The 115,343-nt window shown below is 48.0% G+C and carries 101 protein-coding genes, 3 pseudogenes and 2 riboswitches (1 of these 106 running past the window's edge); of the genes and pseudogenes, 69 read left to right on the forward strand and 35 right to left on the reverse strand.

Annotated features, from left to right (window positions below; genetic code table 11):
- The 7 genes from C7R94_RS06020 to C7R94_RS30225 all read right to left on the reverse strand — a co-directional run.
- Positions 1-203, reverse strand: a 203-nt coding sequence (locus tag C7R94_RS06020; RefSeq protein ID WP_199197921.1) for a hypothetical protein, incomplete at its 3' end; no start/stop codon positions are given.
- A 42-nt stretch (positions 204-245) separates the two neighbouring features.
- Positions 246-875 carry a class D sortase gene (locus C7R94_RS06025; protein WP_106779074.1) on the reverse strand — a complete coding sequence of 210 codons (630 nt, stop codon included), beginning with the start codon at positions 873-875 and terminating at the stop codon, positions 246-248.
- A gap of 263 nt (positions 876-1,138) precedes the next feature.
- Positions 1,139-1,771, reverse strand: a complete 633-nt coding sequence (locus C7R94_RS06030) for a YHYH domain-containing protein (RefSeq protein WP_106779076.1) — start codon at positions 1,769-1,771, stop codon at positions 1,139-1,141.
- Positions 1,772-1,781: 10 nt separating this feature from the next.
- The gene (locus C7R94_RS06035; RefSeq protein ID WP_088909962.1) at positions 1,782-2,414 is read right to left on the reverse strand and encodes a LysE family translocator; all 633 of its coding nucleotides are present in this window, start codon (positions 2,412-2,414) and stop codon (positions 1,782-1,784) included.
- A 152-nt stretch (positions 2,415-2,566) separates the two neighbouring features.
- On the reverse strand, positions 2,567-4,327 hold the full coding sequence (locus C7R94_RS06040; RefSeq protein ID WP_106779078.1) for an SH3 domain-containing protein: 1,761 nt from the start codon (positions 4,325-4,327) through the stop codon (positions 2,567-2,569).
- A 14-nt stretch (positions 4,328-4,341) separates the two neighbouring features.
- Entirely contained in the window at positions 4,342-5,277 is a 936-nt protein-coding gene (locus C7R94_RS06045; RefSeq protein WP_106779081.1) for a hypothetical protein, read from the reverse strand.
- Entirely contained in the window at positions 5,274-5,423 is a 150-nt protein-coding gene (locus tag C7R94_RS30225; RefSeq protein WP_007724683.1) for a hypothetical protein, read from the reverse strand. Before C7R94_RS30225 ends, C7R94_RS06045 begins: the two co-directional genes overlap by 4 nt.
- A gap of 197 nt (positions 5,424-5,620) precedes the next feature.
- Between C7R94_RS30225 and C7R94_RS06050 the strand changes: the two genes are divergently transcribed.
- The 8 genes from C7R94_RS06050 (at position 5,621) to C7R94_RS06085 (ending at position 19,840) form a co-directional block, all read left to right on the forward strand.
- The gene (locus C7R94_RS06050; protein WP_106779083.1) at positions 5,621-7,414 is read left to right on the forward strand and encodes a vWA domain-containing protein; all 1,794 of its coding nucleotides are present in this window, start codon (positions 5,621-5,623) and stop codon (positions 7,412-7,414) included.
- 13 nt (positions 7,415-7,427) lie between these two features.
- Positions 7,428-10,817 (forward strand): tubulin-like doman-containing protein, encoded by a 3,390-nt coding sequence (locus C7R94_RS06055; protein ID WP_106779086.1) that lies wholly within the window; start codon positions 7,428-7,430, stop codon positions 10,815-10,817.
- A 34-nt stretch (positions 10,818-10,851) separates the two neighbouring features.
- Entirely contained in the window at positions 10,852-13,200 is a 2,349-nt protein-coding gene (locus tag C7R94_RS06060; protein WP_106779088.1) for a hypothetical protein, read from the forward strand.
- Positions 13,197-14,474, forward strand: a complete 1,278-nt coding sequence (locus C7R94_RS06065) for a vWA domain-containing protein (protein ID WP_106779091.1) — start codon at positions 13,197-13,199, stop codon at positions 14,472-14,474. The genes C7R94_RS06060 and C7R94_RS06065 overlap by 4 nt, the downstream gene beginning before the upstream one ends.
- Positions 14,475-14,491: 17 nt before the next feature.
- Complete coding sequence (locus tag C7R94_RS06070; RefSeq protein WP_047070094.1) at positions 14,492-15,127, forward strand: hypothetical protein; 636 nt, start codon at positions 14,492-14,494, stop codon at positions 15,125-15,127.
- A 13-nt stretch (positions 15,128-15,140) separates the two neighbouring features.
- Positions 15,141-16,406: a TRAFAC clade GTPase domain-containing protein gene (locus tag C7R94_RS06075; protein ID WP_106779093.1), complete on the forward strand. Its 1,266-nt coding sequence runs from the start codon at positions 15,141-15,143 to the stop codon at positions 16,404-16,406.
- Positions 16,406-18,904: a GAP1-N2 domain-containing protein gene (locus C7R94_RS06080; protein WP_106779096.1), complete on the forward strand. Its 2,499-nt coding sequence runs from the start codon at positions 16,406-16,408 to the stop codon at positions 18,902-18,904. Before C7R94_RS06075 ends, C7R94_RS06080 begins: the two co-directional genes overlap by 1 nt.
- Before the next feature lie 201 nt (positions 18,905-19,105).
- Entirely contained in the window at positions 19,106-19,840 is a 735-nt protein-coding gene (locus tag C7R94_RS06085; protein ID WP_106779098.1) for an MBL fold metallo-hydrolase, read from the forward strand.
- Positions 19,841-19,951: 111 nt separating this feature from the next.
- On the opposite strand, the gene C7R94_RS06090 is transcribed toward C7R94_RS06085, so the two are convergent.
- Positions 19,952-20,578, reverse strand: a complete 627-nt coding sequence (locus C7R94_RS06090; RefSeq protein ID WP_106779101.1) for a cupin domain-containing protein — start codon at positions 20,576-20,578, stop codon at positions 19,952-19,954.
- A gap of 128 nt (positions 20,579-20,706) precedes the next feature.
- On the opposite strand from C7R94_RS06090, the gene C7R94_RS06095 reads away from it, so the two are divergent.
- On the forward strand, positions 20,707-26,622 hold the full coding sequence (locus C7R94_RS06095; RefSeq protein WP_106779103.1) for an AAA family ATPase: 5,916 nt from the start codon (positions 20,707-20,709) through the stop codon (positions 26,620-26,622).
- 52 nt (positions 26,623-26,674) lie between these two features.
- Here C7R94_RS06095 and C7R94_RS06100 read toward each other — a convergent pair whose 3' ends face one another.
- From C7R94_RS06100 to C7R94_RS06110, 3 genes are all read right to left on the reverse strand, one after another.
- Entirely contained in the window at positions 26,675-27,031 is a 357-nt protein-coding gene (locus tag C7R94_RS06100) for a response regulator (protein WP_106779105.1), read from the reverse strand.
- A 194-nt stretch (positions 27,032-27,225) separates the two neighbouring features.
- Positions 27,226-27,588, reverse strand: a complete 363-nt coding sequence (locus C7R94_RS06105) for a carboxymuconolactone decarboxylase family protein (protein WP_015893867.1) — start codon at positions 27,586-27,588, stop codon at positions 27,226-27,228.
- Between the two features lie 87 nt (positions 27,589-27,675).
- Positions 27,676-28,350, reverse strand: coding sequence for a Crp/Fnr family transcriptional regulator (locus C7R94_RS06110; protein ID WP_047070084.1), 675 nt, complete (start codon positions 28,348-28,350; stop codon positions 27,676-27,678).
- A gap of 198 nt (positions 28,351-28,548) precedes the next feature.
- Between C7R94_RS06110 and C7R94_RS06115 the strand changes: the two genes are divergently transcribed.
- From C7R94_RS06115 to C7R94_RS06135, 5 genes are all read left to right on the forward strand, one after another.
- Positions 28,549-29,313, forward strand: a complete 765-nt coding sequence (locus tag C7R94_RS06115) for a DUF4097 family beta strand repeat-containing protein (RefSeq protein ID WP_106779107.1) — start codon at positions 28,549-28,551, stop codon at positions 29,311-29,313.
- A 251-nt stretch (positions 29,314-29,564) separates the two neighbouring features.
- Positions 29,565-30,518, forward strand: coding sequence for an ABC transporter permease (locus tag C7R94_RS06120; protein WP_047070081.1), 954 nt, complete (start codon positions 29,565-29,567; stop codon positions 30,516-30,518).
- A complete protein-coding gene (locus tag C7R94_RS06125) occupies positions 30,515-31,456 on the forward strand; it encodes an iron chelate uptake ABC transporter family permease subunit (RefSeq protein WP_106779109.1) in 942 nt (313 codons plus the stop codon). Before C7R94_RS06120 ends, C7R94_RS06125 begins: the two co-directional genes overlap by 4 nt.
- Positions 31,453-32,211: an iron ABC transporter ATP-binding protein gene (locus tag C7R94_RS06130; RefSeq protein WP_047070077.1), complete on the forward strand. Its 759-nt coding sequence runs from the start codon at positions 31,453-31,455 to the stop codon at positions 32,209-32,211. Before C7R94_RS06125 ends, C7R94_RS06130 begins: the two co-directional genes overlap by 4 nt.
- 104 nt (positions 32,212-32,315) lie before the next feature.
- Positions 32,316-33,305, forward strand: coding sequence for a siderophore ABC transporter substrate-binding protein (locus tag C7R94_RS06135; protein WP_106779111.1), 990 nt, complete (start codon positions 32,316-32,318; stop codon positions 33,303-33,305).
- A gap of 89 nt (positions 33,306-33,394) precedes the next feature.
- On the opposite strand, the pseudogene C7R94_RS06140 reads toward C7R94_RS06135, so the two are convergent.
- The 7 genes and pseudogenes from C7R94_RS06140 to C7R94_RS06170 all read right to left on the reverse strand — a co-directional run.
- Positions 33,395-33,813: pseudogene (locus C7R94_RS06140) on the reverse strand (DJ-1/PfpI family protein); the annotation flags it as partial.
- Between the two features lie 129 nt (positions 33,814-33,942).
- Positions 33,943-34,806: an ABC transporter ATP-binding protein gene (locus C7R94_RS06145; protein ID WP_047070073.1), complete on the reverse strand. Its 864-nt coding sequence runs from the start codon at positions 34,804-34,806 to the stop codon at positions 33,943-33,945.
- A 176-nt stretch (positions 34,807-34,982) separates the two neighbouring features.
- A complete protein-coding gene (locus tag C7R94_RS06150; RefSeq protein WP_047070071.1) occupies positions 34,983-35,276 on the reverse strand; it encodes a YxcD family protein in 294 nt (97 codons plus the stop codon).
- Entirely contained in the window at positions 35,264-35,698 is a 435-nt protein-coding gene (locus C7R94_RS06155) for a hypothetical protein (protein WP_047070069.1), read from the reverse strand. The genes C7R94_RS06150 and C7R94_RS06155 overlap by 13 nt, the downstream gene beginning before the upstream one ends.
- A 149-nt stretch (positions 35,699-35,847) precedes the next feature.
- Entirely contained in the window at positions 35,848-36,510 is a 663-nt protein-coding gene (locus tag C7R94_RS06160) for a methionine ABC transporter permease (RefSeq protein ID WP_106779113.1), read from the reverse strand.
- Positions 36,510-37,547, reverse strand: a complete 1,038-nt coding sequence (locus C7R94_RS06165) for a methionine ABC transporter ATP-binding protein (RefSeq protein WP_106779115.1) — start codon at positions 37,545-37,547, stop codon at positions 36,510-36,512. Before C7R94_RS06165 ends, C7R94_RS06160 begins: the two co-directional genes overlap by 1 nt.
- Before the next feature lie 42 nt (positions 37,548-37,589).
- Positions 37,590-38,420, reverse strand: coding sequence for a MetQ/NlpA family ABC transporter substrate-binding protein (locus tag C7R94_RS06170; protein ID WP_106779118.1), 831 nt, complete (start codon positions 38,418-38,420; stop codon positions 37,590-37,592).
- Positions 38,421-38,523: 103 nt separating this feature from the next.
- A riboswitch (SAM riboswitch) is annotated at positions 38,524-38,626 on the reverse strand.
- Positions 38,627-38,846: 220 nt separating this feature from the next.
- Between C7R94_RS06170 and C7R94_RS06175 the strand changes: the two genes are divergently transcribed.
- From C7R94_RS06175 to fumC, 11 genes are all read left to right on the forward strand, one after another.
- Positions 38,847-39,203 (forward strand): Na-translocating system protein MpsC family protein, encoded by a 357-nt coding sequence (locus C7R94_RS06175; RefSeq protein WP_173610495.1) that lies wholly within the window; start codon positions 38,847-38,849, stop codon positions 39,201-39,203.
- 197 nt (positions 39,204-39,400) lie between these two features.
- Positions 39,401-40,474, forward strand: a complete 1,074-nt coding sequence (locus C7R94_RS06180; RefSeq protein ID WP_106779121.1) for an ABC transporter substrate-binding protein — start codon at positions 39,401-39,403, stop codon at positions 40,472-40,474.
- An 86-nt stretch (positions 40,475-40,560) separates the two neighbouring features.
- Positions 40,561-41,490, forward strand: a complete 930-nt coding sequence (locus C7R94_RS06185) for a nucleoside hydrolase (RefSeq protein WP_106779123.1) — start codon at positions 40,561-40,563, stop codon at positions 41,488-41,490.
- Positions 41,491-41,516: 26 nt separating this feature from the next.
- Positions 41,517-42,338 carry an ABC transporter permease gene (locus C7R94_RS06190; RefSeq protein WP_047070061.1) on the forward strand — a complete coding sequence of 274 codons (822 nt, stop codon included), beginning with the start codon at positions 41,517-41,519 and terminating at the stop codon, positions 42,336-42,338.
- Positions 42,339-42,343: 5 nt separating this feature from the next.
- Positions 42,344-43,132 (forward strand): ABC transporter permease, encoded by a 789-nt coding sequence (locus C7R94_RS06195; protein WP_106779125.1) that lies wholly within the window; start codon positions 42,344-42,346, stop codon positions 43,130-43,132.
- A 15-nt stretch (positions 43,133-43,147) separates the two neighbouring features.
- Positions 43,148-44,209 (forward strand): ABC transporter ATP-binding protein, encoded by a 1,062-nt coding sequence (locus tag C7R94_RS06200; RefSeq protein WP_106779128.1) that lies wholly within the window; start codon positions 43,148-43,150, stop codon positions 44,207-44,209.
- An 18-nt stretch (positions 44,210-44,227) separates the two neighbouring features.
- Positions 44,228-45,937 (forward strand): adenine deaminase, encoded by a 1,710-nt coding sequence (locus C7R94_RS06205; protein WP_106779131.1) that lies wholly within the window; start codon positions 44,228-44,230, stop codon positions 45,935-45,937.
- A gap of 236 nt (positions 45,938-46,173) precedes the next feature.
- On the forward strand, positions 46,174-47,658 hold the full coding sequence (locus C7R94_RS06210) for a lytic polysaccharide monooxygenase (RefSeq protein WP_106779133.1): 1,485 nt from the start codon (positions 46,174-46,176) through the stop codon (positions 47,656-47,658).
- Between the two features lie 169 nt (positions 47,659-47,827).
- Positions 47,828-49,183 carry an MATE family efflux transporter gene (locus C7R94_RS06215; protein ID WP_106779135.1) on the forward strand — a complete coding sequence of 452 codons (1,356 nt, stop codon included), beginning with the start codon at positions 47,828-47,830 and terminating at the stop codon, positions 49,181-49,183.
- A 155-nt stretch (positions 49,184-49,338) separates the two neighbouring features.
- The gene (locus C7R94_RS06220; RefSeq protein ID WP_047070055.1) at positions 49,339-50,034 is read left to right on the forward strand and encodes an MgtC/SapB family protein; all 696 of its coding nucleotides are present in this window, start codon (positions 49,339-49,341) and stop codon (positions 50,032-50,034) included.
- 601 nt (positions 50,035-50,635) lie between these two features.
- On the forward strand, positions 50,636-52,024 hold the full coding sequence (fumC, locus tag C7R94_RS06235; protein WP_106779143.1) for a class II fumarate hydratase: 1,389 nt from the start codon (positions 50,636-50,638) through the stop codon (positions 52,022-52,024).
- A gap of 61 nt (positions 52,025-52,085) precedes the next feature.
- Here the strand turns inward: fumC and C7R94_RS06240 are convergent, their stop codons facing one another.
- On the reverse strand, positions 52,086-52,853 hold the full coding sequence (locus C7R94_RS06240; RefSeq protein WP_106779146.1) for an SDR family oxidoreductase: 768 nt from the start codon (positions 52,851-52,853) through the stop codon (positions 52,086-52,088).
- 165 nt (positions 52,854-53,018) lie between these two features.
- Here C7R94_RS06240 and C7R94_RS06245 point away from each other — a divergent pair, with 165 nt between their 5' ends.
- The 3 genes from C7R94_RS06245 to C7R94_RS06255 all read left to right on the forward strand — a co-directional run bounded on the left by C7R94_RS06245 (position 53,019) and on the right by C7R94_RS06255 (position 55,521).
- Positions 53,019-53,708: a response regulator transcription factor gene (locus C7R94_RS06245; RefSeq protein ID WP_206767788.1), complete on the forward strand. Its 690-nt coding sequence runs from the start codon at positions 53,019-53,021 to the stop codon at positions 53,706-53,708.
- Positions 53,698-54,807 carry a sensor histidine kinase gene (locus C7R94_RS06250; protein WP_106779152.1) on the forward strand — a complete coding sequence of 370 codons (1,110 nt, stop codon included), beginning with the start codon at positions 53,698-53,700 and terminating at the stop codon, positions 54,805-54,807. The genes C7R94_RS06245 and C7R94_RS06250 overlap by 11 nt, the downstream gene beginning before the upstream one ends.
- A gap of 168 nt (positions 54,808-54,975) precedes the next feature.
- A complete protein-coding gene (locus C7R94_RS06255; protein ID WP_047070048.1) occupies positions 54,976-55,521 on the forward strand; it encodes a VanZ family protein in 546 nt (181 codons plus the stop codon).
- A 112-nt stretch (positions 55,522-55,633) separates the two neighbouring features.
- On the opposite strand, the gene C7R94_RS06260 is transcribed toward C7R94_RS06255, so the two are convergent.
- Positions 55,634-55,825 (reverse strand): hypothetical protein, encoded by a 192-nt coding sequence (locus C7R94_RS06260; protein WP_106779155.1) that lies wholly within the window; start codon positions 55,823-55,825, stop codon positions 55,634-55,636.
- 90 nt (positions 55,826-55,915) lie between these two features.
- Between C7R94_RS06260 and recQ the strand changes: the two genes are divergently transcribed.
- A complete protein-coding gene (gene recQ, locus C7R94_RS06265) occupies positions 55,916-57,691 on the forward strand; it encodes a DNA helicase RecQ (protein WP_106779157.1) in 1,776 nt (591 codons plus the stop codon).
- A 199-nt stretch (positions 57,692-57,890) separates the two neighbouring features.
- Positions 57,891-59,834, forward strand: coding sequence for a bifunctional metallophosphatase/5'-nucleotidase (locus C7R94_RS06270; protein ID WP_369834986.1), 1,944 nt, complete (start codon positions 57,891-57,893; stop codon positions 59,832-59,834).
- Positions 59,835-59,897: 63 nt separating this feature from the next.
- On the opposite strand, the gene lplT is transcribed toward C7R94_RS06270, so the two are convergent.
- The 4 genes from lplT to C7R94_RS06290 form a co-directional block, all read right to left on the reverse strand.
- Positions 59,898-61,088: a lysophospholipid transporter LplT gene (gene lplT / locus C7R94_RS06275; protein WP_106779163.1), complete on the reverse strand. Its 1,191-nt coding sequence runs from the start codon at positions 61,086-61,088 to the stop codon at positions 59,898-59,900.
- Between the two features lies 1 nt (position 61,089).
- Positions 61,090-63,198, reverse strand: coding sequence for an AMP-binding protein (locus tag C7R94_RS06280; protein WP_106779166.1), 2,109 nt, complete (start codon positions 63,196-63,198; stop codon positions 61,090-61,092).
- Between the two features lie 108 nt (positions 63,199-63,306).
- A complete protein-coding gene (locus C7R94_RS06285; RefSeq protein ID WP_106779169.1) occupies positions 63,307-63,945 on the reverse strand; it encodes a response regulator in 639 nt (212 codons plus the stop codon).
- A 19-nt stretch (positions 63,946-63,964) separates the two neighbouring features.
- Positions 63,965-65,344, reverse strand: a complete 1,380-nt coding sequence (locus C7R94_RS06290) for a HAMP domain-containing sensor histidine kinase (RefSeq protein WP_106779171.1) — start codon at positions 65,342-65,344, stop codon at positions 63,965-63,967.
- Positions 65,345-65,540: 196 nt separating this feature from the next.
- Here C7R94_RS06290 and C7R94_RS06295 point away from each other — a divergent pair, with 196 nt between their 5' ends.
- The 8 genes from C7R94_RS06295 (at position 65,541) to C7R94_RS06330 (ending at position 73,654) form a co-directional block, all read left to right on the forward strand.
- Positions 65,541-68,219: a sigma-54-dependent transcriptional regulator gene (locus C7R94_RS06295; RefSeq protein ID WP_106779173.1), complete on the forward strand. Its 2,679-nt coding sequence runs from the start codon at positions 65,541-65,543 to the stop codon at positions 68,217-68,219.
- A gap of 205 nt (positions 68,220-68,424) precedes the next feature.
- Positions 68,425-68,727, forward strand: coding sequence for a PTS sugar transporter subunit IIB (locus C7R94_RS06300; RefSeq protein WP_015893830.1), 303 nt, complete (start codon positions 68,425-68,427; stop codon positions 68,725-68,727).
- Between the two features lie 7 nt (positions 68,728-68,734).
- The gene (celB, locus tag C7R94_RS06305) at positions 68,735-70,084 is read left to right on the forward strand and encodes a PTS cellobiose transporter subunit IIC (protein ID WP_106779175.1); all 1,350 of its coding nucleotides are present in this window, start codon (positions 68,735-68,737) and stop codon (positions 70,082-70,084) included.
- Positions 70,085-70,105: 21 nt separating this feature from the next.
- A complete protein-coding gene (gene chbG, locus C7R94_RS06310; protein WP_106779177.1) occupies positions 70,106-70,852 on the forward strand; it encodes a chitin disaccharide deacetylase in 747 nt (248 codons plus the stop codon).
- Positions 70,853-70,863: 11 nt separating this feature from the next.
- A complete protein-coding gene (locus tag C7R94_RS06315; RefSeq protein WP_047070034.1) occupies positions 70,864-71,190 on the forward strand; it encodes a PTS sugar transporter subunit IIA in 327 nt (108 codons plus the stop codon).
- Positions 71,187-72,509: a 6-phospho-beta-glucosidase gene (locus C7R94_RS06320; RefSeq protein WP_106779180.1), complete on the forward strand. Its 1,323-nt coding sequence runs from the start codon at positions 71,187-71,189 to the stop codon at positions 72,507-72,509. Before C7R94_RS06315 ends, C7R94_RS06320 begins: the two co-directional genes overlap by 4 nt.
- 13 nt (positions 72,510-72,522) lie before the next feature.
- Positions 72,523-73,362 (forward strand): Cof-type HAD-IIB family hydrolase, encoded by an 840-nt coding sequence (locus C7R94_RS06325; RefSeq protein WP_106779183.1) that lies wholly within the window; start codon positions 72,523-72,525, stop codon positions 73,360-73,362.
- A gap of 28 nt (positions 73,363-73,390) precedes the next feature.
- Positions 73,391-73,654, forward strand: a complete 264-nt coding sequence (locus C7R94_RS06330) for an HPr family phosphocarrier protein (RefSeq protein ID WP_106779185.1) — start codon at positions 73,391-73,393, stop codon at positions 73,652-73,654.
- A gap of 65 nt (positions 73,655-73,719) precedes the next feature.
- Here the strand turns inward: C7R94_RS06330 and C7R94_RS06335 are convergent, their stop codons facing one another.
- Positions 73,720-75,873, reverse strand: coding sequence for a sensor histidine kinase (locus C7R94_RS06335; protein WP_106779187.1), 2,154 nt, complete (start codon positions 75,871-75,873; stop codon positions 73,720-73,722).
- Positions 75,851-76,543: a response regulator transcription factor gene (locus tag C7R94_RS06340; RefSeq protein WP_106779189.1), complete on the reverse strand. Its 693-nt coding sequence runs from the start codon at positions 76,541-76,543 to the stop codon at positions 75,851-75,853. Before C7R94_RS06340 ends, C7R94_RS06335 begins: the two co-directional genes overlap by 23 nt.
- A 168-nt stretch (positions 76,544-76,711) precedes the next feature.
- On the opposite strand from C7R94_RS06340, the gene C7R94_RS06345 reads away from it, so the two are divergent.
- Together C7R94_RS06345 and C7R94_RS06350 are read left to right on the forward strand one after the other, a co-directional pair.
- Positions 76,712-77,338, forward strand: a complete 627-nt coding sequence (locus C7R94_RS06345; RefSeq protein WP_106779192.1) for a class I SAM-dependent methyltransferase — start codon at positions 76,712-76,714, stop codon at positions 77,336-77,338.
- Positions 77,339-77,356: 18 nt separating this feature from the next.
- Positions 77,357-78,970, forward strand: a complete 1,614-nt coding sequence (locus C7R94_RS06350; RefSeq protein WP_106779194.1) for a DEAD/DEAH box helicase — start codon at positions 77,357-77,359, stop codon at positions 78,968-78,970.
- A gap of 58 nt (positions 78,971-79,028) precedes the next feature.
- Here C7R94_RS06350 and C7R94_RS06355 read toward each other — a convergent pair whose 3' ends face one another.
- A complete protein-coding gene (locus C7R94_RS06355) occupies positions 79,029-79,379 on the reverse strand; it encodes a DUF779 domain-containing protein (protein WP_106779196.1) in 351 nt (116 codons plus the stop codon).
- A gap of 3 nt (positions 79,380-79,382) precedes the next feature.
- The gene (gene adh / locus C7R94_RS06360; protein ID WP_106779198.1) at positions 79,383-80,903 is read right to left on the reverse strand and encodes an aldehyde dehydrogenase; all 1,521 of its coding nucleotides are present in this window, start codon (positions 80,901-80,903) and stop codon (positions 79,383-79,385) included.
- Between the two features lie 296 nt (positions 80,904-81,199).
- Here adh and C7R94_RS06365 point away from each other — a divergent pair, with 296 nt between their 5' ends.
- From C7R94_RS06365 to C7R94_RS30525, 13 genes and pseudogenes are all read left to right on the forward strand, one after another.
- Positions 81,200-81,400: a helix-turn-helix transcriptional regulator gene (locus C7R94_RS06365; protein WP_047070021.1), complete on the forward strand. Its 201-nt coding sequence runs from the start codon at positions 81,200-81,202 to the stop codon at positions 81,398-81,400.
- Positions 81,401-81,407: 7 nt separating this feature from the next.
- The gene (locus C7R94_RS06370; protein WP_106779201.1) at positions 81,408-81,797 is read left to right on the forward strand and encodes a hypothetical protein; all 390 of its coding nucleotides are present in this window, start codon (positions 81,408-81,410) and stop codon (positions 81,795-81,797) included.
- Between the two features lie 106 nt (positions 81,798-81,903).
- Positions 81,904-83,631, forward strand: coding sequence for a sigma-54-dependent Fis family transcriptional regulator (locus tag C7R94_RS06375; RefSeq protein ID WP_106779203.1), 1,728 nt, complete (start codon positions 81,904-81,906; stop codon positions 83,629-83,631).
- Between the two features lie 376 nt (positions 83,632-84,007).
- On the forward strand, positions 84,008-84,238 hold the full coding sequence (locus C7R94_RS06380) for a hypothetical protein (RefSeq protein ID WP_106779205.1): 231 nt from the start codon (positions 84,008-84,010) through the stop codon (positions 84,236-84,238).
- 428 nt (positions 84,239-84,666) lie between these two features.
- Positions 84,667-85,743: a tartrate dehydrogenase gene (locus C7R94_RS06385; protein WP_106779207.1), complete on the forward strand. Its 1,077-nt coding sequence runs from the start codon at positions 84,667-84,669 to the stop codon at positions 85,741-85,743.
- Positions 85,744-85,763: 20 nt separating this feature from the next.
- Complete coding sequence (locus tag C7R94_RS06390) at positions 85,764-87,188, forward strand: aldehyde dehydrogenase family protein (RefSeq protein WP_106779210.1); 1,425 nt, start codon at positions 85,764-85,766, stop codon at positions 87,186-87,188.
- Complete coding sequence (locus tag C7R94_RS06395; RefSeq protein WP_106779212.1) at positions 87,185-87,955, forward strand: SDR family oxidoreductase; 771 nt, start codon at positions 87,185-87,187, stop codon at positions 87,953-87,955. The genes C7R94_RS06390 and C7R94_RS06395 overlap by 4 nt, the downstream gene beginning before the upstream one ends.
- 29 nt (positions 87,956-87,984) lie before the next feature.
- The gene (locus C7R94_RS06400) at positions 87,985-89,040 is read left to right on the forward strand and encodes a TRAP transporter substrate-binding protein (protein ID WP_106779215.1); all 1,056 of its coding nucleotides are present in this window, start codon (positions 87,985-87,987) and stop codon (positions 89,038-89,040) included.
- 64 nt (positions 89,041-89,104) lie between these two features.
- Entirely contained in the window at positions 89,105-89,572 is a 468-nt protein-coding gene (locus C7R94_RS06405; protein ID WP_106779218.1) for a TRAP transporter small permease, read from the forward strand.
- 7 nt (positions 89,573-89,579) lie between these two features.
- Positions 89,580-90,854 (forward strand): TRAP transporter large permease, encoded by a 1,275-nt coding sequence (locus C7R94_RS06410; protein WP_106654925.1) that lies wholly within the window; start codon positions 89,580-89,582, stop codon positions 90,852-90,854.
- A gap of 16 nt (positions 90,855-90,870) precedes the next feature.
- Positions 90,871-92,235, forward strand: coding sequence for an FAD-binding oxidoreductase (locus tag C7R94_RS06415; protein WP_106779221.1), 1,365 nt, complete (start codon positions 90,871-90,873; stop codon positions 92,233-92,235).
- 117 nt (positions 92,236-92,352) lie between these two features.
- On the forward strand, positions 92,353-92,511 hold the full coding sequence (locus tag C7R94_RS30230; protein ID WP_199197924.1) for a transposase: 159 nt from the start codon (positions 92,353-92,355) through the stop codon (positions 92,509-92,511).
- A pseudogene (locus tag C7R94_RS30525) lies at positions 92,475-92,567 on the forward strand (IS3 family transposase); the annotation flags it as partial. The gene C7R94_RS30230 and the pseudogene C7R94_RS30525, both read left to right, overlap by 37 nt.
- Before the next feature lie 101 nt (positions 92,568-92,668).
- Here C7R94_RS30525 and C7R94_RS06425 read toward each other — a convergent pair.
- Positions 92,669-93,016, reverse strand: a complete 348-nt coding sequence (locus C7R94_RS06425; RefSeq protein WP_106779223.1) for a sigma-70 family RNA polymerase sigma factor — start codon at positions 93,014-93,016, stop codon at positions 92,669-92,671.
- 257 nt (positions 93,017-93,273) lie between these two features.
- Between C7R94_RS06425 and C7R94_RS06430 the strand changes: the two genes are divergently transcribed.
- Entirely contained in the window at positions 93,274-93,855 is a 582-nt protein-coding gene (locus tag C7R94_RS06430) for an N-acetylmuramoyl-L-alanine amidase family protein (protein WP_106779226.1), read from the forward strand.
- 84 nt (positions 93,856-93,939) lie between these two features.
- Here the strand turns inward: C7R94_RS06430 and C7R94_RS06435 are convergent, their stop codons facing one another.
- The 3 genes from C7R94_RS06435 to C7R94_RS06445 form a co-directional block, all read right to left on the reverse strand.
- A complete protein-coding gene (locus C7R94_RS06435) occupies positions 93,940-94,671 on the reverse strand; it encodes a hypothetical protein (RefSeq protein WP_106779228.1) in 732 nt (243 codons plus the stop codon).
- Between the two features lie 281 nt (positions 94,672-94,952).
- Positions 94,953-95,537, reverse strand: coding sequence for an N-acetylmuramoyl-L-alanine amidase family protein (locus tag C7R94_RS06440; RefSeq protein WP_106779230.1), 585 nt, complete (start codon positions 95,535-95,537; stop codon positions 94,953-94,955).
- A 114-nt stretch (positions 95,538-95,651) separates the two neighbouring features.
- Entirely contained in the window at positions 95,652-96,188 is a 537-nt protein-coding gene (locus C7R94_RS06445) for a hypothetical protein (RefSeq protein ID WP_106779233.1), read from the reverse strand.
- A gap of 268 nt (positions 96,189-96,456) precedes the next feature.
- On the opposite strand from C7R94_RS06445, the gene C7R94_RS06450 reads away from it, so the two are divergent.
- Together C7R94_RS06450 and C7R94_RS06455 are read left to right on the forward strand one after the other, a co-directional pair.
- Positions 96,457-96,747 carry an RNA polymerase subunit sigma-24 gene (locus C7R94_RS06450; RefSeq protein ID WP_106779235.1) on the forward strand — a complete coding sequence of 97 codons (291 nt, stop codon included), beginning with the start codon at positions 96,457-96,459 and terminating at the stop codon, positions 96,745-96,747.
- Positions 96,748-96,974: 227 nt separating this feature from the next.
- Entirely contained in the window at positions 96,975-97,514 is a 540-nt protein-coding gene (locus C7R94_RS06455) for a C39 family peptidase (protein ID WP_017252539.1), read from the forward strand.
- 65 nt (positions 97,515-97,579) lie between these two features.
- Here the strand turns inward: C7R94_RS06455 and C7R94_RS06460 are convergent, their stop codons facing one another.
- Positions 97,580-98,419: a leucine-rich repeat domain-containing protein gene (locus C7R94_RS06460; protein WP_106779237.1), complete on the reverse strand. Its 840-nt coding sequence runs from the start codon at positions 98,417-98,419 to the stop codon at positions 97,580-97,582.
- A gap of 300 nt (positions 98,420-98,719) precedes the next feature.
- Between C7R94_RS06460 and C7R94_RS06465 the strand changes: the two genes are divergently transcribed.
- The 6 genes and pseudogenes from C7R94_RS06465 to C7R94_RS06490 all read left to right on the forward strand — a co-directional run bounded on the left by C7R94_RS06465 (position 98,720) and on the right by C7R94_RS06490 (position 106,458).
- Positions 98,720-100,348 carry a formate--tetrahydrofolate ligase gene (locus tag C7R94_RS06465; protein ID WP_106779239.1) on the forward strand — a complete coding sequence of 543 codons (1,629 nt, stop codon included), beginning with the start codon at positions 98,720-98,722 and terminating at the stop codon, positions 100,346-100,348.
- Between the two features lie 135 nt (positions 100,349-100,483).
- A riboswitch (cyclic di-GMP riboswitch) is annotated at positions 100,484-100,584 on the forward strand.
- Positions 100,585-100,656: 72 nt separating this feature from the next.
- A complete protein-coding gene (locus tag C7R94_RS06470; protein ID WP_106779242.1) occupies positions 100,657-102,630 on the forward strand; it encodes a methyl-accepting chemotaxis protein in 1,974 nt (657 codons plus the stop codon).
- A 117-nt stretch (positions 102,631-102,747) separates the two neighbouring features.
- Complete coding sequence (locus C7R94_RS06475) at positions 102,748-103,605, forward strand: transporter substrate-binding domain-containing protein (RefSeq protein WP_106779244.1); 858 nt, start codon at positions 102,748-102,750, stop codon at positions 103,603-103,605.
- Positions 103,606-103,857: 252 nt separating this feature from the next.
- Positions 103,858-105,396, forward strand: coding sequence for a degradosome RNA helicase CshA (gene cshA / locus C7R94_RS06480; protein ID WP_106779247.1), 1,539 nt, complete (start codon positions 103,858-103,860; stop codon positions 105,394-105,396).
- Between the two features lie 403 nt (positions 105,397-105,799).
- A pseudogene (locus C7R94_RS06485) lies at positions 105,800-106,182 on the forward strand (putative PEP-binding protein); the annotation flags it as partial.
- Positions 106,183-106,200: 18 nt separating this feature from the next.
- Positions 106,201-106,458 carry an HPr family phosphocarrier protein gene (locus C7R94_RS06490; protein WP_047069997.1) on the forward strand — a complete coding sequence of 86 codons (258 nt, stop codon included), beginning with the start codon at positions 106,201-106,203 and terminating at the stop codon, positions 106,456-106,458.
- 67 nt (positions 106,459-106,525) lie between these two features.
- Here the strand turns inward: C7R94_RS06490 and C7R94_RS06495 are convergent, their stop codons facing one another.
- A complete protein-coding gene (locus C7R94_RS06495; RefSeq protein ID WP_106779250.1) occupies positions 106,526-108,202 on the reverse strand; it encodes a sulfatase family protein in 1,677 nt (558 codons plus the stop codon).
- A 136-nt stretch (positions 108,203-108,338) separates the two neighbouring features.
- Complete coding sequence (locus C7R94_RS06500; protein ID WP_106779252.1) at positions 108,339-109,406, reverse strand: YeiH family protein; 1,068 nt, start codon at positions 109,404-109,406, stop codon at positions 108,339-108,341.
- A gap of 127 nt (positions 109,407-109,533) precedes the next feature.
- Here C7R94_RS06500 and C7R94_RS06505 point away from each other — a divergent pair, with 127 nt between their 5' ends.
- The 7 genes from C7R94_RS06505 to C7R94_RS06535 form a co-directional block, all read left to right on the forward strand.
- Entirely contained in the window at positions 109,534-110,430 is an 897-nt protein-coding gene (locus tag C7R94_RS06505) for a LysR family transcriptional regulator (RefSeq protein WP_047069992.1), read from the forward strand.
- Positions 110,431-110,763: 333 nt separating this feature from the next.
- Positions 110,764-111,414, forward strand: a complete 651-nt coding sequence (gene eutL / locus C7R94_RS06510) for an ethanolamine utilization microcompartment protein EutL (RefSeq protein ID WP_016739628.1) — start codon at positions 110,764-110,766, stop codon at positions 111,412-111,414.
- 35 nt (positions 111,415-111,449) lie between these two features.
- The gene (locus C7R94_RS30895; RefSeq protein WP_106779254.1) at positions 111,450-111,935 is read left to right on the forward strand and encodes a BMC domain-containing protein; all 486 of its coding nucleotides are present in this window, start codon (positions 111,450-111,452) and stop codon (positions 111,933-111,935) included.
- Entirely contained in the window at positions 111,935-113,428 is a 1,494-nt protein-coding gene (locus tag C7R94_RS06520) for an acetaldehyde dehydrogenase (acetylating) (protein WP_047069990.1), read from the forward strand. The genes C7R94_RS30895 and C7R94_RS06520 overlap by 1 nt, the downstream gene beginning before the upstream one ends.
- Positions 113,429-113,477: 49 nt before the next feature.
- On the forward strand, positions 113,478-113,765 hold the full coding sequence (eutM, locus tag C7R94_RS06525; protein ID WP_047069988.1) for an ethanolamine utilization microcompartment protein EutM: 288 nt from the start codon (positions 113,478-113,480) through the stop codon (positions 113,763-113,765).
- 9 nt (positions 113,766-113,774) lie between these two features.
- Complete coding sequence (gene pduL, locus C7R94_RS06530; protein ID WP_047069987.1) at positions 113,775-114,551, forward strand: phosphate propanoyltransferase; 777 nt, start codon at positions 113,775-113,777, stop codon at positions 114,549-114,551.
- A gap of 15 nt (positions 114,552-114,566) precedes the next feature.
- Positions 114,567-115,343, forward strand: partial view of a hypothetical protein gene (locus tag C7R94_RS06535; protein WP_106779257.1) — the 5' portion only. Its footprint extends 51 nt past the window's final position; only the first 777 of its 828 coding nucleotides appear in the window; the start codon lies at positions 114,567-114,569; the stop codon falls past the right edge of the window.

The raw sequence follows: 115,343 nt of genomic DNA on the forward strand, positions 1-115,343 counted from the left end.
GTGCCCGGATCGGTAGGAGTTCCTGTACCCGAATCGGTAGGAGTTCCAGTACCCGGATCTGTAGGGTTGCCCGTGCCCGGCTCCCCACTAGCCTCAACGACAACCTCACCTTGTGTTTGGGCATACGTGGTTGTCGTGAAACCGAAAAAGTTTTGGATGATGAGCAAAAGTGCCACCACAACGATCCAAGATTTCCTTTGCATATGCTCCTCCTGTACTAAATAAAAACTAGCTCATTCCTTCTTTCAGTAGGAAGTGTTAGGGCTGAGATGAGTCGGTTGTTTCCATTCAGCTTGAACGATCAGTCTGTCCTTCGGATCTTTTGCTCCAACAGGGGTGCATGTGACTAAGGTGATCAATGGCTTCTTTTGATCCTCTAGAACTTCTACTTGTGTACGATCTACGACAAAGGCTTTCACGACAACGAATTGGTAGGTTGCCGTTTTCGTCTTGATCTCAATCTCATCGTTAGGTGTTAGTTCGTCCAAGCGATTGAATTGCTTGCCGTGAGTAATCCCGCGATGACCTGCCAGTCCAACATTGTTCACGCCGAATTCCTTGTCTGGCTCGATCAGGCCAACACCTTTACTCAAGGCATGCTTGTCCGCGCCTTCAAAAATCATCATTTCCAGATCAATTTTGGGAATCCGAATCACGCCTCTGGCACCTTCCAACATAGCGAGCGGCTCTTGTATCTTCGGAGCTGGTTGGTCCTCTGATGCAGCTGTTTCTATTTGCTCGCTGACGTTGCTCAGTTGTTCGAACGCTTCGATGAGCTGTTCTTGCTTTTGTGCAGATACCGCCGTTTCCCATTGAGGATAGAAAAGGAGGAATAAGCCTGCCAAAATAAACCCAGCACTTAACAGCACTCGCACATTCTTCAACTCCCTTTTTGCACCGTTAACTCAATTCATCTTTCCTCCCTTGTCCTGATTTTTAGTTATGCTAAACTTTTTCAGAAAAGGCATTCTTCGTTGTACAAATCCTGCTAGTCGAGAACAACAGATTTACCCGCTGTTCCAATTGTGAAAAAATGCCTAGAGATATCATAATCTTTCGATCTAAACAATTTCTGAACATGAAAAAAGCCAGAGGAGAAAGAATCTCCTGCCTGGCTTTTTCGGTCTTGATTTTATGGTTAATAGGCGACGCTTTTCGAAACAAATCCAACTAAAACCTTCCCATTTGCATCGATGGTGGAGCCGTAATACCAATCTCCATGTTCACCGACTATTTGAACAAGTGCATCTCTGACAGCGTAGCCCCTGCCTGGACTTTCTATAGAAGGGGTTGAGAAGAAGTAGCCTTTCTCTCCTTGGATTTTGACAGTCTTAGGAGTAATTGGTGTATAAGAGGTGACCACTGTTTTGGAAACGTAACCTTGATCCATGGAGATAAATTCCGGCTGTGTACCGGATGCTTTGATTTCAAAACCATACCATAGGGTTGCAGTAACGATTGAGTCAAGGGATGGAGCAGAATAAACGTTAGCATTGTCTACAGCTACAATTGTTTTCGAAGGTAGTATTTTAGGTTGTGTATGTGGGGCCGCTGGTTTTGGTGAGGCCGTTTTTTTCACTTGGCTGTTGGAAGAACCACCGCCACCGTTGTGATAGTGATATTCTCCATATTGGAATCCCCATTTTTCGCAGTTTGTTCTACAGGTGTGTCCACCATTTGCATCTGTTCTGCCTGGGTGCGCTTCAATCATTTGAATAGGTAAAAAAGCAAAGCAAAGAATGAGTGCAAGTACAGAAATAATCTTTTTCATAGAAAACCTCCTATGGATTCGCTTTCGCCCTTAACAGATTCAACCCCATCCCGATAAAAACAATCCCCGTCAGCTTGTTGAGAATGACAGAGAACTTCTGATTATTGCGCAATTTTTGCGTAGCGAAGGAAGCAAACAGGGCGAGGAGGCTACACCAGATGCCACCTGTAACGGTAAAGGTAAGGCCAAGAATCAGGAAAGGGAGTGGTCCGGCTTCGGTCGCGCTAACAAATTGCGGGAGGAAGGCGATGAAAAACAGGGCGACCTTTGGATTTGTGACACTTGTCAGGATCGCTTGCAGATAGACCTTTTCACCCTTCAGCTTCTTGGAATCGGCCGCGTCAAAAGCTGGTGATTCCTTCGTCATGAGCATGCGAATGCCCAAATAAACGAGATAGGCGACTCCCAATATTTTGACGATGTTAAAAAGCACGATGGATTGAGCCAAAATGAGCGACAAGCCGAAAGCAGCCAAGAGCGTGTGAATGAGTGAGCCTGTCAAAATGCCGAGAACGGAAAGAATACCTGCCTGTTTTCCTTGCGAAATGCTGCGGGTGATGATGTACATTGTGTCTGAGCCGGGTATCAGGTTCAGCATGATCGCAGTCATCAGAAATGCTTCATAATGAACGATTCCAAACATCTCTTCTCACTCCTCATCTGTCTATAAAATAAATATAAATTATAGAATAGTCTGATACCTGACGCAACACGGAAAAATGAGGAAAAGCCCCTGAAGCAGATCAAGGAAGGTGTGCCATGATCGCGAGGGGAGCTTATTCTTCAGCAAACAGATTACGGCGTTGATGCGGTAGCGCGTATCCAGCCTTCTTTTCCATCAGACACAATCTGGTACCAGCCATTCATATCTGCGATGACTTGGAAGGAACCATCTGCTACCTGACCGATCTTCTCATATTCTTCACCGGGACCTGCAAAAACATCGATTTTTTGAGTGGCAGGGGGAGTTAGATCCGTCGTTTCTGTTGAGCCGTCAGCAGGGGAGGTCGCTTCTCCTGACCCAGTTCCCTCGGGCGTTTCTTCAGAGCTCTCCTCCAAATCAGCCAGCTTTTCGATATAAGCCAAGCCATTGTCCTCGAGCTTGAACAAAGCGATTTCGTTTTCGCCTTTTCCTACCGGATTTTTCATGATCACATGCTCGGAGTCCTCTACGCTGAGTTCATCAGCCTCAACCGAAAAGCGCTTATCAAGTGACTCTTTTGTCAAATTTGGAGAGAGTGCCGTGTAGGCGTTAGCACGCTCCTTGCCGGATGCACTCACGATAATCACAGGCTTTTCTTTAGTTCCGAGAGTATCGTCGATCTTAGCCTTTGCCGATTTCATGTCTGCATCGAGCGACTGATCCAAATAGAGGATCGAGTCATTTGGCATTTTCGCTGCGAAATAAAGACGTTGATCTGCCTCAGAGAGTCCAAATGCGTAAAGCTTTGCTCCCCAGCGATCTGTGCCAGAGAGCATATCGGTGAACGTTCTGTCTGGATATCTCAATTGCAATAAGCGTGCTGGATCGTATTCCAACCAGAGCTTTTCCAGATCGGACAGGAGTTTAGCCGTATCCTGGAGCGGATTCAACTGTTCGTACAATTCACGTGCTTTGGTGAACTCGAACGATTTGATGTATTGTTCTGCCTGCTTGAGCTTACCCTCCAGATAGCGGGTGATCGAATCAAGGACAGGTGAATCACTGGACAGCACATCCTCGATTTTGCGATAGGCGGCTGCCATGTCAACGAAGGCACTCAAATCCTTCGAACGAATGACTTCCTTGATTTCAGCTAGCGCATACTTTTCCAGCTGATTCACTAACCAATCAGTTTCGATACCCAGTTTTTCGTAATGGCGTATGCTTGAAGCCGTTTTGGTGATGATGTCTTCAAAAGAAGCAGAATCGATCAGCGAATGCAGCTTTGTCTTTTCATAGTCCTGGAACAAGGCCGTGAGTTCAGCCTGCTTCTTCTTTTTGCCGCCGTAGTATTCATCTGGAATGGCAAGGAGTGTTTCAATGAAAGATTCGTCCTGATAGTTTTCCTTTTCGAGATTCGCTTGTGCCTGAGCCTTGGCTGTTTGCAAGGCATTCAAGTAATAATCGGAAAAGCTCTTATCCATACCCAAGCGAGCGGACAATTGCTGGAAAAACATCGCCGGTACGTCTTTTTGGTTCTGGTAATTCTTCTTGACAGCTTGATATTGTTCATAGATTGCACCGATCTCTGCGACCTTTTTCTCCGAGATGGCCGAACGCGAGTACTGGTGAAGCCCCTCGAGCTCAGTACGGATAGCTGTCAGTTGGAGCATGATGGAATTCCATTCGTCATCCCCGTAGGACAGGACAGCCATATCATGCGCACGAGAAAAGGTTTCCTCGGCTTGCAGCAGGTTCTTTTGTTCATAAAACGCCTTTGCCTGTTTATACAACGTTATCTGCTTGTACCCGAATCCGAGCTTGAACAGAACAGCGATCAAACCCAAGGCAAAGAGTCCGAGAAAAATATTACGGACCCAGAGGGACCTATGATAGGGGGAAATAGGCAGCATAAAGGGCTCCTCCTTCACAGTATGCCTTTGAAATCCGGGTCAAACGCGTAATGCGTATCCACCCTGTTTTTGGTAGAATGATATAGTTGTTCCCAACCTTCATTCTTATGGGTTTGTACCATTTTTGCCAATCGCAGAAGGCGCTCGCGAGGCAAAAAATCGATAAATTCGATAATCAGATCCTGATACTCGTCCACATAAGACTTCATGCGGAGCGCTGCACCTGCCACTTGACCGATGAGCTGATCCCCGTTTTCCAGCAACAATATTTGATTTTTATAACGTCTAACATAGGTAAGCACGGATTTTTTGACGAGCGAAGGCTGGACCTTGATGACCTCGCGCACATATTCCATGAAGTCCTTGTCGTACATAGACGGGATGAGCGTTTCGAGCTCCAGCTCCATGTCTTTGCGCAGGACGTAATGATTGAGGAACATGATCTTGCGTATCTTGATTGTATCGGAATCGATGAAATGCCCGATCTCTCTCGTTTTTTCATAAGCTTCCTTGAGATGTCCTTCTTTGACGTCGTTGCCCACTTCCTCCAAATGACGGAGTAGTGACTTCTTGAGCGTCTCCATTTCCCGCGTTAAAAAGTGTTGAAATTGTACGTCTCTTTCATAGATGCCGTATTTTTTCTGCATCACGAAAAACAGGATGAACAACACACAGCCAATACCTCCTGCAAGAGCTAATTGCAGTAGAGTCTTTGCAGAAAGGACAGCAAGACAGACGAACAAGCCCAAGAGCAAAAAGCGCGTCTGCACATTGCGGCGTGTCACCGCATGGGAAACCTGGCGGATCGGTGTGTAGGCTCTCCCGCAGGTCTCACAATGCGTCTCCCACAGGACATGGTACGTATGGCATCGTGTGCACGCTTGAATTCTTTCATACGTATGAGTGGTTTTACGGGTTTTGCGAAAGTGGACGCCGATTCGTTTTCTCATGGTGAATCCCTCTTCTCATTCAGTAAGGCATGAAGATGCTGGTCGATTTCGGCGTTGGAGAGATTGCGCCGTTTCAGTCGCAGCAGCTTGAGGAATCGGACCGCTAGCAGCAAAAAAGCCGCAAACAACAGAAAGTAAGTTAACATAAAATTTCTCCTAACGAAGTTGTCGAAATCTGTAACAAAGAATCATGTCGTATCGTATTACGAGTAAGGGGCAATCATTCTAGTACTTTTTTATCATCTGTCTTCTACTTCTTGAATCTAGTGGTAATAGTGTCATAGTCTTACTTTCTTTGCAACACCTCACAAATTCTTTGTAACGAACAAGAAAAGGAGCTCTTATGCAAATAATACGATTCCGAATGTTATGTCGATACGTAGCATGTCTTGCCCTGCTCTTGGTCAGTGTCCTCTCTGTCACTCACTCAGGCTTTGCGCAAACGAGCGGAAACAATATGGACGCTGTCCTGGTCGTGGACGTAAGCAACTCCATGACCCAAAGCGATAAGAACAAAGTCAGCAACGAAGCGATGAAAATGTTCGTCGACATGACGTCGATCCAAGCGAACAAAATCGGTGTAGTAGCCTATACCGACAAGATCGAGCGGGAAAAAGCACTGCTTGAGATTAATTCCGAAGAAGACAAGAACGATGTCAAAGCCTTCATCGACAGTCTGCAAAAAGGAGCCTACACCGATATCGCTGTCGGGGTAACGGAAGCAGTAAAGATCCTTGATGCGGGACGCAATCCAAACAATGCGCCGATCATCGTGCTGCTGGCGGATGGAAACAACTATTTGAACAAAGCATCAAGCCGTACCCAAGCGCAGTCTGATCAAGAGCTACAGCAAGCTGTGAAAGAGGCCAAAGACAAGGGCTATCCGATTTACACGATTGGTTTAAACGCAGACGGTCAGCTTAACCGCACGACACTACAACAGATTGCTGCGGAGACAAACGGTAAATTTTTCGAAACGAGCACAGCGGACAAGCTCCCGCAAATTTTGAGCGAAATCTTTGCGAATCATCTGAAGCTGAAGGTTGTCCCGGTTAAAAGCTTCGTCGCAAACGGTCAAGCTCAAGAGATTCCGATCCCAATCCCGAATGGCAGCGTCATGGAAGCCAACATCTCGATCATGTCGCAAAAAGCAGTGGAAGTGAAGCTGTATGACCCAGCGGGCAAGGAAGTACAAATCCCTTCCAACCAGGTCAGACTGTCGAAGTCCAATGCGTACACGATGATTAAGCTGGTCAAGCCACAGCAGGGAGATTGGAAGCTACAGGTAAAAGGTGCCCCGAAGGAAAAAATCGATATTAACCTCATCTTCAACTACGATCTGCAATTGGAGATGGAGCCAGTCACAGCCAAGAGCTTCAAGGCTGGCGATGTCGTGCCTATCAAGGCTGCACTTGTTTCAAACGGACAGAAGGTAGCGAGTCCTGATCTGTACAAGCAAATGAAGGCGACGCTGATCGTCAATGACAAGACGGACAAGAAGACGAATGAGGTCGTCCTGAACAATACGGGCAACGGGTTCGAAGGCAGCTTTACAATCCCGGCTGACCATACGTATGAAATAAAAATCAAGGCAGAAGATACTAGCTTTTACCGGGAGACGAAGCCACTCCTTGTAGATGCTGCCAAAACAGCAGGTTCTGGAGCGAGCAAGCCGAGCACAACCACTGATCCTGCGGCAGAATCGAAACCATTTCCATGGATGACCGTAGTAGGAGGTACCGTGCTTCTCATCCTGTTGATCGGTGCAGGCTTGTACGGACTGTCGATCTATCGCAAGGCGAACAAGGGCTTCGCGGGCCAAATCGCCATCGAAATCGTGGATGAGGACACAGGTGAAAAGTCTAACCCGCAGTACAAGAAACTGAACGCGTTCAAAGGAAAAGTGAAGCTGCACCAGCTCTTGCAGCTCGCCCCTGAGTTTGCGGAGACAGAGAAGGTCATCTTTTTACCAGGGAAAAACGATACGCTGATCATCGAAAACCGTTCGAGCTGCCGAATCGAAAAGGCAGGACGTGTACTCGATGCAAGCAAAGGCAAAGAGCTGAAGAAAAACGATCGCATCAAAATTTCGTTAACGAATGTGAACAAGTCCTTATATGTAGATTACATCGTCTAGGAGTGAGTCGATTATGAAAGCAGTTGTGAGAGAACACATTCAACAATTGGACGTATCCCTTGGCGGAGGAATCGTCAGTGACAAGATTCGCGTAGATACAATCGATAACCCGATGCTCGTCATCGGTCTTGGCGGTACAGGGATTGATGCGCTTTTGCGCCTGAAATACCAAGTGAACAGACGCTTCAAGCTGCCGGTAGACCAGCTTTCCAAGAAGCGCAAGGAAAAACCGGACAATATTGAGTTCATCGCGTTTGAAACGAATGAGCATGACCGCAACAAAAAGTACAAGGGCATCGGACTTGATCCAGTGACGGAGTTCGTACTCCTGTCCAACCCTGAGATCGGCGGTGTGTTGCAGAATCGCAGCATTCTGGAGCCGTACATCACCGATTGGCTCTCGCCAGAGCTGACAATTACGGACGGAATCAGCGGAGCATCAGGTGTACGCCAGGCAGGTCGACTTCTTCTCTTTACGAAAATTACGCAAGTCGTCCAAACGATTGAGAAAAAGATCAAGATGCTGTGTGAGGGCACGAACAAAAAGCTGACTGTATTCCTCCTGAGCGGTTTGTCCGGGGGAACGGGGAGTGGTTGCTTCCTCGACATCGCCTATATCGTACGAGGCATTTTGGAGCGCGACTTCGGCAGTGCGGGGGTAGACAAGGTGAATACGCTGGGCTACCTGTTCACGCCTGACGTCAACCTGTCGAACAAGAGTCTCAGCTCGCACACACGCGACTACATCATGAAAAACGGTTATGCGGCCTTAAAAGAGCTGGACTACTGGATGAATGCGGATGAGCGCAATGAGCGTTTCCGCCAGCAATACGGCAACGTGCTCACCGTGCAATCGCCAATGCCGCCATTCAACCTCTGCCATTTGATTTCTGCGACCAATCTGGAAGGCAAAGCATTGGAAAACGCCTACGATTACTGCATGAACGTGACGGCGGAGAACATTACGAACTTCATGGCGAGCGAAGAAAAGCGCTCGGGTGAAGAGTTTGCCATCCACGACTATATCAGCAACATCCGTACGAACATCAACCAGATGCCAAAAGCGTACGCAGCCAACTACCAGTACAACGTCATCGGTGCTTCCTCTGCTGTCTTGCCGATCGAAGAAATGACAACGTACTTGGCATATCGCTTGTTTAAAAAGATGGAAAAAATGTTCACGGTAGCCCCAACGCAAGAGGATGCGGAGAAATTCGCCCGCAAGCTCGGAATCGACATCGACTCGATTTCCCGCAAGTTCGAGGAGCGCGTTCCTGAACCGTTGCCAGGCTATGAAAACAGCGAGCGTCTGAACTACAGCAACGTGATCACCCAGCAAGTCGTGAGCATCGACCATGAGCTGGAGCAAGGCTATCTTGCCAAAGCGCGCGAAGCGTACATCAAGTCCAAAAAGCAGATGCCAGGCGACATGATCTCTGTTTTTGGCGAAATGATCACGCGTGTATTCCTGCACCCGCAGCAAGGACCATTCTATGCGTCCCGTCTGATTCATTCGGACAAAGGCTACTGCCTGATGAAAATGATCCTCTCCTACATAGAGAGCCTCAAGGCGAATTTGGAGAGCTACCCGCCTGAGATCGAGGGCGCACGAGAGAACGCGAATGAAAAGCTGGGCGATGCCCGCAGTGCTTTCATCTCCAAGGAGAAGAAGAAAAACAGCTACATCGAAGCGAAGATCAACGAATACCAGCTCCTGGCTGATCAGGAAAAGCTGGAGCAAATGATCGAATTCTACGAAGAGCTGCACCGTTTGTTGAATGCAGAAAACAATCGCATTTATAACGTATTTACTGAGATTTTGAACGCACTCAACCAAATTTTCGAGCAAAACGGAGACATCCTGATCAACGGCGGCGAAGAGAGCGACCGCACTGGCAACAAGACATACTACTGGAACATCGTCAGTGTGCCGGATATCTCCAAAGTCGTCAGCAATATTCTGGACCAAAAAGATGCGGATGACCTGATCCGCGATTTCACCAGCGAGCTGCTGCGACACTCCGATCAGTGGGTCAAAGAGCAGGAGCTGGATATCGTCAGCTCCATTTCCGAATTCCTCTCGGAGAAGTTCGGTGAGGTGATCACCAAGTCGATGGAAGAATTCCTCGTGATCAAATACGGTCAGGACGAGACACTCGATCGCATCGTAGAGCGCAAGATTGCGAGCAAGCTGGATGAAGAGGCGATTCCGGTCTTCCATCTGAGCAACAATCTCGGCAATATGCACTTCCCTTCTTGGGGTTTTGTATCCGTGCCACTGAAAGCACCATCGATCTTGAAGGGGATTAAAAACTATCAAAATACAGCGATTAGCGGATCGCGCTTTACCGTCAAAGAAAGCGAAGTCAAAAACCGCATCTTCTGGCTGAATACGAAAAACGGTGTTCCGCTGTTCGCTTACACACCGTTGAAGGTCTACGAGGAGAGCTACGAACGTACAATTCTGGACAGAGAGGGTATCGGACGCCACCTCGTTCAAACGGAAAAGAACAACTGGGCGTACCTCCCATCCCCTATTCCGGAAAAATCGTGGGGAGATACGTACCAAAACGGGCGGATCAAAGCGTACAACGCCAAAGTACGCGAGCTGTTTGACCGTGCGATGCGCTACGGAGTCATCCGCGAAAAAGGCAGCGACAGCCAGACCAGCAACCGTTATGAATCCATCGTGACAAAGCCGTTCTCACTGGCTACTTTCTTGGCTAAGCACCAAGCGCAAGGAGACGCGACCAAGCTGAGCCCTGGCGAGATCAAGCGTGCATTGGTTGAGCTCAAAGGCTTCATGAAAGATGGCCTGGAGCAAGAATTTACGCGTGATGTGTTCGGCAGTATCAATGAAGAGATGGCAAAAGAAAACCTGATTCGCTATCCAGAGCAGATTCGCCTGATCGAGCAAGAAGTGCGCAAATACGAAGAAATCGAGGCCAAAATCCAGGAGCTGGAGCAGATCGTAGGTGCCATCAAGGACGAAGAAGAGCTGGTTACCCGATTCATCGAAGCTCTTTACACAAGCACCATCTGCAAGCGCGGTGCGCTGTACGTCTACGACAAGGATGAGGAAGAAGATGCGTGGGAGCCATTCATCAACCTGATGAAGGTCAACAAGCACGTCGAATTCGCTATCTATGAAAAATTCCGCGCATTGGATCACAAGAGCATGGCAACCATCCAACGCAAGGCTGCAAAACGCAGTGACGCGATGACTTCAGCAGAGGATACGCAGCAGTTGCTGGCAAAACTCGATGAAATCGCAACTTCTTTCCAAGAAACGAAAAACGATCTGGAATACGACCGCGACGAATATGTAAACGGTGAAGAGTTGTTCCAGTTCTACAAAAAGGTCTGGTCAAAGGTAAACGATATGCGCAAGACGCTACAATAAACAATTAGGATCGTTTGATAACCGAGGAGGACGCATGAGGGATTTGATTGGAGAGTTCGCGACCCAATACGTTACGGAATTGGAAAGACAACTGGATAGCGGAAACGGACAGCGAAGCATTCAAAACCCCGTGCTCTTCCTTTTTCTCGGGGATAAGAGCATAGAGGCATTGCAAGCTGTTCTTGCCCACAACGAGCGCAATTGGCAAAATGGTCACGGTGTGCTTTATGTCCATGCGTATCAGGACAAAACGTGGGAGCATCCGCAAGTAATCGGCTGCCGCTTGCCGCAGGCAGATGACGACAAGAAAAAGATGCGTACTTCAATCCACGAGCGTTTTTTACTCGATGAAGCTGTCACCATGGAACTGAACAAGGTAATGAAGCTGGCAAGCGTGCGGGTAGCGGAAATGGGCAAGTTGTTCACTGCTTTTCAGCAAGTCAATATTGCCGTCGTGGCAAGGGCAGATGACCCTGCCACGATTCTTTTGCCAGAGCTGACGCTACTGCTCAAGGGCTACCTCAATGAGCTATTTAAAAACGTATCAGTCGATCTGTACGTCCTGCTTCAGGAAAAGAACAACGGGGAAGCATTCGGGTTCTCGACAGCGCTCTCGGTCAGCTTTTTGGAAGAGGTCAATCGCTATCAGCGGAGTGACTACAGCTATCGGGCGAACCTCTTGGTAACGGAGGATCTCGTGAAACTCCCTGTGGAGCATGTGAACGCACCACTGTTTTCACTGGCGTACCTATTAAGTGACAAGACAGAGCATGGCTTGTTTATCGAAGGCGGCATGCAGGAAAATTACGAGCTGATCAGCAAGCTGGTGCTTTTGAACAATAAAAAGGTAGAGTCGGAATTCCATGAAAGCAGTGACGGCTATAACAAGCTGCAATTTATGCGCAGCATCACGGTGGATCACGGGCAGACCAAGTTTGCTTCTGCTGGTCTCTCCAAAGTGAAGCGACCGACTCATGCCATCGCGTTTACGGTGCTGTCCGCAGTATTTGACCGCTATTGGGAGCGACTTCAGGACGGAGAGGTTTTGCCGAAAACAAAAGCGAGAGAAAAGCTCGGATTGACTGCGCATGATTTGCAGCGAAAATTGGCTGGCATTCTCCCGGAGGATCACATCTTGGAGGAAATGAAGGGTCTCATGACCTCTGGCATCAGCTACAGCGAGCTTTGCAGTATGAATATGCGCGAAGCGGAGCTGGCTTTGTTTGACGGCAGCAGCCAAGCCTTTTTTGAGGCGAATGTCGTTTCCGGGGCGCGCAAACGTCTGGAGCACATGCTGTCTCAGGAGTCCTTGGCTGATTTGATTCAGAAAGCAGTGATCGAGGATGAACGGCTTGGGCTGTATGCGGCTTACTATCTCACAGCCGAACACGCCAATGGAGCAAACCTGCTGGATGAGCTGCGCACAGGCATTCGCGAGACATCGCGACAGGTTGAACAGATTAAAGCCGAGCTGGTCGATCTCTACCAAGAGCGGGTGGATCGGCAGGACATTCGTGTAGGAGGGTTTTTCACACGGGATAAGGAGCGTGTGCGGACCTTCATTCGCCATTTGCTGGACGCTATTTATGGCAAAAAGCTGGAGCTGCTGGATTGGGAGATGATGCTCTCCATCCTTGTGAGCTATGAGAAACAAGCAGAGCAGATTCACCGGCAGTTAGGTGAGCAAGTCGAGCAGTTGGAAGCCTTGCATAAGCAACTGCGGGAAATCGCCCAGACGAGCGTTCGGGAAGCGACTGATTACTTGGGCAAAAACGTGGACGAATATTACGAATCGGTCGTCCATGAAACGATCCGGTCATTGGAAGCTTCACGCGGCAGTGATTTTTACATGGAACAACGGTATATTGGCAGCGGCGCTCTGCTCAGCGGGAATCGACTCGCCGGACTCGTGGAGAGGCTGTGTCAGTTTTGCCGGAACGAGATTCTCACCCGTGCGCCATTTGCTTTATCTTTTGAGGCGGAGCTGCTGGCGCGTGCCAACGTCGGGGCTGCTTACGATAACCGAACCGTGCTGACGAAAGAGGATTTGTTCCTCGATCTGGCATTGGTGCTGGAAGAGCGGGCAGCGGTTCACATCGAAGTGTTCCATTTCTTGCAAAAGCATCGTTATGAGGAGAAGTACTTGTTTGCCGATATTCACAACGACTTCGTCCAGTATGCGCTGCACAAGGATGAGAGCACACGAACCTACAAGCTGGGCTGCATCCACGAGGAACAAAAAAGCGGGATAGAAAAAATGAACCTGATGGGTGGATTCGGCATGGAAGAGTTGATGTTTTACCGCAATAACAAGAAATACCATGCTTCCTATGAGGACAGCGGGTTTGTCTTTCGCCGCGTGGGAGGAGATGAGTCGTCATGAGTCAGAGAAGGGTAAGCTTACTCATGCTAGTGTGTAGTCTGGTAGGTGGCGTGATCGGATTTTTGGTCGGGGAAGTCATGCTCGGCAAGCTGTCCGGAGAAATACCGCAATGGTTGTTAATGGGACTTTATTTTGGTCAATATGCTTTTTTCGTAGGATTGATGTGCCTCATTGCGGAAATGATCTCGCCTCGACTGAATGGAGTTGGATGGAAGCAGCGTTATCTGGGCTTTTCCTGGAAAATGCTCGTGCCCAGCACGTTTTTGATGGTGGGTGTAGTGGCCCTCTTGCTTCAGCTGCTGTACGGGTCATCCTTTCAACAGGCCAGCGGAGCCAACAATATTATCATGGTTCTGGATACTTCGGGCAGCATGCAGTCGTCTGACCCGGATAACCAATTGTTCAAAGCAGCAGCCGACATGGTGCAGCGCATGGACAATGACATGAACATAGCAGTGGTTACGTTTCACGATCAAACGAATGTGCTGCAACCCCTCACCGAGCTGAATAGCCAGGCCGCGAAGGATGAGGTTGTGAAGAAGCTGCTCCAATATCCGCGAACGGATGGAGGCACCCGGATCGACCTGGCACTGCAAGCGGGGCTGGACCAGCTGCAAGCCAATCAAATGGCGAACAGTACGGTCGTGCTGATGTCAGACGGCTACAGTGATCTGGATGTCCCTGCCGCACTGGCGCCCTACAAGCAAAACCAAGTGATTGTCCATACGGTAGGCATGAGCCAAATCGATGCAGACGGAACGGCGCTGCTTCAAAAGATCGCAGCCGAGACTGGCGGCAGCTACTTCAATGTTGAACACGCTGACCAAATGACAGGAATCTTTGGTCAGATTTACGATATGAGCCGAACAGACCGCAATATTGTTTCCGAGCGGACAGGAGCGACAGAAGATAGCATGTTTTACGCCATTACCCGTGTGGTCAGTGTTCTGATCATTGGTGCTTTGCTCGGTTTGGCGCTGGGGCTGATTTTTGACAATCGCCATCTGGCCAAAAGCTTCACGATTGGCGGGGCGGTATCAGGACTGTTAGCTGGACTCGTTTTGGAAATGGGTCTGTCGTCGATCGACTTGCTCGATATGGTGGTACGTTTGCTGGCGTGTTCCTTGCTCGCTGTCATCCTGACATTGTTCACTCTCTTTGTGCCAGCTTCCACGAGTGGCGGAGCGTCTTTTGCAAAGCGCAGACTGAACACCAGACAAAGCCCCCGTGCTTTGGACGCCGGGAACCAGAGCAGCAAGCGGTTTGATCTGTAAAGGGAGCATGATGAATCATGATTAATCGGGAGGAAACAACAGAAACCTTCATCAAGGACGTCACCTGCCAGCATCAAGGGAGCGAATATGTGCTCAATTGGCATTGGGCGCAGGATATTCCGTGCGTGTACGTGCACAAGTCGCAATTTGGCGCCCCTTTTGACGTAAACGAGCTGGATGATCGTCAGTTCAAGCTGTATACCCGAGAGGAATACAAAGTCCACAAAGGGCTGCGGGAAAAAACAGACGGCATCGGCAGGTACACATACCGCATTTTTCCTTGCCGATTGGAAAATGGCAAGCCGATTCTGCTCATGCCAGACGGGGATGCCCATGTGATCCACGTCAGCACAGGAAAGGCCAAAATCTACTACTCGTTTAAACGGGGCGGAAGCTGGTTCAGCAAGCATCAATCGTTGCAGATTCGCATTTTTTCAGAGATTCCGATCGCGCGTGACGTACTCTGCTACGTAAAAAAAGAAGGCTCTCCTCCCGCCCACAAGGATGATGGTACCCGATACAATTTCATTCGTGATCTCGAGCCCGGTGTCAATCTGATGCCGGAGATCGAGGTCAGGAAAAAAGACGTCGTCCGCCTGTTTTTTACGGATGGGAAAAAATACGGAGAAATGTACGAACTGATTCCTGAATAGGAGGGGATGCGCCATGCTGTCGTTTTTGAAAAACATGTTTGAAAAGAAGCCGCAGGTCAAGGAACGGCTTCCTTTTTACGATATTGTCTGCCCGTACTGCTTCGCCAAATACGGACCGGACGAAGTCGTCTTTCGTGCCACGCATCATCGCCAAGACGACGAAGACTACGCGTTGCAGGAGGATGAGATTCTCAATGCGTATCGGGATAAATTCGGACTGGATGCTATCGACGAGCTAGAAGCGGTGATCGATCCAGAATCCATCCCGTCGGAAAACCATTTGTACGTCGATAACGTCCTCGCAGGTGTGACCGACCGATACGGCATGGTTTCCAAGCGCAGACTGTGCCCGAAATGCCACAACGAGCTGCCGATTACGGCGGGTAAAGCGCCGAGCAATATTATTTCGATTGTCGGGGCGTCCCAAGTCGGGAAGTCCGTTTATATGACCTCATTGATTCATACCTTGCAGAACACGACTGCGAATCACTTCAATGCAGCGTGTATGCCGCTCAATGCGCAGATTAGCCGCAAGTTCCGGGAGAACTATGAGGCACCCTTGTTTGAACGCGGACAGCTGCTTGATTCCACGCAAAAAGAAAAGCGCCAGGAGCCGTTCATCTTCCAGTTCATTTTCAAGGATAGCGACAAGGCACCGTTGATCCTCGTGTTTTTTGACGTAGCAGGCGAGGGAATGGTCGACCGCGAGTATTTGGAGCTGTATGCCGCGCATGTGAAAAACTCATCTGGCATCTTGTTCTTGGTCGATCCGCTGCAAATCAAGACGATTCGCGATCGGGTTATGCTCCAAGCAGGGGATGAGCCAGGGGAATTCACAGCAAGGTACGATGAGCCGCGTGAGGTCGTCATTACGCTGTTTGAGAACTTCATCGGCTACCAAGAGCAGAGCAAGACCCATATTCCGACTGCTGTCGTGTTGACGAAGAGCGACATGCTGCATCTGATTAAGGAAGACGACGGCGAATACATCAAGTCCAACAGCAATGTTTTCCGCAATTTCGTCCATGAACAGTATTTAAATACGACTGAATTCGAGAACATCGATGGAGAAATCCGCCGATTCATCGAAAAGGTGGATAGACCGTTTAAAGACGCGTTGGATGTTTACTTTACGAATACGGCCTATTTCGCTGTATCTGCGCTGGGGAGCAATCCAGTCAATCAAAGGGTGAGTGGTGTCGTGACGCCGATTCGCGTCGATGAACCGTTTATTTGGTTGATGCACCAGCTTGATTACATCGAGGGGAGGGAGCTGTAGTGAGCAACCGTCAGCCCATTTTGCAGCAGTACTACACCCGCGGGCGACAAGGGGTTTTCCGTTCGAACGAAGGATACGATACTGTCGCCAAGACGCCAGGGCTGGATAACCAATTCATCAAGAAAACGCTCCATCCTTTTTGCGTGTACGACGCGCCGCGACAGCTTCAAGAGCGGGCGGAAAGCAATCTGGCGCTCTTTCCAGAGGCGCTTGTCAGCTTCCAAGCCGAATCGGGAGAGATGGTCCTCGGTAGAAGTGTATTTGTCGGAGCGGACTTTACCGGGCAGCGCAATACGTTTTTCAGCCACAACTATGTCATTCCGGCAGATCGTCGGGACGAGTTTATCAAGAACCCGAGCAAGATCTTCGGAGTGCGCACTTTTGCAGATCGCCACGACGATGCAGCGGGCAAGGAGCTTCCTGCCGTCGATGATATTCCCTCAGAAAAAGGCTTGTCGCAAGACCGAAAGCAGCTGCTTGGACAAATGGGGGTCGATGAACGTTTATTCAAACAGCTTCTCTTTGCGGTGATGTCCTCGCTCGCAGCGAAAAAGAAGGTGTTCATCAGCTTGGATGTGGATATTAGTGCCTCATCCAAGAGCGCTGTTCAATTGTTGGAGATTTTATACAGTTGTCTGCCTTATGAGATGCGCAGACATTTTGGTTTTCTCACGTTTAGCAACGAGCCGCAGAGCAAGAAGCATATCCACGTCACGTTTGTGGAAAAAGGCAGCATTCGCCCAGGCGGGGGGCATAGCGACAAAGACTTTTTGTTCGACTTCTCCCTTGGTCGCGTTCAGAACGTCGATTTGCAGGACGGAGGACACGAATATCTCGACTTTGCCTGGGAGTATGTGAATGAGCAACGGATTCTGGATGCGTTCCACGAATTTTGTGAGGAAGTGCTGGCTGGGGCAGACCATGCACTGGCCTTGAACATTCGCACGTACTATGAGCTGTGCGCACTGTATTTGATTGAAAAGGGACGAACGTCCGTGTATGAGAGCAAGCGGGCGGGCGTTTGGCAGGCATTGAACAGCTATTTGGGGCACGGCAGCTTGACACGCAAGAAACGGCTGATCGAGCTTCAGGAAATGCTGATGCGGATCGAAGTAGAGGCGCTTTCGTCCAAACAGCTGCCTGACGGCGAGACGATCAAGCAAATGATTGAATCCTACCGTGTCACCAGGCAGGAACGCCTGCAAATGGATTTGATCCGCTTCCTCATGGACGTGTTGATGAAGGCCAAGACCGCAAGACAGAGCAGCTACGTCGCAGAGGTGTACAAGCATTTGTCCAGCAACCGCGAGCTGTTTGGCTTTATGATGCGGACGATTTTTGGCTATCCGCAGTTGGTGAAGCCGCTCTTTGAGGATTATATGACTGAGCGGGTAGCCGCCGTGACCAGCTTGGACCAGATGCTAAAGGAAATCCGGTTTTGGACGGAAACAGAACCGCAAGCTATGCGCAATGCCGTCTTCGTAGCTACGACAACGGAAAAAGTTCTGCGTCTATTTGCGCGGGAACGCCAAAAGCTGGCTGCCGCGATTACCATCCACCAGTTCTTTGAAAACATAGATGGGGCACGCAGCTATGCCGATGAGCTGTTGGATGAGCTGGACAAGTCCTTGATGAAGCTCGTCGCGCTAGACACGCTATCCAAGGATGATTTTCAGGTTCTCATCGCCCTTTTGGAGGAGAAGCCACAGAGCTTTTTCGGAACGCTGGATATGGAGAGCCGCCACAAGCAAGAAATGCTCATGAATCTGGCGAAGCTGCATGAAGAGAGAAGCACGCCACACCCGGCAGAGTTTTTCCGAAAATGGGATCGGGAAGCGATTTCCGTGCAGCAAAGAATGATCCAGAATATGTTGAGTAAACCGCTCCATGCTGACGAGTTCCCGCAGGTGCCGCTGGTCTTTTACCGGGAAGACCATTTTGGTCAGGAAGGATTCCAGTTTGCAGAATTGCTGGTGTATGTTCAGCAAAATGGTGGGGAAGCCGTTACCCTGTCCTTTATCCAATGGACGATGAGCCAGCGGATGTTTTTCGAAGGAAAGTATTTGCTGCCAGCATACAGACAAGCATTGAAGGCATTTTTCCTCGAGGAGAAAGGCAAGAGATTACGGGATAAAGAATGCCGAAAACGGTGGTATGCGATCCGAAATGCTGATTTCCGCAAGCTTTTGGACGAGGTACGCAGCGAAACAGCCAATCCACTCGTGAAGCTGTTTCGGCACAAAGCTACGGTGATATCCAGCGCAGTTGTCTTGCTAGGTGCCGGAGCGTGGGGAGGCTATCTGGTTTGGGGAGGTACAAGTACGCATGTACAGCCACCTGAAACACAGCCTGAACCGACCCGTCCACCGGCTGTGTTCGTACCGGTTTATCGGTTGATGATGGACGAGCCTGACATCCAACCTGTCCGTGAAGTTCTTGGAAAGCGAAGCCAAGATGCATCTACGGGTGGGCAGCCTGTTCAAACAACAACACCATAAGGTGATAATAACGCCAACGCGGTCTGCTCTAGTAGGAGCGACCGCGTAATTCGGGTGTAGTTGCTGTCATAGAGACCCTCAAAATAACCATTGACAAAATATTTTATTTGTGTTATAATAAAATATTTTGTTATTGAAAGTACTCCTCGCTCCGTGATAAAAAGTAGTTGTGTGTTAAAAAGGTGTGAGGAGGAATAGGGTATGAAAGCTAATACAGGTATGAAAATGATTCCGTTACAAGGAGAGGCATTTGGCAAGCCAATGGTGATCAATCCCACCTTGCTTTGGGATGATGACCGAGCGGTATTAGTAGATACAGGAATGCCTGGTTCATGGGAGACCATTCGTCAGGAAATGAACCGTGCTGGCGTACCACTTGAGCGTTTACAGGCTATCATCTTGACGCATCAGGACCTTGATCATATCGGAAGTCTTCCAGAAATCGTTCGTGAGCTTGGCGGGCAGGTTGAAATATACGCGCATGAGCTAGATCAGCCGTACATTGAAGGCACACGCCCTCTCCTCAAAGCAAACCCCAAAATCATGGCCCCTATACTTGCGATGTTGCCTGAAAAGGAACGCGAGCACTTGCAAAGGCTTTGCGAAAATCCGCCAAAGGCAATGGTGCACAAGACACTGGCAGACGCAGAGATTCTGCCGTATTGTGGGGGAATTCGCATTATTCATACTCCCGGACATACGCCGGGGCATATCAGCCTTTATGTAGAAGATAGCAAGACCTTGATAGCAGGCGATGCTATGGTGTACATGAACGAAGCACTACGAGGACCGATTCCGCAAAACACTCTCGATATGGAAATAGCAGTAAACTCATTAAAAAAATTCGAGAACTTGGAAATTAATAGGATCATTTGTTATCATGGAGGCATGTGCCAAAACAACGTGCAAGAGCAGCTTTATGCTCTGATACGGTGAAGTAGTCACATGATCTTGCACGTTAAAACATTGAATCCAGGTTGGAATATGTGGATATAAGAAGCGTGGAGGACACCAAGCTGGAGTAATCCCTATGGTGTCTTTCTCATTTTATCCTTGCAACGTCTTTTGCGTTGTTTGTTCGACTCCGGAATGGGAGACTGGTATAGTTGGAGAGGTTTTGTAGTATTTTTCCAGTGACTTATCTGAGCCTGTCCAACGAGCCAAGGCAGCCAACACAGCAAACATGCCTTTTTGCAGGAAGCGCGGAATGATTGGGAGGTAAAACTGCCCCATCTGAAAGATCGTTCCCAAGAGGAGAATATTCTTCGGGATATATTGCTTGATAAACGGCAAATAAAAGCTGCGCCCGTCTGTGTCGAGCCCGTATCCACAGCGGACAAACGCTTCAAAAGTACCTGCCGGACGGATTTCGACATGGAAGCTGACGAATTCGTTAGAGGGGTTGTGGAACCCATGAACCTTGTCTGTTGGGATGTTTAGCTTCTCTCCCGGCTTCAGGATTACTTTTTTTCCATCAATGGTTACCTCTAAATTTCCAATTACACCTTCAAAGGTTTCGACAAGTTTTGTATGATAGTGTAGAAAAATCCCGTTATCTGGTGGAAGATCGGTACGGAATAACAAATATTCGCCATTCGTTTCTTCCGTTGTCTTTAAAAAGGTGACCACTTCATTATTGTGGGGGTTACTTACACTGCGACTTAGATTTGACAAAACTATACCTCCTTGAAAATAGTAAAAAGAGATTATATTAAGACAGAATATAGATTAAATATAGATTATTTGTTGTGGGGCAACAATTAAAAAGATAGGATGTTCTACCTAAAGATGGAGTGGATAGTATGAGCGGCATGATCGTGGTTCCAGGTTATAGGGTGGCAGAGTTTCTTTCCACTCATTCAAAATTGGGAATTTATCGGGGGTACAGAAATAACGACAATCTCCCCGTGTTATTCAAAGTACCGATGGAAGGACCTTCCCATAAAGAATCTCTGTGGAAACTGAAGCATGAATATCGCATTCTTCAATCACTGGAATCCAATGCAGTGGAAACGATCATCGAACTCGTTAATCATGGCCGTGAGACGGTAATGATTACGGAAGATTTCGGGGGAGTGCCGCTCTCCTTGCTGATGAAAATGAAAGGACTGTCGCTGAAGGAGATGCTCTTCATTGCAGTCCGCATGGCTTCCTGCTTGAAGGAAATCCATCAGCACGGAATCATTCATAAGGATGTAAATCCCGATCATTTCCTGGTTCATCCTGAAACCTATGAGGTAAAGCTGGTTAGCTTTGGGTTGGCGACGAAATGCCACCAGGAATACCAAAGTGTGATGAACCCAAAAGAATGGAAGGGAAACCTTCGCTACGTCTCGCCGGAGCAGACGGGGAGAATGAATCGCACCGTCGATTACCGCTCCGATATTTATTCTTTTGGTGTCACGCTCTACGAGTTATTGACTGGAAAGCTGCCCTTCTTAACTTCGGACATGCTTGAACTCATACATGCTCATATGGCGAGAAAGCCGCTCGCTCCCTCCAGTGTCAAACCATCCGTTCCAGAGGTTTTATCGGACATTGTGATGAAGTGTCTGTCTAAAAATACAGAGGATCGCTACTTTAGCATGTCGGGCTTACTGGCAGACATGCAGCGCTGCTATGACCAGCTTGAACAAAACGGTTTGATTACGTCTTTTCCGCTTGCTTTAGAAGACCGTGCTGATCACTTGCGGATTCCAGAGAGGCTGTATGGACGTGAGCAAGAAATCCAGATGCTTATCGATGCATTCGAGCAAGTCACAAACGGCGCTACGAGGATGGTTCTGCTCAGTGGTTCTGCAGGCGTGGGTAAGTCTGCTCTCGTGCTGGAAGCCCAAAAAGCGTTTTTGAGAGGCCGGGGACGTTTTGTTTCAGGAAAGTTTGATCAATATAATCAAGCCGTACCATATTCGGCCATCATTCAAATCTTTCAGGATTTGATCAAGCAGTTATTGGCAGGCCACGAACGCGAGCTGCTCGCTTGGCGAGAGATGATACTCGACGCCATGCAAGGACTTGGTCAAGTGATCGTGGATGTCATTCCACAGCTTGAAACAGTGATCGGTAAACAGCCTGCCGTACCTGAGCTGCCTGCAGCAGAAGCAAAAAATCGCTTTCAATGGGTGATGCAACGCTTTATTCGGATTTGGTCGCGACCAGACCATCCACTCGTCTTGTTCCTGGATGATTTGCAGTGGGCGGATTCTTCTTCGCTTTTCCTGATCCGAGAGTTGGTTGCGGATATGCAGATCAGTCATCTTCTATTGATTTGCGCTTATCGTGAGCATGATGGCAGTATGATGAATCCGTTGATTGCCATTTTGACAGAGACAGGTATCAAGAGCCGCATTTTGCGCCAATTCACGTTATTGCCGCTTCGAGAACACGAATTCAATGCGTTAGTAGCGGATACATTGCATAGTGATCCGGACATGACGAAGCCGCTGGTTACGATTATCATGCAAAAAACAGCCGGCAATCCGTTTTATGTAAGAGAATTCATTAAAACACTGTATGATCGCAACTTGCTGTGGTATGTGAGAGAAGAACGGAACTGGCAATGGGATTTGGCCGAAATCGAGAAGCTGGGTACTACGGAAAATGTGGCCGATTTTCTTGTTGAAAAAATGAGAAGATTGCCTGATTCTACTCAGCAGCAGCTCGCTTATGCTGCCTGTCTGGGCAATTCGTTTTTGCTTCATTTGATAGCAAAGTCACGGAATCAAACGGAGTCAGAAGCCATTCAGCATATATGGCCTGCGATTGAGGAAGGTCTCATCTATCCGATTGAAGGAGCGGAATATCTGACTTACGCTGCGCTTGTGGAAGAAGAAGTGGCGTCTCAGATGAGGATTCGTTTTCGTTTTGTGCATGATCGGATTCAACAGGCCGCCTATTCGTTGTTAGCTGAGGCAGAGCGCGGACAGATGCACGTCAAGCTGGGCAGGATGATGTGGGAAATGTCTCAAGTAAGTGAATCTGGCTTCCTGTTCGAAATTTGCGATCATATGTATCGGGGCAAAGAGATACTGGAGGATCAAGCGGAGCGCATGCATGTTGCGCACTGTCATTTGCTCGCTGGGCAAAAAGCGAAATCCTCTGCGGCATTTGAATCCGCCTTGCAGTATTTCCAGCGCGGTCTCGAGCTGGTAGGGGAAGAGGGCTGGCAGCGCGATCATGATCTGACCATGGAGTTGTGTGCGTTGTCTGCGGAGACGACGTACCTCTGTAATCAATTGGATGAGGCCAAACAATTGTTTGAACGCGGGATTCAGCATGCCAAAACAGACCGGGAACGAGTCCGCATTTTGGAAATGGAAATTCGCATGTATACGCGACTGGCTGAATTTCCGCGTGTCATGGAGATCGCAAGTGAAGCCTTGGGGTTATTGGGCGTACCGATTCCGAAAAAGCCTGGCAAGCTCGATATCATTAAGGAAATGTTTCATATCAAGCGCCTCCTCAAGGGCCGGAAAATAGATGAGCTGCTGTATTTGCCGGATGTTCCCGATGAAAATTATCAGATGGCGATGAGCATCATCAGCTACGCCGGGCCATCTGCTTACTATGTCAATCTCAATTGGTTTGCTTTAACGATATTGCGTGCCCTTCATCTGTCGCTCGTGCACGGAAACGCAGTCGCCTCCGCAAATGGTTATACCGGTTACGGGATCGTACAAGCTGCCCAATTCGGAAATTATCGGGAGGCTTACGAATTTGGGCAATTGGCTTGCCGTGTAGCAGACAGCTTCGCCGATCCGATTGCCATGACGAAGGCGTATGGCGCGTTTGCCCTACTGATCAATCACTGGTGCGAGCATGCGCGGACGAACATCCCTCTCTTGAAAAAAGCGATTCAGCTCGGCTTGGACGGCGGGGGCAACATTTATGCAGCCTACAATGCCCATGGGCTTTTGGAGGCCATGCTCTATTGCGGTGTGCCGGTGGAAGAATTGGAGCAGCAAATCGAGGAATACAGCGATATGATTCAACAAATCAAGGTCGTTGATCACGATGATCGGCTCCTGTTATTGCGCCAGGCTCTGCATACTTTTACACGGTGGACGGACGATGAACGAACGGCGTTTTGCCATGATGGCTTTGACGAAGCTGCCTATGTAAACAACCTGCAAAAAGAAGGAAATAGCTACAAGCGGTACATGTACCACTACTATAAATCGATGGTTCATCTCATGTACGGGAACCACCTGGAGGCTGCCGAGCTGCTGGCTGAAGCGGAGCAATGGATGGATTCAGTAAGCGGACAGGTTCTTGTCAGCCAGCAAGTTTTTATGCAAACACTGGCATTGACAGGGCTCTATGAGATCGCCAGCCGACAGGAAAAATCGAAGTACGGGAAAAAAATCAAAGCAAATCTCAAAAAAATGAAGACGTGGGCAAACGAATGCCCGGAAAATTTTCAGCACAAGTGGTTGCTGATGTACGCTGAATGGCTCCGTGTCACGGAGAAAAAACAAGAAGCCGGTCCTTTTTATGAACAGGCAGTCCAACTTGCCAAAAAAGATGTTTTCTTACAAAACGAGGCAATGGCAAATGAATTGGCCGCCCAGCATTACTTGGCCCTCGGACTCGAAACGATTGCGAAGGCATACATGACGGAGGCGCACGAGGTTTACATGCTTTGGGGAGCGGTCGCCAAGGCACGGGAGATTGGGGAACGGTACCCTTATCTTTTGCAACGGGCAAGAAGCTTGGGCGCTTCCGCCGAGATTGCCACGACTGACCAGACAGCAGACCTCGTCGATTTAATGAGTGTCATCAAGGCGTCGCAAACGATTGCTAGCGAGCTCCGCTTGGAAATGCTGCTGGCGACGATGCTGCGCACGGTGATGAGCAATGCAGGTGCGGAGAAAGGAATCCTCCTGCTGAAAAAAGATGGTGACTGGCTCATCGAAGCGGCAGGCTCTGTGGATTTGGACGTGGAGATCATGCAGTCTGTCCCGTATGAGCATAGCGGGATGCTCTCTGTTGCTGTCGTGAATTACACCATTCGTACGGATGAGATGCTAGTGCTCCACAACGCTTCAGTGGAAGGCGTCTTTTTCCGCGATACGTACATTGCGAAGCACAAGCCGAAATCGATTCTATGCTCCCCGCTATGGCAGCAAGGAAAAATGATCGGTGTCATTTATTTGGAGAACAATGAGACGACACATGTGTTCAACGAAAAACGCTCAGAACCGCTCAGACTGATCTTTTCGCAAATTGCAATCTTTATTGAAAATGCGAGACTGTATCATCAATTGGAGCAATGGAATCAATCCTTGGAAAAAATCGTGACAGAGCGTACCAATGAGATTCAGGCACTTTTGCAGGCGAATAAAAATCTGTTAAACAATGCGGGACAAGGCTTCCTTTCTTTTTCCAAAAACCTGCTGGTCCATTCCGAATACAGTCGCGAATGTCTACGGATTTTTGGCAGAGAACTGGCTGGGGTATCGGTCGCAGAGCTCCTTTACCCAGATCGCCCTGAGGACAGCAAGTTTATTGAATCTCTTTTGGAAAAGTACTTTGAAGCAAAAGACCAAGGGCAAAAGGAGCTGTATCTCAGTCTGTTTCCTACGGAAATCCAGATCAATCAATTGCCGTTGAAGCTGGCATGTAAACCGATATATGAAGATCGGCGAGATTCCCCAGAGGGCTTGATGCTGATCCTGACTGATATGAGTGAACAGCGGGCGCTCAAATCAAAGATGGAGCGAGAATGGCAAAGGTTGAATATGGTCGTAACTGTGGCAATTAGTCTCCCGCTCTTCCAAAAGGTACTGCGAGCTTTTGACGCTTTCTTTGAGGATGGGTGGAAGCAGGTCCTGAGAGAAGAGATTGCAGAAACCGAGAAACTTTTCAAACTGATCGCTCAGATTCATCAGTTTAAAGGTGACTTCAGCCAATTACATTTGATTCATACACCGCAAAAGCTACATGATTTGGAGTCGTGGTTGATTCAATGGGCAAAGTCCGAAGAGCGCCTATCCGATGAGGGGGAGCACGCCGAGCAGGCGTTCGCAGAGGTGCAAGCTGCGATGCAACAGGATTTGTCAATCATGCAGCACAAGCTCGGGATCGGGTTCCTGGATCATAACGAGCATGTGTACCCCATTGCAAAAGAGCGATGGGATAGCTTCGAGCACGAGATCACCAGTCTGGTACAGGGGGAAGCTCAGCAGGAGCTGCTCCTCAGCATCCGTAAGCTGCGCTATCGTCCCATGAAGGACATGTTGTCCCGGTATGAAGACTATGTAAGTGAGCTCGCTATCCGTCTGAATAAGACCATCGATCCGGTCCAATGGGATGCAGAAGAAGTGCTTGTCGATCCGGAGCGATTCGAGAATTTTGCGAGGAGCCTGGTTCACGTATTCAACAATGCGATCGATCATGGAATGGAAGAAGAGCAAGAACGATTGGCATGCGGAAAAGAACGCAGCGGCAAGATTCAATGCCGCATTTGGCAAGAGGATACTTCCCTGTGCGTCACGATTCGTGATGATGGGCGGGGCGGAGATATGGAAAAACTACAGCTGGCATTGGCTGAGCATGTCACGGTACAGGAACATGCGAGTCTCGTATCGGGAAGAGGAATTGGCCTGTCCATTGTCAAGCAAGAGGTTGAGCAGTTGGGCGGAACCCTTCAGGTTCATACCCAAAAGGGGGAGGGTACACTCTTTACCTTCCGAATCCCATTGGAAGACATTCGCTAGACCCATGGAAAAAAACTGAGGCGACAGTGCCTCAGTTTTTTTCATTGATCGACTAAATAGAATTCGTAATGGCAGCCAAAAGCCGCTCTTCATCGATCGGTTTTAGAATGTAATGGCGCGCTCCAGCGTTGATTGCTTCAAAAACGAGCGGCTTTAATCCGTTGGTGCTGACCATAATGATGTTGGCGTCGGGGAAGGTGCCGATGATTTTTTTGACGGTCTCTATGCCGTTCATTCCCGGCATATTGATATCCATCGTCACCACGTCGGGGAGGTGGGCCGTATACTTTTGATAGGCGTCCAATCCATTTGTCGCTTCTGCAATGACTTGATGGCCCGCCCGTTCCAAAATGATTTTCATGTAATCTCGTACTACAAGGGAGTCGTCTGCTATCAGTATACGAGCCATAAAACCTCCTGTTTCGAAACGGTTAGTAATTATTGGTAAGTATTCATCCTGCTTTTACCATAACACTGATAGGAAAAATGTCGCAATCATTTGATCATCAAAAGTGTGCAAACATACAAAAAAACAAACGAATTCCAGCTTTTGATGAAACTGGATTCGTTTGTTTAGCTTTTCCAGATGGGTCATGTATTCGGTTAGCAAAAGCAATCTGGCTTGCCAGGAGCATCATGATAGGCGAGCAAGGCATTGACCCCATGACTTAAGATAGCACCGGAACGTGTCACTGCGGCAACGAGTAGAGCCTCCATAATTTCCTCCATGGTGCCGCCCAGTTCTTTATACTTTTTTACGTGAACATCGATGCAATAAGGGCAGCCAGTCACGTGAGCGACCACAATGGCAATCAACTCTTTCGTTTTGACCGGAAGCTGGTGGGATTGCTGGTAGATTTGCCGCTCGAAAGAAAAATAAGAAGCGGCAGCGTCAGGCGCCAATTTCATCAATTCTGGGATATGCGACAAATTTGCTGATTCATAATAAGAACGTGCTTTTGACATGAAACATCCTCTCCCTTTTCATGGGTAGTCACTACGACTTTATTGTAAAGTGAGAAAATGGTTGCTTCTGTAACTTACTCACCAATCTCACCAATCACTAGGAAAAAGTTTTTCCTGGAGGGCATCACGGCGAATAGCTGTGATTCGGCCTCGGCCTAACTGAAGCCACCCGGCTTTTTCAAACTCCTTGAGTGACCGACTGATTACCTCTCGGGCAGTTCCGAGTTCTATGGCAATCGCTTCATGGGTGATGGAAAGATGATTGTGAGAATCTGTGGTACGACGGAGCAATAATTCGGCGATGCGGGCGTTGATCGGTTTAAACGCGATATCCTCGACCAGAGATGTGACGGAGACCATTCGGTTGATCATGTTTCGGTAAATAAACTGACGCAAGTCCTTATAGTGATCCATCCAGTCTTTGAAAACATCTACAGGCAAAAGCAGCAGCTCGGTTTCCTCTTCTAGCTGTGCGGATGCTTCATAGCCCGTCTCACCTAAAATACTGGCCATCATGAGGACGCAGACTCCCCCGCGTTGTACCCGATATAACGTAACCTCACGTCCTGACTCGCTGATGATATAGATGCGGACCTTGCCTGACAATACAAAAGCAGCATGGGCAAACAGATGACCCTGCTGCATCGTAAGCTGGGTAGAAAAGCGTTCCACTGTTATGTCAGGATGGCGCCATGCGGCTTCCGGAACAAGGGAAAAGCACGGAAAAGCATCCGTCACAAGTTGGATTCGATTCAAGTCCATTGTTTTACCCTCCGCGACAACTCAATTAGAGAAATATGCTTACTTGTAGTGTAGGGAAAAGACGGGATCTCTACAATGGAATATCCGTCTGCGGACTGACGAGAGAACAACCCCGTAGCCTGATTTCTCTTCTACGCTGTTTTGCTATGATGGTATAGAACTTATCTTGTAAAAATAACCAGTATCGAGGGGAAACAGATGAAACAAATGAAACAGTGGATAGGAGTAGGCCTAATTGCTGTAGGAATCGGCCTGGCCGGATGCACGATCAACGATAACGTGATCAAGATTGAAGAAGAAAAAAGACAGCTTGAATTACCTGCGGAGTCCATCGAGGCATTAAATATTGTTACGGATTCGGGCAATTTGATCGTCAAAGGTGATGAAAAAGCAACGGTGATTCATGTAGATGCTGATATTAAATCGAAAAATGTCAAACCCGAAGAAATCATCATAACACTCGAGAAGGATGGGAATACCGCAACACTACGATCCGAAATAAATACAGGTATCGGTATTAACTATGTGGATATGACACTAACCGTAACAGTTCCTGCCCAGCTGCCGATCGCCCTTACCGATGGATCAGGAGATATTGACATGACGAATCTGGCAGGAAAGCTCACGATTGAGGATGACTCTGGTGATATTCAATTAACGAATACGAACGGAGAGGTAGAGATTCGTGACCAGTCCGGTGATATCAAGATCAAGGACGCGTCGGCCCTTAAACTGATCGAAGACGATTCAGGTGATATCGTTATGGAAAATACGGGTGGAAACGTAGCGATTCACGATCAATCCGGTGATATGTATATTAGGAAGCATAAAGGTGATGTTACGATATCGGACGAAAGCGGCGATATTGTCATTGATACCGTCGAAGGAAATGTGCTGATTGAGAATGACGGGAGCGGAGATCGATTCGTTCAAAACATAAAAGGCTCGTACACATCCAAATAAAATCAGGACCGTCAGGGTTTTTGCCCTGGCGGTTTTCTTGTTCTTGTCCGTATTTTGACAGGTTGAAGAAAAAATTAGCCGACTAATGAAAAAAAGCTTTCCCTTCCGATAAAGAAGTGCTACTATAACAAAGGTAGTTCTAATTGAGAATGAATCTCTTTATTAATGGACATGAGAATTATTCTCTTTCGTAAATACTCGAGTCAATACGGAAAATTACTCCAGGAAAACGTAAGAAGAGTAGGGACGCGATGAAAAAGAGATATTTGGTTGTAGCACTTATTTTGCTATCGTTCGTTTCACTTTTTATTGGTGTGAAAGATATATCTCCGTGGGATTTGTTCAATCTCACAGATGACAAAGTGCAAGTGCTATGGATTAGCAGGATTCCGCGTTTGATCAGTATTATCATCGCAGGGATCAGCATGAGTATCGCTGGCTTGATCATGCAACAGCTGACCCGAAACAAGTTCGTTTCTCCGACGACAGCAGGGACAGAGGACTCCGTTCGATTCGGAATATTGGTTTCCCTCTTGGTATTCGCTGATGCGAGCTCTTGGGTGAAGCTACTCGTTGCTTTTGCATTTGCTCTCTTTGGAACCTTTGTCTTTATGAAGATTCTTGAAAGAATCAAATTTAAAGACTCCATTTTCATCCCGCTAGTGGGACTGATGTTTGGAAACATCGTCGGATCCATCACGACGTTTTTCGCTTATAAGCATGACCTGATGCAAAACATGTCTGCTTGGTTGCATGGAGATTTCTCCACCATTATGAAAGGCAGCTATGAGCTTTTGTACATAAGCATTCCGCTGGTGATTATCGCGTACTTGTTTGCGAACAAGTTTACCATTGCCGGAATGGGTGAAGAGTTCGCCATCAACCTCGGGTTGAACTACAAGCACGTCGTCAACATTGGACTGGTCATTGTCGCTTGTGTGACTTCGGTAGTTATTCTCACAGTAGGGACAATCCCGTTTTTGGGGCTGATCATTCCCAACCTGGTTACGATCTACCTGGGAGACAACCTGAAAAAAAGCTTATCTCATACCGCTTTGCTTGGTGCGGTGTTTGTACTTGCTTGTGATATTCTCGGTCGCCTCATTATTTTCCCATACGAGATTTCCATCGGCTTGATGGTTGGGGTCATAGGCAGCGGGATATTCGTGTACTTACTCATGAGAAGAAAGGCATATGAACAATGAAAGCGAAGATAGCTGCCCTGTCGATTATGGCCATTGCTTTGATAGCCATTTTTATGATGATTGACGCCGGTGGCAACTGGGATTACGTCCTTCCTCGGCGGGCTAAGAAAATTCTTGCCATCATTTTAACCGGTTGCATCATCGCCTTCTCTACGATGATCTTCCAGACAATCACGAACAACCGAATCTTGACGCCTAGCATCATCGGCCTTGATTCGCTCTATATGTTTATCCAAACATTTGTGATCTTCGTGTTTGGCTCCACCCATTTCACCTTGATGAACAACAATGTGAACTTTTTGATCTCGACAGGTGGGATGGTGCTTTTCGCAGGCTTGCTTTACAAATTCCTGTTTAAGAGGGAAGGGCAAAACATTTACTTCCTGCTTCTTATCGGATTGATCTTGGGCACATTGTTCAGCAGTTTGTCTACGTTCATGCAAGTGTTGATTGATCCGAATGAGTTTCTGGTTGTGCAAGACCGAATGTTCGCCAGCTTCAACAATGTAAAAACAGACCTGTTGATTACGAGCTTTGTTCTGGTCATCGGAATCATGATTTACTTCTGGCGATACATCAAGTACTTGGATGTGTTAGCACTCGGCCGCGATCAGGCGATCAATTTGGGGATTCCGTACGATTTTGTCATCAAACGGTTCCTCGTCGTCATTGCCATTCTTGTATCAATCGCGACAGCGCTTGTTGGACCGATTACCTTCCTTGGACTGCTGGTAGCGAATCTCGCCCATCAGTTTATGAAAACCTATCAGCATAAATACCTGCTGGTGGGCTCGGCTTTAATCAGTGTGATTGCACTGGTTGGCGGTTTGTTGATCGTGGAGCGTGTACTTGCGTTCTCCACAACGCTCAGTGTCATCGTCAACTTTATTGGTGGGGTTTACTTCATCTATCTTCTGCTAAAGGAGAATAAAGCGTGATAGAAGTCCGGAATGTCACAAAACAGTATGGTACCAAAAATGTCGTGGAAAATGTCTCTGTGAAGATTGCCAAGGGGAAAATCACGTCCTTTATCGGACCCAATGGGGCCGGAAAGAGCACGCTGCTGTCGATGATTAGTCGCCTATTGACCAAGGATCAAGGCGAGGTTTTCATTGAGGGCAAGGAGATTGGGCAGACAAAAAGCAGTGAGCTGGCAAAGAAAATCTCGATTCTCAAGCAATCGAACCACATTACGGTGCGTTTGACGATTCGTGAGCTGGTCAGCTTTGGTCGCTTCCCGTATTCACAAGGCAATTTGACAAAAGAGGATTGGAAGTATGTAGACGAAGCCATCCAGTATTTGGAGCTTACGGACATTCAACACAAGTACCTTGACCAGTTGAGTGGCGGTCAGCGTCAACGCGCTTACATCGCAATGGTTGTCGCTCAAAATACGGAATACGTCCTCTTGGATGAGCCGTTGAACAATTTGGATATGAAGCATTCTGTCCAGATCATGAAAGTGCTGCGACGTCTGGTAGACGAAATGGGCAAAACGGTTGTCATTGTCATTCACGATATCAACTTTGCTTCCGTCTATTCGGATTATATCGTCGCTCTCAAGGATGGCAAGGTCGTGAAAGAGGGCACTACAGACGAGATCATCACCCAGCCTATCTTGAAAGATGTCTATGACATGGATATCCATATTGAAGACATTGAACAGAACAAAATATGCGTTTATTTCGCGTAAGCTCTATCTTCCTTTCGTTAAAATTTTGATGGCCTGCCGGGGGTTTCATCAGCAAGCTATCAATAATTTTATATACTTTTACATTCTATATAGAGGTGAGAGAAGTGAACAAAAAATTACTCATGCTGTTTATGGCAGCACTGTTGGCTGTATTCACAGCTGCATGCGGCTCCAATAACGCCGCTCCTGCAACACCTGCGGCGGACGCAACCAAAGCACCGGAAGCTGCACAAACATCCGAAGAAGTTACGATCAAGCATAAATTGGGTGAAGCAAAACTGAAAAAGAATCCAAAAACTGTTGTAGCATTTGACTTCGGTGTTCTGGATTCCTTGGATAAATTGGGTATCGAAGTAGCGGGTGTTGCACAGTCTACTAACATTCCTGCGTACCTGGAAAAGTTCAAAGATGCGAAATACACAAACGTTGGCGGTTTGAAAGAGCCAGACTTTGAAAAAATCAATGCAATGAAACCGGATGTCATCTTTATTTCCGGTCGTCAACAAGATGCTTACGAAGAATTGAACAAAATTGCTCCAACCATCTTCATGGGTGTAGACAATGCGAAGTACATGGAAACCTTCAAAGAGAATATGAAAACATTGGGTACCATCTTCGGTAAAGAAGCACAAGTAGAAGAAGAGCTGGGCAAAATCGATGCAGCTATCAAAGAATTGAATGCAAAAGCAACGGCAAGCGGCAAGACTGCTCTGATCGTAATGGTTAACGAAGGCAAGCTGAACGCTTACGGTGCTGGTTCCCGTTTTGGTATCCTGCACGGTGAATTCGGATTTACGCCTGTAGACAAAAACATTTCTGTAGAAAATCATGGTCAAAGCGTTTCCTTTGAATATATCGCAGAAAAAGATCCAGACTACCTGTTCGTAATTGATCGTGGCAACGCGATTTCCAAGAATCAAGAAGTGTCTACTTCTACACAGCAAACGGTAGAAAACGATCTGATTAAGAACACGAAAGCATTCAAAACAGGCAACATCATTTATCTGGATTCCAGCAACTGGTACTTGTCCGGTGGCGGATTGGTATCCACCGCTGGCATGGCAGAAGAAGTTCTGAAAGAAGTTAAGTGGTAAGAGGCTAGAAAAGAAAGTGGCGACAGCCCATGGGAGTAAGGCATTCCCTGGGCTGTCGCCTTTTCATTTTTTGGAAGGTGCTGATTCAGTTATACCTGGGGCTCCCGCTTGGCAAACTCTTGTAACATCCCTCTTATTTCTTCTACCAATAAAGCAGGTGCCTTCTTTGGTGAACCCGAGTCAAACGGTGGCTGGGGATCGTATTCCAAAATCAACTGAACTCCTTTGCTCATATCCTCTCCCAATTCCCATGCAACTAGTTGGAGTGCCATGTCGATACCAGAGGAAACGCCAGCTGCTGTAACGATTTTGCCCTGACGAACGACCCCCAATGAGTGGTGGCTACGGCTCCATGTAACAAGCCTGCGGCGCTCAAGATCAGAGAGCCATTGCAAACAGACGTAGTCCACTTCGTCGTCTCATGAATGCGGCGAATCCACTGGAGGGTTTCTTCGTCATTCATAGGGGCTTTATAATTTATCATACACATAGGGGGTATATGTATGTCTGGATTGTGACTAACTGCAAGGTTTTCTAAGCCCTTGTAACGAGGAGAGATAAACAGTCGGCATAGCAAAAAGCCGGTTACACCGTAAAACGTGGTGAAAACCGGCTTTTTGCTAGCGGAATCTAACAGTTATCTGGCTCCAACCAGCTTGCGCTCTTCCGTGTAAACAGGTTGGGTCGTGTTTTCGTTTGGCTGCTTTTGATCCAGAGCATGAGACAGCTCATATGGGAGGCAGAGCGGTACACCCGTGCGAGGATCAGTCAGGATGTCTGCTTCGATGTTGAATACCTTACGCAGCATCTCAGGCGTCATGACTTCAGCAGGGCTTCCCTCAGCGACGACGGTGCCGCGAGAGATGGCAACCATGTGCTGTGCATAACGGGTTGCGTGGTTCAAATCGTGGACAACCATGACGATCGTACGATTTTCTTCGTCATTCAGCTTTTGCAGGAGCTTGAGAACCTCCAGCTGGTGAGCCATATCCAGGAAGGTCGTAGGCTCATCCAGAAACAGGATGTCCGTTCCTTGCGCCAGAGCCATCGCAATCCAGGCGCGCTGGCGCTGACCGCCGGATAGCTGGTCAACCGGACGATCATGGAAATCAGCCATGCCGGTCATGGAGATAGCCCAGTTTACGATCTCCTTGTCTTCCTTGGTCAAAGAGCCGAAGCCTTTTTGATGGGGGAAGCGGCCATAGGTAACGAGCTCAGACACGGTCAAGCCATCGGGTGCGGTTGGGTTTTGCGGCAAAATCGCGAGTTGCTTGGCGACTTCCTTGGTCGATTGCTGATGGATCGACTTTCCGTCCAAAAATACTTGTCCGCCGGTTGGTTTCATAATCCGCGCGAGAGTTTTGAGGATCGTCGATTTACCAGAACCGTTTGCACCGACCAGGGCAGTGATTTTTCCAGAAGGAATGCTGATGTTCAAGTCTTTGACAATGGAAAGCTCACCGTATCCGATGTCCAGCTTTTGCGTGTATAAGCGCTCCACAATGGGCCAACTCCTTTTTATGAAAGTATGTACATGTATGAGTAAATGCAGACAATGATAATCATTTTCACTGAAATAAAGTATATAACGGAATGAGGTCAAATTCAATATGAAAAAGCCAACTTGCTCACATGCGTGAACAAATTGGCCTTGGGTTAACAAATGATTATCCGGTGTTAGTAGGTGATATGAGCGATGATTCCTTCTTCGTCGTCCAATACCAGCTCGATACCGGCAGAATAAGGGTTGCGCTGCATCTGGGTCTCCAGGTAGTAGCGAATCGCTTCAATCATATTAATCTCGACGAAGATTTGTTGGCGATCCATCCAGTGTATTTCAGCAGAGAAGCCATACTCCTCGTCCCACATTAGCTCGACGGAGATGTCTTGTGGCTTCAACTGCTTTTTGTAAGCTGCATGAATGCAGATTGCATTAATGATGTCTTGTTCAGAAAATGTTATCTTTTCCATGCGTTCAGTTCCTGTTCTTTCGCACGCTTGGTTTTGAAGTAGACGAACGCTTTACGGATCAGGATAATCACAGCGAGGATTGCCATCAGGTTGATCATGAAGCCAAGGATGGAACCCAGAATACCCATGTCAGCGAACAGGCTTCCAAACAACAAACCAGCCAGACCACCAATCAGGAGACCTTTCATGAATCCGCCGCTTTTGCTTGCGGTAGCAGCAGGAGTTGTTGTAGTACCTTTATTGGTTGTTGCGTTTACATTTGAATCGGCTTTGTTGGTTGTTTGTGTATTGGTAGGAGCCGTGTTAGAGTTAAAAGATTTTTTCCCGGACTTATAACCTTTCGCATCAGCATGATCAATGAATCCTCCGGCCGGAGCGAGTACGAGCATTACGGCAACCAACATCATGATGAGTTTTTTCATGTTATTTGAGTAGCCCCTCTCATTAAAATGACATGTATATATAAGTCTACATGAATATCGAGCGAAATACCAACGAACTTTCAGTGACGATCGGTCTAAATACCTACAAAAAATCCCCTGACAAGCGATCTGGTCAGGGGTTCTTCGATTTACGCGCTCTTTTTCAGTTTTCGGGCTGCCCAGTTACCCAACGATTGAATGAGCTGGACCAAGACAACGAGGATAATGACGGTAATGATCATGACTTCGATGTCCCATTGCTGATAGCCGTAGCGCAAGGCGAGATCGCCCAGCCCACCGGCACCAACTGCCCCAGCCATAGCAGTAGCACCGATCAAACCGATGGTCGCGATCGTCAGGCAGAGGACGATGCCAGGCCGTGCTTCACGCAGCATGATGCGAAAAATAATCTGCGTCCGGGATGCGCCCATCGCTTGGTACGCTTCGATCACGCCGCGATCTACGTCGTGCAGGGCCGTTTCCATCAGGCGTGAGATGTACGGCGATGTATAGACGATGAGCGGCACAATGGCTCCTTCAATCCCAATCGAAGTGCCCACGATCAACTCCGTAAAAGGAATGATTGCAACCATGAGGATAATAAAAGGCAGTGAACGCACAATGTTGATGAGCGTATTCAAGGTGTGATAGATGATCTTGTTCGGGAAAAGGTGATTCGCCTGTGTGATGACCAACAAAATCCCGAGCGGAATCCCGATCAATGTCGCAATGAACAACGAAAACCCGACCATGATGACGGTCTCTTGCAGGGATTGCCCGAATACCGGAATCATTTCAATTAGACGCTCCATTAGCTCCGCACCTCCTCTGGTGACACAATATCTACGCGGTAGACGGATTCGCGCAAGAAGCGAATGCCATCCTGAATGGGCTGGTCTTCACCAGAAATGTGCAAAAGCAAAATGCCAAGCGCTGTTCCCTTAATGGTCGTAATCGAGCCGTACAACAGATTGGTGCTAATCGGAAAGCGTGCGGACAAGGTGCCTAGAACAGGATCGAGAGCGGCATCTCCGCGAAAGGCAACGCGAACAATTTTGGAAACAGGCCCTGTATCTTTTATTTTGGACAAGATCTCCTGTGGCACCTGATCGTCGAAAACCGTTTTGATAAAATTACGGGTCGTTTGCTCTTGCGGATTGCTGAACACATCCAGAACGGAGCCTTGCTCGATGACAACGCCATTTTCCATGATGGCTACCTGGTCGCAGATTTTTTTGATGACCTGCATTTCATGTGTAATCAGCACGATGGTCAGGTTGAACTTTCGATTGATGTCGAGCAACAGCTCCAGGATCGATTCGGTCGTCTGCGGGTCGAGAGCGGAAGTCGCTTCGTCACAGAGCAGAATTTCCGGATCGGTCGCAAGCGCACGAGCGATGCCCACCCGTTGCTTTTGTCCACCGGATAGCTGAGAAGGATAAGCGTTTGCTTTATCAGACAAGCCAACCAAGCCGAGAAGGTCTTCTACCTTGCGCTTAATGACATCTTTGGGGACGCGATTCATCCGCAAGATTTCCGCCACATTGTCAAAGACATTATAGGAAGAGAGCAGGTTGAAGTGTTGAAAAATAATCCCGATCTTTTTGCGAGCTTGCCGCAGCTCCTTTTCCTTGAGGGCCAGCATGTTCTGGCCATTGACGATCACAGAACCGCTCGTTGGCTTCTCCAACAGGTTGATGGTACGGAGCAGGGTACTTTTCCCCGCTCCGCTAAAGCCGATAACCCCGTAGATTTGTCCTTTTTCCACCTGTAGGGATACGCCCTTCAATGCTTTTACCTGCTTGTTTCCTACTTGATACGACTTATGAATATCGGTTAGCTGTATCATAACGAGTTCTCCTTGTTGTTCTTGATGTTCCTGGCGTGGATTTTACCAGGACGGCAGTACAGCTCCTTCAAAACGTTCGTCGATGAATTTTTTCACTTCTTCGGAACGGTAGATGTCCACCAGCTTTTTGACAGCAGGGTTGTCTTTGTTGGTTTCGTTGACTGCCAGGATGTTTACGTATGGAGAATCAGCCGTCTCAGCGAAGATCGCATCTTTTTTCGGGGAGTAGCCAGCTTCCATTGCGAAATTCGTATTAATTGAAGCAACCTCTACGTTGCTCAGTGAGCGCGCCAGGAAAGCAGCCTCCAGCTCTTTGAATTGCAAATTTTTTGGATTTTCTACGATGTCCAGTGGTGTTGCGTTGTCGCCCACGCCATCCTTGAGCTTAATTAAGCCGGCTGCCTGATAGAGCAGAAGGGCGCGTGCTCGGTTGGTCGGGTCGTTTTGGATGCCGACAACGCCGCCTGCCGGGATGTCCTCCACTTTTTTATGCTTGGTGGAGTACAGGCCCATCGGGTACGTCACGGTTTTTCCGACCTCGACGATTTTGGTTTTGTGATCTTGATTGAACTTCGCCAAGAACGGAATGGTTTGGAAGCTGTTCACATCGAGGTTTCCTTTATCGAGCGCTTGGTTCGGCTGTACGTAATCGTTGAAAACGACGACTTCGACGTCGAGCCCTTTGCCTTTGGCGACTTCTTTCACTTTGTTTAGAATCTCTTCGTGCGGGCCGCCAGTGACGCCCACTTTGAGCGAGGTTTGTTCAGCAGTAGTGCCGCCGTTAGCAGGAGCAGCTTCTTGTTTACCGCCGCAAGCCGTTACGAGCGATGCAGCGAGCAGTAGTGTAGTGAGTAGTAGACCAGTCTTTTTCATGAAAATAACCCCTTTTCTCTGGATGTAAGATGGAAAAGAAAAAAGCCTCTTCCGACAGAAGAGGCGAAAACTGCGAGTATGTAACCACACTGCAACAATACCTCTCTTATCTGTCGGAATAAATTCCGCTGGATTTGGCACCGTATCGTTTGCGATAGGTTGCCGAGGTGTCATAGGGCCAGTCCCTCAACCTCTCTTCATAAGAGAATGTGCTATGAAATTATCATTCCAAACATTGTTGTTAATTCTTATTTGGATAGTTGGATTATAACGACTGATTTTTCAGGTGTCAACTGTTTTTGCAAACGAATGACTTGGTGGAAAAATGTGAAATTGATCTAAATACGAATATTCTATTGAAGAATCGGAAAATCATTTGTATAATGAGAGCGAATGAACCCGATACCAGCTATCGCAGGTGATGACATGACTCTCGTGGACTCCAATGAAACCAGAAAAAAGCTGTCTGCCATCTATAATGAGATAGCAAAAGAGTTGTTCGGATTTGGAACGACTTTGCTCCGAGTCACGATTGAAAATCAGATGATTACGTTCCAAGCCAAGCATCGCCGCTCTCCGCGCTCACAAGCGTTGGAAGGAGAAGCACCGGCCCTCAAGCTCGAAGTCGATTTTCGCATGTCCCTTCTTTATAAGAAGAAACTGAGAGAACGATTGGAAGAAGAGATGGGGTTGCCGTTGGAGGCCGTGCTGAGGGACTATGATGCGCCTACGCAGTGGGCGATCACGAATGTTATTTTAGCTGAATCAGAACTGAATACCTGACGCAATCGTTCGGATTTTCTCTTTTGATCTATCTTAAGGGGAGACCGTAGACTTTGCGTAAAAACGGGTGTCACTTCTCTTTGTTTACGAAGAAAAGTGCTCTTGTTTAGAATGATACGTTCTAATCAAGGGTGCTTTTCTTTTTATTGTATCACCATATTTTGTCATCAAATGAACCCAACTGGAGGAGAATTACGATGAAAAAATTACTTGCTGGAATCCTGTCTTTTTCTATGATGTCACTGGCTCTCGCTGGCTGTGGCAGCAATGATCAACCACAGGCGGGAGGAGCTGGCGGCGAAGCCAAGGGCGAACCACAAAAGCTGGTCATCTCCACATGGGGCTTCTCCGAAGACTTTTTCCGCAAAGAAGTATATGAGCCGTTTGAAAAAGAACATAACGTGAAAATCGTGCTGGAAATCGGAAATAATGCAGAGCGCCTGAACAAAATTCGCCAAGGAAGCTCCGATGTAGACTTGATCTACCTCTCTGACTACTATGCACAGCAAGGGATTGAGAGTGGCGCATTTGAAAAAATCGACCGCAGCCGCATCACGAACTTGGATCAAATCTACGACATCGCCAAAGCACCACTGGGCGAGGAGTATGGTCCAGCCTATACGATTGGCCAATTCGGGATTGCCTACAATCCAAAGCTCGTGAAAACCGAGATCAAGGATTGGAAAGATCTGTGGAACCCGGAGCTGGCGGGCAAGCTGACACTGCCAAGCATTACGTCCACGACAGGCCCGATGGTTCTCGACAGTGCTTCTGCGGTTGCGGGCAGCAAGGAATTTAACGAGGATCAAGCCTTCGCGAAAATGAAAGAAGTCAACCAAAGTGTCGTGAAGTTCTACGACAAGACCTCCGAATACGTGAACATGTTTGGACAAGAAGAAATCGGCGTAGGACCGATCATGGAAATGTACTTCAAAGACATCAAAGCCGCTGTTCCAGAAGCTGTTTTCGTACAACCTGCAAGCGGCGGGTATGCGGTCATGAATACGGTTAACATCGTAAAAGGCTCGAAAAACAAAGCACTCGCTGAAGACTTCATCAACTACCAGCTGAGCAAGGAAGTTCAGGAGAAAACAGCAAAAGCAAAAATCGATTCTCCTGTAAACAAGACGGTTCAACTGACAAAAGAAGAAGCAAAAGGCGTAACGTACGGAGAAGAAACGGTAAGCAAGCTGAAAATGCTGGACATGAAATTCGTTAACGAGCACTCCAAAGCATGGATTGACCGTTGGAATCGTGAAATCACGCAATAACGAACGATAGAAAAACATGGGCGAGGGTATAGACATTTGCGGATATACCCTCTTTTCATGAGGAATGAACGTGAGGAGGACCATTCGTGCAAAAGATCATTCTTGACGTGGATACCGGCATTGATGACGCACTTGGCATTATTCTCGCTGTGAAGAGCGGGCAATTCGATCTGGTTGGCATTACTACGGTGAATGGCAACGTGTCGCTGCGAAAAGCCACAGAAAATACGTGCAAAATTCTCGATTTCTTGCAAGTCGGCGAGCAAATCCCTGTCGTCTGTGGAGCATCTGAACCGTTGCTGCGGCCGTTGTTTTTCGAGCATGCCGTACATGGTGAAGATGGTTTGGGAGGAGCCCTTGCCGGAGTTCCGATTTACAAGGAACCGACTGCTGGCTTTGCCCCTGATTTCATCGTGGAAAACGTACTCGCTCATTCTGGAGAAATTACGCTTATCATGACGGGGCCGCTGACTAATTTGGCTTTGGCGGTGAAAAAATGTCCGGAGCTTGTTCAACACGTCAAGGAAGTCATTTTCATGGGTGGAGTGGTCCGCGAGCATGGCAATGTGACGCCCGTTGCGGAGTATAACATGTACGTCGATCCAGAGGCAGCCAAGGTCGTATTTCATGCCGGATTCCCGCAATTGACGCTGGTTGGACTGGATGTGACACGAAGAGTGCTGCTGAACGAGGAGCATATTCGCGAGCTGGGAGATACCCCGATGGGCGAGTACGTAAGACAGAGTACGTCTGATTACCTTCATCGCTATTTTCAGCGAAATGGCATTTATGCGTGCGCTATGCATGATCCGTTGGCTGTCGCAGTCGCACTCGATCCGAAGCTGGTGAAGACGCAGAAGTTATATGTAGATATAGAAACGAGAAGTGAGCTGTGTGATGGGCAAACGGTTTGCGACTTTCAAAACCGCCTGAAAAAAGAACCGAACATAAACGTCTGTCTGGACGTAGATGCAGATGCGTTCTTTGCGCGTTTTCTCGGCGCATTGAAAGCCTGACGATACCGTGAACAGGAGTTAATCAGATGAGAAAAACGGGTCTTTATTTATTGCTGTTGCCGGGTGTGCTGTTTTTGACGCTGTTCATGGTCATTCCGATCGTGATGACGATTGCGTCCACCTTTTATCAGGATGGTAGCTTTACGATTCAAGGCTATCTCCAATTTCTGACCGATGCGTACTTCCTGAAAATTATGCTGACAACGCTGCAGGTCAGTCTGGTCACGACGATTGCATGTATTCTGATCGGTTTTCCTGCCGCGTACTACATTTCCAAGCTCGGGCCACGCAAAAAAGGCATCCTGCTGGCATTGGCGATTTTTCCTTTGCTGACCAGCTCTGTCGTGCGATCGTTCTCTTGGATGATTATTCTCGGAAAAAAGGGCTTATTGAACAGCTCGCTGCTTGCAATCGGGCTCATTGATAAGCCGTTGGAAATATTGTATACGCCGACTGCGATGATGATTGGTTTGATTCACCTGTTCCTGCCGCTGATCATTATTACGCTGGTAGGGGTGATGGAAAACATCGACCCAGATTTGCTGAAGGCGGCGGAAAGCTTGGGTGCTTCCAAGTTGACGGCCTTCTGGAAGGTCATTGTGCCACTTAGTGTACCAGGACTCATCATCGGTAGCATTCTCGTGTTCGTCGGAAGCTTGACCGCCTACACCACGCCTGCTTTGCTAGGTGGAAAACAGCGGGTCATCTCTACGTTCCTGTATCAAAATGCGATTACGCTCAATGACTGGCATTTGGCGTCCGTCATTGCCACGATCATGATTGTCATTACATTTGTCGTCATCTATTTCATGAACAAGCTGGCGACAAAATTAAATCCGAAGGGGTAGAAGCTATGCAGGAGAAAAATCGCGGGTTGGCCCTGTTTACCTCTCTCGTCTTTTTGTTTTTGCTAGGGCCGCTCATTATTATTTCTTTTACGTCGTTTGAGCCGGGGAGCGTCTTGAAGTTTCCGCCGGAGGGCTTTTCCTGGCGGTGGTACGAAAACATTTTCGAGGTAGAGATGTTCATGACGACATTCAAGACGTCTATGTTCGTTTCTTTGCTGGGGAATCTCTTAGCGCTCTTGTTGGGGATTCCGGCTGCTTATGCGCTCAGTCGCTTTGATTTTCGCGGCAAGAGCATCTTGAATGGCATTTTCATCTCACCTGTCCTGATTCCGGGTATCGTGATGGGCTTTGCCATGCTGAAATACGTCATTGTCGTATACAATTTGCCGATCTATGCGGGACTTCTCGTCGGTCATACGGTGCTGATGCTTCCGTTTATCATTCGCGTCATCGCATCTTCCTTGTCCAACTTTGACTTCGCGATTGAAGAAGCGGCTTTGAGCCTTGGGGCAGGTCGTCTCGAAACCTTTTTCAAAGTCGTCTTGCCGAATATTCGCTCCGGGATTATTGCTGCGATTCTGATCGCTTTTCTGGAGTCGTTCAACAACGTAGATATCTCTGTTTTCATGACAGGACCAGGGGTAAGCACGCTGCCGATCCAGATGCTGACGTACGTAGAAAACAACTTCGATCCCACGATCGCCGCGATTTCCGTGCTGCTCATGATTTTTACGGCTATTCTCATGTTCATCATTGAACGTCTGATGGGGCTTTCCTACTTTACAAAACGATAACGGAGGCATCAACTCATGGCATTGCTCACGCTGGAAAACGTATCGGTTGCCTATGACAATCAATATATTTTGCAAAACTTCAATCTCAATATCGAAAAGGGACAGCTCATCTCATTGCTCGGTCCGAGCGGCTGCGGAAAGACGACGACGCTGCGCCTGATTGCGGGTTTTCTGGAAGCAAAAGATGGCCGGTTTATGTTTGAAGGAAAAGACTATACGCGCGTTCCGGTAAACAAGCGCAACTTCGGGTTTGTTTTCCAAAGCTATGCACTGTTTCCGCACCTTTCTGTTTTCGATAACGTGGCGTTCGGTTTGCGCCTGCGCAAGGTCAATGAAACAGAGGTAAAGACCCGTGTGCAGCAAATTCTCGAAGTCGTGAGTCTCGGCGGCTACGAAAAGCGTTTCCCGAAGGAGCTGTCCGGTGGTCAAAGACAGCGCGTGGCAATTGCGCGGGCACTGGTAATTCAGCCTGACCTGCTGCTGTTCGATGAGCCGCTCAGCAACCTCGATGCCAACCTGCGGATTAACATGCGCGTAGAAATCCGCCGCATTCAGCAGGAGCTGGGAATTACGACTGTGTACGTATCGCATGACCAGGAGGAGTGCTTCTCCATCTCGGATCAGGTGGCAATCATGAACAAGGGTGTGATCGAGCAGCTCGACGATCCAGCCACAATTTTCAAATATCCAAAGACGGAGTTCATCGCTCGCTTTATCGGTTTTACCAACTTCATTGACTTCGTGGAGCGCACCGAGCAGAACGGAGAAATTGGCTTGCGTGTCGGAGACCATCGTTTTACCGCGTCCAAAAATCCGGGCACAGCGAATCCGTCCGGCAAAAAATGCGCAATGCGACCAGATGACCTTCTTGTAACGACAGAAGAGAGCACCGAACCGGGAATGAACCGTCTGCGTGGAACAGTGAAGGTAAGCACGTTTTTGGGACGCAGCTATCAATATGTCGTGGAAACAGAGCTGGGCGACTTCACGGTCAATCAAGAGATGGAGACGCCGTACAAGACTGGCCTAAACGTCAATCTGCTGTTTCCAAAAGACAAAGTGGTACTCGTGGACTAAAGACAGGAGGTTATTTTCGTGAAGGTCGATTTGTTGATTCAAGACGTCCAAGTGTTTAACAGCTATTTTAAAAAGTTCATCAAAGGAAATGTCGCTGTTTTGGATGGACGATTCTTCTATATTGGTGAGCGGAGTACGGAAACATTTGAAGCTGCCGAGATCGTGGACGGACAAGGCCGCTACATGATTCCTGGTCTGGTCGATATTCACTTGCATATTGAGAGCACGATGGTGACGCCGGAGACATTTTCCTATGGCTTGATTCAAAACGGAGTGACGACGATCGTACCGGAACCGCATGAGATGGCCAATGTATTCGGAATTGAAGGGATCAAAGAGATGATTCGTGCGAGCCGTGATTGTGTCGTTGATATGCTGTACGCAATCCCGAGCTCCGTACCAGCTACCTCAATGGAAACGACAGGTGGGTCTGTCGAGATTGCAGACATGGACGAGCTCTTGCGCTCCGAAGAGATCATTTGCCTCGGCGAAATCATGAACTACGTAGACATTATCAAGGACCCTGACTGCAAGACGAATCGCATCCTGGAGCATATCCGCAAGACGTATCCAAAGCTCGTCATCGAGGGGCATGTTCCGAAATTGATCGATTTGGATCTGCATCGTGTCATTTATGCGGGGGTGGACTCTGATCATACGCACCAGACGCGTGAGGGCATGGAAGCGAGAATTGCAGCAGGCATGTTCCTAGAGATTCAAGAAAAATCGATGACGGATGAAGTCATGGACTATTTGATCAAAGAGGATGTTTCCGAGCATTTTTGCTTTGTGACGGATGATGTGATGACAGATTCCTTGGTCAATCGCGGACATTTGAACCATATCGTGAAAAAAGCCATTCAAATGGGCATGCAGCCGGAGCGCGCGATCTACGCGAGTACATTTACCCCAGCCAGACGTATGAACATGACGGATCGAGGGGCGATTGCTCCTGGCAAAATAGCGGACTTCCTGTTGCTGTCTGATCTGCATGAACTCAAGATCGAACGCGTCTACAAAAATGGGAAGAAAGCTTATGACGCCAGGGAAGAGTACCGACAAGTAGTCAAAGAGAAGCAGTTTCCTGCGCATTTTTATGAGAGCATCAAGCTATCACCGCTTACAGAGCAAGACTTCCACGTCGCGGTAGATGTGCCGGACAATCGTTATCCATGTCGGGTCATGCTCGTTCAAAACGGTTCTACGTTTACAGAGGATCACCGTGGAATCGCTGAGGTGCGGGAAGGACAACTCTTGTGGGAGGAGAGCCCATACGGCTTGATCGCTGTCTTTGAACGCTATGGCAAAAACGGCAATCGCGGTTACGGCTTGATCAGCGGCGATACGATCAAGCGAGGTGCGGTAGCCACTAGCTATTCGCATGACAACCACAATCTCTTGGTTGTCGGACACAATCCGCACGATATGATGGTCGCAGCCAATGAAGTCATCCGCAACCAGGGCGGCTTTTACGTGGTGGAGGATGGCAAGGTGATCGCGAGCCTTCATTTGCCGGTCGGAGGCATTTTGACAGAGGAACCATTGGAAAAGACTGCAAAGGAAGTTGAGCAACTTCGCCGTGCCATGGAGTCGCTCGGTTACAATCACTACAACCCGATCATGTCGATCAGCACGCATTCCTTACCGGTCAGTCCAGCCCTGAAGCTGACGGATCTGGGGTTGATCGATGTAAATGAAGGGAAAATAGTTCCGTTGCTTTTGATGTGATAAAAGTTGTCTGCTGAGAATATTATTTTCGGCAGGCAACTTTTTTTGATCAAAAAGTCCCGAAAGAAGCATATAAAATTTCATGCATAGGCATACACTCCCGAATAATTACCTATTCACTTACTGGAATTAGGGTATTTGGCAGGTTTTGGTTTGGGTATTCAGAATCTGTAATACTGGAAAATTTTTCTGTAACATGGTATTCGATCCTAATCCAGAAAAGAGGAGATAAATAAATGGATAACGTAGGGTTGAGAAACAAACTGTTCAGTAAAGGTCTGTCGCTTTTGTTCATGCTGGCAATGATGCTGGTGGCAGGCGCAGCTACTCTCGTGTTCGCTGAGAAAGCCTCGGCTCACGGGTACATCGAATCGCCAGCGAGTCGCTCTTACTTGTGTAAGACGGGGCAAAACAAAGGCTGCGGTCAAATCCAGTGGGAACCGCAAAGCGTGGAGGGTATTGGCGGGTTCCCGCAGTCTGGTCCTGTCGATGGTGAATTTACTGGTGGAGGCCGCTATCCTGAGCTTTACGCACAAACGGCAGATCGCTGGACCAAGGTTACCTTGCAGGGTGGACAAAATGCGTTTACTTGGAATCTAACAGCCCCGCATAGTACAGCGGAGTGGAAATATTACATCACGAAAAAAGATTGGAATCCTAACAAGCCGCTTGCCCGAGCGGATTTGGAACTGTTCTGCTCGTTCCAGGACGGAGGGAAAAGACCGCCATTCACGGTAACGCAATCGTGTAATGTACCTACAGATCGTAGCGGTTACCACATTATTTTGGCTGTCTGGGAAATTGCTGATACGGGCATGGCTTTTTACCAGGCAATTGATGTGAATTTGATTAACACGGGAACAGGCATCATTGAAAAGCCTACCGTTCCAGGCAATGTGACTTCTGTATCGCAAACAGCTACAAGCATTGAGCTTAGCTGGACAAAATCCGTGGCATCTGAGGGAATCAAGCAATACGATGTGTATCGCGATGGCAAACGAATCGCGTCTACCAAAGAAACAGCATACACGGACAAAGATTTGACGCCTGCTACGGCTTACAGCTACACCGTTGTGGCAGTCGATGGCAAAGGGAAAGAGTCTGACTCTAGCAAAGCCCTTACCGTTCGCACAAAAGCGGAAGATATCGTGGATACAGAAGCACCGACGGTACCAGCGGGAATCATGACTCACCATCCAACAGAGACAGAAATCGACCTCATGTGGAGTCCTTCTCGAGACAATGTTGGCGTGGCGAAATACGAGGTATATCGTGATGGCTCCCACGTAGGGACAGTTGAAAAGCCTTACTTTGTCGATAAAGGATTAACAGCAGGCACATCTTATACGTATACGATCAAGGCGGTTGATGCCGCAGGAAATATTTCCGAAGAGAGCGCGCCTTTTGCTGCAAGCACCAAGGAGAAAAAGCCTGAAGTGCCAGGTGAAATCGCTGAGTGGGATTCCTCTGCTGTGTATGTACAGGGCGACCGCGTCTTATATGATGGAATGGAATTCGTAGCAAAATGGTGGGTAACTGGTGAACAGCCAGACCGTTCTGATGCGTGGAAACTGGTAAGCGATGTCGTACTGTCATGGGATTCCAGTAAAGCGTATGATGGCGGAGCGCAAGTGAATTACGAAGACAAGGTTTATGAGGCAAAATGGTGGACCAAGGGCGAAGAGCCAGGGAAAGCCGATGTATGGAAGCTGGTTGAATAATGTAGCAAAGCCCGGGTGATCTGCCTGGGCTTTTGGTTGTGTAAGTGCAGTCACTATTTTGCCGATTTCTACTTGTTTTGCTATACTTATAATTTGAAAGATAAACAGTCTCCGGCCACATTGATGCAGGATTGTTTGCCCATCTTATAAGGTTAGAAGGAAATCAAAAATGAATGAAACCTATTCGCTAAAAGAAAAATGGCGACAGTTTTTGGCTGTTTTGCTTCCGATCTTGATCTCACAACTGGCGCTGTTTTCGATGACGTTCGCCGATACCATCATGTCTGGACATGCCAGTCCAACTGATTTGGCGGGGGTAGCGATTGGGGCTAGTCTATGGACACCTGTTCAAGCAGGCTTGACGGGGATTCTGATGGCTGTCATGCCGATGGTTGCACAGATGGTTGGGGCAGGGAAACAAGATCAGGTGTCTTACACGGTTATGCAGGCCTTGTATTTGAGTGTGGGGATTGCAGTCGGTGTCATCATCTTCGGTGGTTTGGTGCTTGATCCGATCCTGAACTGGATGCAATTGGAGCCTGAGGTGCGTACGATTGCTCGCGGCTTCCTGCATGCAATCGCTCTTGGAATTGTTCCGATGTTTCTTTATACGGTGCTTCGTTGCTTTATCGACGCATTAGGACAGACACGGGTAACGATGTTTATTACCTTGCTTTCGTTGCCAATTAATGTCTTGCTGAACTACGCTTTTATCTTTGGTAACTTTGGCTTGCCTCGACTAGGGGGAGTCGGTGCCGGGCTTGCATCTGGCATCACATACTGGTGTATTTTGCTGATTACTCTGTTTGTCGTGAATCGCGTACACCCATTCGTTGCGTTCGGTTTGTTCTCCCAATTTCATCGTATCTCGATGAAAGCATGGAAAGAGCTGCTGAAGCTGGGGCTTCCTATCGGATTTTCGATCTTTTGCGAGGTTAGCATTTTTGCGGCCGTCACTTTGTTCATGAGTGAATACAGCACGATTACGATTGCTGCGCATCAGGCAGCGATGAATTTTGCATCATTCCTGTACATGGTGCCATTGAGCATATCCATGGCGTTGACGATTGTCGTCGGCTTTGAGGTGGGAGCCAAAAGGTTCCGGGACGCGAAGCAGTACAGTTATTTGGGTATAGGTATCGCGCTTGGTATTGCCCTTTTGTTCGGAATCAGTTTGCTGATGTTTAGCGAGCAGGTGGCTGGTTTTTACACGACTGACATCGAGGTGTTGGAGCTTGCTCAGCATTTCTTGATGTACTCGATCCTCTTCCTGATCTCCGATGCCATCGCAGCCCCTATTCAAGGAGTACTGCGCGGGTACAAGGATGTGACCGTTACCTTTATCGTTGCGCTGATATCTTATTGGGTGATTGGCTTGCCTTTGGGATACATTCTGGCGAAATTCACTTCGCTTGCAGCATTCGGATATTGGATTGGTCTGATTACGGGATTGGCTGCCGGTGCCATCTTCCTTTTTGGACGTCTGCTGTCGTTACAGAAACGCATGATTCGCAGTCATTTATAAGGAAACAGATAAGCGGGAAATCCCTGATGTGGGGTTTTCCGCTTTTTGCATGAAGAATGAAAGTCACGTTTACACTAGGTGAAAGACCAGATATACTTCTTATCATAGGTGATGGAAGATAACCTGACATCAAAGCGGATGGGGGGGAGAGACTCATGTCACTCTCGGTATTCACAACGTATGATTTTTTGCTAAAACTTGGAGTTGCACTATTTCTAGGTCTGATGATTGGTATGGATCGGCAGCTTAAGCACAAGCCGCTGGGTGTAAAAACCAGCATGGTTATTTCGGTTGCGAGCTGTCTCATTACGATTGTCTCGATTGAATCCGTGCATCGGTTCTCCTTGCCCGGACACACGAATATGGACCCGCTGCGCTTGGCTGCTCAAATTGTGAGTGGTGTGGGTTTCCTTGGGGCTGGTGTTATTCTTCGTCGGAGTAATGATGTTATTTCGGGTTTGACCACTGCCTCAATGGTCTGGGCGGCTTCTGGACTTGGGATTGCAGTAGGAGCAGGTTTTTATTTTGAGGCAGTCACCGCGACGATCCTCATTATTTTGGCGATTAATTTGTTCCCGATCATTCTTCGCTTAGTTGGTCCAGAATCGCTTAGACAAAGAGATTTGTCGATTAAGATTGTGGTCGAAGGCGGGGGCGAATTAGATTTGGTGTTCAAGCAGATTAAGCACCTCGAACTGCAAGTGAAGCGGGTGAAGGTCAAAGACTTGGACAATAATCTGCAAAAGCTGGAAATGATGATTACAGCATCCGAAAATACGTATACGACGGATATATACAGCCTGTTGAAGGCCGTCGATCATGTCATTTCGGTAGAAGTAGAAAGCAGATAATATGGAATACTAGAAGACGGAGGCCATTAAGATTTGGCTTTCGTCTTTTTTAGTTGCTGTCGTGAGGGAAGAAGCGCATTTCCAGTCTACGCTTCGACCTCCGCCCCGCAAGGGGTGAAGACTGTCCGCTTCGGAAAAAATGGCGGGAGCGCTTCAAACGTAGATGGTTCGAAGAAGGATTCCATAAGTGAAGCTGAAATTCCCCGCCATTTTTTCCTACGCTGGGTCGGGCTCCAGAGGCGCTTGGACTGGAAATGCGCTTCTTCTACGTAGCTTTTTGTTTTTATTTTTGAGCGTGAACTCTTGAAGCCCTCTTGAATTACTTACAAAAATGTTGTAAAAGCTCCTACTACACATAAGCTGTACGAAAGCACTGTCACATGTCTGGAAGGAGACCGCCCGAACGAAGAGAGGATACAGGCGACTGGAAGACATGTGGCAGGGCTTCCCCCGACCCCAACCGTTTGAAGAATTTTGGTTTTTCCCGAAAAAACACTTCATCCCTTGATAACAAGAATGAAAATCATTATCATTTTAGTGAAGAAGAACTGCTTTATCCTTTTTTACATAAGTAAACGCTTGATAACGAGGAGGATGCGAGATGGAATTCAGAATTGAAAAGGACACGATTGGAGAAATCAAGGTTCCGGCGGATAAGCTGTGGGGCGCGCAAACACAGCGCAGCTTCCAAAACTTCGAGATCGGCGAAGAAAAAATGCCACTTCCACTGATTCGCATGTTTGCCATCCTGAAAAAAAGCGCTGCGCTGGCGAATCAAAAGCTGGGCAAGCTCGATAATGAAAAGGCTGAAGCGATTGTGGCGGCAGCAGATGAAGTGATCCAAGGAAAATGGGATGAGCATTTCCCGCTCGTTGTCTGGCAAACTGGCAGCGGCACGCAATCCAACATGAACGTCAACGAAGTCATTGCCCATCGCGCGAACCAATTGCTGCAAAAGCAAGGCAGCTCGGCTCGCATCCACGCCAACGATGATGTGAATAAATCGCAGAGCTCCAATGATACATTCCCGACAGCGATGCACATGGCTGGATTGGTTGCTATCGAGGAGCAAGTACTGCCTGCACTCCAGCTGTTAAAGGCAACGTTGAAAGAAAAAAGCGAAGCCTATATGGATATCATCAAAATCGGTCGCACGCATTTGCAGGACGCGACTCCGCTGACGCTGGGCCAAGAATTCAGCGGTTGGGTACGCATGCTGGAAAAATCGGAAAAGATGATCAAGGAGAGCAACGAGTACCTGCGTGAGCTGGCGATTGGCGGAACAGCGGTAGGAACAGGAATCAATGCGCATCCGCGCTTCGGTGAAATGGTCGCGGCAGAAATCAGCAAGGAAACCAACCATCAATTCGTGACGGCAGAAAACAAGTTCCACGCGCTGACCAGCCATGACGAGCTCGTTCATGTACATGGTGCCCTCAAAGCACTGGCGGCGGATCTCATGAAAATCGCCAATGACGTGAGATGGCTGGCGAGCGGCCCGCGTTGCGGAATCGGTGAACTTGTCATTCCAGCGAACGAGCCAGGCAGCTCCATCATGCCAGGGAAGGTGAATCCGACCCAAAGCGAAGCGATGACGATGGTCGTATGCCAAGTGATGGGCAACGATGCTGCGATTGGCTTTGCTGCTAGCCAGGGGAACTTCGAGCTGAATGTCTTTAAACCAGTCATCATCTACAATTTCCTCCAATCCGCAAGATTGTTGGCAGACGCGATGAAGTCCTTCAACGACAATTGCGCAGTAGGTATCGAGCCTGATTTGACAGTGATCAAGGAAAACCTGAACAACTCGCTGATGCTGGTGACGGCGCTGAACCCGCATATTGGCTATGAAAATGCGGCAGCAGTTGCGAAGCTGGCTCACAAAGAAGGCATTACCCTCAAGGAAGCGGCGATCAAGAGCAATTTGCTGACCGAAGAGCAATTCGATCAAGTCGTGCGCCCTGAACAAATGATTCATCCAAAAGAATAGGATCTTCATAAACAAAACCGATGGTCCCGTATTTTGTGGCCATCGGTTATTTTTTGAGCCATTACAGATGCGAACCGCCACTTGCATCAATCAATTGACCAGTTACCCAGCGGCTGTCCGAGGAAGCGAGAAAGGAGGCAATATCCGCTACATCATCAGGCTCTCCCCATCTGTTGAAGGTGGAAAGTCCAGCTGCATACTTTTGTCCATCCGGATTATTTTGCAACGTGCCAGCATTCATCTCGGTGTTAATAATTCCCGGCAGGATCGCGTTTACCGTAATTTGACGGCTTCCCAGTTGTTTAGCCAGAGCTAGCGTCATTGTGTTTACAGCCCCCTTTGATATGCTGTAAGTGAACACACTTGGGGAAGCTGCACGAGTCACGAAGGATGAGAGATTGATGATACGGCCTTCCTCTCTTAAGCGTGGCAAAGCTTGTTGGATTATAAAAAACGGTGCTTTGACATTGATGTTCATAACCTCGTCAAACGATTCTTCGGTAGCCTCTTCCAACGTTAAGATTTGTCCGATCCCAGCGTTATTGACGAGAATGTCAAAATGATGATCTCCTGTACGTTTCTGCAATGCTTCGTCCAATGTCTCATAGAAATCACGAATGCCGTCAAGAGTCCGCAAGTCCGTACCGATTGCGAATGCTTGGCCTCCAGCTCGTTCAATCTCACGTACGACTGCTTCCGCTTCTTCCTGTCTTCTTCCATAGTGCACGACGACCAATGCGCCATCCTGCGCCAGACGTAATGCGATCCCACGGCCAATCCCACGACTTGCTCCGGTTACCAATGCAATTTTCCCTTTCAAATTACTCATGGTTTCATCTCCCTTGATTGAAATTCAAGTTAGTTATAACACAAGGGGATGTTTGAAATATTGCTCTCTCATTTACTCGGTTGGTCTTACTTGCTTTACCTTTTCTTTAACAATTCTTGTTATAGTGATCCTATCTATATCTACTACGCATGAGTTCGGAGGTGTTTGTCCGTGAGGATTTTGATTGTAGATGACGACAAAGAGATTGTAGAGCTGATGGCGATATATTTGAGCAACGAAGGGTATGAGATTGAAAAGGCTTTTGACGGTTTGGAAGCGATGGAGAAGCTCGAGCTGAAGCCCATCGATCTCGTCATTCTGGATGTCATGATGCCCAATCTGGATGGGCTGGAAGTAACCAAGCGTATACGAAAAAACTCGACCATCCCCATCCTGATGGCGAGTGCCAAAACGAATGATATGGACAAAATCCTGGGCTTGATGACGGGTGCAGATGATTACGTGGCGAAGCCGTTTAATCCGCTGGAAGTGATTGCGCGGGTCAAGTCTCTCCTGCGACGGGCGAACTACACGCAGGCAAGCAAACAGGATCATGTGATTGAGGCGGGACCATTAATTATTGACAAGCAAAGTCACTTCGTTCAGACAAAAGAAGGCACCCCGATCAAGCTGACGGCATTGGAATTTTCCGTCCTGCATCTTCTGGCAAGTCATCCGAATCGGGTATTCAGCTCGGAGGAAATTTTTGACCGCTGCTGGAAAATGGAGAATTTCGTTTCCTACAAGACGGTAATGGTTCACATCAGCAACCTGCGGGAAAAACTGGAGAAGGCGACCAATGGCGAGAAGGTGATACAGACGGTCTGGGGGGTCGGCTATAAAATTGAAGCTTAGAGCCAAGGATTTTATCCGCATCCTTTTCGATTTGCTGCTTGGCCTCATGATCATCTACGCTGTTTTTCAAATGGCTGATTTTTTTGCCAACAACTATTTGTACACCATTCCGGAAATTAGAGAGTTCATCTGGAAGTTGCGGGTCAATTTCGATATCAACTCCTTTAAAATCCCAATAATTTTGTTGGCAACCGGCATGTTTGCGGCGTGGTCGGTGGTTCGTATTCGCAAGTACCTGGAACAAAGGCAGATGGAACAAATCATAAACGAGCTGCATTTCATTGCAAAAGGCAACTATCATCATCAGATTTCCATTCGTCCAAACGGCAGCTTGGGCCAAGTCGTCGATAGCATCCATGCTCTGGTCAAAAGCACCTTGGATGCGATGGAGGAGGAGCGGCGGCTGGAACAATCGAAGGATGAACTGATCACCAACGTTTCCCACGATCTGCGAACGCCGTTGACTTCCATCATTGGCTACCTTGGGCTGATTGAGCAGAACAAACACCAGGACGAGGAGAAGTTCAAGCACTACGCCCATATCGCCTATGAGAAGGCCAAACAGATGAACGTGCTCGTCAATGATTTGTTTGAGTACACGAAGGTCCGCAATCGCGGGGCGTATTTGAAGCGAACGCAGTTTGACTTGGTAGAGCTGGTTGAGCAAGTATCGGTCGGCTTTCGACTCGTGGCGAGTGAGGCAGGGCTGCGTTTAATCGTAGACACACCCGATCAAAAAATAGAAATGGCAGGAGATACTGACAAGCTCGTTCGCGTTCTGGAAAACCTTATTTCCAACGCTGTGAAATACGGACGCGATGGTACGGAAATCATCATTCGCGTCTTCGAGCAAGGAGAAGGTGTCGCGATTTCTGTCGCCAATAACGGAGCGCCGATCCCGGCTGAATATGTGCCAAGCCTGTTTGAACGCTTTTTTCGGGTGGAGGCCTCACGTTCGAAAGAAACAGGCGGCTCGGGTCTCGGACTCGCTATCGCCAAAAGCATCATCGATCTGCACCAAGGAAGCATATCCGTTGAAAGCACAAACGAATGGACGACCTTTACCGTTTGGCTGCCACGTACAATCTCAAGCATTTGAGAAAAGCTTTACTTTTTCTTTACCTTTCGTTTCCGTTAATTTTAATTGAAAGGTCTATCCTGACTGCATGAAGGTTATGACAAGCGGCTCATTTCCGTCGTGATGGACGCTGAGGAAGCTGCCAATTGTTTTACAGAGACAAAAAACTGATGGAGAGAGGGTTTGACAATGGATAACGTGCAAAAAGTGGAGAGACCGACAGAACTGCTTATTCTTGCAGGTTATGCAGTGTTTGCCCTTTATTTGTTTCTCGTAGTGAAGGTACTGCTGCTCAAATTCGGCAGTTTGGATAGCAGCTTGCTATTGGATCAGTGTAAACTCATTTGGAGCGATCCGTCTGTAATTGTGGAGCGGTTGCGCTACCGGAGCAATTTGGTGCCCTTTCATGAAATCGAGAACTATATCAAAGCGATTCGAAATAACCAAAGCTGGCACAGTGCAGTGAACTTCGTAGGCAACGTGATCGCCTTCATGCCATTAGGCTTCCTGCTGCCGCTGTTGTTCCCAAAAAAAGCCGGCTCCCTGTTCAGAGTCATCCTGCTATCCCTAATGCTAAGCCTCGGTGTGGAACTGACACAACTCGTAATGAACGTCGGAACATTCGATGTCGATGATTTGCTCCTGAATACAGCGGGCGGGATAATCGGGTACATCGTGTACTTGTTCATTTGGCTTCTACAGAAAAAACGATTCATCTATTCGGTAACTTCATAGACCACTTATTAGGCACCCACATGGTGCTTTTTATTTTTTAGTAAAAAGGTTTCGATCAACCAACAAAGCTGGCGAGAAGAAAAAGCACAGGGCTCGCAGACCTTGACAACGCCTACCCAGTCGGAACTTCCAAAAGGGGACCACGCTTGTCGAACACTTCTTCCTTGAGAAACGTCCGCCCGTAGGGTGGCTTTGGCTCGACGGTCCCCTTTTGGAAGTGTAGACGGACAGTGAATCCCCCTTGCGGGCGTGTCAGAGTCGAAGAGAACTGTGCTTTTTCTTCCCCTCCACCATGTTGACCCAACCAAAGAAGTCCCCCTTGTTTTGTCCCAATGCCTATGTTTACACTTATAGAAACCCATTGAAAATCCGTCGAAAGAGAAGGTGATTCTCTTTGTTAGATAAAGCGCAAGAGATTTTACGAAAGTACTTTGGCTACGAATCATTTCGAGAAGGCCAGAAGAAAATTATCACGAGCCTGTTAGCCGGACATGACACCGTAGGCATCATGCCAACCGGCGGTGGGAAATCCATCTGTTATCAAGTCCCAGCGATGCTCCAGGACGGCGTAACCATCGTGATCTCCCCCCTCATCTCACTGATGAAGGATCAGGTCGACGTACTGGTCAGCATGGGCATTCCCGCCACCCAAATTAACAGCTCACTGGATTATAGCGAGGTTCGCGATCGACTCCGTATGGCAGCGCGGGGAGAGTACAAGCTGCTGTATATCGCCCCAGAGCGTTTGGAATCCGAAACGTTCCAAAACCTGATTCAGGATGTTCCGATCTCGTTTGTGGCAGTGGACGAAGCGCATTGCGTCTCGCAGTGGGGGCATGATTTCCGCCCGAGCTATTTGGCAATTGCCCGTTTTCTTCAATCCTTGCCACAGCGCCCGATCGTCGCTGCCTTGACGGCGACAGCGACACCGGAGGTAACCGAGGACATCAAGCGACAGCTGGAATTAAAGGACGAGCGCCTTTTTATCACAGGATTTGGCAGAGATAATCTCATCTTGTCCGTACGCAAGGGGGAGAACCGTCGGGAATTCATCCAGGCGTACTTGCGGGCGAATAAGCAGCAGGCGGGTATTATTTATGCGGCAACGAGAAAGGACGTGGACGCCTTGCATGCAGATTTGGACAAGCGTGGCTTTGCTGTGACCAAATACCATGCAGGACTGACGGAAGAGGAACGTGCGGCCAACCAGGAAGCATTCCTGTACGATGATGTCCGGACGATGATCGCGACCAACGCATTTGGCATGGGCATCGACAAGTCCAATGTGCGCTACGTCATTCATTACAACATGCCGAAAAACCTGGAGGCGTATTATCAGGAAGCAGGCCGTGCGGGACGCGATGGAGAGCCAAGTGAGTGTATTCTACTGTTTCAGCCCCAGGATATCCAGACGCAAACGTTTTTCATCGAGCAGAATCAACTGCTGGACGAGCGCAAGGAGCTGGAGTACAAAAAGCTGTACGCGATGATCGACTATTGCCGGACGCCGCGCTGCTTGCAGCAAAACATCGTGCAATACTTCGGCGAAACAGATGCTGTCGCGTGCGGACGCTGCGGGAACTGCACCGATGAGACCGAGCTGTCCGATATTACGCTCGAAGCACAGAAGATTTTCTCCTGCGTCAAACGTATGAGAGAGCGCTTCGGTGCCGCACTCGTCGCGCAGGTACTGAAAGGCTCCAAGAATAAAAAGGTCACCCAGTTTTCCTTCGATCAGTTGCCTACGTACGGATTGATGAAGGAATACAAGGAAAAAGAGATCGCAGACCTGATCCAGCTCCTCATTGCCGAAGGCTATCTGCAAGTAACGGAGAGCCAATATCCAATCGTAAAGCTGGGAGAGCGGGCATTGCCTGTTCTGCGGGGCGAAGAGCGCGTCGTGCAAAAAATCTCAATTCGTCCTGTGCAGCTGACAGAGGATGACGAGTTGTTCGAGCACCTGCGCGCGTTGCGCAAGGAAATCTCGACGCGCCAAAAAGTACCGCCGTACGTGATTTTCCCAGATAGTACCTTGAAGGAAATGAGCAGTGTTTGCCCGACTGACAAACAAGCCATGCTCAAGATCAAAGGAGTAGGCGAGGCGAAATTTGAGAAGTACGGAGAACTCTTTCTGGAGTGTTTGCAGAACTATGCAGCGATCAAGTCGTGACATGTACGTCACGGCTTTTTTTGCTATTTTTCCTTTCATATGCCTGCTATAGTTAAATAGCACCCAGAATTTTCATACAAAATAGAACAGGAGGACAATTAGAGCAAGACCATCGAGGGGCATTGACAGATTTAAGAGAGACAGAGGGGAAAACATGAAAAAACTAGCGAAGGGCTTATTAAGTGTAGCACTTACATCCATGGTGCTAGGCAGTGCGATGATGGGGATCGCCGCACCAGTAAAGGCCGCAGAAACACCTACCAAGATTACCCTGCTGGGTACGTCTGATATTCACGGACGATTCATGCCGTGGGATTATGCTTTGGATGGCCCGAATCCAAATGGCAGCATGACGCAGTTGTTCACGATGATTAAAGAAATTCGCAAAGAAAATCCGAACACCGTGTTGCTGGACGCAGGCGATTCCATCCAAGACAACTCGGCAGAGCTGTTCAACGACCAACCGCAGTCTCCCGTCATGGTCGCGATGAACGAAATGAACTATGACGCATGGGCTTTTGGCAATCATGAATTTAATTTTGGACTCGATGTATTGGACAAGGTCAGCAGCCAATATAAAGGCGCTGTTCTGGCAGGGAACATTTACAAGGAAAATGGCGAGCGTTTCTTGCCTGCGTACACGATCATTGAGCGTGGCGGTGTAAAAATCGGCGTCATTGGGATGAACACACCGATGATTACCGATTTCGAAAAAGGAACCGATCATCTGGATGGACTCGTCATCAAAAATCCGGTAGAAGAAACTAAGAAAGCCGTAAAAGAGCTGGAAGGCAAAGTAGACGTCATGATCGGTCTCATGCACATGGGCATCGAGAATGAAAACGGTATTCCGGGTACGGGCGTAGCAGATATCGCGAACGCTGTTCCAGAACTGACTGCGATTTTTGCCGGGCACATGCACAAGCTTGTGAAAAAAGAAGAGATCAACGGTGTCCTGATTACAGAGCCGGACAAATACGGTACACATCTCTCTCGTATTGACCTGACTTTCGAGAAGAAAGACGGCAAGCTCGTGCTGACTGACAAGGAAGCGACTGCGGTCCCTGTAAAAGGCGCAGATGGCACACCAGCGGTATCCGATGCAGCGCTGGAGACCAAGCTCAAGCCTTTCCATGAGTTCGCGCGTGCAGATGCCAACATCGTCGTAGCAGAGCTAAAAGGCATGAACCTGGTGGCAAAAAACGAGATCGAGGGCATCCCGACGGTCCAAATTCAGGAGACGCCACTGTCTGACTTTTTCCATGAAGTGATGCTCTACTATAGCAAAGCAGACGTGGTTGCTCACCAGATCGACAACGACAAAGCCAAGCTGGATGTCGGTCCGATCAAGAAAAAGGATATCGCCTACAACTACCAATACGCGGGTGGCGAGATTACTGTATACAAAGTAACTGGAAAAGACTTGAAGGACTATATGGAATGGGCTGTGGGTTACTTCAATTCCACGCGCCCTGGTGACGTGACCGTAAGCTTTGATCCAAAACGCCGCTCTTCCAAATACAGCACCAACGATTTCTTCGGTGGCGTGAAATACGAAATCGACCTGACCAAGCCGTACGGCAGCCGCATCACGAACCTGCGCAAGCTCGATGAGACACCGATCAAGGCTGAAGATACCTTGAAGCTCGGAATGAACTCATACCGGATGGAAGCTTTGCAGGCAAAAGGTGGCGCGTTGGAAGGACGCAAGTTCGAACAGCTGTGGTCTTCCAAAGACAACAGTGCGTTTGGTGAAACGGGTGGAACGATCCGTAATCGTGCTATTGCATACCTGAAAGAAGTGAAAAAAGGCGTTTACGAGCCAAAGGTACAAAACAACTGGAAGATTACTGGTGTGGACACCACTTCACCTGAACGCAAGGACGTAGTAGAGCTGATCAATGCAGGCATTCTGAGCGTTCCAAAAACGGCGGATGGCAAATACACCAATATCGCTTCCATCAACATCAAGGACGCGGTAACCAAAGAAGAAATCGCCGAGCTGTCTGCAAAAGCAAAAATTAATGCAGCGAAGTTTTCGACCGTCAAAACCAAAGGCGAATTTTATCATCAACTGAACGAAGCGAGAAAGGCTGCGGAGAAATCGGGTACACCCCCAACCAATACGCAGCAAAAGAAATAACAGAGATGAACGCAAGAAAGCCGTGACGCCAGTGGTTACGGCTTTTTCTGTGACGAAAACCTGTCAACGAACGATTCTTCTGCGATACTTCACCAAGTACAACAGGAATCCAAGCAACAGCAGCCCTTGACCAACAATCGCACCGGAGATGGAGATGCCGATATAGGTAATCAAGTAGTAAATACCGGAGCCTACTGCCATCAGCAGATTCTCGATGAAATTCTGAATCGCAATCGTTTTCCCGGAACCAACCATCCGCTTACCTTCGTCCTGCAAGACGGTATTCATCGGGATAATGAAAACCCCGCCCATGAATCCGAGGAGAAGCAGTAAACAGATGGCAATAAAGGTGATGTTCACCCAAGGAAATAGCACGATGATAAGAAACATTCCGAATCCATATGTCAGCGATCGAGTGAAATGAGTCAAAGGAATGAGCTTCGGAGCGAGAAAAGCTCCGGCAATAATTCCGATGGATGTCGTTGCGAGAATCAGCGATACAGAGAAGCTCTCCGGGTTAATCCCTAGCGCCAGGGGAATCCAGGCGAGAACGGCCACGCGCAGGACAGCTGAGGACATCCAGAATGCTCCGGTTCCAATCAGGGCAAAGCTTGTTTCCGGACGATTCATCAGGTGCTGGAAGTCGATGAAAAAGCGTCGTGCTTCTGCCCCATAGCGAATCGATGCATTCCCTCTCATGCGCGGAATGAAGAAAGTCATACCAAGCGACAGCAGATAGATCAGCAGACAAATTCCTGACGAGATAAGCGGCGCTGTCATGTTCGCGATGGCTCCACCGCCACCGATCCCCATCAAAATCGCAAAGATTGTATAGGCTTCGATGCGTGCATTCGCATGAAACAGTTCATCTTCATTTCGAGTCAGCTCCGGGAGAATTCCGTACTTGGCTGGAGAATACACGACTGCTCCGACTCCTACTGTGAAGTAACACAACATCAGCATCATGATGCTCGACTGGTCAATGAAAAACAGTAAGACGACACCAAGCGCTTTAATCAGGTTGCCGATCACCAGTACGATTGACTTGGCGTGCTTGTCGGCAAAGGGCCCAACCAGTGGGGCGAGGAAAACATAAGGGAGAAAGAATGAAATCGATACGAGTGCGAGCATCGCGGGAGAAAAACCGTTCTCCCGCAGCAGATTCGCGATGACAAACAAAATCATGTTGTCGGCAAAGGCCGATAAAAATTGAGTGAAGTACAGGGCTTGTAGTGGTTTTAATCGTATGTTCACATCATTTTCCTCCCGTTTCGGCCAGCTGTTTCAGACTGACGTAATCCGTTTTGCCGCTACCGAGAAGTGGTAGAGCCTTAATGATTTGCATCGTACCTGGGATGAGCAGTGGCGAGTATTGTTTTTCCGTCAAATACGCGCGCAATTGGCTCAGCTGAACCGATTCATCTGTGGTAAATAGCAGCACACGCTCACCTTTTCGCGCATCATTCACTGTGATCGCAGCAAAACCGGAGTGTCCAAAGCATTGCATAGCAAGTTCCTCAACCAGATTGAGCGAAACCATCTCGCCGCCGATTTTTGCGAAGCGCTTCAAGCGGGATTGAATGCTGAGAAAGCCATCCTTGTCAGCCGTAACCAAATCACCTGTGTGGTACCATTCCTCAGCGGGGACAAAGCCTTTTCCGTGAATCATATAGCCCTTCATGACGTTCGGACCCTTCACCAAAAGCTCCCCGCCAGCATCGATTCCTTCAACTGGTTCCAGCTTGGCGGACATCCCTGGCATCAAGCGCCCGACGGTTCCCGGTTTGTTAGCCAGCGGGGTGTTGAGCGACAGGATCGGAGCCGTTTCCGTTGCTCCATAGCCTTCAAAAATCCGCACACCGAACTTTTCCATCCACAGCTTGCGCACATCGTCCTTTAGCTTTTCTGCTCCTGCAAATACGTAGCGCAAGGTGTAGAAGTTGTAAGGATGGGCCATACGCCCGTAACCAGCCATAAAGGTCGAGGTTCCGAAGAGAATCGTTGCGTTTTGATCGTAGACCAATTCCGAAATGGCCTTGTAATGCAGCGGACTTGGATACAGATAAACCGGGATGCCTTTCACTACCGGTAAAAGTGTTCCCGCAGTAAGGCCGAAGCTGTGGAACATAGGCAGGGCATTGAAAAACTTGTCACGACTCGTAATGTCAATCACACTGGTCACTTGTTGAATATTCGCGTACAGATTCGTGTGCGTCAGGATGACACCCTTTGGCTTGCTCTCACTGCCGGAGGTGAAGAGAATCAGCTCGTTGCTAGCCGCAGAAGCTTTTTTCTTCCGCAAATAAGAGAAGAGTGCGGACACTTTGTCAAAAGCAGTCGCAGATGCTTTCAAATCCTCGAGATAAATAATTTTCATGCTCGGTGAAAGACCTGCGATGATGTGCTCCAGCTTTCCTTTTTCAATGAATACACGTGATGTCAGGATCGTATCGATATGGGCAGTTTCACAGCAATCCAGCAGGGAACGAATCCCGAGTGAGAAGTTCAGGATGGCTGGAGTGGTCCCGATACGGAACAACGATAGCAGCGTTACGAGATGACCTACTGAATTGGGAAGGAATACACCGACAACCGGTTTTCCCAAGAGCATTGGCTGCAATTTGTTACCGAGTAAGTAGCTGCCGATTAACAAGGTCTTGTAGTCGATTGATGACGTCAGGTCCTTGGCGATTTCCATTTTTGCACCATTCAGGCGAGCTGCTTCGAGAACTTCATCAAACAGATTCACGTTTTGCTTCATTCGACTCTCGAACAAGCCTTCTTGGAGAATACGCAGAATACGATCATTGGCCGTGCTTTTTTGTTCGCGCATCGACAGGTTTTGATCGCGCTCGATGGTGAACGGAGTGCCTACTGTCATGGTCACATCAGGGAACCAGGATAGCTTCAGCTTTCCTTTCAAATACGAGAAGATCGAGCGTTCCAGGCCATTAATAATGATTGGGTAAACCGTTACACCAGTTCGCAGCGCGAGATAGCCGACACCGCTGTAGATTTTCATGATGCCGCCCGTCGTCGTGATCCGACCCTCTGGGAAAATCACCAGCGTCTGCCCGTTGCGAAGGACGCGGAGCATGTGGCGGATGGAGTACGGGTTGAGCGGATCGATCGCGATATGCTTGCGGAAGCGGAGGAAAAACGCAAACCGCTTGGCGATCTCCGTGTTGACGACAAAGGTCGCTTCTTTTGGCAAGCAAAAGGATAGGAGTACCGCATCTAGCAAGGAGACGTGATTGGGAGTGATAAGAGATGGCTTCGACAAGTCGATTTTGGAGAGTCCAAGCACACGAGGACGAAACCACAGCATCAGGATCGTTTTTAAGAAAGAATAAATAAGGGCCATGTGGACCACACCTTTACAAAGAATGATTGCGTTGTTCTATAGCTTTTATTGTAAGGAGTGGAGCATGTAAAAAAAGTACCAACATTTATTGGTACCTGGTAATAAGACCTAGAATAGCTTTTTCTGGCTGGCTTTTGCGGCCGCTTCCTTGCTAGTTTTGACGCCCATTTTTTTGAGGATTCGGTTGATGTGATTTTTGATCGTACGCTTCGTGATGTGGAGAGATTGTTCAATCTGCGTCTGCGTATGACCTTGGTGGATTAGTTGTAGGATGTCTCTTTCTGCGGGAGATAACAGCTTTTGATTTTCATCGTTTTTCAAACGCAAAAATTCGTTGCGCAGTGCCGCAGCTGCCGTAGGATGAATGGCAGATTGGCTGTTGTGAGCAGCACGGATGGCGTCGGGAATTTCCTTGAAGCTCGATTTGCTGATGTAATTGACGGCACCCGCCGAGAAGGATTCCACGATCACTGCCTCGTCTGTCAGAGAGGTGAGCATGATGATTTTACTGTCAGCTCGGAGTGCCATGAATTCGATTGCTGTCTCGATTCCGTCCAAATTGTTCTCGGTCAAATTAATGTCCATTAAGACGACATCCGCTTTGGAAGGCAAAAAGCGCTCGATTGCTTCTGCTTTGAACCCGGCTTCCCCTACTACAGTGAGATCCGGTTCTTTGTTCAGGAAGTCAATGAGACCTTTGCGCCAGACTGGATCGTCCTCTACTAAAAATACCCTGATTGGATTCATGTGTGTGTGCGTCCTTTCGCTATTCAGAGTCGGTTGTGATGACGCGCTTTTTCGGGAAGAACAGGAAAACGGTGGTTCCTTTGCCTTGCTCACTGTAGATTTCCAGCTGGCCCTGATGCTTTTGCATGACATTGTAGCAGTAGGAGAGCCCAAGACCAAAGTTTTGCCCTGTCCTTTTTGTCGAGAAAAAAGGATCGAGCACGTGAGGCAGGTTCTCTTTTGTGATGCCTGTGCCTGTGTCCGCGACAGTGATGATGAGATGCTTGTGGGACAAAAATAGCTGAAGATGGAGCTTGCCGCCCGACTTCATGGCTTCCAGCGCATTCATGCACAAGTTGGTGATGACTTCGCGCAGCTGTACGCCATCGCCATACAAGCGAAGTGTTTCGTCCAATTCAGTAACGACTTCTACCTGTTGTTTCAGGATATAGGGCGTCAAATTTTGTGTGACTTGCCCGATGATTTGACCGGGGTCGCATGGTTCTTCGCGCAGCTCGACATCCCGCAGCTGGTTTTGAATCCGATTCATCATGTCCAGCATATGCTGCGAGGATTGCATCAGGACAAGCGCGTCTTCTTTTAACGAAGGCTGGTTGGTTTCATCCGCGTATGTCTCGATACGGTTGGCATACAGCGAGATTTTGCCTGCTTCATTTTTGATCGTGTGGTTAATGATTTGCGCACCGGAAGTCAAGGCGCGCAAGGTACTGTCCAGACGCCTTTTTTCTACGCGGAGACGGACGCCGAGGAAGCCGTATTTCAGACTGATGGCAACGATCAGGATAAACTGGATCGTGACTACGAGCATGTTGTAGCGCCAAGCCTCGTAATCGTTCTGGATACGCATGATGTAGATGAAAATAAAGACAAAAAACAATGGAACGATGATGAGTACGTTCGTGAAAAAGCTGTTTTTTTTCACGAGTGGATCTTTTTCCCGCATGTACTGCACGACAAGCAGCGTACAGGAGAACAGAAAAAACGGAATCACCCATGCCACCATAATCCAGTAGTTAAAAAGCAACGCGGGATAAACGGGTGTAATCCAAAGCATCCCAAGCGGCATGAGAAGAGCAGCGTATTGTATCGTCAGCTTTACCCTGCGAGACAAAAATTCAGCTGAGTGTACGGCAAACATGAGAAACGTGTAGGGCAAACCCGCTTGGCAAATAAAAGAAGAGATGCGGCTTGCCAATATCAAGGTGTTCGTGGTCCCGGGCTTTGCGGCCAGGTAATCTGCAAAATGGGGCATGATCGTTTCGTCAATCACGCCTGAGATAAAGCCCCCAGCCCCAACAAAGGCTGTCGCACAAGCCCAGCGGATCGATGTTCGTTTCGGGTCTGTGAACAGTACGAACAGACCTAATGCCCATATGGTAAACAAGATGAAAACCATCATGGATTTGCTATCTCCTGTCAATCATTATTCATCTATTATATCGTACACCAGGGAAAGGAGACGGAAAAATAAATCATCGGGACAAAAACGGGGGAGGGGGAAAAGCAGCAAGCAGGTTTTTCCAAATACTCGTGGAATTGAAAAGGACTGGTAGTGCATTTCGTGACTTTCTATCTATTCAACGGTGGGTGATAGAGTGAAACGATTAGATTTAATATTCCAGACGTTAATAGACGCTGGTCCTGATAAAAAAGTAAGCGCTTCTGAGTTGGCTGAGCGGCTTGGCTTGAGTCGAGCGAATGTGAGCAGTGATTTGAACCGGTTGTGGAAGGAAGGCCGAATCGAGAAGGAAGAAGGGCGTCCAACGCTGTTTTTTGCCAAGCAAGGAAATGATTCGCTCTATTTGGCGGAGACGTCGCTGGACAGACTGGCGAAAACCAACAAGAGCTTGATCACGCGTATCGAGCAGGCAAAGGCGGCCGTTTTGTATCCGCCGCGAGGGATGCATTGCTTGATTTTGGGAGAGACGGGTGTGGGAAAATCGTGGTTTGCCGGGATGATTCACGAGTTTGCCGTTGATATTGGACGCCTGGATAAGCATGCTCCTTTCGTGATTTTTAACTGTGCCGATTATGCCAACAACCCGCAGCTCTTAATCAGTCAATTGTTCGGAGTCAAAAAAGGGGCGTACACCGGAGCGGAGATGGACCGCAAAGGACTCGTGGAAAAGGCAGACGGTGGCATTCTATTTCTCGATGAAGTGCATCGGTTGCCTGCTGAAGGACAGGAAATCTTTTTTACCTTTATGGATAAGGGCATATTCCGCCGCGTAGGGGAAACAGAGATGGAGCGGACGGCTCACGTCCAGATTGTGATGGCCACGACAGAAAATCCGGAGTCGAGTCTCCTAAAAACGTTTATGAGGCGCATTCCCATGGTCATCAAGCTGCCGTCTTTGGTTGAGCGTGGCTTGGAAGAGCGCTTTAGTATTACGATGGAAATTTTTCAAGAAGAGGCTTTTCGATTGGGGAGAGAGATTCAGATATCGGCCAATGCTGTGCAGGCATTCTTGTGCTATCACTGCCCGAACAACATTGGACAGCTAAAAACAGATATTCAGCTCACCTGCGCCAGCGCCTATGCCGAATTCATTTCGTTAAAAAAGAATCAGCTGCACGTGTCGGTTCAGGACCTACCGCATCATGTCAAGCAAGGGTTGCTTTTGGTGAAGGATCACAAGCAGGAGTTAGATGAAATCATTGGGACGGAGCACAATTGCTTTGTCGTGCAGCCATCAAAAGAGGGCATCTGGATCGGGCGAGAAACAGGGGATACGACGGATAGTGTCTATGAAAAAATCGAGCAAAAAATATATGAGCTGCAAAACCTCGGTGTAAGTGAGGAAGAATTGGAGTTTGACATCGAGAATTATTTTACGACCTTTATCAAAGGTGTCCACCAACGCGTGAATAAGGGCGATATGGCCCGGATTATCGACCCGTTCATCATTCACCTCGTGGAAGAGATCGTTCGCTTCGCAGAGGCCAAGCTGGAGAAGATTTTGAGCCAGAAGGTAATCTTTGGTCTCGCGCTGCATATTCAGACGTCGAAGGAGCGCCTCGCGCAAGGCAAGCAGATCGTAAATCCGCAAATCAACCATGTGCGAATCAAATACAAGAAAGAGTTTGCAGTGGCGCTAGAGTGCGTGCGCATGATAGAAGAAGCGATACTCATGGATCTGCCGATTGGTGAGGCTGGATATTTGACCATGTTTTTCGTGCTCGACGATGTCAGCATGGAGGAAGAACGGGAAACAATCGGGGTGCTCGTTATTACGCACGGCAGTGGCGGTGCGACAGCGATGGTTGATGTGACGAACCGATTGCTGGTCACACAGTATGCGAGAGCCATTGACCTGCCGCTTGAGGAAGATTCCATGAGTGTTTTGGAAAAAGCATTGAAAGTAGCCAGAGAGATCGGGAGCAAGGCTGGATTGCTGTTGCTCGTGGATATGGGGTCGCTGCTCGGCTTTGGCGAAATTATTGAGCGGGAGATTGGCATTCCGGTCAAGGTCATTCCGATGGTCAGCACGCCGCATGTGATTGAAGCGACTCGAAAGGCCATGCTCGGTCATTCACTGGAGGATGTTTACCGAGATGTCTTGGGCATTTCGCTCTATCAGCGGGAGGAGCAGCCGAAGGAGCAGGTGCAAAAGCATGTTCCGGCGCTGACGATCGTCGCTGCCTGCCTGTCTGGGGAAGGCAGTGCCTTGTTTTTGAAAAAGCTGCTGGAATCGAGGCTCCGATACGATGATAACCTGCTGGAATTTGTGCCGCTGCAACTGATCGATAAGGCACAGGCACGCAGTCAGCTTCGAAAAATCAAGGAGGAGAGAAAAATTCTCTTCGTGGTGAGCAATTACATTCTCGACCGAGAGCTGCGCCACCATAGCATGGACGATGTTTTGAACGGAGAGGCGATGTCTGATATCCAGCAAGTAATCGATCTGGAAGAGGCCTACCTGAAGATGCAAGAGTCGCTGGGGGAGCACCTGCAAATGGTAGAGGGACAAGATATTCTCGCAGACGTGAGGATGTGTGTCGGCCGTATGGAGGAGCGATTGAACAATTATTTGGTTTTTGACACGCGAATTGGGGCCTACTTGCATATTTGCTGCTTGGTAGATCGTTTGAAAGCAGGGGCGCAATCCGTGGCGTATATTCAAAAAGAAAGCTTTCTGCAGGAGAATCGCAAGCTGTACGGCTTAATCCGACATGAATTATTGCCGCTGGAAGACAAGTATGAGGTAGCAATCAGCGAAGACGACGTTTGTTTTATCATGAATTTCTTCATACACAATAAAACACTGGCGTAACCAGTGTTTTATTTTTTGGACTTTTCCATATTCAAAATCAAACACTATAGCGCTTACATAAAAACACTAATGGGGATGGCAGGCAATGAGGTTGCGAAATATGACTAACCATGCGGTTTCCTCGGTAAGCGCATACATTTTTTGGTGTTTTGGCACGCAACTTGCTCTTACAGTAAGGCATCACTCGTTGAGAGGAGGGGGTACAATGAATATTTTATTGTGTTGTGCAGCGGGTATGTCGACAAGCTTGCTGGTTCAAAAAATGGAGGAGGCTGCCAGAGAAAAAGGGTTGGACGCAAAAATATGGGCAGTTTCCGCAGATGAAGTCAAAAATCATATCGATCAAGCAGCAGTGCTCTTGTTGGGGCCTCAAGTTCGTTACAAGCTGACAGAGATGAAAAAAGAAGGGGCATCCAGAGGAATTCCTGTAGACGTAATCAGCACGGTCGATTACGGAACGTTGAACGGGAAAAACGTGCTTGAGTTTGCACTTCGTCTAAAACAGTAGGAGGGGGATGCGTGTGGGCGGATTTATTTCATTTATGGAAAACCGCATGATGCCGATAGCAGGAAAAATGGCGGAACAAAAGCATTTGCAGGCCATTCGTGACGGAATTATCCTTACTTTGCCTTTGTTGATCATTGGTTCACTGTTCCTCATCATTGGCTTCATACCGATACCTGGTTATGACGAATTCATGAGCGGAGTTTTCGGCGAAAAATGGCGGACGAAGCTGCTGTATCCGGTAGGCGCTACTTTTGACATCATGGGATTGATCGTCAGTTTTGGCGTCGCCTACCGACTAGCAGAGAAATACAAGGTCGATCCGCTGTCGGCTGGAGCGATTTCTGTTGCTTCCTTCTTGCTCGCTACTCCGTATAAGGTAATGTTCACCCCTGAGGGAGCGAGTGCAGCCCAAGAGGTAGGCGGAGTCATTCCAGTTACGCTGATGGGTAGCCAGGGATTGTTTGTAGCCATGATATTGGCGATTTTAGGAACCGAGATTTATCGTAAGATCATCCAAATGAAAATCGTCATCTCCATGCCACCCGGAGTCCCTCCTGCTGTTTCCCGCTCTTTTGTGGCATTGATTCCTGCGGGCGCTGTGCTTATCGTTGTCTGGCTGATTCGGATTCTGCTGGAAAACACCTCCTTTGAAAGTATTCATAATATTGTAAAAGATCTGCTTGTCGGACCATTGAGTGTGGTCGGAAGCAGCTTGATTGGCGCCATCATCTGCGTGTTGCTTATTCATATACTCTGGGCTGTTGGTTTGCATGGTGCGGCGATAGTCGGCGGCATTATGAGTCCCATCTGGCTGACACTGATGGACCAGAACAGAGCGGCATTTCAGGCCAATCCGAACGGTGAATTGCCAAACGTCGTCACCACGCAATTTTTTGACATGTGGATATATGCAGGGGGATCAGGTGCCACTTTGGCTCTCGTTGTCCTGATGGTATTCATGGCGCGAAGCAAACAGATGAAAAACATTGGTAGACTCTCGATCGGACCTGGTTTGTTTAACATCAATGAACCGGTCATTTTCGGAATGCCGATCGTCATGAACCCGCTCTTGATTATTCCGTTTGTGTTTACCCCTGTCATATTGGTTATTATCAGCTATTTTGCGATGTCCCTCGGATGGGTAGCAAAGCCAAGCGGAGTATCTGTTCCTTGGACGACACCTTTATTTGTCAGTGGATATTTGGCTACGGGCGGAAAAGTATCGGGGATGGTTCTTCAAGCGGTGAACTTCCTCATCTCGCTCGCGATTTATTACCCGTTCTTCCGCTTGTGGGATAAACAAAAGGTAAGTGAAGAAAAGGCTGGTACTGCTTCCGATACAGCTGTGACTATGTAATCGCTAGAGGAGAGGCTGTCTATGAAATTGATTGTGAATGCAGACGATTTTGGGTATTCCAAAGGCGTCAATCTGGGCATTGTCGAAGCACATCGGGAAGGAGTCGTTACTTCTGCGACCTTGATGGTCAATATGCAGGGGTTCGAGCACGCTGTAGGGCTGGCCAAAGAACATCCATCGCTCGGAGTAGGCATTCATCTGGTACTCACATGCGGATCGCCAGTCAGTCAGGATGTGCCAACGCTAACGGATGGAGAGGGACGTTTTCGACGCGGGCAAGATCATTTAATTTCTGCTGCACCGGAGGAGATCGAGCGGGAGCTGCGGGCTCAATTGGAGAGGTTCGTGGCGTCGGGGCTCAAGCTGACGCATATCGACAGCCATCACCATGTACATGCACATCCAGCCGTTTTGCCGATTGTTCTGAAGCTGGCAGAAGAATATAGGGTTCCAGTTCGCTATCCGTGGATGTCCGGGACACAGGAGCAGCGAGACCAATCGAGTGTTTTGACGACAGAAGGCTTTTCTCATCATTTTTATGGAGACGACCTAACCGTACAATCCTTCGTCAAGATCGTAGAGGATATGGCAGATTATCCTGTAGTGGAGATTATGACGCACCCTGCTTATTTGGACGAAGCGCTACTGACAGGCAGTTCATACGCAAAGCAACGAACCACAGAATTGAAAATCTTAACAGCAGCAGAGTTAAAGCAGTACATTCGTGATCAAAAAATACAGCTCGTGACTTTTAGCGAACTTGGATAGGTGGAGATAGAATGGACCATACAGACGTTATTTTTCAACTAATCCTTCACGGAGGAAACGCGCGGAGTCTGGCAATGGAAGCGATCGCTCTGGCTAAAAATAGAGACTTGTCAGGTGCAGAGGACGCGTTGAAGCGTGCAGGAGAAGAGCTCAGTCGTGCACACCAAAATCAAACGGCACTTATCCAGAAGGAGATAGCGGGCGAAAAAACTGAGATCAGCATGCTCATGATTCACGCCCAAGATCATTTGATGAACGCGATAACAGTCAAGGATTTGGCTACGGAGTTTGTTGAGCTGTACAGCCAAATCCATGCAGGCAAGGAGGCAGGAGTATGAGCGGAATCAAAATTGTAACGATCGGTGGAGGGTCTAGCTATACACCTGAGCTGGTGGAGGGCTTCATTAAGCGCTACGATGAATTGCCCGTGCGAGAATTGTGGCTGGTTGACATTCCAGAGGGCGAGAAAAAGCTGCAAACAGTAGGTGCCCTGGCAAAAAGGATGGTAGAAAAGGCAGGGGTGCCTATCGAGATCCATTTGACGCAGGATCGGCGAAAAGCACTTGCAGGCGCAGATTTTGTTACGACACAAATGCGCGTGGGTCTGTTGGATGCGCGAATCAAGGATGAGCGGATTCCTTTGAAATACGGGGTGATCGGTCAGGAAACCAATGGTCCCGGCGGCTTGTTCAAAGGCTTGCGTACTATTCCGGTCATTATGGACATTTGTCGTGACATGGAAGAGCTATGTCCAGATGCTTGGCTGATTAACTTCACGAATCCGGCTGGTATGGTCACAGAGGCAGTGCTGCGGTATACCAACCGCAAAAAGGTCATTGGACTATGCAATGTTCCCATCGGGATGAAAATGGGTGTTGCCACTGTTTTAGGCGTCGAACAATCACGGGTTCATATTGATTTTGCCGGACTGAATCATATGATCTTCGGACTGGGTGTGTACCTGGATGGGGAAAACGTCATTTCCCAGGTAATCGATAAAATAACGGGAGACCAATCCGGCATTACGATGCAAAACATTTTGGACCTTGGCTGGGATAAAGATTTCATCAAAGCATTGGGTGTTCTCCCGTGCCCGTATCATCGTTACTACTACCAGACCCGCACGATGCTTGAGCATGAGCTGGAAGAAGCGGAGCAGAAGGGGACGCGGGCTGAGGTGGTCAAGCAGGTGGAAGCAGAGCTGTTTGCGCTCTATGAAGACCCAGACTTGGATATCAAGCCTCCGCAGTTGGAGAAACGCGGCGGGGCCTATTACAGCGAGGCTGCCTGCAATCTCATTTACTCCATTTACAACGACAAGCGCGATATCCAAACGGTAAATGTTCGCAACAATGGAGCGATTGCCAGCATTCCGGATGATTCGGCAGTCGAGGTGAACTGCGTCATTACAAGAGAAGGACCGATTCCTTTGGCTGTTGGTGACTTGCCTGTTCCGGTGCGTGGACTCGTACAGCAAATCAAATCGTTTGAGCGAGTGGCAGCTGAAGCTGCTGTAACGGGTGATTACCATAAGGCGCTATTGGCGATGAATATTAATCCGCTGGTGCCGTCTGATGTGATCGCCAAAAAAATACTCGATGAGATGCTGGAGGCGCACAAGGAGCATCTGCCCCAGTTTTTCAAGCCCGTCACATAAGGATGGGACTCGTGTGAAATACAAACTCCTCGCTTTAGATGTGGACGGAACGATTTTGATGTCGAACCATACCTTATCCAAAGTAACAGAGCGGGCCATCAGCCAGTTAGTGAAGCAAGGAGTCCACGTCACACTGGCAACCGGCAGGGCGTACCCTTCGGCCAAATCGTTGGCGCAGCAGTTCCAGATCAGCGCACCACTTGTTTCCCATGATGGCGCATACGTCGCAGATCCCAAGACGGACCAGGTGCTGTATGTTCAGCGTATTCCGCATGGGATAGCGGCGAGGATTACAGATATACTCGTATCGCATGGCTTGGATGTCATGTTGCTGCATGAGTCTTATGCTGTCACAAATCGCACGTGGAAGTGGACGGACTTTTTTCCGCTGTTAAATGCCTGGACACTGCGCCAGCTCTGGAAAAATCAATACCCGCTCAAAATCCAGGCTTCGCGGTTGATAGCCGGATACGTCCAAAAACATGAAGTGTGCGCTCCGAAAATATTCGTCACGGGCGACGAGAAACGTCTGTTGGCAGCAAGACAAGAGCTGGAGAAAGCCGAGCTTCCGGGGATTCGCGTGACGGCATCAGGCTCGAATAATTTGGAAATATTGCCTGTGGGCATCTCCAAAGCTAGTGGTCTTGCGGTAGTGAGTGAGAGGCTTGCGATTCAGCCAGACGAAATCGTTGCTGTAGGCGACAATTACAATGATGCAGAGATGCTCCAATTCGCCGGAATGGGTGTGGCGATGGGCAATGCTCCTGATGATCTGAAACAGCTGGCTCGGCATGTCACGGAAACGAACGATCGGCATGGGGTAGCAGAAGTCATTAGGAAGTTTTTTCTGTGAGCATTCAGACAGGAAGGGAGGCGTGAAATTGATCCGAATGAATCTTGAGGTAGCCGTGAGTGGAGGTCTCCATGCTCGCCCTGCTTCTGTCTTGGTGAACCTGCTCAATCAGTATAGCTCGTCGGTCAAGATGATCTACAATGACAAGCAGGCTAATGGCAAAAGCATCCTCAGCGTAATGGCTCTGGGGGTAAAGACCGGAGATGAAATTATGTTTGAGGTGGAGGGGGCCGATGAGCAAGAAGTGGCTGCCAGTATTGAGGCCCTATTTGAAAGGAACTTTGCCATCTAATAGGGAGAAAACCACGTAATAAAGCCAGTGCCTGACGATCGGGCACTGGCTTTCCTAATTGATCCTTATGGGTGCTTGCTGAATACGACCATGACTTTGAAGTAATCGCCGTCAATCTCGATAGACAGCCTGCCGCCTTGCAGCTCTACGATGCTTTTTGCGATAGCCAAGCCGAGGCCAGAGCCTTCGGTATGACGGGATTGATCAGCGCGTTTGAACCGTTCAAACAGTTCCTGTGCGTCAAAGTCGATTTCGTAGGCGGAGACATTTTTGAACGTCAGGATAACCTCGTCCTGTGTCTCTGCCAAATGGATCAGGACGCGTGTATTCGGCATGGAATACTTCAGGGCGTTGCCGATCAGATTCTCGAATACACGCCATGTTTTCTTGCCATCCAGAGGTGCGATGATCTTCGGCTGTTCCGTTGTTACGCGGAAAGTGAGCGTCGATTGCTCGATTTTGTCACTGAATTCTGCGATGGATTGGTTGAGCAGGGAGGCTACATTCACTTGCTCGATATTCAGTTCCACCGCACCGCTGGACATTTTAGCTGCGTCAAACAGGTCATCGATGAGGACGCGCAGTCGATCTGCTTTGCGATCCAAGACATCGACGTAGTTCTTGCGTTCCTCAGGTGTCAAATCTTCCTGCTTAAGTAAGGTAACGTAGTTGATAATCGACGTCAGCGGTGTTTTTAAATCATGAGAAACATTGGTGATCAATTCGGATTTCATGCGCTCGCTCTTCATCTGCTCTTCCATCGCGTGCTTGAGTCCCTTTGTGATGTTGTTGAGAGAGTGCGCGAGATCAGATAACTTCCCTTTTTTTACCTTCTGGATCGTAGTGTTCAGATTGCCTCCAGCCATTTCGGAGGCACCTTGCATGATTCGGTTCATCAGTCCCAAGCGTCTAAGCGAGTATGGGAAAACCACGATCATGTAAAACATGCCATACAAAAAGCTGAAAAACAGTAAGCCACCAGACCTTTCGATTAGGGCGACGAATCCGAAACCGATACTCATTCCAAACATAACAGTCAGGATGAACAACGTGGATACTTTGAAGAACATGCCACGATTGGTGTAGCTTTCTTTCAGAAGGACACGTTGTCTGGCGAAGATACTCTTTTGCCACTGTTGCAAGAATCTCTCAGGTTCTTTGTACATGAGCCGCGCCTCCAGCAATTGTAAAAGCAGGTAAGCGGTGAACAAGGATACGAACGCAAGGGTAAAGATATGCTCACCTTCAATCGGCAAGAAGAAAAAGCGCAGGTTCGCCAACATAAGGAAGTACGTAATTCCAAGTACGAACAACAGACCCATCCGAATATCCAGCGGGATAAGGCGGAACAGAGCCATGCTTTTTGTGACAATAGGCACTTCCGCCGGTTTGCCTGTTCGCAAGTATAAAAAGCTAAAAGCAATGATAAGGAGAGTAACCGTAAGCAAGACAAACTCGCCAATCAGCCGCTCCCGAATGGAATCGTAGTAAAGGGCATCTGCGTGGACCTGACTATATCCGTCTGGTTCTTTTGGGACATAAAAGATACCGCTTAGTTGATTCAGTTGATAAGTGCGATTGATTCTTTCCAAATCCCCGTTCGTATTAGGGAGGTTGATTGTATAGCGCGCATATCGGGCTAGTTCCCATTCTGTAGGTTCTTGCGCGAGATTGGTGTAAACTTTGTTGTTCTTTTTATCGGTGACGTAGTATTTGAAGGAGCCGCTTCGCAAGGTGAGGCTGTTTTTTTGTTCCGCGTACTCGCTATCTCTTTCGGCGATTCTGTTGTTCACCTGCTCCTGATAATGCGACGTTGCTTTTGCGATGTTTTCTTGCAAGCTTTGTGAATATTCTTCCGTTAATTGGGCGACTCTCTCGTTGTCACCCTCACTTTTTGCCTGTTTTATCGAATCTAAGAGCGGGTTATCTTCTTTAATCGTTCGGAGGGTTTCCTCATGCTCTTTTTTTAGTTCGTTGGCTGTCTTCTCGTCCAGCTTTCCTGGAGTGAATTCTGCATAATCTACATGAACCTTTTTCACCAGCTCGGCAAATGTCTCTAATTCACGATTGAAGCCTGAGCTTTGAAAGTAATTATCCTCATGGAGATTCTCGCGTTTATGGTAGAGATCGGCCATCGTCAGGAGAGCGAGCGAAATACTCACGATTAGGACGATCAGCACGGGCACCGCAAAGCGCTTATTTTTCGATTTTGTATCCAATTCCCCATACCACCTTCAAGTATTTAGGTTCCTTCGGGTTGATTTCTATTTTTTCCCGAATGCGCCGCACGTGGACAGCGACCGTGTTTTCCGCGTTCATATAGGGCTCTCTCCAGACCCGTTCATAAATTTCCTCGATCGAAAACACCCGGCCTTTGTTTTCCATTAACAGCTCCAGGATTTTGTACTCGGTAGCAGTCAGCCTGACCTCGTTACCGTCAATCGCTACATTTTTTGTACTCTTGTTCAAGGTCAAGCCGCGTACCTGAACCTCATCCTCTGTCATTTGAGCGCTTCCCAGATTGGTAAAACGTCTTAACTGAGATTTGACCCTGGCGATGAGCTCCAAGGGATTAAAAGGCTTCGTTACATAGTCATCGGCACCGATGTTGAGCCCGAGAATTTTATCGGTATCCTCTGATTTGGCAGACAGCATGATGATCGGGATGTTTTTTTTCTGGCGAATTTGAAAGGTGGCGGTCATTCCGTCCATTTTAGGCATCATGATGTCCATCAGGATCAGTTGGATCTCTTCATTCTCCAGTACTTCCAACGCTTCCAGTCCATTGCTAGCCTTGAATACGGTCATGGATTCATTTTTGAGATAGATTTCGATTGCGTCGCGGATTTCAGCCTCGTCGTCGACTACGAGGACTTGATATTTGGTCATGATTCGTCCCACCTTATGAATGCATTCATAGTACTATCTTAACGCCCAGCTCTAACAAAACAGTAATGAAATGTCTTACAAATTTCTTAATAAACTGCGTTCGGGAAATGCTAGCTGATAGGATCAAGCCGATAAATAAGGTAAGATGTGAGGAAGAATAAGAGGAAATTGGTGATTGCTTTGCTGGAATGGACAGGGGAGAGAATCATCCCCAAGCTGTTAAAACCTACGAATGGCATGCTGTTGGAGCACATAGCCAGATATTATTTTGCTGCTCCTTATGTAAAAGGCAGAGTGTTGGACATCGCTTGCGGTACTGGCTACGGATGTCATATGATCGCAAAGGATCGAAAACGAGAGCTGACAGAACTGATCGGAGTCGACAACGATGAGGCGACGATATTGTATGCCAATCGGGAATACAACCATCAAAAGATTACATATCAGCAGGGTGACGCGCTTGATCCGGCGCTACCCGAGCAATTGGGGTTGTTTGACACGATTTTGAGCTTTGAGACCATTGAACATGTCGCAGACGATCTGCTGTTTATGGATAACTTGTATCGGATGCTGAAACCAGGCGGTACGCTTGTGCTGTCCAGTCCATTTGGCAGAGGGCGGGGCAAAGAGACGAGTGAGCCCTTCCATGTTCATCAGCTGACGCCGGAAGAATTCGCGGAGCTGTTTGTACGCTATTCTGACGTGGATATGTACTATCAGAGAGGCGTTACGTTTGAAAAAACACCTCGCGATGGCGTGCGATACTTTATCGGCATGGCAGTTTGTACGAAATAATTACGGGTTGATTCAAGAATGGAGATGGCGAAACTGGCTGATTTTTGGAGATTAGGAATTCGCAAGGAATTGATACGCGCGCTACAAGAAAACGGGATTACCGAACCGACACCGATTCAGGAGAAAGCAATTCCAGTCGTGCTCGAAGGTAAAGATGTAATCACACAAGCACAGACGGGAACAGGTAAGACGCTTGCTTTTGTCCTTCCGATCCTAGAAAAAGCTGATCCGCAAGCTACGCATGTTCAGGCATTGATTTTGACGCCTACGCGGGAGCTAGCTCTGCAAATCACGGCAGAGGTGAAAAAGCTCGTAGCAAAGCTGGATGATATCCATGTGCTTGCTGTGTATGGTGGACAAGACGTCAATCAACAGCTGAGAAAGCTGGCAGGAAAAATACAAGTGGTCATTGCTACGCCGGGGCGTTTACTGGATCATCTGCGGAGAGGGACGATCAATTTATCACAGGTGTCGATGTTTGTCCTGGATGAGGCTGATCAAATGCTCCATATGGGTTTTTTGCCAGAGGTAGAGGATATTATGGCGAAAACTCCATTCGATAAACAGACGATGCTGTTTTCGGCCACCATGTCGGAACAGGTGCAATCACTGGCAAAGCGCTTTATGCAAAAGCCAGAAAATATCAAAGTTCAGGGCAAACGCATCACGCTAGACGATATTCGCCAAATCGTGGTGGAGACGACAGACCGTGCAAAACAAGCTACGCTATGCAGTTTGCTTGATGAACAACGTCCGTTTCTCGCAGTGATCTTTTGCAGGACGAAGCGCAGAGCGAGTAAGCTGAATGCTGCGCTGCAAGGTCTCGGTTATATTTCTGACGAGCTGCACGGCGATTTGTCGCAGGCGAAACGCGAGGATGTCATGAAGCGATTCCGCGAGGCAAGAATTCAGTTTCTGGTCGCAACGGATGTGGCAGCGCGCGGGCTTGATGTGGAGGGTGTCACGCATGTGTTCAATTACGACATTCCTGAAGATGTGGACAGCTATATACATCGGATTGGTCGAACGGGGCGAGCCAAGGAAAAAGGGACCGCTTTTACCTTGGTAGCGGCGAAGGATTGGGGGCAGCTAAGAGAGATTGAAGAAGGGATCAAACTGTCTCTGGAGAGGCGTGAAATGGATCGTGGGGAACCAGGTGATCAAAAGAAACAGACAAGACAGCAAAGGTCTGAGTCTGATCGATCCGGGAAGGACGAGCGTCGCGGGGACAAGCAAGGTAGAGGCAAAGGGAAGCCAGCTGAGCGAAGACAGCAAGGCTCGGGGGAACGCCGAAGAGATGGGGAAGGGCGTCAACAAAAGAGCGGCGGTTTTGATCGCAAGCCGAAGGACGGTAACCGAGCAACAGGTGGATTTGATCGCAAACCGAAGGAACGTGACCATGCAGCAGGCGGTTTTGATCGCAAACCGAAGGACGGTAACCGAGCAGCAAGCGGCACTGGACGTAAGCCGAAGGAAGGAAACCGAGCAGCAAGTGGTTTTGATCGCAAGTCTAACGGCTCTAGCAAGAAGCCAGTATCTGCACAACGCAGTTCCGCCCGTCCGAATGCAAAACAAGGCAATCGAGCAAGCACTGCTCCAGCAAAACGTACCACTCGCAAAAAATCGAGATAGCCATCTAAGCAAAAAAAAGACCGTTCCAGCCAGTAAAAAGGCAGGAGCGGTCTTCCTTTTATTCCGGTTCCGTGTCCGGAAATACCCGTGAACGTGTGAGGAAGCGTACCCCCTCGGGTCCTTCCAGTGAAAACATTCCGCCCCGCCCATTCACGACGTCAATGATGAGCTGCGTATGCTTCCAATACTCATACTGCGCTTTGCCCATGTAGAACGGGCAGCCACCGATCTCACCCAACAGGACGTCCTGCTCACCCACGAGAAATTCTCCGAGCGGGTAACACATGGGAGAGCTGCCATCGCAGCAGCCCCCTGATTGGTGAAACATCAGGTCACCGTGTTTGGTGCGTAGCCGTTCAATCAATGCCAGTGCAGCATCTGTCGCGAGCACTTTTTCTAGCTGGCTCATTGATCAAAAGAAGCCCAGAGCTTGATCGCTGTAGCTGACAAGCAGGTTTTTCGTTTGTTGGTAGTGAGACAGCATCATTTTGTGTGTCTCGCGGCCGATACCGGACATTTTGTAGCCGCCAAACGCTGCGTGAGCCGGGTAAGCGTGGTAGCAGTTGGTCCAAACGCGACCAGCCTGAATTTCGCGGCCCATGCGGTAGGCTGTGTTCGTGTCGCGTGTCCATACACCAGCACCCAAGCCATACAGCGTATCATTTGCCATGGCGAGCGCTTCTTCTGTATCCTTGAAGGTCGTTACGGAGACGACCGGACCGAAGATTTCTTCCTGGAAGATACGCATCTTGTTGTGGCCTTTAAAGACAGTTGGCTGGATGTAGTAGCCGCCCTCGAGTTCACCTGCAAGCTGTGCACGAGATCCTCCAATCAGGCATTCGGCTCCTTCTTGTTTGCCGATATCCAGGTAGGAGAGGATTTTTTCTACCTGCTCCAAGGAAGCCTGTGCGCCGATCATCGTATCTGTATCGAGCGGATTTCCTTGCTTGATATTGGCTACGCGTTGCAGGGCACGCTCCATAAATTGGTCGTAGATGCTTTCGTGGATGAGCGCGCGGGATGGGCATGTGCAAACCTCGCCCTGGTTGAGCGCAAACAGTACGAATCCTTCAATGGCTTTGTTAAAGAAGGCATCGTCTTTTGCAGCCACATCCGGGAAGAAGATGTTTGGCGATTTTCCGCCCAGCTCCAGCGTCACCGGAATGATATTTTGGGAAGCGTATTGCATGATCAAGCGACCTGTCGTCGTTTCACCCGTAAAGGCGATTTTTGCGATGCGATTGCTTGAAGCGAGAGGTTTACCCGCTTCCAGACCGAAGCCGTTCACGACGTTGACGACACCAGGAGGGAGCAGGTCGCCGACCAGCTCCATCAGCACCAAGATGGAAGCAGGAGTTTGCTCCGCTGGCTTGAGGACGACGCAGTTGCCCGCTGCCAAGGCTGGAGCCAGCTTCCAAGTAGCCATGAGGAGCGGGAAGTTCCAAGGAATGATTTGACCAACGACACCGAGTGGCTCATGGAAATGGTAAGCGACCGTATCGTTATCGATTTCGGCGAGTGTACTTTCTTGAGCGCGGATTGCTCCGGCGAAGTAACGGAAATGGTCAATCGCCAGCGGGATGTCGGCCGCGAGTGTTTCACGAACGGGCTTGCCGTTTTCCCACGTCTCTGCGTTTGCCAGCATCTCCAGATTTGCTTCCATCCGATCCGCGATTTTTAACAAAATATTCGCGCGTTGTGCAACAGAGGTACGGCCCCACGCGTCTTTTGCTTCATGGGCAGCGTCCAGTGCCAGCTCAATATCTTCGGCTGTCGAGCGGGCTACCTCGCAAAAAACCTTGCCTGTTACAGGTGATACGTTTTCGAAATACTCACCTTTTACTGGCGGAACCCAATTACCCCCGATGTAGTTTTCATAACGATTTTTGAAAGTCACCTTGGAGCCGGCTTGGCCGGGCTGAGCATAGATCATTGCGAGCGCCTCCTCATTTATCACATATTTCTTTACAGTCCTCTCTAAAAGCAAGTCTCGTACCAACGTGAAAAAGCTCGAAATGACAGCGTTTTCTTGAGCAGATGAGGGTAGAAATTGTTCCATAATGGATCATGTTGTGTTCCGTATTGGGACAACGGAGTGGATATCTGTCGGAAAATGACCGATGACGGCTAGGGGTGTAAAACATGTTTGACATATCTCGTTGTCTTGCTCTATAGTTTGGATGTAAAAGGTTTTTTACACCCACCTGTAAATGGAAGGTGAACAACTCCATGAAAAATCGAATAAAGGAATTTCGAGAAAAAGGGAACATCTCGCAAGGCAGGCTGGCTGAGCTGTGCAAGGTTAGCAGACAGACGATCAATGCGATCGAGAACAACAAATACGACCCGAGCCTACAATTGGCTTTTGATTTGGCGAGCAATTTAGGGGTAACGATTGACGAGCTGTTTCAACCATACAGTGAGGAGTAGAGAAGCTATGAAAAAGTTCAACGTGATTGTTTCATCCATCCTATTGTTGGCGATTGCAGGGCACGGAGGCTATCGGTGGGTTCGTTATGAGATGCTGGATGTAAGCACAATCATTTTCGGTTGCATTGCACTGTCGTACTTGTTGAACTCAATCACCTGGGGAGACTACGAGGGCGGGAAATACAGTGAAAGTGACGAATTGGACAAGCATATCAAGACGCAAAGTGCGAGAATCGGATACTATGCGCTTATGGTGCTGTCTGCTGCGGTCCTGTTCTTGTCGGAAGGGGTTACTGCACTCAATGACATTCAAAATATTCCGTTGGCAGTTGTCGTCGGTTTGACGTTCATTGTGGCGCCAATTACGGAATTTTTCTATTCGCGGAAGTTCAGATAAATAGCGGCCAGTCGGACAAATGTGCTCGTGGTTCGACTGGTTTTTTCTATAGCAAAGACTCTCATGTTATACTGAGAGGGAATGATTTTTGGGGGAGGGAATCGTGTTGTCGACGATTGTTCAGCAATCTTGGAAGCGCTGTCAGGAATCGAACCTCAAGGCTACGGAGAAGGTCAATGATCAAATCATTTCTGCCCGACGAATCAAAGAAATCATTCAAGATAATCACCCTCTGATTCGTGAAAGTCTCCCGCTGTTTAACAAGCTTGCTCCCTTTTTGTTATCGACAGAGCACATCGCACTCCTGTCTGACCGGGAAGGAAATATTATTCAAACGATCGGGGACCCGGTCTTCGCCAATCAGGCACAAAAAGTACAGCTGCAAATCGGAGCGAACTGGACAGAAGACTACAAAGGAACCAATGCAATTGGGACAGCACTGATCGCACAACAACCGATTCAGATACAGGGAGAGCAGCATTACTTTTTGGAAAATCGCTTTCTTGCATGCTCGGCGGCGCCTATTTTTTCACCAGCGGGTGAGCTATTGGGCATCATTGACATTAGTACGCGTAAAGAATATTCCCACCCGTTTGCCCTAACTATTGCTTGCATGATCGCAGAGGCTCTGCAAAACCGCTTTTTGTTAGCAGATGCGGAGCGCGTGATTGCCTTGCCAACTTCAACACGCCCAGGAGATGGTCGAGGGAAGCTGGCACTCGTCGGCTTGGATCGGGACGAGCGTATCGTGGGCTTAAATGAGGCCGCGCAGCAGCAGCTTGGAAAGGAAGCCTTGGGAACTGGGGTAAGTGCCGAGCAAGAGCGTGCTGGCCGTCATGTAAAAGATCATCGTCCGCGTTTTTGGTCTGCGGCACCCAAAGTCCAGCTAAAGCCGTTTCCGCGTCTAGCTGGTTCATGCCCGCTCTTCTTGCAGGCAAAGATGCTCGGACAAAAGGCGGCTCTGGTAGATTTTCCTGTGATCATTTTGGGGGAAAGCGGTACGGGAAAAGAGCTATTCGCTCAGATGGTCCATGAGACAGGTCCGCGTGCGCATGAGCCTTTTATCGCAGTGAACTGCAGTTCAATTCCAGAAAATTTGGTCGAGAGTGAATTGTTTGGATATGAGAGTGGGTCATTCACAGGAGCACATCGAGAAGGAAGAATCGGAAAGTTTGAAGCGGCGAAAAAAGGCACGATCTTTTTGGATGAGATCGGGGATATGTCTTTGCGTGCGCAAGCGGCACTGCTGCGCGTTTTGCAGGAAAAGGTCGTCACCCCGGTGGGGAGCAATCAATCCCGCCCGATTTATGCGCGGATCATTGCCGCTACGCATCGAAACCTGTCAGAGGAGATCAAGGCGGGACGTTTTCGGGCGGATCTGTACTACCGGCTCAAAGGGGTCACCATTCATTTGCCGTCGTTGAAAAAGCGCAGTGATATCATCCAGGTGGCGGAGCATCTATTGCAGCAGATCGACACGGAACAAGCGTACACACTGACCACGGAGGCAAAGGACAAGCTGTGTGCTTATTCGTGGCCGGGCAATATCCGGGAACTGCAAGGTGTGTTGATCCAAGCGGTGTTTTTGGCAGAGGGGAACAACATTGATTGCGATCACATCCAGTTGGAGGGATTGATGGAAGCCGATACGTCTGAGTCTGCGGATCATGACATTCCTTCGTTGCGAGAAACAGAGAGAAAAGCGATCAAAAAGGCGCTCGAGAAAAGTGGCGGTAATGTAAGCAAAGCGGCCAAAATGCTGCAAATCGGACGCAATACCTTGTATCGCAAAATAGAAGAATACCAGATTGGGGCACCGATTAATCAGGAATAGTCATAATGGCGTACATCCGAGATACGAGTAATTCTGGGTCACACACTTACAAAAAATGGTGATTGCATCTATTTGGAGCAATTTCAAAAAGCATGTTTTTTGAGGGCGACTTCGGTCGGGTTTTTTTGTGTTCAAAGGGGTAGCGCCAACAGTTTGACCGATTTATACGCTTAGCATTAGCGGACATGTATTTTCGTCGTTCCTGATGACCTTAGCGGACGTAACTGGCCGTTTTCTGGCATGCTGATGACCGATAATGAGATTTACAGGTAAAGAAGAGGATTATGCAGATCAAGATCTTCCCCCTATTACGTAAGAAAAAAGAGAATCAGGAATAATCATTCCTGATTCTCCTTTTTGAAAGAAGGTGATATTTATGAAGAATAAATTAATCGTGTCTTTGGCTGCAACAGCAATAGTTATGGTGCTAGTATTTGGATTTTTATATGTGGGGACTGGAAATGATTACTATAGATACTCTGATGGACCATCTTCAGAGCAGATAGAAGCTTTAAAGAGTAATAAAATTGATTATATGATTAAAGAAGACGGATCTTTATGGATAAGAAGAAGTGATGAATTGAAAGTAGCACAATGTTGTACATAGTTATGTTGAGTAACCAAAATGAGAGATACAACAGCAACCGGATTTATGAATGGTTGCTGTTTCTTTTCCATCAAAGGAAAGCCGTAGCACATCTAGGGGTACAGCCGAGATACGAGTAATTTTGGGTCGCAAGCTTACAGCAATTGTCATTTTTCGAATACAGTTTGTGGCATGGCGGGAGAATTCGATAAAATCACCATTTGGAAATAAAAGTAAGACAATGTCGCTTGGCGTGAACAAATGTTGCAATGGGTGTTGCAACATTTTGTTGCGTTATCTTGCAATGTCACCATTCGAGTGATGCATGGAGTGGAACGGATGGAAGACTTTTATCCGGTCAGGGTGCATGATACGGAGCTTGGCATTAATCATGCAAGTGGATAGTGCGGTATAAAGTCAAAAAATTTAGATTTTTAGGAGGGAGACCGTTGCAATACTATTCCATTGCAGTAATTCCAGGGGACGGAATCGGCCCCGAGGTCATGGAAGAAGGCCTGAAGGTGTTAGGTGCCATAGAAGAGAGTCACGGCGGCATTCGGTTTGCCCGTGATGTCATGGATTGGAACTGTAGCTACTATCTCCAACACGGCAAAATGATGCCGGAGAATGGACTCCACATTTTAAAAGACTATGATTTGATTCTGCTTGGTGCAATCGGTGCGCCCGAGGTTCCTGATCATGTCTCTGTGTGGGAGTTGATTTTGCCTATACGCCGGGCATTCCAGCAGTATGTGAACCTTCGTCCGGTCAAGCTGCTAAAAGGTCTGGAAAGCCCCCTTCGTTATAAGGGGCATGCCGATCTCGATTTCGTCGTGGTGCGGGAGAACACAGAGGGTGAGTACTCCAATATGGGCGGGCGGATGCATCAGGGTACACCGTACGAAATGGCGGTGCAAAACAACGTATTTACCCGGTATGGCACAGAGCGCATCCTCAAGTACGCTTACGCACTGGCGGAAAAGCGTTCGAAAAAGAGCGTGACCGCAGCAACGAAGTCCAATGGCATCAACCATTCCATGCCGTTTTGGGATGAGATCGTCAAGGAAGTCAGTCAGGAATACCCGGGAATCCAGACCAATCTGTATCACATCGATGCACTCGCTGCCTATTTCATCACGCGACCAGAAACGTTTGACGTCGTAGTCGCGAGCAACTTGTTTGGGGACATTTTGACTGATCTCGGGGCGGCAATCGTTGGAGGTTTGGGCTTGGCTCCTTCTGCGAACATCAATCCGGAGCGCAAGTACCCCTCCATGTTTGAGCCCATTCACGGCTCTGCGCCAGATATCGCGGGCAAAGGAATCGCCAATCCGATCGCACAGGTATGGAGCATCGCCATGATGATGGATCATCTCGATCTGCCAGAGCTCAGTGCTGTCATCATGAACGCTATCGAAAACGTGTTGCAAGATGGTAAGGTGCTCACTCCTGATCTTGGGGGGACGGCGACAACGAAAGAATTGGGAGACGAAATCGTTCGCCACATCTATCAAACAGCGAGATAAATATGAGGGAGGAAGAGGACATGGAAGCGAGATCGTATGATTTGTACATCGGTGGAGAATGGGTGAAAGCCGAGAGCTACATTCCCGTCCTTCACAAGTACACGGGCGAGTGCATCGCGCGTATTGCCAAGGCAGAGCAGCAGCATGTAACAGAAGCGGTGGAAGCTGCGTGGGAGACGTTTAAGACAGATAAATTGACTCCTTTTCAACGATACAAAATTTTGCTGAAAGCCTCTGAGCTAATGGAGGAACGCCGGGACGAGCTGGAGCGATCCTTGATTCGCGAAGTGGGCAAAACGCGCAAGGACGCGATGAATGAGCTGGATCGGACGATCAATACACTGCGCTTGTCAGCAGAGGAAGCCAAGAAAATTCACGGGGAAATGATTCCGCTGCAAGCAACGGAAGGCTCAGAAAACCGTCTTGGCTTTACCATTCGGGTGCCAAAGGGAGTGATTGGTGCCATTACGCCGTTTAACTATCCCTTGCTGCTCAGCACGCACAAGATCGCGCCAGCGCTAGCCGCAGGAAATACGCTGGTCGTTAAGCCAGCTACAGTCACGCCTATCGCAACCTTTTTGTTGGTGGAGATCCTGGAGGAAGCGGGCCTGCCAAAAGGCTATGTAAATATCGTGACGGGGGCAGGCAGTCAGGTAGGGGAATGGCTGCTGGATGAAGAGCGCATCGCCATGTACACCTTTACCGGGTCAGGAGAAGTCGGTCGCCGCATCAAGGAGCGAAGTGGCATGCGTCCCGTCGCGCTAGAGCTGGGCAACAACTCTCCCAATATCGTGCACCTTGATGCAGATTTGGAGCTGGCAGCCCGTCAAACAGCCGCTCGCAGCTTTCACAATGCTGGTCAAGCGTGCATTGCTGTCCAGCGCATTTACGTGCATGAATCGGTTATGCAGGCGTTCAGTGACTTGTATATCTCGCATGTCCATCAGTTAAAGGTAGGGAACCCGGAAGATCCGGACACGGATGTCGGTCCGATGATCAGTGAAAAAGAGGCGAGTCGCACTGAGGAATGGGTACAGGAAGCGATTAGCCAAGGGGCCAGATCGCTTCTGCCTGTCAAACGGGAAGGGGCACTCTTCTATCCTGCTGTGTTGGTGGATACAAGGCCAGAGATGAAGGTGGTTTGCCGGGAAGTGTTCGCGCCCGTCGTCACGATCATTCCGTACAGTGACCTTGAAGATGCTTTTACACAAGCCAACGATTCGGAGTACGGCTTGCAGGCAGGGATTTTTACCCGTGATTTGAACGTCGCGATGAAAGCGGCGCGTGTGCTGGAGTACGGTGGCGTGGTGATCAACGACGTATCGACCTACCGCAATGACGTCATGCCGTACGGCGGAATCAAAAACAGCGGGCTGGGCAAGGAAGGTCCGCGTTACGCAGTCGAAGAGATGACCGAAGAGCGAATGGTGGTGATCAACCTATGAATGGGCAGCTTTTGCAAGGAAAAACGGCGATTGTAACAGGGGCAGCGTCAGGAATGGGCAAGGCCATTGCGATGCTTTTTGCGTCCGAGGGAGCCAACGTCATTCTGGCTGATTTGAACAAAGAAGCGGCAGTAGCAGTCGCTCAAGAGCTGCCACAAGGGAAAGGTCATGCGGTGCAAACGGATGTGGCAGACGATACGAGTGTCGTTGCTCTCGTGAAGGAAACGCTCGAAGTGTACGGCTCGGTCGATGTCCTGGTCAACTGCGCGGGTGTCCCCCAAGCGTTTACCCCCATTGAGGAGCTGACCTTGGAGCAATGGGATCGCATCATGTCTGTGAACACGAAGTCGGTCTTTTTGACGACAAGGCATGCGGTTCCCCACATGAAGGAGAAGGGGAAAGGCAGCATCATCAACATCGCTTCGATTGCCGGGATCAGAGCCCGTCCGGGGCTGAATGCGTACTGCGCGTCCAAGGGGGCCGCTATCATGTTGAGCAAGGCACTGGCTATTGAGCTCGCTCCTTTTCAAATCCGGGTCAATGTCATCAATCCAGGGCCGGCAGAGACGCCGATGCTGGGTAAGTTTATCAATGGAGATGAAGCGCAAGTAGAGGCCGGGAAAAAAGATATTTTCATCAGCAGTGTTCCATTGGGCATGTTGATTCAGCCGGAGGATATCGCGCAGGCGGCTCTCTATTTGGCTTCTGATCTATCCAAAATTGTCACGGGCGAGGTCATGAATGTAGACGGTGGAAGAGGGATCTAAACAAAAGAATTAACAGGGGGTACTATCGCATGTTTCGGAAGAAGGGGAGCTTCGTGCTAGCGAGCATCATGTCTGTGTCTTTATTTCTGGCGGCGTGCGGAGGAGGAGGCGGTCAACAGACTGCCCCGCCTGCGGGACAAGCCGGGGGAACAGAAGCGCCGAAAAGTGACGGACAAAGCTATGTATTCAAAGCAGGGCATTCACTGACGGAGGATCATCCATACCATTTGGCACTGAAAAAAATGGCCGAGGATGTCGACAAGCGCTCGAGCGGAAAAGTGAAAATTGAGGTGTATCCGCTGAGCCAGCTGGGAGCGGAGCGTGAATTGACAGAGGCGCTGACCTTTGGAACGGCGGATATGTCGATTACCTCGACTGCGCCGGTGATGAACTTCCATCCGAAGCTTGGCGTGCTGGATCTTCCGTTCTTGTTTGAGAGCCGTGAGCAAGCGTACAAGGTACTCGACGGACAAGTCGGAAAAGACCTACTCAAGGATTTGGAAAACGCCAATCTGGTCGGGCTGGCTTGGGCTGAAAACGGCTTCCGCCATATTACAAACGGCTCGAAGGTGATCAAAAAGCCGGAGGATGTGGCAGGGTTGAAGATACGCACACAGGAAAACCCGATCCATCTGGCTGCATTCGAAGCATTGGGAGCGAAGCCGACCCCGATGGCTTGGACAGAGGCGCTGACGGCGTTGCAACAAGGAGTCGTTGATGCCCAGGAAAATCCGGCGATTGTCGCACAAACCTACAAGCTATATGAATCCAAGCAAACACAAATGGCCCTCACCGGGCATGTCTACTCAGCAGCGATGATCTTGTTCAGCAAGCCTGTATGGGATAAGCTCCCGCCAGATATCCAGCAACTTCTTGCCGAGGAAGCCAAGAAAGCGGGTCAATACGAGCGTGAGTTGATGATCAAGATGGAAGAAGAGGCTATCTCGAATATTAAAGCAAAAGGGGTAGTCATTACCGAGGACGTGGATAAGCAAGCTTTCCGCGATGCGATGAAGCCTGTCTATGACAAATTTTCCGGACAGTTTGGCAAAGAGCTGGTGGATCAAATTGTAAATACAAAATAAACGGCAGAAGGGAGAGGAGCCACTCTGGCTTTTCTCCCCTTTTTCCTGCGAAAGGAGATTGTGTGTGGGCAACCTTGTTTCCAAAATAAACAGCATCCTTCGTTTTTTCATCATTGCCCTTCTGGCTATTATGGTGATCGCTGTCTTCCTGCAGGTGCTTTTCCGTTTTTTGCTCGACCAGCCCTTGGCCTGGACGGAGGAATTGGCTCGGTATTTGCTGATCTGGATCACGTTTCTGGGATCAGCGTACGCAATGTCGATCAAAGCACATATCGGTACGGAATACATTCAAAAGTACTTGTCGCCTCGCATGAACAAGCTAGTGCTGGTCATTGCCGCTTTGTGTAGTCTGGTCTTTTTTCTCGTCATGGTTCAGCAAGGCTATTTGTTGTCTGCGAGAAGCATGACCCAAACCTCACCCACTCTGCTCGTTCCCATGGGCTATGTATACATGGTGATTCCGATCAGTGGTGCTCTGCTCATCATGAACGTGATCCATGTGACATGGAAAGACATTACCGGGAAGGAGTGACCAGATTGTGGGTACGATTCTGTTTTTAACACTGTTGGTGCTTCTGATCCTGAATGTGCCGATTGGAGTGGCACTGGGGTTATCCGTCGTTGTCGTGTTTATGCTGGAGGGCAACATCCCTCTTCTGGTTGTCATTCAAAAAATGTTCAACGGGACAGACTCCTTCCCGCTGATGGCGATCCCGTTCTTTCTCCTGGCAGGAAAGCTGATGGAAACAGGCGGAATCTCGGCTAGGCTGATCCGTTTTGCGAATACGATTGTCGGGAACCTGCCTGGAGGATTGGCAATCGTGGCGGTCATGGGTTGTACTTTTTTTGCGGCGATATCGGGTTCTTCTGCCGCGACAACGGCAGCCGTAGGGGGAATTTTGATCCCGCACATGGTCAAAAAAGGGTATAATGTCCGGTTTTCTGCGGCCTTGCATGCAACAGGTGGAACGATCGGTGTCATGATTCCTCCAAGTGTGCCGATGGTTTTGTACGGGGTAGCAGCAAGTGCCTCGATTAGCGACTTGTTTATTGCCGGGATTGGACCGGGCATTCTCGTAGCGATTTCGCTGATCCTGTACTCGTATTGGATCAGTAAGAAAAACGGCTGGGGTGGCGGAGAGAAGCATACGCCAAAAGAGATATGGGAGGCGTTCAAGGACGCCATTTTGGCGATTCTCATGCCGATCATTATCCTTGGTGGTATTTACGGAGCTATCTTTACTCCAACAGAAGCAGCAGTAGTAGCCGTTATTTACGGTCTGGTTGTCGGGCTTTTCGTCTACCGGGAGATCAAGTGGAGGGACTTGGGGGAAATTTTCGCGGGCTCTGCCAGCATGACAGCGGTCATCATGCTTATTATCGCGACCGCCAATGCATTTGGCTATCTGATGACGAGGGAAAACATCCCACAGGAAATTGCGCAATTCATGCTGGGGATTACTGACAGCACGATCATCACGTTGCTCATTATTAACATCCTGCTGCTCATTTTGGGGACGTTCATGGAAACGGCGGTTACGATCATTCTCCTGACACCGATCCTGCTGCCGATCACGAATTCTTTGGGCATTGATCCGGTGCTATTCGGGGTGATCATGGTCGTCAACTCCGCGATCGGAATGCTGACGCCGCCTGTTGGGATCAATTTGTTGGTAGCAGGAAATATTGCGAAGCTCCAGAATACGGAGATTGAGCGAGCGGTGATCCCGTTTTTGGTCATCATGATCGTCGATTTGATGCTCATCACCTACATTCCAGAAATCAGCTTATTCCTTGTCAACTTGAGCAAGTAACGGAGGGGGTACCAACGTGGATTACAAGCAAGCATTAGTGGGATTGCTGGGGGAGGAACGAGTAACGACCAACCCTACTATACTGGAGCACCACAGTCATGATGAATCGTATCATGCCCCGCATCTTCCAGATGTGGTCGTGTTTCCGAAGACGACAGAGGAAGTCAGTCAAATCATGAAGCTGGCCAACGAAAAGCGCATTGCGGTAACGCCGTTTGGCATGGGGACCAGTCTAGAGGGACATGCGATTCCTTATGCGGGCGGAATTAGCATGGATTTTTCCTTAATGAACCAAGTGCTGGAGGTGCGACCGAAGGACTTTCTCGTGAGAGTCCAGCCCGGTGTGACGCGCACTCAGCTCAATAAAGAATTGAAAAAGCATGGATTGTTTTTCTCCGTCGATCCTGGCGCGGACGCGACTTTGGGTGGAATGGCTGCTACAAACGCCAGTGGAACGACTTCTGTTCGTTATGGCGTAATGCGTGATCAGGTTCGCGATCTAGAAGTGGTGACGGCGGACGGTCGTATCATCCGTACAGGGAGCATGACAGCCAAATCCTCCTCAGGCTACCATCTTACTGGGTTGTTTGTCGGGTCAGAGGGAACGCTCGGTGTATTCACAGAGCTGACCTTGCGTGTTTACGGCATCCCTGAGGCGACAACAGCGGCGCGTGTCAGCTTCCCTACTGTTCAGGATGCCGTCGATACCGTCGTGGATATTCTCGGAGCGGGTATTCAAGTAGCGCGAATCGAGCTGGTTGATGAACGTTCCATCCAACAAGTGAATCTGTACAAAGAAACGAGCTACCCGGAAGCACCGACGCTGTTTATCGAGTTCCACGGCAGTGAACAAGGGCTCGCGTACGATATCGACTTCGCGCAGAACACCGCCGATGGGCATGGCTGCACGCAGTTTCTTTTTGAAACAGATTCGAAGGCCCGGACGCAGCTCTGGGACGCTCGTCATAACCTGGCGTATGCCTTCCTGCACAAATCCCCCGGGAAAAAGCTGATGGTGACAGATGTTTGCTTGCCGATCTCCGAGCTGGCAGGAGCAGTTGTGGACGCACGGCAAGCCATTGATCGCGCCGGGCTGGATGGAGCGATTGCAGGGCATGTCGGGGATGGGAACTATCACGCTATTCTGATGATCGACCTGAATGACCCCGATGAAGTGGCGCGTGCCGAGGAAGTAAATGCCCATCTGGTGGAATACGCGTTGAGTCGGGGAGGAACCTGCACAGGAGAACATGGTGTGGGTGTGGGGAAAATCAAATACCAGCGCAAGGAACACGGGGAAGCACTGGACGTCATGCAAGCCATGAAGCAAGTGCTGGACCCTAACGGCATTTTGAATCCGGGAAAAATTTTCGGGAAATAAATGAGAGCCTGCATTCTGGACGTTTGTCGGAATTGGTAATATCCCCTTTGAGTAGCTAGTGTTAAAAGCCCGCCCACTAACGGTGGGTAGTACACTCTACTTGGAGGGGATTTTATCATGGCTAAAAAAGGTCAAACATTCAAACGATATTCGGAGGAGTTTAAACTGAAGGCTGTAAACATGTATCTACTAAGAGGGATGGGTTATCAAGCAATAGCGAAGGAATTAGGAATATCTGGCCCTACTATGGCTACCCAAGAATGCGGATTGCATTAAGAAAGAAAGGATTAAGTGTAAATCACAAGCGAATATATCGGTTGATGAAGGAACTAAACCAGTGTGCCCCGGTAGAATACCGAATCACACTGGCTGCTTAGGCTTTTTTAGTTCTGTCTGCTTGACAGGCGTAAGACCATTTTGGAGGGCCTACGACTTAACTTCTTGCCGAGGTAGATTCTAATTTTTTTCGAAGAATTCCTAGATATTTGCGTTTGTATTTGTTTACCCCTTGTTGAGATATACCCAAATGCTGTGCGACTATTTCTTCTGGAACTCCCTGAATCACTACTTGCTCAATAATGAATCTTGCTTTAGCTGGAAGGGAATTCAACATTTCTTCTACATGCAACTTAGCATCTACAGAAGACATTTGATTCTGACCACAGGCATTTTCTATGATCGGAAGCTCTCGGGTGGAAATCTTCTTTGCTTGATACTGCAATCGCCAAGCGATCCTTCTTAAAACTCTTCTACACTTCTCCATTAATAACTCATCGTTCATGCTTTTCACCGTCCTACCTTATAGGTAAAAAAGGAAGGTAAAAAACAACTGTTTTTCATAAATTATTCCATCTTTTTTCTGAATGGAATACTCAAGAAACGTAATGATAACGCCATTTCATCGCGTTTTCGTATCGCATTAGAAATTTTTTTGGCATTGGTTGTAAAAGGACCTCGTTTTTCTCCTTTATGTATGAAAGCGACAAATTGACCGGTCAAACAAAGTCGCTTATTACATTTAGATAGGGGAAAATAAATATGAGCTTGCGTGGAAAAAAGATTTTCGTAGATCCAGGTCATGGTGGTACAGCTTCTGCAGGTAAAAATCGTTGTGGCACTTACGCTGTAGGTACTTCTGGCAAAAAATCTGGAAATGAAAAAAGTTCTGCCCTTTCAATCGCTGAAGTCCTGGTAGAGTACCTGGAAGAGGCTGGTGCAAATGTTAAGATGAGCCGTACAACAGATGATCCAGTTTGCTTGGATGAACGTGCCAAAATGGCAAATAAGTGGGGCGCTGATATCTTTGTTTCCCTCCACCATAACAGTAGCACCAATACAAGCGCTAATGGTCTCTCGGCACACTATTATAAATCCGAGGATAAAGCATTAGCGGAAGCTATTCTTCCAAGAATCGTAGATTATACCGGCCTCGATACATGGGGAAGTACAGGAATTAGAAAGGACAACTTCCAAGTACTGCGGGATACTGATATGCCGGCAACATTGCTTGAATTGGGTTTCATGTCCAATCCAGATGACGATGCGTTTATTGCTGACTACGACAACAAAATTGACATGGCCAGCGGTATCTACCGTGGTATCCGAGATTATTTTGAATAAAAAAGCTAGAGAGAATATAGCATCAGAGAAGCCCCTGGAGGATCTCCCCAGGGGGCTTCTCTTTTTAAACAGTCCTTTCAAACCTCATGGCTTTTCTCGAATAAAGAAATCAAGAAGGACAAAATTTTTCTGTGCATCTTCTATTGCCAATGTAGCTTTACTTAGGTGATTAGCAGGTAACTGATTTATCGGAACGCGAGTTTGGAAAGTTCCATCTTGATTGACTTCGATCGTACCCGTCATCAGATCTTGGACACCATCGCTCACAGAATAAGATAATTTTTCAGGATGTCTCACTTTTCCTGTAATTTCTAACTCCTCACCAACCAGCATGTTTGTATAGGGAACAGGGTTATGTATGGTTAGCCAGTCGTTACTATTAGTTTTAAAGGCTATTTCATGCTCTGTATGCCAGGCATTTTTAGCTTCCTCAGAAGATACCCTAGCAGATACAATTACTTTCCCATGCAAGGTTGAGGGAATTTTTTCTAGTGTGATTTCTCTCATGTATTGGAATACTTTACCTTGTGGTTTTATTTCTTCTCGAAACAATATATTACTCAGATCGTCTTGTACTGTTACGTTGTAGGAGTAATCAGGCACTCCATAAAAATGGATAGTCATTCCTTTGTCTTCAATGACTGAAAAGTTTTTTGGACTACGAATTTCTGCCAAATTGGACTGCTCTTCAAATAGATTCGTAGGATTCTCTTCGACAAATGTAACATAACCATTTGGATGATCTATGGCTCTCTCATTGCATCCAAAGAGAGATAAACAAAGCAACGTGAGTAAAGAAAGATACACCTTGTGCACAATCGATCAACTCCTCTTTTAATAAACGCGTGATTATGAAGACAAATATAAGACGTGTATTTCCATAAAAAGGTTTCCTTAGTTGAAAAAGGGTTCCGATACCGTTTGGTGAGCCTCTGCTTCCTGTGGTACGCCTGAGCCACGGCGATGGCCCACCGGGGCCGGGATTATTATGGGAGAATGAATCCAGGATGCAACCATCAAATCTAATCACCTTATCCACCCGAAGAATGGAAAAGCCCTCAAATCTGAGGGCTTTTCCAAATCATCAACTGCTACTTTTATTGGAAATAATCAAGCATTGCACGACGGACACCGCGAGCAAAATCTTTAGCAGCTTCATCCAATGTTGGGCCGAGGTCTTCCAAGGCTGATTCATTAGTAATGAACTCAACCTCAATCAGTGCTCGTGGGTAGTTACCGCCAGAAGGATAACGGAGAACACCTAGTGATCCACGTGGTGTATCCGAATCTTTAAGTACTCCCCTGTCTCGTGTACCAAGGGAATTGACCACTTCTCGCTGAATGGTTTGCGCAAAGCCTTTGTCTTGCGAACGGTTTCCAGCATAGATGGTTTCTGTACCCTTAGCTGTAGAACCTGCTGAATTAAAGTGAACGCTAATTACACCATCTACATCTTTCTGTTGTCCCAGTTTCCAACGATCATCAATTGATACCTTGCTATCATCGTTCCGCGTCATGTAAACCGTTGCGCCGAAATTTTCGAGGGTCTCAGCAACAGCCTGCGCAAACAACAGGGCTAAGTCTTTCTCGTAAACATCTTCGCCATTCAAAGTGCCGATTGCTCCAACGTCTGAACCGCCATGACCTGGGTCGATCAAAAACTTCAATCCATCAAGACTCATAAAACCTTCCTCCTATTTGTTGATGTATTAAGCGACTATGAATTTGAGTGTCATTGTCGCTTTCATCAATAAAGGAGAAAAATAGAGAGCAAATACAACCAGACAAAAAAATACTTATCTATCCCCTTGCATGCTACTCAGTTTCCATTGGTTATCTTCTTTTGTGAACATTAGTTCCAGCGTTCCAGAGTACGTCTCATCGTTTATCCAAACTTCGTAATTTGTAATAAAGCGTCCATCTTTATATATATCGAATGACCTTTGACGAAAAGTGCTTCCTTTGGTTACGAACGGAATACTTATAACCTCGTTATTCGCTTTATAAACAAATTGCTTTCCTTCTACAGCAGCTTCTTTGGAAATATACTGTTTAACTTTTTCAGTCTCACCTTTCATCATGGCTCGAAACATTTCTCTTGTCTGTAGATCAACGATATCTCGAATTTGGTAGATTTGAGCATTAGTTTCGTTTTTTTGTTTTTCCTTAACCAAAGAGGCTTCAAGTTCTTTATTTGTGTTTTGTAATTGGGCTATTTCAGCTTGCAACTTTTCAATCTCAGCTTGAGACGTTTTTACGGTACCGTCATTAGAACAAGCTACCATCCCTAAAGCAATTAGGATAAACATGCTCAGAACTACTCTCTTTTTCATTTCTAAACCTCCAATGATTCCACCTATGTTATTGAAGATAAGATAAACCCAAATACATAACCATCATACGCCAAATTTACCACAATTTTATATAATCCATAAGTTGGAAAAGCGATGGCTTCTATAACACAAATCCAAAAAATCGGGTCAACCAATCGTACTATCGTTCCTCACTTTTCCAGCATGCCATTAAAAATGTAATTTTTTATGTGAATATAGTTGCTTTTTTTCAGTTGTATTTACCTAGTATGTTGGGACGGTGAAAATTATGAATGATGAATTAATAATAGAAGAGTGTAGGAGAATTTTAAGAAGGATTGCATGGCGACTACAGTATCGAACATGGAAGATTTCCAACGGAGAGCTTCCAATCATAGAAAATCTATGTGGTCAGAAAATAATGTCTTCCGTCGATTCTAAGCTTTATGTAGAAGAACTGTTGAATTCTCTTCCATCTAAAGCGAAATTTATTATTGAGCAAGTCGTTATTAATCGAATACCTGAGGAAATAATTGCACAGCAATTAGGCATTTCACAACAAGGGGTAAATAAATATTAGCGAAAGTATTTGGAAGTTCTTCAGAAAAAGATAGGTCAGATAGGTTTCTTCATGACATTTCGCATATCCAGTTAGAGCAAGTCTAACTAGATCTTTTTCATGTACACCGTTCTATAATAATTTTCAAAGACTGGTTGTATTTGGTCTCTATTTTTCTCCTTTATTGATGAAAGCAACAATGACACTCAAATTCATAGTTGCTTACAAAAAAATTAGGGGGAAATGAAATGGCAGTTAAGCAATATTCAAAAGTATTTGATATGCAGTATTGGAGTCAAGCTGATGAAAAATGGAGTTCTAACTACACTTCTTGCGGTAATACGATGAGAGTAGAAGGGTGTGTAATTACATCCGCCGCTATGATTTTCGCTTTCTATGGTAATAAAGTCGATCCCGAGATCTTGCAGCAACAGCTAAAAGCAGTGAATGGAAGAGCTGATTGTCCATTTGATTGGGCTGTAGCACAAAAAAAATATGGTCACAAATACAGCGGGAAATTCACCGGAACCTTCGAAAAGTTGAAAAAGGATATGATGGATTGTGTGATTAACAAAGATATTCCGCTTATGGTACGTGTTCCTAATCATACAGTTGCAATCAGAGGATTTTCGGGTCTTATAGAAGTTGTTGATGGCTTCCCAAGATTCGAGCTGATTACACCATCTATGTTCCTCGTTCATGATCCTGGTAATTCAAAGAATAAAAACCTTCAAGATGTAATCGATCAACGTGGCGAATTTGAATACTACAACTATTACACGAAATAAAGAAACCTCTCGTGGACAAGAGAGGTTGAGGCTGCCGACTTCCTCGGCAGCCTCTTTTTTAAAACTTAATTTCCATCATTAATTTCATTGCCATTTTCAGCGACTTTGATTTCTTTTTTCAGCAAAGCTAAGTCGCTAATGCTTTTTCGATCAACTAGCAGAATTGATAATTCATCAAGATTGAGTAACGGTTTTATAGAAGTTACCTTTGTGCCTCTTATATCTAAATAATTTAATTTAGGTACAGACTGTATAGATGCAATGTCTGTGATGGGAGCATTCATCATTTGTAAACGTTCCAAATTTGGGAGTTCTTTTACAAAATCCATCGAGTTAATAGGATTATTTGATACATCTAAGAAAGTAAGATGAGGTAGTTTAATTGATGATAAAGCTGTTATTTTATTATTTCGAATGGTTAAGTGCTGAAGAGATTTACTATTCTCAAGTATTTTCAAATCTGATAAATCACCCTCATTCAGTAAGAGGCTAATTAGTTTACTGTTATTTAAAACAGGTAACTGAGCTTCCTGAAAACCAGTGATTGAAAGATATTCAAGTTCACTCAAATCCTTTAGAAACAGATAATCTTTAACGTTGATTCTATTCAAGGATAGCGTTTTAAGGTTTTTCATTTTAGATAGGACAGATAAATCAATCGGTGAATCTCTTTGTTCCAGAGGAACATTATCTATATCTAAGGTGAGTTCTTCGATATTGAATAAATCCTCCATTTTGATATCCTGACTTGGCTTATTCAGTGACTTAGATAAAGAGTCTAATAATAACGGGGAAATAATCTCCGCTTGGGATTGTTCTTTCGGCAATTCATTCAAATTCGTTTCGTTGGCTTCGCATCCAGTTAGTACACCTAAAATGATCAAAAGAGTTATAAGCTTTTTCAAATACATCCCCCATTTTTCAGGACATCCTAGTGGCTATCCTGTCATAACTGTATGACGTTAGATTCCATAAAATGGTTTCCCGCTTTTTTCATTCGATCTGACAATCTAGTGCGCTATGAGAACGAAAGTGTTCATTTATTTTTTTATGTTGTAGGGTGAGCCTGCATTCTGGACGTTTGTCGGAATGTGGGCTTTTTCTTTTGCGTAATGTGTCGAAGAGGAGAGGAGAAAGGATGATTATGCAGAATGTAGAAGATTGGTAACTGGTGCATTACATTCTGGTGTGGCAGGGAGGCAAATATGAAGTCTATTGTTGAAATTGCCAAGAGTGCAGGTATCGAAGAACAGCATTTGGAGCTATACGGAAAATATAAAGCCAAACTATCAGATGAGCTATGGGAGCAAGTGAAGGATCGCCCTGATGGCAAACTGATTCTTGTTACAGCGATGAACCCCAATCCGGCGGGAGCAGGCAAGACGCTCACGACGATTGGTCTGTCACAAGCTTTAAATTATCTTGGGAAGAAAACAATTGCAGCGCTTCGCGAGCCGTCCTTGGGCCCTTGCATGGGGATCAAAGGAGGCGCAACCGGAAGCGGTCAGGCACAAATTCTCCCGGCTGATGAAATTAACCTGCATTTTACAGGGGATATTCATGCGATTACAGCTGCACATAACTTGTTGGCAGCGATGATCGACAATCATATTTTCCACGGCAATCCGCGTGGGCTCAATCCAAAGAAAATTGTCTGGAAACGAGCCATGGACATGAACGATCGCGCACTGCGAAACATCGTGGCTGGTCTGGGTGACGGCAATGGAATGACGCGTGAGGATGGCTTCATGATTACGACCGCTTCAGAAATCATGGCGATCTTATGCTTGAGTGAGAATCTGGCAGACTTGCGCGAGCGGTTGAACCATATCATTATTGGCTACGATTTCGATGATCAGCCTGTACGGGCAGAAGAAATCAACGCGGTCGATGCGATGTGCGTTCTCTTGAAGGAAGCCATCAAGCCCAATCTCGTACAGACAATCGAAGGAACTCCGGTCATCATTCACGGCGGACCTTTTGCCAATATTGCGCATGGGTGCAGCAGCGTGATCGGAACCAAGATGGCCTTGAAGCTGGCAGATTACGTCGTAACAGAGGCGGGCTTCGGTGCAGATCTGGGAGCAGAGAAGTTTTTTGACATCAAGTGCAGAAAAGCAGGTCTGACTCCATCGGCTGCTGTCGTGGTCATTACGGTTCGCTCGTTGAAATACAATGGCGGGGTAAAAGTACCTGACCTGGCAGTAGAGAACTTGTCTGCTCTGGAAAAAGGCTTCGAAAACGTCAAGCGCCATCTGGAAAACCTGCAAAAGTTCGGTGTGCCAGCGGTGGTGGCCATCAACCATTTTGCGACGGATACCCAGGCAGAGATCGATTCTGTAATAGCGTTGTGTAAAGCCGCAGGAGCAGAAGCAGCACTCTCCAAAGTATGGGCAGAAGGAGGAGCAGGAGGTGTTGAGCTGGCTGAAAAAGTGACTCGTGCAGCAGAGCAGCCTTCATCCTTCCGATTCTTGTATGAGGAAGACCTCAGCATTAAAGACAAGATTGAGACAGTCGTAAAAGAAGTATACCGTGGATCGGGAGTTGCCTTTTCGCCGCTGGCATTGAAAACGATGCAAAAGGTAGAAGAAATGGGCATGTCCCATCTGCCTGTGTGCATGGCGAAAACCCCATACTCCTTTACGGATCGCGCTGATCTGTTGGGGGCCCCTGTTGACTTCACGATCCAAGTGAGTGAAGTACGCATATCAGCAGGAGCTGGTTTTATCGTGGCACTGACCGGAAGCTTGGTTACCATGCCAGGCCTCCCGAAAAAGCCGGCTGCTGAATCATTATATATAGACGGGGATGGACAAGTGATCGGATTAAGCTAATCAAAAAGTTTGACAAAAAGCTGACAACTGTAAAAGGTTGTCAGCTTTTTTTTGTTTTTGAGGTTTATTATCGGAAAGTTATGGGAAAAGAAAGGTGAGATTGAAAAAATGTGAACTTAATTGAAAAACAACAAGGAATGACAAAGGCAAACTTGCTGAAAGGCAGGGACGCAAAGCCACGGGTCTAAGGTCGAAGGTCAAATGACTTTCGCAGCTAGGACAGCCGGGTTGCCATACCGTAGTCATGATGGACTGTCGGTAGGCAGTCTTTTTTTTGTTGAAAAAAGAGAAGGGAGAAGGGATTCGGTATGAAAAATAGTTTGAAGAATAAGCTAATTATCGTGTTGTGCCTGCTGTTGGTTATAAGCTTGGGTACGGTTTGCGGTGCAAGCTATTGGAGTGCTTCTAATCTTTTGGCAGGCAGTCTGGACAAAGAAGCTGAGTTGTCAGCTAGCAATCTCTCGATTCGTATCGATGGTTTCTTTCAAGAAAAAATTGAGATTGTAAGAGCGCTGGGAGGGTTGATGTCGGCTGATCAAAATGTCGAGCACGACCTGAAAATCATTCAAGAAGCCCAAAAGAAAAACCCCGAGTTTGAGACGTTCTTCTTTTCGCATGACTTAACCGGAAAGAAAGTGATCAATTTCAAGGGTGAAGTAACGGATATCTCGGATCGTCCGCATATTAAGGAAGCCAGCAAAGGGGAAGGGAAGGTTGTTGTCTCCGAGCCAGTCATTTCGAAGCGGACAGGGAATAACATCGTGACACTGGTTGTTCCATTGATGAAGGACAATCGTCAATACGGTTACATCGGTTCTACTATTCCGATCAATGAGATCCAAAAAAAGGTGTCTGAGGAGAAATTCGGACAATCAGGCTACGCTTTTTTAGTAAGCAAATCAGGAACATTTATTTATCACCCGAATAACGAGTTCATTCTGAAGGAATCGATTCTCGACATGGGTATTCTCGAACTTCAGACTGCTTTTGAAGATATCAAGCAAGGGAAGCATGGAATTGCCCAATATAATTACGAGAACACAGAGCGATTTGCTTCCTATTTTCCAACCAATTTGAATTGGGGCATATACATCACTGCACCCGTAGCGGAGCTGCATGCGCCTGTTGATCAACTGTCAGCCCGATTGATGGTTATTTCCCTCATCGTATTGGCGATTGGGGTTGTCCTCGTTTATTTCTTGGCTGTACGTATGGTGAAACCAATTGAGCGTCTGAATCACGCAGTAAATGTAGTGGCGCAGGGGAACTTGAAAGAGACTGTAACGGTTGATGGAAAAGACGAGATCGCGGTTCTGTCCCGTGACTTTAACCAGACGGTATCGCACTTGAAAAATTTGATTGAAGACGTATCTCTGTCGTCTGATCAAGTACAGCGTTTTAGTCAGGAAGTATCTGAAGGCATTAAACAAGCGACGGAAAACATCAACCAAATCGGTTTGTCTATTGCGCAGATTTCTGAGGGAGCAGAGTCACAGGCAGCCAGCTCGCAGGAAGTCGCATTGTCGATGACTGACATGGCAGCAGGCATCGTGAAAATCGCGGAGACGTCTGCTCATGTTTCAGAGGCTGCCCAGATAGCAACAGAGCAGGCTGAGCAAGGGACTGCTGTGGTAGAGCAGGCAGTTCGCCAGATGGGAAGCATTGGTGAGGGAACATCGAAGGCAACAGTAGCCATCGAGCAGCTCAACAATCGCTCCAAAGAAATCGAAGGCATTCTCGATACGATCAGTCAGTTGACCTCGCAAATCAATTTGCTTGCCTTGAACGCTTCGATTGAGGCAGCACGCGCCGGCGAGCATGGACGTGGGTTTGCTGTAGTTGCAGGTGAAGTGAAAAAACTGGCAAACCAATCCGAGGAATCCGCATCCAAAATCGCAATGCTGATCGGGGAAATCCAGCAGGATACTCATCACGCGGTAGAGGTTATGACCGAGGGCAACCAAAACGCACAGCAAGGTATTCAACTGGTCGAAGAGGTTCGCGAAATCTTCGGGCACATTTTGGAATCTTCCCGGAACGTCGCTGCCCACATTCTGGAAGTATCCGCCGCATCTGAACAAATGTCAGCAGGCTCCCAACAGGTGAGTGCTTCTGTAGATGAAATGCATAACATTGCAAAACATGCTTCACTCGACGCGCAAACAGTGGCAAAGGCAACCGAAGAGCAGCTTCAAGCCATCCAGGAAATTGGCAAGTCTGTTGAGCATTTGAACACAGTGGCAGAAGAATTACAGCAAGGAATCGGCAGGTTTACTGTGTAAGAGGCAGCTCAACAGGTTGTAAGTCCTCTTCTTTGAAAGGGGGGATGCCATTAGGGGATGATGGAGTTTGTTTCTGAGCAACTAAATTCATTACCGTTTAACAGGAGGAGAACCCAGATGAAGAAAATCACAAAAACAATCTTGGCGAGCACACTCGCTGCAACTATGCTCATGACATCAGGAACAGGTGCTTTTGCTGCAACCGCGGTTAAGCCTGTCCCAACCGTAGCTACTGAAGCTGCTAAAAAACCGCAAGCGAAGAAGTTTGAATCCCGTTTGGATGAAATCATCGCGAGAGGCTACATCCTCGTAGGTACTCCAGGGGACTACAAACCGTTTACATATTTGAATCCAAAGACAAACGAATTTGAAGGCTACGACATCGATGCGATGAAGGAATTCGCAAAAAGTCTAGGGGTTGAGGCGCGTTTTGTCCAAACCTCTTGGCCGACACTGATGGACGATCTGTTGGCAAATAAATTCGATATTGCTGTTGGAGGCGTTACGCGCAACACAGACCGCCAGAAAAAAGCACACATGAGTGATCCTTATATTATGTTCGGTAAAGCTCCGCTTATTCGTGCAGTAGACAAGGACAAGTACAAGAGTGTAGCAGACATCAACAAGCCTGAGGTTCGCATTGGTGTGAATCCAGGAGGCACCAACGAAAAATTCGTTCGTGAACACCTGACCAAAGCAACTGTGACTGTTGAACAAAACAACCTCGACATCCCTGGTCTGGTAGCAAGCGGCAAGTACGATGTGATGATCACGGATACGCTGGAAGCACTTGTATATTCCAAAGCAGATTCCCGCCTGTATGCCGCTCTGACTGACAACCCGTTCACCAAGAGTGAAAAAGCGTACATGATTCACCGTGGAGACACAATCTTCGCTAACTACTTGGATCTTTGGATGGACGAAATGAAACTGCAAGGGAAGTTTGATGAGCTTTACAACAAATGGGTAAAATAATCCAATAACAGACAAGCAGCCTGATTCTGGGCTGCTTTGTTATTTTTTACAAGATTCATCACCAAAAAATCAAACAATTTGGGTATATAAGCTGTTTGCTTTTTCAGTCATTGCATGGTACGATTACAGCTATGTTCTTTAGGGCGCTACGTACAATCGGGATAAAAGGGCATGTTCCGGATCGTAAGGAATAGTGCCCTTTTTTTTGAGAATTTTATAGATGAAGGTATTGATAAAGGAGACTGACATTCATTGGCGACATTTAACGATTTTGGCTTACACCACTCCATTGTTAGAGCGTTGAGCAACATGGGTTTCGAAGAAGCTACAGCAATTCAGGATCAAACGGTTCCTGTAGCACTGCAAGGTCGTGACCTGATCGGTCAAGCACAAACAGGTACAGGTAAAACGGCTGCATTTGGTATTCCGCTGATTGAACGCATGGATGAAACAAGCGGAAATATTCAAGGGGTTGTATTGACCCCAACTCGTGAGCTGGCTGTTCAGGTTGCAGAAGAGATTAATAAAATTGCCCAATTTAAAAACATCTCTGCCCTGCCAATCTACGGTGGCCAAGACATCACGCGTCAAATCAAGGCGTTGAAAAAACGCCCGCAAATCATCGTGGCAACACCTGGTCGTTTCATGGACCACATGAGAAGAAGAACGATTCGTTTGGATGCTATCGAGGTAGTTGTTTTGGACGAAGCGGATGAAATGCTGAACATGGGTTTCATCGACGACATTAAGGAAATCTTGAAAGAGGTTCCAGAAAGTCGTCAAACCCTGCTGTTCTCCGCAACGATGCCGAGAGCGATTCAGGAAATCGCCCAGCAGTTCATGAACGAGCCAACGATCATTCAGGTGAAAGCAAAAGAAGTAACCGTACCAAACATCGAGCAGCAATATATGGAAGTAGCAGAAAGACAAAAGTTCGATGTTCTGTGCCGTTTGCTGGATATTCATTCGCCTGAGCTGGCTATCGTATTCGGTAGAACCAAGCGCAGAGTGGATGAGCTGTCCGAAGCACTGACCAAGCGCGGTTATGGAGCGGAAGGTATCCACGGAGACCTGAACCAAGCAAAACGCGACAGCGTACTGCGCAAGTTCAAGGAAGGTACAATCGAGGTATTGGTGGCGACTGACGTTGCGGCTCGCGGTCTGGATATCAGCGGAGTTACGCACGTATTCAACTTTGACATTCCACAAGACTCTGAGAGCTACGTTCACCGTATCGGTAGAACGGGACGTGCTGGTAAAACGGGTCTCGCGATCACATTTGTTACTTCCCGCGAAATTGACCATCTGCGTCTGATTGAGCGTACAACCAAGCGTCGCATGGAGCGTCGTGCTGTTCCTTCGATGGCAGAAGCTCTGGAAGGTCAACAAAAAATGACAGTAGACAAAATCCTGGAAGCGTCTGGCAGAGATGATCTGTCTGCTTACAAAACATTGGCAGAACAATTGCTGGAGGATGTTGATTCCGTGACGCTGGTATCCGCAGCACTCAAGCTGTTGACCAAAGAGCCGGATACAACTCCTGTTCGCCTGACGGAAGAGGCACCTCTTCGTGTAGGGAAGAAAAAGCTGCCTCCAAAAGGAAAAGGTGGCTTTGGATCAGGTTCCGGTTTTGGTGGAAAGCGTCCATCTCGCCCACGCAATGGCGAATATCGTCCACGCGGCGGCGAATCTCGTCCACGCAGTGGCGAATCTCGTCCACGCAGCGGTGATTCCCGTCCGCGCAGTGGCGAATCCCGTCCACGTGGCGAATCTCGTACACCGCGCAGCTAAGAATCGAATGGTATCTCAAGTAAAGACTGGTGTGCACATGTGCGCATCGGTCTTTTTTTCGTGTTGACCTGTCTGCGAATAAATATTTTGGGGAACCCGTGACAAACTAGGAGTGTTTTGGCACGAATTTTCGCCTAGGGAGAGAGTGGAAGCATGAGGAAAACAGCCAATGGGAAGTGGGCTGGTATTTGGCTCGCCGCATGAGATCAAGATTGAATCGGAAAATTTGTAAGGAGAAGGCTTCTGCAGCTGGGCAGAGGTCTTTTTCTATGGGCAATTAAGTTTTGGCAACAACGAGTCAGACAAATTTGTGCTTTGATTTTGTTGTTAGCTCTATGACAATGCTTTATATTTGAGGTGTGCACATTATCTTTTCAATCCATAGAGGGCGTTACGTATGTGGTTGGAGGAAGAGAAAAAATCCTTGGTCAATCGCGGAATTGTAGTATCCGATCAGTACGAAGTGGGTATCATGATTGAGATCCCTGCTACAGCACTGATGGCCGATCAATTTGTACGCGGGGTTGACTTTTTCAGCATTGGAACCAATGATTTAATACAATACACAATGGCAGCCGACCGTATGAACGAGAAGGTCGCTTATCTCTTCTGTTGGGAATGGGTCTGGATGAATATAGTATGAGTGCAGGGAGCATTTTGCCTGCGCGTCAACAGCTGAGTCGTTTGAGTGTGGAGGACGCAGCGAAACAGATTGATACGATTTTTCAGTTGAGCACCTCTGCGCAAGTAGAGGCGTTCGTGAAGGAATGGCTTGAGAGAGTATAGAGAAGGAGGCAGATCAGAATGGTAGAGAAAAAAATAGTGGTTCAATTGGCGCACGGCCTGCATGCGCGTCCTGCTGCGAACTTTGTGAAGGTAGCCACGTCTTTTTCCAGCGAAATTAAAATCATCAAAAATGAGAAAAATGTAAATGGCAAGAGCATCATGGGCATTATGGCAGCAGCGATTGCAAAAGGGGAAGAAATTACCCTGATTACGGATGGTGTCGATGAACAAGAAGCGATGGCTGCATTGGAAAAAGCATTGACCGAACAGGAATAGGGAAGAGAATAGGAAAGGAGAAAAGCCCCTCGATTTTGAGGGGTTTTTTCTGTTGTTCCGGGAAAATTCACGTAGACAGTAGTTGTACGAAAGGGGGCAAAAATGGTGTCAGTCGCTTCTGGGCGCGTTGTTCTTCTAAAAGCAGCTCCATTTTCAGGCGGACGCGCTCTGAGTGTGTGGTTTTGTAGAGGGGGATTACCAAATTCCGTATTTCCAAAGGATCGGCCGTGAGATTGTACAATTCGTAATCCGTCATCGTGGGGTTGTGTACATCCTCGGAAAAATAGCGGGAGTATTTCCATAAAGCACTGTTTCCGGCAGAATTCATGTAGGTGATGACTGTTTCTATCCGATTCGGAGGAATGACAGAGTCATAGGGTTGTTGCTGCACGTTTACCTGATGCTGTCCTTTTGTCACTTCGTCGTCCGTCATGAAGTAAATCGGCTCGCTGGAGACAGAGTCTGTATCGTGGGACAAGATGATGGGAGTAAGATCACGACCGACAAGAGGGCGTACCTCGCTGTGTGTATAGGTCAGTTCCTCACCAAGCCTTTCTGTGTCTGCTCCGGTCATACCGAGTAGTGTCGGAAGAATATCCACATGACTGGTTAACAGCTCTGTGGAGGCTGCGTGTGGAAAAAGAAGCGGGTTGTGGATAATGAGGGGAACGTGAATCGCCTCTTCATAGGCACAGTACCATTTTTGATGCAGATTGCCGTGAGCACCCAACAATTCGCCGTGATCAGATGTGAACAAAACCAATGTCTCGGGATAAAAAGAACTGGCGACGAGTGCTTCAAGAACACGCATCACTTCCCGATCGGCGTTTTTTTGGAGCTGGTAGTACAGTCTTCGATAATGGTCTTGGTCCGAAATGGGCTGGAACGCTTGTGGATATACCTCCCCATAACTCGCTTGGCAGCGCGGTTTTGTCGCAAGTGATTCGTGCTGAGTAGGGGCCGGGGCAACAGCGGGAACTGACTTATCCACATGGAAGCGAAAAAACGGTGAGCTCGCAGAGATATCCCCATAGATGGCGATATCATGTGGATTGACGAAAGATGCTACGATCAGCCAAGGATGGCAGCTTTCAACGGAGCTTTTCTCTTGGTCTAATGCATGGAGCAGCTCGATGACTTCGCTGCTGTATACCACATCACGCCCATTTACTCCGATGGCTGCGGACGAACCGGAGTTATGCGGCGCTATTCCATGCGGTTCAGGGCCTATCCAACTGGAGAAGCCATAGCCGTCCAGTCGATCGGCAAGCAAGTATAAACGTTCCTTATCTGGATCAGGAACTCCTGTACCAGGGGTATAGCTAGGGATAGGAAAATGGGTCCCTGGTACCCAAATGTCAGCATCGGATATATGCCATTTGCCTTTATAGAAACAACGATAGCCCGCTTGACGAAAATAATTTCCCATCGTCGGGACAGTGTTGCAATCGAGCCAGAACATGTCACTGTCGGGAGCTCGTTTAGCGGCGCCGCTGGTCTGGGTGACGCCGTGCAAAGAGGGGTACTGACCGGTGAACAAGGTGGCTCTGCTAGGGCAACAGCCTGTGGAGCCGACGTAATGACGCTTGAACTCCAACCCATGCCTACGCAAAAAAGCATGAGCCTGGAGTGTATCCTCGCTCCATTCACGTATCGCGGGCTCTTCATAAACAGGGGGAAACCGTTCCTCATCCACAATGATGAATAAGATGTTCGGTCGTCTTCTCAACCATTTTCTCGACATATAGATCCCCCTCTGCAAAGATGTACACATCTTTATCAACATATGGGGATAATCCTTGTCCTTATCCACAAAAAAACTCGCCGATCATCAAGGAATCGGCGAGTTTGAACCCGTATCTTTGGTTATCCACAGCTTTTTATACCAATGCAAAGGAGAGAACCGATAAAAGAATCGAGGTAATGCTCATGGCAATCAGTGGGCGCGCCGCTTTTGTTCGCAGTGCACGCAGATTGACATTGAGGCCAAGCCCGACCATCGCCATGGTGAGCACGAAGGTTGTGACATTGGCGACACCGTTATGGAACGCTTCTGAGACAGGAATGGATGTGCCGAGAACGTAGCTACCAAAAACACTCATGGCGAGGAAGCCGATCAGGAACCAAGGGAATTCGATTTTGGTGCCACTTTGTAATTTCCCGGAGCGTTTCATCCAAATCATCAGGATAAAACAGAGTGGAACCAACAGAAGCACACGCCCCAATTTTGCCAGCAGTGCAATCGCTAGCCCATCTTGACCCGACGGTGCAGCAGCCAACGCGACATGCGCAATCTCGTGCAGACTGATTCCTGACCACATGCCGTATTCGACTGCGGACAGGGGAAGGAATGGACGCAGGATCGTGTAGGCAATAGCAAATAGGGTGCCGACGAGGGCAATCATTCCTACGCCAATGGCGGTATCCTCATCCTTGGCAGCAACAATAGGAGAGACGGCTGCAATCGCCGCTGCTCCACAGACGCCTGTACCGACTCCGAGCATGAGGGAGAGGGAAGAGTCTGCTTTTAGCCACTTGGCTATCAGCATCGTGACTCCAATGGCAAAAATGATGACACCAGCGTCATAGACGAGAAGCCCGAGGCCTTGATTCAAGACGACATCGATATTGAGCTTGAGCCCGTACAAAATAATAGCCAGACGCAGTAAACGTTTGGCGGAAAATTGAATCCCTGATCGCAATGCTTCCGGATATCCACGAAAATGCCGGTATGCGACCGCGATCAGGATCGAACAGGCGAGGGGGCCAACTTGTTGAAAGCCAGGTATTTTTGCTAAGCCGTAGCCTGTCAGGGCGATGAATAAAGTAAAAGCGATTCCGGCTATCCACAGCGAGAAGGATGCAGGTTTGCTTTCGTTGTTTTTAGCGGGCTGTACGCTGGCATTGCTTTCATTCAATGGCACGCTACTTTTTACCTGAGTCGCCATTGCCATCACTCCTCGAAAAGTTTTACAAACTCAGCATACGGCAACTGTTATAATAAGAAAAATAAATCATTGCGATAGTAATCATAAGTGAAATGAATGGTTAGTGGTGGAAAGGAAGTGAAGGCAGTTGGATCAGCACTTGCTTGTGTTCGTGACGGTTGCAGACAGACAGAACTTTTCCCGAGCTGCAGAAGAGCTCCATATGACGCAGCCTGCCGTTAGTCAGTATATTCATGCGCTGGAGCGCACGATAGGGACAAAGCTCCTGGAGCGAAGCAACAAATATGTTCGCTTGAATAAAGCGGGGGAGATTGTCTATCATCACGCTCGGGAGATCTTGGGACTGTACACACGGATGCAGAGTCTCGTGGATGATTTGATGAATACACCCAGCGGGCATTTGACGATTGGCGCCAGTTACACCTATGGAGAGTATGTACTGCCTCACGTCATTGCCCGTCTTCGTCAGTATTACCCAATGATCACCCCCACGATTACGATTCACAATTCCACAGTCATTGCTGAGCTGGTGGCGAAGCGACAGCTCGACGTCGGGATTGTTGAGGGCGAGTATGTGGACGAAAAAATGTGCGTGGAGCCGTTTGCTGATGATCGTATGTATTTGATTGCTTCTCCAGAGCATCGATTGGCTGGGCAGTCTGAGGTCAGCATTGACGAGCTGATGAAGGAAACGTGGATTGTGCGGGAAGAAGGGTCAGGCACGAGGGAAGCGGCTGAAAAAATGTTTCGCCAGCTGCAAATCACACCTCACAAGCGAATGGAGTTCGGCAGTACACAGGTGATCAAGGAGTCAGTGGAAGCGGGCTTGGGAATCAGCCTGCTGTCTTATTGGGCCATCCGCAAAGAACGCAAGCTCGGCACGCTTTGTACATTGAAGGTGCCGGGGACGCCGGTTACCCGTGATTTTTCGCTCGTCACGAAATCTGACGAGTTTCATACCAAAGCATTGGACATCTTCATGGATCTCATCCGCACACATGTGCCAGAGGGTGCCCATACGTAAAAGAGGAAGCGGCACGATTCATCGGTGCTGCTGAAAAAGTCCGAATCAATTCGCCATTTTCCCCGTGTGCTTTTGCCAATAGGCGGGAGGGCTTGTGTCCGTAATCTGACCGGAATATGGAAAAGTGACGGAATGCCGAAAACGCTTGCATTTTTCCCAGCCTTGTTCTACATTAGAGACAGGTAAAAGAGCACGTAAATCATGTGTTATCTTCTACCCACAAGTGAATAATCAAAAGGCAAAGGTGCCCTTGAACACAAAGCATGTTCTTTTGTGTTTAGGCACCTTTTTTTGCTTTTGAAAAGGGAAGTTGTCTTGAAAGGAGTGACACGCATGGAAAAACCAATTCGAGCGACGCCGCTTGCGATCCGACTGATTCCCAATGTCGATCCTCAATTTGCGGAGAAGCTGAACCTGCCTTCTCATATCCGAAGTCTGGGGCTTTTGACCTCCACGATTGACGATGTGGGGTATACGGCCATTGATGAAGCGACCAAAAAGGCAGCGGTGGAAGTTGTGTATGCCAAGTCGTTTTATGCAGGCTCAGGCCATGCGTCTGGACCGTTGTCCGGCGAGTTCATCGGGATGATCGGAGGCGCGACGCCATCGGAGGTGCAGAGCGGACTGGATGCAGCCGTTGCATTTATGGAGAGCGGAGCATGCTTTTACTCTTTGAATGATGAAGGGACGCATGCGTATTACGCCCATGTTGTGTCGCGGACGGGCAGCTACTTGTCCCAACTGGCGGGAATCAGAGAAGGTGAACCGCTTGCCTATTTGATCGCACCACCGCTGGAAGCCATGTATGGTATTGATGCCGCCCTCAAGGCTGCAGATGTAGAAATGGTTCAATTTTTTGGTCCACCGACAGAAACGAACTTTGGGGGAGCGCTACTCACTGGCAGCCAGTCGGCATGCACGGCAGCCGCCGATGCTTTTGCTGATGCCGTAAGAAGTGTCGCCCAACAGCCTGTCAAACGATAATAGGGATTTTCCCTCTTGAAGGGGAGGTAATGTAAATGCGCGCTACGTCATATTCACTCGGCATGATCGAGACATTGGGCTTGCCTGCTCTCATCGCTGCCGCAGACGCTGCTGCCAAAGCGGCTGACGTCAAAGTTGTCTCTTATGAAGGCGCGGACGCAGGGATCGTTACCGTGTATGTAATCGGAGATGTCTCCTCCGTACAGTCAGCAGTAGATGCTGGTGCGGAAGCTGCGAGACGTGTCGGAACATTGCTGCACTCACACGTTATTCCACGTCCTGACGAAAATGTACCAAAAATGCTTAAAAACCTGCTGAAACCGGAAGTAAAAGAAGAGGCTAAGGCAGAGCCGGCCCAAGTGCCAGCGACTAAATTGCAAGATCAGTCTATCAATGATCTGCGCAAAATGGCGCGTTCGTATGCGGACTTCCCGCTGACAACGAACGAAATCAACATGGCGAAGAAAGAAGATCTCATTCGTCTGTTGGAAGAGAAACAAGGCGGAGGTGACAAAGCCTAATGACACTCGACGCTGATCTGTATTCCATACAGGAAGTGCGTACCTACCTCGCACAAGCGAAGGAAGCACAGGCCAAGTTCGCTACTTACAGCCAAGAACAAGTCGACAGAATCATCGAAGCCATGTCCAAAGCGGGCGTGGAGCATGCGGATCGACTCGCAGCTATGGCTGTAGAAGAAACAGGCTTTGGTAATATCCCTGACAAACGGATGAAAAACCTGTTTGCTGCTCAAGATGTGTACGCATCTGTGAAAGATGTAAAAACGGTTGGCATCATCCGTAAGGACGAAGAGAACAAGGTATGGGAAGTGGCGCAGCCATTCGGTATCGTAGCTGGTATCGTGCCTTCTACCAATCCAACGTCCACGGTTATCTATAAATCGATGGTCTCCCTCAAGGCGAGAAATGCGATTGTCTTCAGCCCGCATCCGTCGGCAGCCAAATGTACGTTGGAAGCAGCGCGACTGATGGCACAGGCGGCAGTAGCGGCTGGAGCACCAGAAGGTTTGATCCATTGCGTTACCAAGCCTACGCTACCAGCGACAAACGAGTTGATGAAGCACAAGCTGACCAATTTGATTCTCGCTACTGGCGGAACGCCGATGGTACGCGCAGCATATAGCTCCGGTAAGCCTGCTTACGGTGTAGGACCAGGTAACGTTCCAGTCTACATCCACCACAGTGCTGACTTTGCTGCTGCTGCCAAGCGCATTGTGCAGAGCAAGACGTTTGACTATGGTACAATCTGCGCTTCTGAGCAAGCATTGGTAGTGGAGGAATCCGCCAAGCACCGATTGATTGATGCCCTGAAGCGTGAAGGCGCCTACTTCCTGAACGAGCAAGAAAAGGAAAAGGTAGCTGCCATTGTCACGATAAACGGCTCGCTGAACGCGAAGATCGTTGGCCGCTCTCCGCATGTGATCGCTCAAATGGCAGGTATCACCATCCCTGCTGATACACGTGTCCTGATTGCGGAGGAGAACAATGTAGGTAAAGCATATCCGATGTCCGTTGAAAAACTGGCTCCGGTCCTTGCCCTCTACACTGTTCAAGGCGACAGCGAAGCGTTTGCCCGTTGCCGCGAATTGCTGGAGCATGGTGGTCTTGGTCATACAGCGGGTATTCACGCCCAGGATGACAATGTCATCGCAGCGTATGGTCAAGCAATGCCAGCATCCAGAATTCCGGTCAATACGGGTACGACCTTCGGAGGAATTGGTGCAACGACTGGCGTACAACCAGCGTTCACACTTGGATGCGGTTCTTTAGGGGGCAACATCACTTCCGATAACATCGGTGCGAAGCACATGTTCAACATCAAGCGTGTTGCATTTGGCATCAAAGAAATGCCACAATCAACGCCAGCACCACAAGCTCCTGCGACACAAGCGGAAGAAGCTGTTCTACAGGCTGTCTCTTCCATGAACGTTGGCTTGAGCCGTGATGAGATCAAGAACATCATCAAATCCGTGTTAACAGAAATGACGTCTTAATGTCGTAAAACACTAAAATCTTGGAGATATAATTAAGGAGGATACAAAAATGGCTGGAGAAATGTCCGCATTGGGAATGGTAGAAACAAAAGGTTTGATCGGAGCAGTTGAAGCTGCTGACGCAATGGTAAAAGCAGCAAACGTAAAACTGATTGGTAAAGTACACGTAGGTGGCGGTCTCGTAACTGTTATGGTACGTGGTGACGTAGGTGCAGTAAAAGCTTCCACAGACGCAGGCGCCGCTGCTGCTGAAAAAGTAGGAGAGCTCGTATCTGTACACGTAATCCCACGCCCTCATGGAGACATTGAATTGATCCTGCCTAAACTCGAAGGGTAATAAATCCCTATGGCAGTGATTACAGAAGCATCCTTGAGAGCAATGCATAAGTCAGGTATCCCAAACCCCTTTCTCGTTGAGAAAGGGGATAAAATAACACCAGCAGCGGCAGATTTCTTGAAAGGAAGAGGGATTCAAGTGAAACAAGTAGATCAGCACCAGCAGCCTTCCACCAATCAAGCTGCCGAGGCAGTGCGTGAAATTCCTTTGGGCGTATCGAATCGTCACGTTCACTTGTCGCAAGAAGATGTGGAAAAGCTTTTCGGAGCAGGCCATCAATTGACGCCAATGCGTGATTTGTCGCAGCCAGGCCAGTTTGCTTGCCAAGAAACAGTCACCATCGTAGGACCAAAAGGCAGCATTCACGGAGTTCGCATCTTGGGACCAGCTCGTGGCGCGACACAAGTGGAAATTTCCAGAACAGACGGCTTCGCAGTAGGTGTTCATGCCCCTGTGCGTATGTCTGGAGATATTGAAGGAACACCAGGAATGGTGCTTGTAACGGCAAAAGGGACTGTTGTGATGGACAAAGGCGTAATCGTAGCGAAGAGCCACGTTCATATGTCTCCAGCAGATGCCGAGCAATATCAAGTGAAGGATGGCGATACGCTAATCCTGGCGACTCAAAGCGATCGTCCTATCATCTATCCAGATGTGGTCGTTCGTGTACATCCGCAGTTTGCACTTGATTTCCACGTTGATACGGATGAAGGAAATGCCGCTAATTTGAAAACGGGCGACCGGGTAAAAGTGATCGGCAAGAACGGGCAATTTTACTCCGGCTAACGGAGGTTGAGCTTGATGGACATCAGAGAAATGGTGGCGTCGATTACAAAAGAAATTTTGCAGTCGATGAATACAGAAAAGCAAAGCAGCACAGCGCCTCGTGTCCTGTACGTTTTTTGCGACAGCCAGGCTCATGAGGCGTTTCAGGATCATTTTATCCAACTGAAAAACCACGGGATCTGCCATGACATTCTCTTCCTGGACGGAGAAACCTCTTCCTGGTTGGGAATGCACAAGATCGAATGTGGGGGAGCAGGAAAAATTCTTACAGCAGATGAGTACGCTCCTGCCCCGTTGGAAGTGCCGAAAGATTATGTCGGTATTGTGATTCCAGAAATCGATTTGGATAATGCAGCGAGAATTGCTTCCGGTCTAAAAGGAACAATTAAAGCGGAAATCGTCTTTTCCGCATTGGTGACGGGCAAATTCGTCATCGCTGGTTCCGATGTGCCGGGGATCAAGCGCGCAGACCGTCGTACCCTGCAAACATTGACACTGACACCTGCTTATGAAAAGCTGTTCAACCGTCACGTTGAGAGCATGAAAGAGCTGGGTGTGGAGTTTGCAGAACAACGCCGTCTGGCTGATCGCGTGGTTTCCAAGCTGAAAGCTCAGCTGCAAAAAGTGGAGACTACTAACAAGACAGAACAACCGACATTGACTCCTTTGGATGAGCAGGAAGCCGTCTTTTCCGGGAAGCTGTTGACAGCGGATTGGATCAGATCTCAGCCTGAGCTTCGCGATACGACTTTGATCGTGAAAAAAGGTGCAATTGTTTCTCCGCTAGCTTAT

This window comes from Brevibacillus sp. NRRL NRS-603 (genome assembly GCF_003013445.1).
Taxonomy (GTDB): Bacteria; Bacillota; Bacilli; order Brevibacillales; family Brevibacillaceae; genus Brevibacillus; species Brevibacillus formosus.

What these genes read in the sequence shown, in the direction of transcription:
- C7R94_RS06270 (WP_369834986.1), top strand. Translation starts at nt 57,891, where the DNA reads ATGGTGCTAGGCAGTGCGATGATGGGGATCGCCGCACCAGTAAAGGCC.
- C7R94_RS06470 (WP_106779242.1), top strand. Translation starts at nt 100,657, where the DNA reads ATGAAAAATAGTTTGAAGAATAAGCTAATTATCGTGTTGTGCCTGCTG.
- C7R94_RS06355 (WP_106779196.1), bottom strand. Translation starts at nt 79,379, where the DNA reads ATGAGCCAGCTAGAAAAAGTGCTCGCGACAGATGCTGCACTGGCATTG.
- C7R94_RS06350 (WP_106779194.1), top strand. Translation starts at nt 77,357, where the DNA reads ATGGAGATGGCGAAACTGGCTGATTTTTGGAGATTAGGAATTCGCAAG.
- C7R94_RS06320 (WP_106779180.1), top strand. Translation starts at nt 71,187, where the DNA reads ATGAGCGGAATCAAAATTGTAACGATCGGTGGAGGGTCTAGCTATACA.
- C7R94_RS06120 (WP_047070081.1), top strand. Translation starts at nt 29,565, where the DNA reads ATGAAAAAGAGATATTTGGTTGTAGCACTTATTTTGCTATCGTTCGTT.
- C7R94_RS06165 (WP_106779115.1), bottom strand. Translation starts at nt 37,547, where the DNA reads ATGATACAGCTAACCGATATTCATAAGTCGTATCAAGTAGGAAACAAG.
- C7R94_RS06100 (WP_106779105.1), bottom strand. Translation starts at nt 27,031, where the DNA reads ATGGCTCGTATACTGATAGCAGACGACTCCCTTGTAGTACGAGATTAC.
- C7R94_RS06050 (WP_106779083.1), top strand. Translation starts at nt 5,621, where the DNA reads ATGCAAATAATACGATTCCGAATGTTATGTCGATACGTAGCATGTCTT.
- C7R94_RS06440 (WP_106779230.1), bottom strand. Translation starts at nt 95,537, where the DNA reads ATGAGTCTTGATGGATTGAAGTTTTTGATCGACCCAGGTCATGGCGGT.
- C7R94_RS06425 (WP_106779223.1), bottom strand. Translation starts at nt 93,016, where the DNA reads ATGAACGATGAGTTATTAATGGAGAAGTGTAGAAGAGTTTTAAGAAGG.
- C7R94_RS06220 (WP_047070055.1), top strand. Translation starts at nt 49,339, where the DNA reads ATGTCACTCTCGGTATTCACAACGTATGATTTTTTGCTAAAACTTGGA.
- C7R94_RS06365 (WP_047070021.1), top strand. Translation starts at nt 81,200, where the DNA reads ATGAAAAATCGAATAAAGGAATTTCGAGAAAAAGGGAACATCTCGCAA.
- C7R94_RS06370 (WP_106779201.1), top strand. Translation starts at nt 81,408, where the DNA reads ATGAAAAAGTTCAACGTGATTGTTTCATCCATCCTATTGTTGGCGATT.
- C7R94_RS06340 (WP_106779189.1), bottom strand. Translation starts at nt 76,543, where the DNA reads ATGACCAAATATCAAGTCCTCGTAGTCGACGACGAGGCTGAAATCCGC.
- C7R94_RS06065 (WP_106779091.1), top strand. Translation starts at nt 13,197, where the DNA reads ATGAGTCAGAGAAGGGTAAGCTTACTCATGCTAGTGTGTAGTCTGGTA.
- C7R94_RS06500 (WP_106779252.1), bottom strand. Translation starts at nt 109,406, where the DNA reads ATGGCGACTCAGGTAAAAAGTAGCGTGCCATTGAATGAAAGCAATGCC.
- C7R94_RS06390 (WP_106779210.1), top strand. Translation starts at nt 85,764, where the DNA reads ATGGAAGCGAGATCGTATGATTTGTACATCGGTGGAGAATGGGTGAAA.
- C7R94_RS06155 (WP_047070069.1), bottom strand. Translation starts at nt 35,698, where the DNA reads ATGAAAAAACTCATCATGATGTTGGTTGCCGTAATGCTCGTACTCGCT.
- fumC (WP_106779143.1), top strand. Translation starts at nt 50,636, where the DNA reads ATGGAATTCAGAATTGAAAAGGACACGATTGGAGAAATCAAGGTTCCG.
- C7R94_RS06115 (WP_106779107.1), top strand. Translation starts at nt 28,549, where the DNA reads ATGAAACAAATGAAACAGTGGATAGGAGTAGGCCTAATTGCTGTAGGA.
- C7R94_RS06495 (WP_106779250.1), bottom strand. Translation starts at nt 108,202, where the DNA reads ATGTCGAGAAAATGGTTGAGAAGACGACCGAACATCTTATTCATCATT.
- C7R94_RS06055 (WP_106779086.1), top strand. Translation starts at nt 7,428, where the DNA reads ATGAAAGCAGTTGTGAGAGAACACATTCAACAATTGGACGTATCCCTT.
- C7R94_RS06105 (WP_015893867.1), bottom strand. Translation starts at nt 27,588, where the DNA reads ATGTCAAAAGCACGTTCTTATTATGAATCAGCAAATTTGTCGCATATC.
- C7R94_RS06060 (WP_106779088.1), top strand. Translation starts at nt 10,852, where the DNA reads ATGAGGGATTTGATTGGAGAGTTCGCGACCCAATACGTTACGGAATTG.
- C7R94_RS06150 (WP_047070071.1), bottom strand. Translation starts at nt 35,276, where the DNA reads ATGGAAAAGATAACATTTTCTGAACAAGACATCATTAATGCAATCTGC.
- C7R94_RS06200 (WP_106779128.1), top strand. Translation starts at nt 43,148, where the DNA reads ATGGCATTGCTCACGCTGGAAAACGTATCGGTTGCCTATGACAATCAA.
- C7R94_RS06445 (WP_106779233.1), bottom strand. Translation starts at nt 96,188, where the DNA reads ATGAAAAAGAGAGTAGTTCTGAGCATGTTTATCCTAATTGCTTTAGGG.
- adh (WP_106779198.1), bottom strand. Translation starts at nt 80,903, where the DNA reads ATGATCTATGCTCAGCCCGGCCAAGCCGGCTCCAAGGTGACTTTCAAA.
- C7R94_RS06210 (WP_106779133.1), top strand. Translation starts at nt 46,174, where the DNA reads ATGGATAACGTAGGGTTGAGAAACAAACTGTTCAGTAAAGGTCTGTCG.
- C7R94_RS06255 (WP_047070048.1), top strand. Translation starts at nt 54,976, where the DNA reads ATGGATAACGTGCAAAAAGTGGAGAGACCGACAGAACTGCTTATTCTT.
- C7R94_RS06070 (WP_047070094.1), top strand. Translation starts at nt 14,492, where the DNA reads ATGATTAATCGGGAGGAAACAACAGAAACCTTCATCAAGGACGTCACC.
- C7R94_RS06290 (WP_106779171.1), bottom strand. Translation starts at nt 65,344, where the DNA reads ATGATGGTTTTCATCTTGTTTACCATATGGGCATTAGGTCTGTTCGTA.
- C7R94_RS06180 (WP_106779121.1), top strand. Translation starts at nt 39,401, where the DNA reads ATGAAAAAATTACTTGCTGGAATCCTGTCTTTTTCTATGATGTCACTG.
- C7R94_RS06040 (WP_106779078.1), bottom strand. Translation starts at nt 4,327, where the DNA reads ATGCTGCCTATTTCCCCCTATCATAGGTCCCTCTGGGTCCGTAATATT.
- C7R94_RS30230 (WP_199197924.1), top strand. Translation starts at nt 92,353, where the DNA reads ATGGCTAAAAAAGGTCAAACATTCAAACGATATTCGGAGGAGTTTAAA.
- C7R94_RS06125 (WP_106779109.1), top strand. Translation starts at nt 30,515, where the DNA reads ATGAAAGCGAAGATAGCTGCCCTGTCGATTATGGCCATTGCTTTGATA.
- C7R94_RS06490 (WP_047069997.1), top strand. Translation starts at nt 106,201, where the DNA reads ATGGTAGAGAAAAAAATAGTGGTTCAATTGGCGCACGGCCTGCATGCG.
- chbG (WP_106779177.1), top strand. Translation starts at nt 70,106, where the DNA reads ATGAAATTGATTGTGAATGCAGACGATTTTGGGTATTCCAAAGGCGTC.
- C7R94_RS06030 (WP_106779076.1), bottom strand. Translation starts at nt 1,771, where the DNA reads ATGAAAAAGATTATTTCTGTACTTGCACTCATTCTTTGCTTTGCTTTT.
- C7R94_RS30895 (WP_106779254.1), top strand. Translation starts at nt 111,450, where the DNA reads ATGCGCGCTACGTCATATTCACTCGGCATGATCGAGACATTGGGCTTG.
- C7R94_RS06285 (WP_106779169.1), bottom strand. Translation starts at nt 63,945, where the DNA reads ATGAATCCAATCAGGGTATTTTTAGTAGAGGACGATCCAGTCTGGCGC.
- C7R94_RS06395 (WP_106779212.1), top strand. Translation starts at nt 87,185, where the DNA reads ATGAATGGGCAGCTTTTGCAAGGAAAAACGGCGATTGTAACAGGGGCA.
- C7R94_RS06160 (WP_106779113.1), bottom strand. Translation starts at nt 36,510, where the DNA reads ATGGAGCGTCTAATTGAAATGATTCCGGTATTCGGGCAATCCCTGCAA.
- C7R94_RS06475 (WP_106779244.1), top strand. Translation starts at nt 102,748, where the DNA reads ATGAAGAAAATCACAAAAACAATCTTGGCGAGCACACTCGCTGCAACT.
- C7R94_RS06085 (WP_106779098.1), top strand. Translation starts at nt 19,106, where the DNA reads ATGAAAGCTAATACAGGTATGAAAATGATTCCGTTACAAGGAGAGGCA.
- eutM (WP_047069988.1), top strand. Translation starts at nt 113,478, where the DNA reads ATGGCTGGAGAAATGTCCGCATTGGGAATGGTAGAAACAAAAGGTTTG.
- C7R94_RS30225 (WP_007724683.1), bottom strand. Translation starts at nt 5,423, where the DNA reads ATGTTAACTTACTTTCTGTTGTTTGCGGCTTTTTTGCTGCTAGCGGTC.
- C7R94_RS06465 (WP_106779239.1), top strand. Translation starts at nt 98,720, where the DNA reads ATGAAGTCTATTGTTGAAATTGCCAAGAGTGCAGGTATCGAAGAACAG.
- C7R94_RS06280 (WP_106779166.1), bottom strand. Translation starts at nt 63,198, where the DNA reads ATGGCCCTTATTTATTCTTTCTTAAAAACGATCCTGATGCTGTGGTTT.
- pduL (WP_047069987.1), top strand. Translation starts at nt 113,775, where the DNA reads ATGGCAGTGATTACAGAAGCATCCTTGAGAGCAATGCATAAGTCAGGT.
- eutL (WP_016739628.1), top strand. Translation starts at nt 110,764, where the DNA reads ATGGAAAAACCAATTCGAGCGACGCCGCTTGCGATCCGACTGATTCCC.
- C7R94_RS06300 (WP_015893830.1), top strand. Translation starts at nt 68,425, where the DNA reads ATGAATATTTTATTGTGTTGTGCAGCGGGTATGTCGACAAGCTTGCTG.
- C7R94_RS06240 (WP_106779146.1), bottom strand. Translation starts at nt 52,853, where the DNA reads ATGAGTAATTTGAAAGGGAAAATTGCATTGGTAACCGGAGCAAGTCGT.
- C7R94_RS06315 (WP_047070034.1), top strand. Translation starts at nt 70,864, where the DNA reads ATGGACCATACAGACGTTATTTTTCAACTAATCCTTCACGGAGGAAAC.
- C7R94_RS06195 (WP_106779125.1), top strand. Translation starts at nt 42,344, where the DNA reads ATGCAGGAGAAAAATCGCGGGTTGGCCCTGTTTACCTCTCTCGTCTTT.
- C7R94_RS06455 (WP_017252539.1), top strand. Translation starts at nt 96,975, where the DNA reads ATGGCAGTTAAGCAATATTCAAAAGTATTTGATATGCAGTATTGGAGT.
- C7R94_RS06170 (WP_106779118.1), bottom strand. Translation starts at nt 38,420, where the DNA reads ATGAAAAAGACTGGTCTACTACTCACTACACTACTGCTCGCTGCATCG.
- celB (WP_106779175.1), top strand. Translation starts at nt 68,735, where the DNA reads ATGCGTGTGGGCGGATTTATTTCATTTATGGAAAACCGCATGATGCCG.
- C7R94_RS06520 (WP_047069990.1), top strand. Translation starts at nt 111,935, where the DNA reads ATGACACTCGACGCTGATCTGTATTCCATACAGGAAGTGCGTACCTAC.
- C7R94_RS06430 (WP_106779226.1), top strand. Translation starts at nt 93,274, where the DNA reads ATGAGCTTGCGTGGAAAAAAGATTTTCGTAGATCCAGGTCATGGTGGT.
- C7R94_RS06110 (WP_047070084.1), bottom strand. Translation starts at nt 28,350, where the DNA reads ATGGACTTGAATCGAATCCAACTTGTGACGGATGCTTTTCCGTGCTTT.
- C7R94_RS06035 (WP_088909962.1), bottom strand. Translation starts at nt 2,414, where the DNA reads ATGTTTGGAATCGTTCATTATGAAGCATTTCTGATGACTGCGATCATG.
- C7R94_RS06175 (WP_173610495.1), top strand. Translation starts at nt 38,847, where the DNA reads ATGACTCTCGTGGACTCCAATGAAACCAGAAAAAAGCTGTCTGCCATC.
- C7R94_RS06095 (WP_106779103.1), top strand. Translation starts at nt 20,707, where the DNA reads ATGAGCGGCATGATCGTGGTTCCAGGTTATAGGGTGGCAGAGTTTCTT.
- C7R94_RS06380 (WP_106779205.1), top strand. Translation starts at nt 84,008, where the DNA reads ATGAAGAATAAATTAATCGTGTCTTTGGCTGCAACAGCAATAGTTATG.
- C7R94_RS06450 (WP_106779235.1), top strand. Translation starts at nt 96,457, where the DNA reads ATGAATGATGAATTAATAATAGAAGAGTGTAGGAGAATTTTAAGAAGG.
- C7R94_RS06075 (WP_106779093.1), top strand. Translation starts at nt 15,141, where the DNA reads ATGCTGTCGTTTTTGAAAAACATGTTTGAAAAGAAGCCGCAGGTCAAG.
- C7R94_RS06215 (WP_106779135.1), top strand. Translation starts at nt 47,828, where the DNA reads ATGAATGAAACCTATTCGCTAAAAGAAAAATGGCGACAGTTTTTGGCT.
- C7R94_RS06400 (WP_106779215.1), top strand. Translation starts at nt 87,985, where the DNA reads ATGTTTCGGAAGAAGGGGAGCTTCGTGCTAGCGAGCATCATGTCTGTG.
- C7R94_RS06190 (WP_047070061.1), top strand. Translation starts at nt 41,517, where the DNA reads ATGAGAAAAACGGGTCTTTATTTATTGCTGTTGCCGGGTGTGCTGTTT.
- C7R94_RS06045 (WP_106779081.1), bottom strand. Translation starts at nt 5,277, where the DNA reads ATGAGAAAACGAATCGGCGTCCACTTTCGCAAAACCCGTAAAACCACT.